The 99,425-nt window shown below is 49.6% G+C and carries 85 protein-coding genes and 4 pseudogenes (1 of these 89 cut by a window edge); 43 read left to right on the plus strand and 46 right to left on the minus strand.

What is annotated here, in order from left to right; translation table 11 throughout:
• Together ydeI and dgcZ are read left to right on the plus strand one after the other, a co-directional pair.
• Window positions 1-183, plus strand: partial view of a YdeI family stress tolerance OB fold protein gene (gene ydeI / locus WC5_RS05315; RefSeq protein ID WP_000671719.1) — the 3' end only. Its footprint begins 210 nt before the window's first position; 183 of the gene's 393 nt are visible here — the last part of the coding sequence; its start codon lies off the left edge, out of view; it ends in the stop codon at window positions 181-183.
• Window positions 184-441: 258 nt separating this feature from the next.
• Window positions 442-1,332 carry a diguanylate cyclase DgcZ gene (dgcZ, locus tag WC5_RS05310; protein WP_000592845.1) on the plus strand — a complete coding sequence of 297 codons (891 nt, stop codon included), beginning with the start codon at window positions 442-444 and terminating at the stop codon, window positions 1,330-1,332.
• A 115-nt stretch (window positions 1,333-1,447) separates the two neighbouring features.
• On the opposite strand, the gene mgtT is transcribed toward dgcZ, so the two are convergent.
• From mgtT to ftrA, 3 genes are all read right to left on the minus strand, one after another.
• A complete protein-coding gene (mgtT, locus tag WC5_RS25685) occupies window positions 1,448-1,552 on the minus strand; it encodes a protein MgtT (RefSeq protein ID WP_214678006.1) in 105 nt (34 codons plus the stop codon).
• Complete coding sequence (gene mgtS, locus WC5_RS05305) at window positions 1,552-1,647, minus strand: protein MgtS (RefSeq protein WP_016231698.1); 96 nt, start codon at window positions 1,645-1,647, stop codon at window positions 1,552-1,554. Before mgtS ends, mgtT begins: the two co-directional genes overlap by 1 nt.
• A 107-nt stretch (window positions 1,648-1,754) precedes the next feature.
• Window positions 1,755-2,726 (minus strand): transcriptional regulator FtrA, encoded by a 972-nt coding sequence (ftrA, locus tag WC5_RS05300; RefSeq protein ID WP_140442101.1) that lies wholly within the window; start codon window positions 2,724-2,726, stop codon window positions 1,755-1,757.
• Between the two features lie 94 nt (window positions 2,727-2,820).
• Between ftrA and WC5_RS05295 the strand changes: the two genes are divergently transcribed.
• Entirely contained in the window at window positions 2,821-3,219 is a 399-nt protein-coding gene (locus WC5_RS05295) for a rhodanese-like domain-containing protein (RefSeq protein ID WP_001271099.1), read from the plus strand.
• A 35-nt stretch (window positions 3,220-3,254) separates the two neighbouring features.
• On the opposite strand, the gene ydeE is transcribed toward WC5_RS05295, so the two are convergent.
• On the minus strand, window positions 3,255-4,442 hold the full coding sequence (ydeE, locus tag WC5_RS05290; RefSeq protein ID WP_001054149.1) for an efflux MFS transporter YdeE: 1,188 nt from the start codon (window positions 4,440-4,442) through the stop codon (window positions 3,255-3,257).
• 195 nt (window positions 4,443-4,637) lie between these two features.
• Between ydeE and eamA the strand changes: the two genes are divergently transcribed.
• Window positions 4,638-5,537, plus strand: a complete 900-nt coding sequence (gene eamA / locus WC5_RS05285) for an O-acetylserine/cysteine exporter (protein ID WP_000087209.1) — start codon at window positions 4,638-4,640, stop codon at window positions 5,535-5,537.
• Window positions 5,538-5,567: 30 nt separating this feature from the next.
• Here the strand turns inward: eamA and marB are convergent.
• From marB to marR, 3 genes and pseudogenes are all read right to left on the minus strand, one after another.
• Window positions 5,568-5,783: pseudogene (gene marB / locus WC5_RS05280) on the minus strand (multiple antibiotic resistance protein MarB); the annotation flags it as partial.
• 43 nt (window positions 5,784-5,826) lie between these two features.
• The gene (gene marA, locus WC5_RS05275) at window positions 5,827-6,210 is read right to left on the minus strand and encodes an MDR efflux pump AcrAB transcriptional activator MarA (RefSeq protein ID WP_000091195.1); all 384 of its coding nucleotides are present in this window, start codon (window positions 6,208-6,210) and stop codon (window positions 5,827-5,829) included.
• Window positions 6,211-6,230: 20 nt separating this feature from the next.
• The gene (gene marR / locus WC5_RS05270; protein ID WP_000843430.1) at window positions 6,231-6,665 is read right to left on the minus strand and encodes a multiple antibiotic resistance transcriptional regulator MarR; all 435 of its coding nucleotides are present in this window, start codon (window positions 6,663-6,665) and stop codon (window positions 6,231-6,233) included.
• A gap of 211 nt (window positions 6,666-6,876) precedes the next feature.
• On the opposite strand from marR, the gene marC reads away from it, so the two are divergent.
• Window positions 6,877-7,542, plus strand: a complete 666-nt coding sequence (gene marC, locus WC5_RS05265; RefSeq protein WP_000885044.1) for an NAAT family transporter MarC — start codon at window positions 6,877-6,879, stop codon at window positions 7,540-7,542.
• Between the two features lie 150 nt (window positions 7,543-7,692).
• On the opposite strand, the gene ydeA is transcribed toward marC, so the two are convergent.
• A complete protein-coding gene (ydeA, locus tag WC5_RS05260) occupies window positions 7,693-8,883 on the minus strand; it encodes an L-arabinose MFS transporter (RefSeq protein WP_000210463.1) in 1,191 nt (396 codons plus the stop codon).
• Window positions 8,884-9,025: 142 nt separating this feature from the next.
• On the minus strand, window positions 9,026-9,886 hold the full coding sequence (gene ptrR, locus WC5_RS05255; RefSeq protein WP_000366487.1) for a putrescine utilization regulator PtrR: 861 nt from the start codon (window positions 9,884-9,886) through the stop codon (window positions 9,026-9,028).
• 100 nt (window positions 9,887-9,986) lie between these two features.
• Between ptrR and sad the strand changes: the two genes are divergently transcribed.
• From sad to WC5_RS05225, 6 genes are all read left to right on the plus strand, one after another.
• Entirely contained in the window at window positions 9,987-11,375 is a 1,389-nt protein-coding gene (gene sad / locus WC5_RS05250) for a succinate-semialdehyde dehydrogenase (protein ID WP_000156606.1), read from the plus strand.
• A 63-nt stretch (window positions 11,376-11,438) separates the two neighbouring features.
• Complete coding sequence (gene glsB, locus WC5_RS05245; RefSeq protein ID WP_000257426.1) at window positions 11,439-12,365, plus strand: glutaminase B; 927 nt, start codon at window positions 11,439-11,441, stop codon at window positions 12,363-12,365.
• On the plus strand, window positions 12,365-12,724 hold the full coding sequence (locus tag WC5_RS05240; RefSeq protein WP_001191034.1) for a DUF4186 domain-containing protein: 360 nt from the start codon (window positions 12,365-12,367) through the stop codon (window positions 12,722-12,724). Before glsB ends, WC5_RS05240 begins: the two co-directional genes overlap by 1 nt.
• 138 nt (window positions 12,725-12,862) lie before the next feature.
• On the plus strand, window positions 12,863-14,281 hold the full coding sequence (locus tag WC5_RS05235; protein ID WP_000558028.1) for a GGDEF domain-containing protein: 1,419 nt from the start codon (window positions 12,863-12,865) through the stop codon (window positions 14,279-14,281).
• 226 nt (window positions 14,282-14,507) lie between these two features.
• Entirely contained in the window at window positions 14,508-15,959 is a 1,452-nt protein-coding gene (gene uxaB, locus WC5_RS05230) for a tagaturonate reductase (RefSeq protein WP_000854607.1), read from the plus strand.
• A gap of 322 nt (window positions 15,960-16,281) precedes the next feature.
• Window positions 16,282-17,196, plus strand: a complete 915-nt coding sequence (locus WC5_RS05225; protein WP_010350792.1) for a bestrophin family protein — start codon at window positions 16,282-16,284, stop codon at window positions 17,194-17,196.
• A 3-nt stretch (window positions 17,197-17,199) separates the two neighbouring features.
• On the opposite strand, the gene tam is transcribed toward WC5_RS05225, so the two are convergent.
• The 3 genes from tam to WC5_RS05210 all read right to left on the minus strand — a co-directional run bounded on the left by tam (window position 17,200) and on the right by WC5_RS05210 (window position 20,389).
• Window positions 17,200-17,958, minus strand: a complete 759-nt coding sequence (gene tam, locus WC5_RS05220; RefSeq protein WP_000796287.1) for a trans-aconitate 2-methyltransferase — start codon at window positions 17,956-17,958, stop codon at window positions 17,200-17,202.
• A 642-nt stretch (window positions 17,959-18,600) separates the two neighbouring features.
• Window positions 18,601-19,041 (minus strand): GNAT family N-acetyltransferase, encoded by a 441-nt coding sequence (locus WC5_RS05215; RefSeq protein WP_000243016.1) that lies wholly within the window; start codon window positions 19,039-19,041, stop codon window positions 18,601-18,603.
• Window positions 19,042-19,504: 463 nt separating this feature from the next.
• Complete coding sequence (locus WC5_RS05210) at window positions 19,505-20,389, minus strand: LysR family transcriptional regulator (RefSeq protein WP_001119030.1); 885 nt, start codon at window positions 20,387-20,389, stop codon at window positions 19,505-19,507.
• Window positions 20,390-20,562: 173 nt separating this feature from the next.
• Here WC5_RS05210 and WC5_RS05205 point away from each other — a divergent pair, with 173 nt between their 5' ends.
• The gene (locus WC5_RS05205) at window positions 20,563-21,699 is read left to right on the plus strand and encodes an alpha/beta hydrolase (RefSeq protein ID WP_010350796.1); all 1,137 of its coding nucleotides are present in this window, start codon (window positions 20,563-20,565) and stop codon (window positions 21,697-21,699) included.
• Window positions 21,700-21,876: 177 nt separating this feature from the next.
• Window positions 21,877-23,070 carry an MFS transporter gene (locus tag WC5_RS05200; protein WP_000494214.1) on the plus strand — a complete coding sequence of 398 codons (1,194 nt, stop codon included), beginning with the start codon at window positions 21,877-21,879 and terminating at the stop codon, window positions 23,068-23,070.
• A 143-nt stretch (window positions 23,071-23,213) separates the two neighbouring features.
• Here WC5_RS05200 and WC5_RS26185 read toward each other — a convergent pair.
• The 3 genes and pseudogenes from WC5_RS26185 to WC5_RS05190 form a co-directional block, all read right to left on the minus strand.
• Window positions 23,214-23,726, minus strand: a pseudogene (locus tag WC5_RS26185) (ISNCY family transposase); the annotation flags it as partial.
• Window positions 23,648-24,028, minus strand: coding sequence for a helix-turn-helix domain-containing protein (locus WC5_RS24950; protein WP_000340724.1), 381 nt, complete (start codon window positions 24,026-24,028; stop codon window positions 23,648-23,650). The gene WC5_RS24950 and the pseudogene WC5_RS26185, both read right to left, overlap by 79 nt.
• Before the next feature lie 251 nt (window positions 24,029-24,279).
• Window positions 24,280-25,626 (minus strand): ISNCY family transposase, encoded by a 1,347-nt coding sequence (locus WC5_RS05190; RefSeq protein WP_001280606.1) that lies wholly within the window; start codon window positions 25,624-25,626, stop codon window positions 24,280-24,282.
• A 312-nt stretch (window positions 25,627-25,938) separates the two neighbouring features.
• On the opposite strand from WC5_RS05190, the gene WC5_RS05185 reads away from it, so the two are divergent.
• Complete coding sequence (locus WC5_RS05185; protein ID WP_016158263.1) at window positions 25,939-26,796, plus strand: helix-turn-helix domain-containing protein; 858 nt, start codon at window positions 25,939-25,941, stop codon at window positions 26,794-26,796.
• A gap of 140 nt (window positions 26,797-26,936) precedes the next feature.
• On the opposite strand, the pseudogene WC5_RS05180 reads toward WC5_RS05185, so the two are convergent.
• Window positions 26,937-31,819: pseudogene (locus WC5_RS05180) on the minus strand (invasin domain 3-containing protein).
• A gap of 845 nt (window positions 31,820-32,664) precedes the next feature.
• On the opposite strand from WC5_RS05180, the gene gad reads away from it, so the two are divergent.
• The 5 genes from gad (at window position 32,665) to dosP (ending at window position 41,371) form a co-directional block, all read left to right on the plus strand.
• On the plus strand, window positions 32,665-34,065 hold the full coding sequence (gene gad / locus WC5_RS05175; RefSeq protein WP_001516378.1) for a glutamate decarboxylase: 1,401 nt from the start codon (window positions 32,665-32,667) through the stop codon (window positions 34,063-34,065).
• A gap of 157 nt (window positions 34,066-34,222) precedes the next feature.
• Window positions 34,223-35,758 carry an acid resistance gamma-aminobutyrate antiporter GadC gene (gene gadC / locus WC5_RS05170; RefSeq protein WP_000246004.1) on the plus strand — a complete coding sequence of 512 codons (1,536 nt, stop codon included), beginning with the start codon at window positions 34,223-34,225 and terminating at the stop codon, window positions 35,756-35,758.
• A gap of 130 nt (window positions 35,759-35,888) precedes the next feature.
• On the plus strand, window positions 35,889-37,208 hold the full coding sequence (locus tag WC5_RS05165; RefSeq protein WP_000350409.1) for a family 10 glycosylhydrolase: 1,320 nt from the start codon (window positions 35,889-35,891) through the stop codon (window positions 37,206-37,208).
• 350 nt (window positions 37,209-37,558) lie between these two features.
• Window positions 37,559-38,941, plus strand: coding sequence for a diguanylate cyclase (locus WC5_RS05160; protein WP_000426303.1), 1,383 nt, complete (start codon window positions 37,559-37,561; stop codon window positions 38,939-38,941).
• A 24-nt stretch (window positions 38,942-38,965) separates the two neighbouring features.
• A complete protein-coding gene (dosP, locus tag WC5_RS05155; RefSeq protein WP_000778560.1) occupies window positions 38,966-41,371 on the plus strand; it encodes an oxygen-sensing cyclic-di-GMP phosphodiesterase DosP in 2,406 nt (801 codons plus the stop codon).
• Window positions 41,372-41,438: 67 nt separating this feature from the next.
• Here the strand turns inward: dosP and WC5_RS05150 are convergent, their stop codons facing one another.
• Together WC5_RS05150 and osmC are read right to left on the minus strand one after the other, a co-directional pair.
• Window positions 41,439-42,362, minus strand: a complete 924-nt coding sequence (locus WC5_RS05150) for an omptin family outer membrane protease (RefSeq protein WP_000928772.1) — start codon at window positions 42,360-42,362, stop codon at window positions 41,439-41,441.
• Between the two features lie 310 nt (window positions 42,363-42,672).
• Window positions 42,673-43,104: a peroxiredoxin OsmC gene (osmC, locus tag WC5_RS05145; protein ID WP_000152304.1), complete on the minus strand. Its 432-nt coding sequence runs from the start codon at window positions 43,102-43,104 to the stop codon at window positions 42,673-42,675.
• Window positions 43,105-43,445: 341 nt separating this feature from the next.
• Here osmC and bdm point away from each other — a divergent pair, with 341 nt between their 5' ends.
• The 5 genes from bdm (at window position 43,446) to WC5_RS05120 (ending at window position 47,329) form a co-directional block, all read left to right on the plus strand.
• Window positions 43,446-43,661, plus strand: a complete 216-nt coding sequence (gene bdm / locus WC5_RS05140) for a biofilm-dependent modulation protein (RefSeq protein ID WP_000495766.1) — start codon at window positions 43,446-43,448, stop codon at window positions 43,659-43,661.
• 101 nt (window positions 43,662-43,762) lie between these two features.
• Complete coding sequence (sra, locus tag WC5_RS05135) at window positions 43,763-43,900, plus strand: stationary-phase-induced ribosome-associated protein (RefSeq protein WP_000841554.1); 138 nt, start codon at window positions 43,763-43,765, stop codon at window positions 43,898-43,900.
• A 156-nt stretch (window positions 43,901-44,056) separates the two neighbouring features.
• Window positions 44,057-45,754 (plus strand): malate dehydrogenase, encoded by a 1,698-nt coding sequence (gene maeA / locus WC5_RS05130; protein ID WP_000433479.1) that lies wholly within the window; start codon window positions 44,057-44,059, stop codon window positions 45,752-45,754.
• 133 nt (window positions 45,755-45,887) lie between these two features.
• Entirely contained in the window at window positions 45,888-46,898 is a 1,011-nt protein-coding gene (adhP, locus tag WC5_RS05125) for an alcohol dehydrogenase AdhP (protein WP_000642427.1), read from the plus strand.
• Window positions 46,899-47,044: 146 nt separating this feature from the next.
• On the plus strand, window positions 47,045-47,329 hold the full coding sequence (locus WC5_RS05120; RefSeq protein ID WP_010351901.1) for a HigA family addiction module antitoxin: 285 nt from the start codon (window positions 47,045-47,047) through the stop codon (window positions 47,327-47,329).
• Window positions 47,330-47,379: 50 nt separating this feature from the next.
• Here the strand turns inward: WC5_RS05120 and fdnI are convergent, their stop codons facing one another.
• The 3 genes from fdnI to fdnG are packed head-to-tail and all read right to left on the minus strand — an operon-like array spanning window position 47,380 to window position 51,970.
• On the minus strand, window positions 47,380-48,033 hold the full coding sequence (gene fdnI, locus WC5_RS05115; protein ID WP_000045638.1) for a formate dehydrogenase-N subunit gamma: 654 nt from the start codon (window positions 48,031-48,033) through the stop codon (window positions 47,380-47,382).
• Window positions 48,026-48,910 (minus strand): formate dehydrogenase N subunit beta, encoded by an 885-nt coding sequence (gene fdnH / locus WC5_RS05110; protein WP_001240583.1) that lies wholly within the window; start codon window positions 48,908-48,910, stop codon window positions 48,026-48,028. Before fdnH ends, fdnI begins: the two co-directional genes overlap by 8 nt.
• Window positions 48,911-48,922: 12 nt before the next feature.
• Window positions 48,923-51,970, minus strand: a complete 3,048-nt coding sequence (gene fdnG, locus WC5_RS05105) for a formate dehydrogenase-N subunit alpha (protein WP_077767119.1) — start codon at window positions 51,968-51,970, stop codon at window positions 48,923-48,925.
• 231 nt (window positions 51,971-52,201) lie between these two features.
• Here fdnG and yddG point away from each other — a divergent pair, with 231 nt between their 5' ends.
• From yddG to WC5_RS05065, 7 genes are all read left to right on the plus strand, one after another.
• Entirely contained in the window at window positions 52,202-53,083 is an 882-nt protein-coding gene (gene yddG, locus WC5_RS05095; protein WP_010351417.1) for an aromatic amino acid efflux DMT transporter YddG, read from the plus strand.
• Between the two features lie 265 nt (window positions 53,084-53,348).
• Window positions 53,349-54,737, plus strand: a complete 1,389-nt coding sequence (gene narU / locus WC5_RS05090) for a nitrate/nitrite transporter NarU (RefSeq protein WP_001207930.1) — start codon at window positions 53,349-53,351, stop codon at window positions 54,735-54,737.
• Window positions 54,738-54,830: 93 nt separating this feature from the next.
• Window positions 54,831-58,571, plus strand: a complete 3,741-nt coding sequence (narZ, locus tag WC5_RS05085; RefSeq protein ID WP_000040425.1) for a nitrate reductase Z subunit alpha — start codon at window positions 54,831-54,833, stop codon at window positions 58,569-58,571.
• Window positions 58,568-60,112 (plus strand): nitrate reductase subunit beta, encoded by a 1,545-nt coding sequence (gene narH / locus WC5_RS05080; RefSeq protein ID WP_000702556.1) that lies wholly within the window; start codon window positions 58,568-58,570, stop codon window positions 60,110-60,112. The genes narZ and narH overlap by 4 nt, the downstream gene beginning before the upstream one ends.
• Window positions 60,112-60,807: a nitrate reductase molybdenum cofactor assembly chaperone gene (narW, locus tag WC5_RS05075; protein WP_001166379.1), complete on the plus strand. Its 696-nt coding sequence runs from the start codon at window positions 60,112-60,114 to the stop codon at window positions 60,805-60,807. Before narH ends, narW begins: the two co-directional genes overlap by 1 nt.
• Window positions 60,804-61,484, plus strand: a complete 681-nt coding sequence (narI, locus tag WC5_RS05070) for a respiratory nitrate reductase subunit gamma (protein ID WP_000617142.1) — start codon at window positions 60,804-60,806, stop codon at window positions 61,482-61,484. The genes narW and narI overlap by 4 nt, the downstream gene beginning before the upstream one ends.
• Window positions 61,485-61,563: 79 nt before the next feature.
• Window positions 61,564-62,457 (plus strand): PhzF family isomerase, encoded by an 894-nt coding sequence (locus tag WC5_RS05065; RefSeq protein WP_000804305.1) that lies wholly within the window; start codon window positions 61,564-61,566, stop codon window positions 62,455-62,457.
• A gap of 124 nt (window positions 62,458-62,581) precedes the next feature.
• Here the strand turns inward: WC5_RS05065 and nhoA are convergent, their stop codons facing one another.
• Window positions 62,582-63,427 (minus strand): N-hydroxyarylamine O-acetyltransferase, encoded by an 846-nt coding sequence (nhoA, locus tag WC5_RS05060; RefSeq protein WP_000187936.1) that lies wholly within the window; start codon window positions 63,425-63,427, stop codon window positions 62,582-62,584.
• 174 nt (window positions 63,428-63,601) lie between these two features.
• Here nhoA and WC5_RS05055 point away from each other — a divergent pair, with 174 nt between their 5' ends.
• The gene (locus WC5_RS05055) at window positions 63,602-64,171 is read left to right on the plus strand and encodes a flavin reductase family protein (protein WP_000077278.1); all 570 of its coding nucleotides are present in this window, start codon (window positions 63,602-63,604) and stop codon (window positions 64,169-64,171) included.
• Between the two features lie 3 nt (window positions 64,172-64,174).
• Here WC5_RS05055 and pptA read toward each other — a convergent pair whose 3' ends face one another.
• Window positions 64,175-64,402 carry a tautomerase PptA gene (gene pptA / locus WC5_RS05050; protein ID WP_001120153.1) on the minus strand — a complete coding sequence of 76 codons (228 nt, stop codon included), beginning with the start codon at window positions 64,400-64,402 and terminating at the stop codon, window positions 64,175-64,177.
• A gap of 310 nt (window positions 64,403-64,712) precedes the next feature.
• Between pptA and WC5_RS05045 the strand changes: the two genes are divergently transcribed.
• Together WC5_RS05045 and WC5_RS05040 are read left to right on the plus strand one after the other, a co-directional pair.
• A complete protein-coding gene (locus tag WC5_RS05045; RefSeq protein ID WP_001176569.1) occupies window positions 64,713-66,689 on the plus strand; it encodes an alkyl/aryl-sulfatase in 1,977 nt (658 codons plus the stop codon).
• A 105-nt stretch (window positions 66,690-66,794) separates the two neighbouring features.
• Window positions 66,795-67,844 carry a GGDEF domain-containing protein gene (locus tag WC5_RS05040; protein WP_000236735.1) on the plus strand — a complete coding sequence of 350 codons (1,050 nt, stop codon included), beginning with the start codon at window positions 66,795-66,797 and terminating at the stop codon, window positions 67,842-67,844.
• On the opposite strand, the pseudogene WC5_RS25410 reads toward WC5_RS05040, so the two are convergent.
• Window positions 67,845-67,949, minus strand: a pseudogene (locus tag WC5_RS25410) (thioredoxin domain-containing protein); the annotation flags it as partial. It abuts the gene before it with no gap.
• A gap of 266 nt (window positions 67,950-68,215) precedes the next feature.
• Here WC5_RS25410 and ansP point away from each other — a divergent pair.
• Complete coding sequence (ansP, locus tag WC5_RS05035; protein WP_000033724.1) at window positions 68,216-69,709, plus strand: L-asparagine permease; 1,494 nt, start codon at window positions 68,216-68,218, stop codon at window positions 69,707-69,709.
• Window positions 69,710-69,834: 125 nt separating this feature from the next.
• Here the strand turns inward: ansP and yncE are convergent, their stop codons facing one another.
• Window positions 69,835-70,896, minus strand: a complete 1,062-nt coding sequence (gene yncE / locus WC5_RS05030) for a 7-bladed beta-propeller protein YncE (protein ID WP_000550659.1) — start codon at window positions 70,894-70,896, stop codon at window positions 69,835-69,837.
• A 240-nt stretch (window positions 70,897-71,136) separates the two neighbouring features.
• Between yncE and pqqU the strand changes: the two genes are divergently transcribed.
• A complete protein-coding gene (gene pqqU / locus WC5_RS05025; protein WP_016231706.1) occupies window positions 71,137-73,239 on the plus strand; it encodes a TonB-dependent receptor PqqU in 2,103 nt (700 codons plus the stop codon).
• Window positions 73,240-73,278: 39 nt separating this feature from the next.
• Here the strand turns inward: pqqU and curA are convergent, their stop codons facing one another.
• A complete protein-coding gene (gene curA, locus WC5_RS05020; RefSeq protein ID WP_000531465.1) occupies window positions 73,279-74,316 on the minus strand; it encodes an NADPH-dependent curcumin/dihydrocurcumin reductase in 1,038 nt (345 codons plus the stop codon).
• 180 nt (window positions 74,317-74,496) lie between these two features.
• On the opposite strand from curA, the gene WC5_RS05015 reads away from it, so the two are divergent.
• Complete coding sequence (locus WC5_RS05015) at window positions 74,497-75,015, plus strand: GNAT family N-acetyltransferase (RefSeq protein WP_000027831.1); 519 nt, start codon at window positions 74,497-74,499, stop codon at window positions 75,013-75,015.
• Entirely contained in the window at window positions 75,012-75,461 is a 450-nt protein-coding gene (locus tag WC5_RS05010) for a DMT family transporter (protein ID WP_001076555.1), read from the plus strand. The genes WC5_RS05015 and WC5_RS05010 overlap by 4 nt, the downstream gene beginning before the upstream one ends.
• Here WC5_RS05010 and ydcY read toward each other — a convergent pair whose 3' ends face one another.
• Window positions 75,462-75,695 carry a DUF2526 family protein YdcY gene (gene ydcY, locus WC5_RS05005; protein WP_000018636.1) on the minus strand — a complete coding sequence of 78 codons (234 nt, stop codon included), beginning with the start codon at window positions 75,693-75,695 and terminating at the stop codon, window positions 75,462-75,464.
• A gap of 85 nt (window positions 75,696-75,780) precedes the next feature.
• Window positions 75,781-75,954 carry a GhoT/OrtT family toxin gene (locus WC5_RS05000; RefSeq protein ID WP_000051844.1) on the minus strand — a complete coding sequence of 58 codons (174 nt, stop codon included), beginning with the start codon at window positions 75,952-75,954 and terminating at the stop codon, window positions 75,781-75,783.
• Between the two features lie 193 nt (window positions 75,955-76,147).
• On the opposite strand from WC5_RS05000, the gene yncL reads away from it, so the two are divergent.
• Window positions 76,148-76,243 (plus strand): stress response membrane protein YncL, encoded by a 96-nt coding sequence (yncL, locus tag WC5_RS24295; RefSeq protein WP_071598995.1) that lies wholly within the window; start codon window positions 76,148-76,150, stop codon window positions 76,241-76,243.
• A 98-nt stretch (window positions 76,244-76,341) separates the two neighbouring features.
• On the opposite strand, the gene patD is transcribed toward yncL, so the two are convergent.
• The 8 genes from patD to hicA all read right to left on the minus strand — a co-directional run bounded on the left by patD (window position 76,342) and on the right by hicA (window position 84,057).
• Window positions 76,342-77,766 carry an aminobutyraldehyde dehydrogenase gene (patD, locus tag WC5_RS04995; RefSeq protein ID WP_001163916.1) on the minus strand — a complete coding sequence of 475 codons (1,425 nt, stop codon included), beginning with the start codon at window positions 77,764-77,766 and terminating at the stop codon, window positions 76,342-76,344.
• A gap of 21 nt (window positions 77,767-77,787) precedes the next feature.
• Complete coding sequence (locus WC5_RS04990; RefSeq protein ID WP_000555450.1) at window positions 77,788-78,582, minus strand: ABC transporter permease; 795 nt, start codon at window positions 78,580-78,582, stop codon at window positions 77,788-77,790.
• Entirely contained in the window at window positions 78,572-79,513 is a 942-nt protein-coding gene (locus tag WC5_RS04985) for an ABC transporter permease (protein ID WP_016231707.1), read from the minus strand. The genes WC5_RS04990 and WC5_RS04985 overlap by 11 nt, the downstream gene beginning before the upstream one ends.
• The gene (locus WC5_RS04980) at window positions 79,514-80,527 is read right to left on the minus strand and encodes an ABC transporter ATP-binding protein (RefSeq protein ID WP_000220385.1); all 1,014 of its coding nucleotides are present in this window, start codon (window positions 80,525-80,527) and stop codon (window positions 79,514-79,516) included.
• Between the two features lie 17 nt (window positions 80,528-80,544).
• Entirely contained in the window at window positions 80,545-81,690 is a 1,146-nt protein-coding gene (ydcS, locus tag WC5_RS04975) for a putative ABC transporter substrate-binding protein YdcS (protein WP_000047446.1), read from the minus strand.
• A gap of 241 nt (window positions 81,691-81,931) precedes the next feature.
• On the minus strand, window positions 81,932-83,341 hold the full coding sequence (locus WC5_RS04970) for an aminotransferase-like domain-containing protein (RefSeq protein WP_000760664.1): 1,410 nt from the start codon (window positions 83,339-83,341) through the stop codon (window positions 81,932-81,934).
• Window positions 83,342-83,419: 78 nt separating this feature from the next.
• Window positions 83,420-83,836 (minus strand): type II toxin-antitoxin system antitoxin HicB, encoded by a 417-nt coding sequence (hicB, locus tag WC5_RS04965; RefSeq protein ID WP_077629270.1) that lies wholly within the window; start codon window positions 83,834-83,836, stop codon window positions 83,420-83,422.
• 44 nt (window positions 83,837-83,880) lie between these two features.
• A complete protein-coding gene (gene hicA / locus WC5_RS04960) occupies window positions 83,881-84,057 on the minus strand; it encodes a type II toxin-antitoxin system mRNA interferase toxin HicA (RefSeq protein WP_000812246.1) in 177 nt (58 codons plus the stop codon).
• Between the two features lie 221 nt (window positions 84,058-84,278).
• Here hicA and WC5_RS0122615 point away from each other — a divergent pair, with 221 nt between their 5' ends.
• Window positions 84,279-84,509, plus strand: a complete 231-nt coding sequence (locus WC5_RS0122615; protein ID WP_000494239.1) for a YncJ family protein — start codon at window positions 84,279-84,281, stop codon at window positions 84,507-84,509.
• A 93-nt stretch (window positions 84,510-84,602) separates the two neighbouring features.
• Here the strand turns inward: WC5_RS0122615 and rlhA are convergent, their stop codons facing one another.
• Both rlhA and WC5_RS04950 read right to left on the minus strand, forming a co-directional pair.
• Complete coding sequence (rlhA, locus tag WC5_RS04955) at window positions 84,603-86,564, minus strand: 23S rRNA 5-hydroxycytidine C2501 synthase (RefSeq protein ID WP_010351406.1); 1,962 nt, start codon at window positions 86,562-86,564, stop codon at window positions 84,603-84,605.
• A gap of 72 nt (window positions 86,565-86,636) precedes the next feature.
• Window positions 86,637-87,173 (minus strand): helix-turn-helix domain-containing protein, encoded by a 537-nt coding sequence (locus WC5_RS04950; RefSeq protein WP_000429072.1) that lies wholly within the window; start codon window positions 87,171-87,173, stop codon window positions 86,637-86,639.
• Between the two features lie 52 nt (window positions 87,174-87,225).
• On the opposite strand from WC5_RS04950, the gene ydcO reads away from it, so the two are divergent.
• On the plus strand, window positions 87,226-88,437 hold the full coding sequence (gene ydcO, locus WC5_RS04945; protein ID WP_071987579.1) for a BenE family transporter YdcO: 1,212 nt from the start codon (window positions 87,226-87,228) through the stop codon (window positions 88,435-88,437).
• A gap of 34 nt (window positions 88,438-88,471) precedes the next feature.
• Here the strand turns inward: ydcO and WC5_RS04940 are convergent, their stop codons facing one another.
• The 3 genes from WC5_RS04940 to tehA form a co-directional block, all read right to left on the minus strand.
• Window positions 88,472-89,140 (minus strand): DUF3313 domain-containing protein, encoded by a 669-nt coding sequence (locus WC5_RS04940; RefSeq protein WP_001261029.1) that lies wholly within the window; start codon window positions 89,138-89,140, stop codon window positions 88,472-88,474.
• 283 nt (window positions 89,141-89,423) lie between these two features.
• The gene (gene tehB, locus WC5_RS04935; protein WP_000586747.1) at window positions 89,424-90,017 is read right to left on the minus strand and encodes a tellurite resistance methyltransferase TehB; all 594 of its coding nucleotides are present in this window, start codon (window positions 90,015-90,017) and stop codon (window positions 89,424-89,426) included.
• Window positions 90,014-91,006 carry a dicarboxylate transporter/tellurite-resistance protein TehA gene (gene tehA, locus WC5_RS04930; RefSeq protein ID WP_001190279.1) on the minus strand — a complete coding sequence of 331 codons (993 nt, stop codon included), beginning with the start codon at window positions 91,004-91,006 and terminating at the stop codon, window positions 90,014-90,016. The genes tehB and tehA overlap by 4 nt, the downstream gene beginning before the upstream one ends.
• A gap of 122 nt (window positions 91,007-91,128) precedes the next feature.
• Between tehA and ydcK the strand changes: the two genes are divergently transcribed.
• The gene (ydcK, locus tag WC5_RS04925; RefSeq protein ID WP_000549800.1) at window positions 91,129-92,109 is read left to right on the plus strand and encodes a YdcK family protein; all 981 of its coding nucleotides are present in this window, start codon (window positions 91,129-91,131) and stop codon (window positions 92,107-92,109) included.
• On the opposite strand, the gene rimL is transcribed toward ydcK, so the two are convergent.
• The 4 genes from rimL to hglS form a co-directional block, all read right to left on the minus strand.
• The gene (gene rimL / locus WC5_RS04920) at window positions 92,104-92,640 is read right to left on the minus strand and encodes a 50S ribosomal protein L7/L12-serine acetyltransferase (protein WP_000140869.1); all 537 of its coding nucleotides are present in this window, start codon (window positions 92,638-92,640) and stop codon (window positions 92,104-92,106) included. The two genes, ydcK and rimL, sit on opposite strands and share 6 nt — an antisense overlap.
• A 62-nt stretch (window positions 92,641-92,702) precedes the next feature.
• Entirely contained in the window at window positions 92,703-92,927 is a 225-nt protein-coding gene (locus tag WC5_RS04915) for an HP1242/YdcH family protein (RefSeq protein WP_010351400.1), read from the minus strand.
• A 141-nt stretch (window positions 92,928-93,068) separates the two neighbouring features.
• Window positions 93,069-94,724, minus strand: coding sequence for a glucan biosynthesis protein OpgD (opgD, locus tag WC5_RS04910; RefSeq protein ID WP_000375983.1), 1,656 nt, complete (start codon window positions 94,722-94,724; stop codon window positions 93,069-93,071).
• Between the two features lie 224 nt (window positions 94,725-94,948).
• Window positions 94,949-96,292: a 2-oxoadipate dioxygenase/decarboxylase HglS gene (gene hglS / locus WC5_RS04905; RefSeq protein ID WP_000013825.1), complete on the minus strand. Its 1,344-nt coding sequence runs from the start codon at window positions 96,290-96,292 to the stop codon at window positions 94,949-94,951.
• Window positions 96,293-96,508: 216 nt separating this feature from the next.
• Between hglS and WC5_RS04900 the strand changes: the two genes are divergently transcribed.
• Window positions 96,509-97,432, plus strand: a complete 924-nt coding sequence (locus WC5_RS04900) for a LysR substrate-binding domain-containing protein (RefSeq protein ID WP_000414571.1) — start codon at window positions 96,509-96,511, stop codon at window positions 97,430-97,432.
• Window positions 97,433-97,469: 37 nt separating this feature from the next.
• On the opposite strand, the gene WC5_RS04895 is transcribed toward WC5_RS04900, so the two are convergent.
• Complete coding sequence (locus tag WC5_RS04895; protein ID WP_077767120.1) at window positions 97,470-99,092, minus strand: methyl-accepting chemotaxis protein; 1,623 nt, start codon at window positions 99,090-99,092, stop codon at window positions 97,470-97,472.
• Window positions 99,093-99,425: the final 333 nt, after the last annotated feature.

Here is a 99,425-nt window from a genome sequence, read left to right on the forward strand (position 1 = left end):
ATTTCCCACAAGGGTGAAGACCGTTACGTTTTTCGCGATAAGAGCGGTGAAATTAATGTTGTTATTCCTGCTGCCGTTTTTGATGGACGACAAGTTCAGCCTGACCAGATGATCAACATTAGCGGGAGTCTGGATAAGAAAAGCACCCCAGCCGTGGTTCGGGTCACACATCTGCAGAAATAGTCACAAAAATAAATGCGTCTGATGGCCCAATCAATTGGGGCATCAGGCTTTGCTGTTTATGTTATTTGCCTCTGTTTTATGGCGCAAGGAAGAGATGATTTACAGAATTAAACACTTTTTTATCTGCTTATTTTGTTTTAAATCACAATGTTATCTTTAACGTCGTCTCAGATTAGGATTTCTATTAAAATATTGACGTAATTTTTCTTTTCTCTCGGTAGAGTACGGCGCACAAGGAACTGTGAAAAAGGAGTGGCAATGATCAAGAAGACAACGGAAATCGATGCCATCTTGTTAAATCTCAATAAGGCTATCGATGCCCATTACCAATGGCTGGTGAGTATGTTTCACAGCGTGGTAGCGAGAGATGCCAGTAAGCCAGAAATTACGGATAACCATTCTTATGGACTGTGCCAGTTCGGTCGCTGGATTGATCATCTGGGGCCACTCGATAACGATGAATTACCTTACGTTCGGCTAATGGATTCTGCCCATCAACATATGCATAACTGTGGTCGGGAATTAATGTTGGCTATTGTCGAAAATCGCTGGCAGGACGCTCATTTTGATGAATTTCAGGAAGGGTTACTTTCTTTTACGGCAGCATTAACCGATTACAAAATTTATTTGCTGACGATTCGTAGCAATATGGATGTTCTGACTGGATTACCTGGTCGTCGGGTTCTTGATGAATCCTTTGATCATCAATTACGTAATGCTGAACCACTGAATCTCTATTTAATGCTGCTGGACATAGACCGATTTAAATTGGTTAATGATACCTACGGGCATTTAATCGGTGATGTGGTATTACGCACCCTGGCAACTTACTTAGCTACCTGGACACGTGATTATGAAACGGTTTATCGCTATGGCGGCGAAGAATTTATCATCATTGTCAAAGCTGCTAATGATGAAGATGCCTGTCGTGCCGGAGTACGCATTTGCCAGCTAGTCGATAACCATGCAATCGCACATTCTGAAGGGCATATCAACATAACCGTGACCGCAGGTGTGAGCCGTGCATTTCCTGAAGAACCGCTGGATGTAGTCATCGGAAGAGCAGACCGGGCAATGTATGAGGGTAAGCAAACCGGAAGAAATCGCTGCGTGTTTATTGACGAACAAAACGTGATTACTCGAGTTTAAGCGCCGTTTAACATTCATTGAGAAAAATAATGCTACTGTGTCAATGATCCGTTACCAGTGCAGAGAAACGCCTGTTAGCGCAAAAGTAAAAACACAAATCTATCCATGCAAGCATTCACCGCCGGTTTACTGGCGGTTTTTTTTCGCCGTCAGAAAAATCAGGCCCCTTGTACACAATTGTAACAAGGGGCCGATTAGGTGAGGGATTATCTCCGTTCATTAGTCATCCCATTTGTGGCTGAAATACGCGGCCAGAAAGCCAGAAAATAAAATTATTCCCAGTACAGCTATAAAAACATTCATATTACTCAGCATTATTTGCCTCCGTTTATGGTGTGGTGTGTTTCCTCTCTTACCTTAATTTTCATCTCAATGAGAAAGATATTAGCAGAGGTAACCTAAACGAAGGCTGAATTAGAGGGTTAATGTGATGAGGAACGGCTGTTTTTCCGATATTGTGAAGGGGATAATAAAAAACGCTGATGAAAATGATGACGCAGTAAAGATGAATTACCAAACCCCGTCAGCTCGGCAATTTTATCGATGCTAAACGACGAATTTTGCAGATAATCCTCCACTCGCATTAATCGCTCATTGAGAAGCCAGCGGGCGGGTGTCATACCCGTTAAGGCGACAAAACGTCTTAAAAAAGTACGTTGACTCATATTCACTCGTCCGGCGAGAGAGGCAACGGTATGCGTTTGTGCCAGATTTTGCTGTAAAAAGTCGAATAATGCGCCTAACGTATGGCTTTCACGCGGCGCAGCCATCGGGCGTGTCAGGTTTTGTGGTTGCTCACCGTGGCGATGTGGCTGAATGACCAGCCGCCGGGCGACATTATTAGCAATTTCATGACCATAATCTTTGCGCACGATATGTAAGCACAGATCGATCCCTGCTGCGCTTCCGGCGGAGGTCATTACTTGTCCTTCATCCTGATATAACACATTGTCACTTACATGAATTGAAGGGTAACGATGCTGGAGTTGTTCCGTGTAGCGCCAGTGGGTGGTCGCTTTTCGCTGGTGAAGAAGGCCAGCGGCGGCAAGGACAAATACGCCCGAGCATATCGATACCAGACGAGTACCGCGTTGATGTGCTTCGCGCAACGCCTGACATAGTACTTCTGGTACTGTTGCATCTATACCGCGCCAGCCTGGAATAATAATCATATCGGCTTCAGTCAGTAGCTCCAGCCCGCCATCCGCAACTACGTGGATCCCGCCAGTAGCTTGCAGCGCACCGGGTTCTACCGCAGCAACAGCAAACCGATACCAGTTATCGCCCAGTTCCGGGCGTGGCAGGCCGAAGATTTCAACGGCTACACCGAATTCAAAAGTACAAAGCCCGTCATAGGCCAGTACAGTGACAAGCGGTCGTTGTACTGTTGTCATCATTTTGCTTTTTTCTGGCATATTGGAAGGCGGTCAGTGAAAGGTTGATTGGTTACATTATTGTTAACACAACAACCCAAAAGGAAAAAGCAATATGCGTTATGTCACTGAATTTACCGCAGCGAAACCGGACGTTGCCGAAGCGCATTTTCTCATGCGTTTGAGTGTTGAAACGGATTGCGCCGATGTTCATGACTCGCTGGCCTACATTGGCGATGATTTCGTTTTGCTGCATGTGGTCGGACGTGAAGAGGATTTCGCCCGTCGGCATGTCCCCGGCGCGATTCATCTGCCCCATAAGCAAATGACCGAAGAGAGAATGGCTCAATGGTCGGAAGATACTCTGTTTGTGGTGTATTGCGCGGGGCCACATTGTAACGGCGCAGACCGCGCGGCACTCAAACTGGCTCGGTTAGGAAGGCCAGTTAAAATCATGATCGGCGGGGTAACCGGCTGGGAAGATGAAGGCTACGCCTTTGCAACAGGAAAATAATGAGTCAAGCCGTGCCGTTAAGGCACGGCAGTGAGTCAACAAAGAACCGGCTGTCCCCAGGGTCTTGCGTGAATGCCTTTTAACATCAGCACCCACGCAGCAATGATCGCCAACGCTAAGATGACAAACAGCGAGGACGGCGGCAGGCTGGTGAGCACTACGCCACTCACTAATGGGTTAATCGCTGCACCAAGCCAGCCTAAAGACTGGGCGGAAAAATAGCTGGCTTTCATCCCTGATGGTGCAATATGGTCAATCAACATATATTCGCCAGGGGCATAAATGATTTCGCCAAGAGTAAACACGGCGGCTGAAATTCCCCAAAGTAGCAGGCTGTTGCCCGAAAGGATAAACCCGACCAGACCGACGACAAAACAGAGAGTGCCGGCCGTCATTAGCGCGCGGATGTTGGTCGGATTAATGCGCCGGCCCACGGAATATTGCAACGTAACTACCATCGCAGCATTAACCGGAAGAACAACCGCGACCACCTTTTCGGCAAAATCACCATCAGCAATCACCATCACGTATTGTGAAATGCACGAGGCAAAAGCACCGCTCACGAAAGAGGCCAGAAAGGCTGAGCAGGTGAACCACAGCAGAGCTTTATCCTGTAACAAAACCTTTGGTGACCAGACGCTGCCCGTCTCCGTGGCGATGATTTTCTCGCTGCGTTTCACCCAAATTTGAATGAAAAGCACAGGAAACGCAGAACAGATGGCTGCCAGCCAAAAGGGCAGATTGATACTTTGCATCACCAACAGCGTGCCGAGCGGTGGGCCGATGGTCCAGCCAATGTTGAGCATGGTGTAGTTGATCGAGAAGATCTTCGTTTTACTGGCGGAGGAAAGATTATCGGCAAACCAGGCTTTCAACACGGTAGCAAAAACGGAATACGCACAGTTGATGAGCGCGAAGAACAGCACCACCAGCGTCACGTTGTCCACCAGGGGAATGGCGATAAAACCGCTGGCGAAGGCGGTAATTGCCAGTAACATATAACGTTTCTTGTCGAACTTATCCGCCAGAATGCCAAACCCGAGGCTGAAAACGACGCCGATAGTAAGCGCAATTGTCATCGCATAACCAATCAAATCGACACCCAGACCGTACTGGCGACTCAAATAAATGGTCATAAACGGCAGCGTAGCGCCGCGTCCGATGGTTAATAACAACGACGAGGCAAGAAGGGCGCTGGTAGAGCGTCGCAGAGATAAGTTCATTTGGCTGTCCGGCAGTGCGTTTCGTTATGTTTTGTTTTAGAGATGTAAAGAAATAGCATGGCAAAAATCCGAAGTATAGCGACTTATTTGCGCATTAATGCCGTCGTAAACGGTGACTAACGAATCAACTGTTAAAGAAAAGTAAATTCCGCTAAGTTGATTGCTTACAAAAGATGAAAATTCAGGGGCGGTAGAATGTCGCGAAAAGATGGGGTGTTGGCGCTACTGGTAGTGGTTGTGTGGGGGCTTAATTTTGTGGTCATCAAAGTGGGGCTTCATAATATGCCACCGCTCATGTTGGCCGGTTTGCGCTTTATGCTGGTGGCCTTCCCGGCAATCTTTTTTGTAGCACGACCGAAAGTACCGCTGAATTTGCTGCTGGGGTATGGTTTAACCATCAGTTTTGCGCAGTTTGCCTTTCTGTTCTGTGCCATTAACTTCGGTATGCCTGCAGGTCTTGCTTCGCTGGTTTTACAGGCTCAGGCGTTTTTTACGATTGTCCTCGGCGCGTTTACTTTCGGTGAACGACTACATGGCAAGCAACTGGCGGGGATCGCCTTAGCGATATTTGGCGTGCTGGTGTTGATAGAAGATAGCCTGAACGGTCAACATGTGGCGATGCTCGGTTTTATGCTTACCCTGGCGGCAGCATTTAGCTGGGCGTGTGGCAACATCTTCAATAAAAAGATCATGTCGCACTCATCGCGCCCGGCAGTGATGTCGCTGGTAGTGTGGAGCGCATTGATCCCGATTCTCCCGTTTTTTGTTGCCTCGCTCATTCTCGATGGTTCCGCAACAATGATTCACAGCCTGGTCACTATCGACGTGACCACCATTTTGTCTCTGATGTACCTGGCGTTTGTGGCGACAATTGTCGGCTATGGGATCTGGGGTACGCTGCTTGGGCGTTATGAAACCTGGCGCGTGGCACCGTTATCGTTACTTGTCCCGGTGGTCGGTCTGGCAAGTGCGGCGTTATTGTTAGATGAACGATTAACGGGTCTGCAATTCTTCGGTGCGGTGCTGATAATGGGCGGGCTGTATATCAATGTGTTTGGTTTGCGGTGGCGTAAAGCGGTGAAGGTGAGAAGTTAATAAGCCCCGAGATGTCGGGGCCAGAATTAACTACATGGCGTGTTGATTATAATAGGGCACGCCCAGCGCATCCGACTTATCACTGCCTGTACCCATGTGATTTAAATCGAATGGTGGTTGTTCCTGCGATGGGGGAACAATCACTTCATCACCACAGGGAATAACCGTCGGCTGCGTGGTTTGTTCCGCAAAGCCTTGCGCAGAAAAGACAATAAGCGCGGTTATCATTGCGGATAAAAGTGGTTTAAAGTGGTTTCATGATTGCCTCAGTGACGTTGTCACGTTTCAACTAGCTATTGTAATGATTTAATGGATGTAAAAAGCGCGATTCGCCCTGAATATTAGCCATCCGGTATTTATGCGGCGGAACATCAAAGTAGTTTTTGAAGGTTCGGGTCAGCGTTTGCTGGGACTCGAAACCATAACGTTCTGCCAGATAGAGTATCGGCTCGTTGCTTTCTTTCAGCTTTTGCGCGATTTCTGTCATCTTACGGCTGCGGATATATTGGCCTAATGAATGACCGGTTTCTTTTTTAAACATCCGTTGCAGGTGCCATTTGGAGTAACCCGAACGCTCTGACACTTTCTCCAGTGACAGTGGCGATTCCAGGTTGTCCTCGATCCAGTCCAAAATGCTATGAATGGTAATAGCGTCAGTGTTGCGTCTGGACATCGTCATACCTCTTTTTTTGTTTACGGCAGGACTTTCTTAAGCAAATGCTCAAGCGTTGCCACTTCGTCCGCCGTCAGGTTTTTTGTTAATTCTTGATGCAGGTCCTGGCCAACTAATTGATGGCATTGTTCACATATCGCTGCGCCGCTGGTGGTGAGCTTTACCAGCACGCCGCGCTTGTCATTCGGGTTCGGCAACCGTTCTACCCAGCCTTTACAGACCAGGCGATCCAGCATACGGGTCAGTGCTCCAAGGTCGACCGACAACACTTTTTTCAGTTCGACCGGTGTAATGCACGCCGCGCAGCGGATAGAGCAGAGCACCTTAAACTGTGCCGCCGTGATATCCAGCGGAGACAAATAATCGTTAAGCAGACGGTCTTTCTTCTGATTAACCATATAGATTAAGCGACCCAAGGGGATGATTTCATTGAACAGGTCGCTGGTACTTTTCACAATGGTTGCCCTGGCAAGTAATTAGTTGCAGGGGATAATATTGCCCAGGCAAGTATATGTCAAATGAATGAATTGTCTGATGCCACGTTTTGCTAAATCGGTTCAAGTTTTGGTCAGTGCTATGCAAGATTAGTTAAAGAGTGAAACTTTCTCTTTGTTTTCCCTTTATACTTTTCGCTGATTACTCAGACACACAGGACAACAACCACCAATGTTAGATTTGTTTAAAGCAATTAGTCTGGGGCTGGTGGTGTTGCTGCCGTTAGCCAACCCATTAACGACAGTCGCGTTATTTCTTGGCCTGGCGGGCAACATGAACAGCGCCGAACGTAATCGCCAGTCGTTGATGGCCTCGGTATACGTATTTGCCATCATGATGGTGGCGTATTACGCCGGGCAACTGGTGATGGACACGTTCGGAATTTCGATTCCCGGTCTACGTATTGCCGGTGGTTTAATTGTCGCGTTTATCGGTTTCCGTATGCTCTTTCCTCAGCAAAAGGCAACGGATTCACCGGAAGCAAAAAGCAAATCAGAAGAACTGGAAGATGAACCCAGCGCCAATATTGCTTTTGTGCCACTGGCAATGCCAAGTACCGCCGGACCGGGAACCATTGCGATGATCATTAGCTCGGCGTCAACGGTGCGTCAGAGTTCAACCTTCGCGGACTGGGTTCTGATGGTTGCGCCGCCGCTGATCTTTTTCCTGGTGGCGGTCATTTTATGGGGAAGCCTGCGTAGCTCTGGTGCCATTATGCGGCTGGTGGGGAAAGGGGGAATTGAAGCAATCTCCCGCCTGATGGGCTTCTTGCTGGTTTGTATGGGCGTGCAGTTTATTATTAATGGCATCCTGGAAATTATTAAAACTTACCATTAAAAAAGACCCGAATGGGTCTGAGGCAGATGACAAATGCAACATTGCCTGATGCGCTACGTTTATCAGGTCTACGTAATCTCTGCAATGTATTGAGCTTGAGTGCTTTTGTATTTACCGACCCGAACAAAGCGGCCTGTTCGGGTCTTTAAACTACCGTGTTTGTTCTTCGAGTGTCACTGGCCAGCGGCGGAATATGATGATTGACCATATCAACGCGGCGAGTGCCGGAACTGCACCCACATAACCAATCATCGACATCGACCAGTGCAGACTTACCTGATTACCCACCAGTGCTCCGGCGCCAATGCCAATATTAAATATCCCGGAAAAGAGCGCCATCGCAACGTCGGTGGCATCCGGTGCCAGCGCCAGTACTTTAACCTGCATCCCAAGCCCGATGATCATCATCGCAATCCCCCAGAAAATGCTCAGCACGCCGAGGTGTATCTCACTACTTGCCGAAGGTAACAGAAGCGCCAGACACACCAGCAATAGCGCAATCGCCGCGCTGACCAGCACAGATGCGTACTGATTACCCAGCTTACCGAAAATCACGCTACCAATGATGCCTGCACCACCGAGCATCAATAGCAATGCTGTGGCAAAGTTGGCGCTGAACCCCGCAACGTTTTGCACAAAAGGTTCAATATAGCTGTATGCCGTGTAATGGGCGGTGACCACGACTACCGTCAGCAAATAAATGCTCATCAATGCCGGGCGACGAAACAGCAGCGGAAGACTTTTTAACGAACCAGAGTGCTCACTGGGCAGTAATGGAAGTAATTTGATCAGGCACAAAAGGGTGATAAGCGCCCCGATACCAATTGCGAAGAAGGTCATTCGCCAGCCGAAATACTGCCCCACAATGCGCCCGAGAGGTAAACCTAATACCATCGCCAGTGCTGTGCCGGTGGCAATTAAACTCAATGCCTGCGCTCGCTTCCCGGCTGGTGCCATACGGATTGCCAGAGACGCCGTAATCGACCAGAAAATAGCATGGGCGAAAGCCACACCAATACGACTGATCACCAGAACGGTAAAGCTCCACGATAAAAACGACAGTATGTGGCTGGCGATAAACACCACAAACAGACAGATCAGTAATTTGCGGCGTTCAACCTGACTGGTCATTAGCATAAAAGGCAGTGACATTAGCGCCACCACCCACGCATAAATGGTCAACATGATACCGACTTGTGCGGTTTGCATATGAAAGCTTTGCGCAATATCAGAAAGCAAACCTACAGGCACAAATTCGGTGGTATTGAAGATGAAGGCGGCAACTGCCAGCGTAACGACCCGTAGCCACGCCACTTTGCGGGAAACAATATTTGTTGTCATAACCGATTATCGGATGAGTTGCGAAAAGGTAATAGAATGATCTTAAAACGGTTAATGATCTGAATACAACGGTTTTGTGATCTATGTCGCGTTTCGCCGATTCATGCTGTATCAACGGCAGCGTGAGTAGCAGGTACAACATTTAGTCTGGTACATCCAGCAGTTCAATAAACGCCTCAAGCGGACGCGTTTTCGCCCCGCGACGCCAGACCAGCCAGGTCGTTAACCAGCGCCATTGCTCAGTCAACGGCCACGCTTCAACCTGATGATGCCCGGGCATACTTTCCAGCATAGATCGTGGGATAAGCGCAATGCCCGCACCCGCGACCACACAGGCCAACATCCCGTGATACGATTCCATCTCATGAATAGTCCCCGGAGCTGCGCCGTCAGCATGAAACCAGCTCTCAAAATGACGGCGGTAAGAACAATTGGCGCGAAAGGCATAGATGTTGTAACCATTAACCTGACTGGCGCGGGTTACTGGCGCATGTCCTTGTGGTGTGACGATCATCAGCTCTTCGCGATACACCGGTATCCCGTCGATGGCGGTATGGTTAATCGGCCCATCAATAAATGCCGCATTCAGTTTTCCTTCCAGTACGCCGTCCAGCATCGTGCCAGAAGGGCCGGTGGAAAGTGAAAACTGAATTTTGGGGTAACGGCGGTTAAATTCTGCCAGCGTTGCCGGAATACGCACTGCGGCGGTGCTTTCCAGCGATCCGAGAGAAAACAGACCTTGCGGCTCATCGCCAGCCACGACATTTCGCGCTTCATCCACCAGCGCGAGAATTTGTTGGCTGTAGCGTAAAAAGTTATGCCCGGCGGGAGAGAGACGTAAACGCTGATTTTCGCGGATAAACAGTTCAACACCGAGCTCTGTTTCCAGTTGACGTATACGAGTCGTGAGATTCGACGGCACACGATGAACTTTAGCCGCAGCCTGGGTAATGCTGCCAGCCTCGGCAACTGCGTTGAACATCTCCAGTTGAGTCAGATCCATAGTATTCTCGATTTGTGAATAAGTGGCTTAATATTATTCATTTTTAAACAAGAGTAAATCTACGTATCTTCAAACCATAACTCATAAAGGAGATACCCCAATGACCATCACTCCGGCGACCCATGCCATTTCGATAAATCCAGCCAATGGTGAACAACTTTCTTCACTGCCCTGGGCTGGCGCTGACGATATTGAAAACGCTCTTCAGCTTGCAGTGGAAGGTTTTCGCGGCTGGCGCGAGACAAGCGTAGATTACCGGGCGGAAAAACTACGTGATATCGGTAAAGCTCTGCGCACTCGCAGCGAAGAGATGGCGCAAATGATCACCCGTGAAATGGGTAAACCCATCAAGCAGGCACGCGCCGAAGTGGCGAAATCGGCGAATTTGTGTGACTGGTATGCAGAGCATGGCCCGGCAATGCTGAAAGCGGAACCAACGCTGGTTGAGAATCAGCAGGCGGTTATTGAGTATCGACCGATGGGGACGATTCTGGCGGTTATGCCGTGGAACTTTCCTTTATGGCAGGTGATGCGTGGCGCTGTTCCCATCATTCTTGCAGGTAACGGTTACTTACTTAAGCACGCGCCGAATGTGATGGGCTGTGCTCAGCTCATTGCCCAGGTGTTTACAGATGCGGGTATCCCACAAGGCGTATATGGCTGGCTGAATGCTGACAACGATGGTGTCAGTCAGATGATTAAAGATTCACGTATTGCGGCGGTCACCGTAACCGGAAGTGTCCGTGCAGGAGCGGCTATTGGTGCACAGGCTGGTGCGGCACTGAAAAAATGCGTACTGGAGCTGGGCGGTTCAGATCCGTTTATTGTGCTTAACGATGCCGATCTGGAACTTGCGGTGAAAGCGGCGGTAGCCGGGCGTTACCAGAATACCGGACAGGTTTGTGCGGCGGCAAAACGCTTTATCATCGAAGAGGGGATTGCTTCGGCATTTACCGAGCGTTTTGTAGCGGCTGCGGCAGCGTTGAAAATGGGCGATCCCCGTGACGAAGAGAACGATCTTGGTCCGATGGCACGTTTTGACTTGCGTGATGAGTTGCATCATCAGGTGGAAAAAACCCTGGCGCAGGGCGCACGTCTGTTACTGGGTGGGGAAAAGATGGCTGGGGCAGGTAACTACTATCCGCCAACGGTTCTGGCAAATGTCACCCCAGAAATGACCGCGTTTCGGGAAGAAATGTTTGGCCCCGTTGCGGCAATCACCGTAGCGAGAGATGCAGAACATGCGCTGGAACTGGCTAATGACAGTGAGTTCGGCCTTTCTGCGACGATTTTTACTACTGACGAAACACAAGCCAGACAGATGGCGGCACGTCTGGAATGCGGCGGCGTGTTTATCAACGGTTTCTGTGCCAGCGACGCACGGGTTGCTTTTGGCGGTGTGAAGAAGAGCGGTTTTGGGCGTGAACTTTCTCATTTCGGCTTACATGAGTTCTGTAATATCCAGACGGTGTGGAAAGACCGGATCTGACGTCACATATTTAGCTCTGTTATACTCGCAGGTCTTTTCAGACCTGCGAGCAAGGAGCAGAGAGTGGCTGTCGCCATGGATAATGCAATTTTAGAGACCATTTTGCGGCAAGTGCGACCGCTGATCGGTCAGGGTAAAGTCGCTGATTATATTCCGGCACTGGCAACCGTTGATGGTTCCCGTCTGGGGATTGCTATCTGTACCGTTGATGGGCAGCTTTTCCAGGCCGGAGACGCGCAAGAACGTTTTTCCATTCAGTCTATTTCCAAAGTGCTGAGTCTCGTTGTCGCCATGCGTCATTACTCCGAAGAGGAAATCTGGCAACGCGTCGGCAAAGATCCGTCGGGATCTCCGTTCAATTCCTTAGTGCAACTGGAAATGGAGCAGGGCATTCCGCGTAATCCGTTTATTAATGCCGGTGCGCTGGTGGTCTGCGATATGCTGCAAGGGCGATTAAGCGCACCACGGCAACGTATGCTGGAAGTCGTGCGTGGCTTAAGCGGCGTGTCTGATATTGCCTACGATACGGTGGTTGCCCGCTCCGAGTTTGAACATTCCGCAAGAAATGCGGCGATCGCCTGGCTGATGAAGTCGTTTGGCAATTTCCATCATGATGTGACAACCGTTCTGCAAAACTACTTTCATTACTGTGCACTGAAAATGAGCTGCGTTGAGCTGGCGCGGACGTTTGTCTTTCTGGCGAATCAGGGAAAGGCTATTCATATCGATGAGCCCGTAGTGACGCCAATGCAGGCACGGCAAATTAACGCGCTGATGGCAACGAGCGGAATGTACCAGAACGCGGGGGAGTTTGCCTGGCGGGTAGGGCTTCCGGCGAAATCTGGCGTTGGCGGCGGTATTGTTGCGATCGTCCCGCATGAAATGGCTATTGCGGTATGGAGCCCGGAACTGGATGATGCAGGTAACTCGCTTGCCGGTATCGCAGTACTTGAACAATTGACGAAACAATTAGGACGCTCGGTTTATTAATGCAGTCACTTGATCCACTCTTCGCGCGTTTATCCCGCTCAAAATTTCGCTCTCGCTTTCGTCTGGGCGTCAAGGAGCGTCAGTATTGTCTGGAGAAGGGCGCGCCGGTTATTGAACAACATGCGGCAGATTTTGTCGCTAAGCGTCTTGCTCCGGCATTACCGGCGAACGACGGTAAGCAAACCCCCATGCGCGGGCATCCGGTGTTTATCGCTCAGCACGCTACCGCGACCTGTTGCCGTGGCTGTCTGGCTAAGTGGCATAACATTCCGCAGGGTGTTTCGTTAAGTGAGGAACAACAACGTTATATTGTGACGGTTATCTATCACTGGCTGGTTATTCAGATGAATCAGCCATAAGAATGGTGGTAAAAGCCAAAAGATCATCTGATTGATATCTTTCTTTGTCGCCGCTGTCAGCGAACATGCTATCCTTTATGAGAATTTACTTATTGCGTTGAGATAATTGCCACTCGCAATTGTATGGACAGATAATTAATGCATGTACACCCCATATCCACTTTCCGTTTGTTCCAGGAAGGTCATCTACTACGTAATAGCATTGCAATTTTTGCGCTAACGACGCTGTTCTATTTTATAGGTGCAGAGCTACGCCTGGTTCACGAACTTTCTCTTTTCTGGCCACTGAATGGCGTGATGGCAGGGGTATTTGCCCGCTACGTCTGGCTTAATCGTCTGCATTACTATGCCATCTGTTACGTGGCAATGCTGGTTTATGATGCCATGACCACCGAATGGGGGCTGGTTTCACTGGTTATCAATTTATCCAATATGATGTTTATCGTAACTGTCGCCCTACTGGTTATGCGGGATAAGCGTCTGGGGAAAAATAAGTACGAGCCAGTAAGCGCATTACGGTTATTTAATTATTGTCTGATTGCCGCTTTATTATGTGCCATCGTCGGGGCGATTGGTTCGGTCAGTATTGATAGTCTGGATTTCTGGCCTTTGCTTGCTGACTGGTTTAGTGAACAATTCTCAACAGGCGTGTTGATTGTTCCTTGTATGCTGACGCTGGCAATTCCTGGGGTATGGCCGCGCTTTAAAGCAGAGCAGATGATGCCAGTCATTGCGCTTATTGTGTCGGTTATTGCCTCGGTCGCCATTGGCGGAGCGGGGAGTCTGGCGTTCCCGCTGCCCGCATTAATCTGGTGTGCGGTGCGTTATACGCCACAGGTGACGTGTCTGCTGACTTTTATCACCGGAGCAGTGGAGATCGTACTGGTGGCAAATTCGGTAATTGATATCGCCGTCGGTTCGCCGTTCTCTATTCCGCAAATGTTCTCCGCACGTCTCGGCATAGCGACGATGGCGATTTGCCCAATTATGGTTTCCTTTAGCGTGGCAGCGATTAATTCGCTAATGAAGCAAGTTGCGCTGCGAGCCGATTTTGATTTTCTGACTCAGGTTTACTCACGATCCGGTCTTTATGAGGCGCTGAAAAGTCCATCGCTGCAACAGACACAATATCTGACCGTCATGCTGCTTGATATCGACTATTTCAAAAGCATTAACGATAACTATGGTCATGAGTGTGGCGATAAAGTGTTAAGCGTGTTTGCCCAGCATATTCAGAAAATTGTCGGCGATAAGGGGCTGGTGGCAAGAATGGGAGGCGAAGAGTTTGCCGTAGCCGTGCCTTCAATGAATCCCGTTGATGGTCTGCTGATGGCGGAGAAAATTCGTAAAGGCGTGGAACTGCAACCATTCAACTGGCAACAAAAGACGCTTTATCTGACGGTTAGCATCGGCGTCGGTAGTGGGGATGCTTCATACCGCACACTAACCGATGACTTCAATAAATTGATGGTTGAAGCTGATACGTGTCTCTATCGCTCGAAGAAAGACGGACGTAACCGCACCAGTACCATGCGTTATGGTGAGGAAGTTGTCTGACAGCTTTGTTATTTTGTCACGGTTTTAGCGTAATGTGTTCTACCACTCTGCCGACTGGAGAAAGAGGAAAATCCTCGATGGAACCATGATCCGCGCCACATTTTTATCTTAAACCTGCTAATTAATCATCACGAGTTGATCAAAACAGGGGTTCAGTGTATTAAAGTTTGCTAACCTGTCGTACCAATTCAAGCAGGTTGTATGACTAATCAAAAGGGAACCCATTGTGAAAACACTAAATCGTCGCGATTTTCCCGGTGCACAGTATCCAGAACGAATCATTCAGTTTGGTGAAGGTAACTTTCTGCGCGCCTTTGTTGACTGGCAAATTGATCTCCTGAATGAACACACCGACCTGAATTCTGGCGTGGTCGTTGTTCGTCCGATTGAAACTTCATTCCCGCCGTCACTGAGCACGCAGGATGGTCTGTATACTACCATTATTCGTGGCCTGAATGAGAAGGGAGAAGCGGTCAGCGATGCGCGTCTGATTCGTTCTGTAAACCGTGAAATCAGCGTCTACGGTGACTACGATGAATTCCTGAAACTTGCGCATAATCCGGAAATGCGCTTCGTCTTTTCCAACACCACAGAAGCGGGTATTAGCTATCATGCGGGCGACAAATTTGATGATGCGCCAGCGGTAAGCTATCCGGCCAAACTGACGCGTCTGCTGTTCGAACGTTTCAGCCATTTCAACGGTGCGCTGGATAAAGGCTGGATCATCATTCCGTGCGAGCTGATCGACTACAACGGCGACGCGTTGCGTGAACTGGTGCTGCGCTACGCACAAGAATGGGCACTGCCAGAAGCATTTATTCAATGGCTGGATCAGGCTAACAGTTTCTGTTCTACGCTGGTGGACCGCATCGTTACCGGTTATCCGCGTGATGAAGTGGCTAAACTGGAAGCTGAACTCGGCTATCACGATGGTTTCCTCGACACCGCTGAACACTTTTACCTGTTTGTGATTCAGGGGCCGAAATCCTTAGCGACTGAACTGCGTCTGGATAAATATCCGCTTAACGTGCTGATTGTTGACGATATTAAACCGTATAAAGAGCGCAAAGTAGCAATCCTTAACGGTGCACATACCGCGCTGGTGCCGGTTGCGTTCCAGGCAGGGCTGGATACCGTCGGCGAAGCGATGAACGATGCTGAAATTTGCGCATTCGTTGAAAAAGCGATTTACGAAGAGATTATTCCGGTGCTGGATCTGCCACGTGATGAACTGGAATCTTTCGCCAGTGCCGTCACCGGGCGTTTCCGTAACCCGTACATTAAGCATCAGCTGCTGTCTATCGCGCTCAACGGTATGACCAAGTTCCGCACCCGAATCCTGCCGCAACTGCTGGCAGGGCAGAAGGCAAACGGCACACTTCCGGCGCGCCTCACTTTCGCATTAGCGGCATTGATTGCGTTCTATCGCGGAGAGCGTAACGGAGAAACGTATCCGGTACAGGACGATGCGCACTGGCTGGAACGTTATCAACAACTCTGGAGCCAGCATCGTGACCGTGTTATCGGCACCCAGGAACTGGTTGCGATTGTGTTGGCAGAAAAAGATCACTGGGAGCAGGATCTGACGCAAGTGCCTGGTCTGGTCGAGCAGGTTGCTAATGACCTGGAAGCGATTCTGGAAAAAGGGATGCGCGAAGCTGTACGTCCGTTGTGCTGATCCTTGCATTATTTTGTATGCTGGATAAGGCCTATACACCGCATCCAGCATGATTTACCAACTAACTATATGGTTTCAGTTAGTTGTAGCCCTGATAAGCGTAGCGCATCAGACAATTAACGGCACAATCACTGAACCCGGTTTCGACCGGGTTTCTTAGCATTCCATATTAGTTACAACATACTATATGCTTTAATATAAACAGGTGCTAAATGTAGCACCTGTGAATGTTGTAGTCTTGTAGGTAATTTGTAATTAGGAACTTGAGAATGTGATCGCAATCACGTTTAATAGGGCGACTTTTCCACGCCTGAAGATAATCATGATTGTTCGCCCACAACAACACTGGCTGCGCCGTATTTTTGTCTGGCACGGTTCAGTATTATCCAAAATATCATCGCGCTTGCTACTAAACTTTCTCTTTTCTATCACGGTTATTTTCATGCTGCCTTGGTATACGCATTTGGGCATCAAATTTACCCTCGCGCCGTTCAGCATTCTCGGGGTTGCTATCGCCATCTTTCTGGGGTTTCGTAATAACGCGGGGTACGCCCGTTATGTTGAAGCGCGCAAACTTTGGGGGCAGTTGATGATTGCCTCACGGTCGTTACTGCGTGAGGTAAAAACGACATTGCCTGATTCGGCAAGTGTAAAGGAGTTTGCCCGGCTACAAATCGCCTTCGCCCACTGTTTACGCATGACATTACGCAAACAGCCACAGGCGGAAGTGCTGGCACATTATCTTAATACTGGAGATCTTCAGCGAGCACTGGCTTCCAACTCTCCAGCTAACCGTATTTTATTGATAATGGGTGAGTGGTTAGCCGTTCAGCGGCGGAACGGGCTACTTTCTGACATTCTGTTTATTAGTCTGAACGATCGTCTTAATGATATTTCTGCGGTACTGGCAGGGTGCGAGCGTATTGCATATACACCAATTCCCTTTGCTTACACCCTGATTTTGCATCGCACCGTTTATCTTTTTTGCATCATGCTACCATTCGCCCTTGTGGTGGATCTGCATTACATGACGCCTTTTATCTCTGTGCTAATTTCCTACACCTTTATTTCGCTGGATTGTCTGGCGGAAGAGCTGGAAGATCCGTTCGGTACTGAAAACAATGATTTACCGTTGGATGCCATCTGCAACGCTATTGAAATTGACCTGTTACAGATGAACGACGAAACAGAAATTCCGCCGAAGATTCTTCCCGATCGCCATTACCAGCTGACGTAATAATTACTCCGTGCGCCGGGCAACAATAAACAGACGCGGAAATGCCAACAGTATCTGCCCGTTCTCCTGCAGTGGATACTGTTCTTCCAGCATCTGATGGTAGCGCGTAAGAAAATGCTGCTGCTCACTCTCCGTCAGATCCTGCAACCATGGGCGTAATCCGGTGGCTGTCACCCAGTCAATAATCGCCTGGTGCGACGGCATCTGGTGATAGTAGGTGGTTCGCCAGATATCAACCTCACATCCAGCTTCGCTCAGAATATCGTAGTAAGCATGAACGCCTGCCAGCGGTTCGCGTCCACGATCCGGATAATGCTGCTCCCAGGCGACTTCGCGCATTAATACATGCGTCGGCTCCAGCCAGTTGTCCGGCATTTGCACCGCCAGCACGCCATGCGGATTGAGTAACGATACCAGATGCGGAAACAGTTCATAGTGTTCGGGCAGCCATTGCAGCGAGGCATTGGCGAAAATCAGATCGAGTGCATGGCTCGGTTGCCAATTGCGGATGTCTGCTTCCACAAACTGACATTCTGATAAAATTGCGCGCGCTTCGGCAATCATCGCCGGAGACGAATCAATGCCGGTAATTTTAGCCGTTGGCCAACGTTGATGTAGCAGGGCGGTGCTATTGCCTGGGCCACAGCCAAGATCAGCTATTTCCCGGGCGTTTTCCAGAGGGACTCTGGCAAGCAGTTCTACCGCCGGTCGTGACCGTTCGGCGTTGAAGTGCAGATATAAAGAGGGGGTCCAGTCAGCCATTTTTTTACTCCCGTCAGCGCATTATCCCAAGTGTAGATAAAACTGATGGATTCGCCTCACGTCATCAATCCATTGAACACGCGCTTTGTACGTGGCCTACGTGATTAACTCAAATGTAGCCAGGCGTAAATTTTAATTACAACCACTTTAAAATAAATAAAATCCATATATTAAGCTTTTTGTTGATTTTATATGAATCTATTAACATACAGAATATTCAATATCTAATTTTAATACTTGCCAGCTAAATATCCATGAAGGGAATAATTCCACAGTGGCTTTTTTTTGATATCCTTAGGGCAGGAGCCAGGTTTGAAGGAGTTTTTTGTGCAAAAATCATGGCATTTTGGACACTAACTCTATCGGATATAGAGATATAAAATATGACGAGAAAATTTGCATTCAACATTTTATACATCATTGATGTTTTAGGTGATGAAGATCTTGATTCCCCGAGTGACATCAAAATCAATAATAAACCAGATGATATAACGCTTAAAAGTAATACCGCCTCAAAACTATTTAAATCCATATCAAGTTCAAGTCAGGTGATATACACCAGGTGGCACAACTTACGAAGTGGTCATAATAATCAGCTTGCGCACGGAATCAGGATCAGACATTGCAAACCTCTCGGGAGAGTTATTTAACAATGGGCATGTCTGCGAGATGCTTAACAAAACGCTTCCTCACTTCCAGGTAACCGTTGCTTTCATAAAACTTGTGTGCTCTGACTCGACGTTCACTGCTTGAAAGTTCAATCTGAGAACATCCCTTATCCAGTGCGATTTTTTCAGAGGCAATGAGAAGCTTTTGTCCGATCCCTGTGCCTCGCGACGATTCATCTATGACCAGAGCAGAAATTAATGCCCACAAGCCGTTTTCATGTACAGGGGTGATAAAATTCATCACAATAACCCCGCAGAGTTCCTTTTCTGTTTCAGCAACCAAAATGCTAAGACTGGGATGCTTCTGGTTAATATGATTTTCTAAGCGTTCTACATCTGTCTGATAACCCAATTGCAGAAAGAGCTTTTGTAGAGATGGTATATCTTTTAATTCAGGAGTCCTGATTAAGACCATTGCCATAACCTTTGTCAGAAGAGTTAAGTAAAAATATCCCAATCTCTCTAAAGTTGCCAGGGTTGCTTTTCGCTGTGAATTCAACTGATGGACGCACAATGTTGCTGAATGAGCTCACCAGTACAAGCATGTCGATCCTTGGCTGCTGAATTTTGGGGGCGCGAAGCCTGCGTGGAACCAAACACGTCCTGTAAGAGCCTGAGTTGATTAACATCGGTCATTGAGAAAAACTCAGTTCCGAGTGTAGTTATGAGTCTCATCCTTTGAAAGCAGTGGTGAGACTGTAGCGCGGACATGGCTATATTTGCCAGAAATGGACATCTCAATTTAGCCTCTACAATCTATGTCAAAGCTAAGTTCAGATGTCCGGGGCAGGGTAAAGCTGAAATGTCCGCTGTGTGCCAGGAACGGACGTTGTTTTCCAACTATTACCCAGGCCTGCGAATCATCTCATCTTCATCCCTTAAATTCTCAATGTATCGATAACCGCTCGTAGAGCGGGTGACACATTTCTGTGCGGATAATAGATATATGAACCTTCCAGGCGTTGGCTGTAGCATTGCAAAACTCTGATCAGCGCCCCCTGTTCTATATCATCAGACACCAATTCCTCCGGAACATAAGCCAGTCCCAGACCTAGCCTCGCGGCTTTGGCTTCCATATAACTGTCAGCAAAGGCCCATTGTCCCTGAGGCTGATGGGTGATCTTTTTACCGTCCTGATTGAGTTCCCAGGCATACAGGCTGCCGTCGCCGAACTGGTAAGCGATGCAGGGATGACCCACTAAATCGGTGGGGGTTTGCGGAAATCCGTAGCGACGAAAGTGCTCGGGTGTGCCGACAACGGCCATCTCCATATCGGGCGAAATACGCACCGCGACCATACCGCTATCCACTTCCGAGCCCAGACGTATACCGGCATCGAAGCGTTCAGTAATAATATCGACAAACCGGCTTTCACTGATGAGCTCCAGCCGAATATCCGGGTAGCGTTGTTTAAACACCGCCAGCTTCGGCAGCAGTACTTTGTCAATGGCGTGCTGGCTGGCATTAATACGGACCGTACCCGATGGTGTATGGCGATAATGGGCCAGCGTGGCAAGCCCCATATCTAAGGCGTCAAATCCAGATTCGACGTTTTTATAGAGCAACTCGCCAGCATGGGTGAGCGATAGCTTGCGCGTGGTGCGTACCAGAAGCTGCACGCCCAGTCGTTCTTCCAGCTCGCGCACTGCACGGCTAATTCCTGACTGCGCCAGACCAAGCCTCTGTGCGGCGGCGGTAAAACTCCCTTCTCGCACGACCTGCATAAACAGATAGAGATCGTTATAGTTTTCCCTTTTCGCCATCATTCTTCCTCTGCTGCTGCATCACAATTCAGAACAATATGGTATTAATCTTAGCATTATTTACCCTCTAATCAGCACTATTAGTGCTAACTATAATATGCGCGTTGCAACAAAGCACGGCAGCGTTGGCCGTATGAAACCAGTATCTGGCACATTTTATGAAGGGGATTTTGATGACTGCTTTCACCCAAAAATTGACAGCTGCGATACCCGCCATGCTGTTATGCGCATCATTAAGTGGAGTCACAAATATGAGTTACGCTGATACAACCAATCCGAACGCGCCCGTTTCGCTGGTTGAGAAATGGGATAAAACTTTTGCTGAGAGCACGAAAGTTGATCACCGTAAGGTGACCTTTCCGAACCGGTACGGGATCACCTTAGTCGGGGATCTCTACATACCGAAGGATCGTGGAGATCGCAAGCTGGCCGCTATTGCTGTTAGTGGCCCCTTCGGGGCGGTGAAAGAGCAATCCAGCGGCCTGTATGCGCAGACGCTGGCTGAACAGGGATTTGTCACTCTGGCTTTCGACCCTTCATACACGGGTGAAAGCGGCGGCTACCCGCGAAACGTCGCATCTCCGGATATCAACACCGAGGATTTCAGCGCGGCGGTTGATTTCTTAGGCCTGCAAAAAGAGGTGGATCGCAACCGTATCGGGTTGCTCGGTATCTGCGGATGGGGCGGCATGGCTTTAAACGACGCTGCGATGGACACGCGTGTCAAGGCGGTGGCGAGCAGCGTGATGTATGACATGAGCCGTGCAATGGGTCATGGCGTGGGCGATGGCAAAGACCGCTATACCACTGCCGATCGTCGTGCCGTATTGCAGTATCTGAACATGCAGCGCTGGAAGGATGCGGAAAATGGCGCTTTCGCGCCAGGCGGGCATGACATTTACGTTGATGAGAAGGGCAACGTCACCGCTTCCGATCGTATTTTACCGGAAACTCTGCCCACGAATCCTAATCCGGTATTGAAAGAGTTCTTTGATTATTACCGCATGCCGCGTGGTTTCCATGCGCGTTCGGTCAACTCAACCGGTGCCTGGAATGCAACCATGCCGCTGTCATTTATGAATATGCCGCTGCTGAGTTACGCTAATGAAGTTACTATCCCTACACTCATCGTGACCGGCGAAAAAGCCCATTCACGCTATTTTGCTGAAGATGCCTTTAACGCGATCGGCAGCAAAGAGAAAGAGTTAGTGATTGTTCCCGGGGCAAACCATGTTGATCTGTATGACAACGTTGCGGGTAAGATCCCATTTGCCAAATTTGAGCAATTTTTCAAGGCAAACTTAAGATAACCCGAAAGGTTTACCAGGCCACCTGTCGTAAACGGGTGGCTTTTAACTGCCTGATGTGATGCAGAATATGCCACATCGCCCTCTATTCTCACCCAACTATTATGTCGTTATTCCCTGAATAACTTCTGACCCGACTGCGCCTGAATCTGGCTGGTTCGATATTAAGGGATGCTAATAATGTTCACTATAAGTCTAAAACAATCATACGAAAAAACGCATGCATACTGGAGCGGCGTATTTGCCATGACGCTTTGCGTGTTTGTGCTGATCGCTTCTGAGTTTATGCCAGTCAGCCTGCTTACGCTCATTGCCCATGATTTACACGTTACCGAAGGGCTGGCAGGGCAAGGAATTGCTGTGTCTGGCGCGCTGGCGGTGCTTACCAGTCTGACTATCTCCCGTATTGTCGGAGACCTGAATCGAAAATATCTTCTGCTGGGGCTGACGGTCTTAATGGCCATATCGGGAATAGTTATCACCATAGCGCCTAACTATCCGGTTTATATGCTGGGGAGGGCTCTGATTGGCGTCGTCATCGGAGGATTCTGGTCAATGTCGGCTGCAACCGCCATTCGGCTCGTGCCGCAGCACCAGGTCCCCCGCGCACTGGCAATTTTTAACGGCGGCAACGCGCTGGCCACCGTTGTGGCTGCGCCGCTTGGTAGCTATCTGGGGACAACCATCGGTTGGCGTGGCACCTTTTTATGTCTGGTCCCCCTTGCGATAGCTGCGTTCATCTGGCAATGGATCAGCCTGCCTTCGATGGAAAGCGATAAAACACATAAACCACAGGGGTCTGTGCTTCGTCTGTTCAGTGTCGCCATCGTACCAACGGGACTGCTGGCCTGTGGGCTCTTCTTTATGGGACAGTTTGCTTTATTTACCTACGTGCGCCCCTTTCTGGAAAGCGTCACCAGAGTGGGAGCTTCTGATCTTTCTCTGATTTTGCTCGCAATAGGTGTAGCAGGTTTTGTCGGCACAATGCTCGTCTCAACATTCCTGAACACCATATTTTATAAGACATTAATCATGATCCCGTTGCTTATGGCAGCGATTACCGGTGCGTTACTGCTGGTCGGACACCACATCTGGGCTGTTGCCGTTTTACTCAGCCTGTGGGGGCTACTTGCAACGGCTGCGCCAACGGGGTGGTGGACATGGATAGCACGTGCGTTACCCGAAGATGCAGAGACGGGGGGAGGCCTCATGGTTGCGGTGATTCAGCTATCTATTGCACTTGGTTCAACGGCTGGAGGTCTGGTATTCGACAGTCTGGGATGGAGAAGTGCTTTTGGTTTAAGTGGTTTGTTACTTCTGGGTGCGGTGGCGATGACATGGGTCACATCCCGTCAAAGTAGGAATGCGCAGTAGCGCAATCCTTTTATTTCTGGCGTACGCTCTTTAAGGCATACGGCTGAGGGGCTTAATGACCGCTCCTCGCTCAAAGCGGACATTAATGTCTCTGGCAATTCAGTTCTGTGAAGGGTGGGATTATGTCTGCCTTCAGAGCTTCGTCATTTCCTTGTACCGAAAATTTCTTCAGAACGGGACTGTAACGTCTTCAACGCATCAAGCATATCGTCACCATTCAGTGAACGTTGCGATTTCTTTTCGCCTGGTTTTCTGGGCCATCACCGGCAGGGAGTGCCTGTGAACGGTTATTATCGCGTTTATCCTGAAACAGTTTGATAAATTCAAGGGTACGTCCGAGTCGTTTGTTGTCCACGATAGCCCCCTGGTCGATTTCCTGGAGCCGATCATAGGTGGAGTAGGGAAGAGCTTCACCGTTAAGGCAGAGTTCTTTACGACCTTCCGGGTAATGCCAGACCTCGATATATTTCCCGATAGCCCTGCGGCTTAACTCATCTCATTATCTTCAATCAGATAAAGTACTGCACCGTTAAAGATTTTGAAACACGTCGCAGTTCCCGCCATGTGAAAGATGCGGCTAGATCATCATCAGTTTCAAGTGGCCGGTGAACATCAAAGTCATGCCGAGGCGATTTCGCAAAGCGCCGGTTGTAATCATCATTTTCCGCACGGTCTCTTTTGAAATCCGGACACCGTATTCTGTGGTCAGAATTCGCCAGATTGCAGACGGATTCATCCCCCGACCACGTGTGCGAATAAACTGCAGGGTCTGGTCTCTGATGGCAGTGTTTAACTGATGGTTGCCGGGCTTTCCCCTGCGCTGGCTGACCAGACCGGCAGGTCCCAGCTCACGGTAACGTTTATTATCAATGTATTGCTGGGTGGCCATCATGTAGTCGAACGCATTTTCTGAATCACAGAATCGCAGGTGCATCAGACGACCGGTGGCGTCATCCATGAAGAGCTGAAGCACATGGAGATGGTGCAAGTTACAGGCAACTTGTAACCAAGATCAATGTTCTTGAATTTGATGTTGAAACTCCCCACACTCCAGTTTACGAAGAAGGGGATGTTTCAGCGATAAGATCTCTCATCAAAGCAGATAATGCTTTTATTCTTGGGTGCGCTGAACTGATCCGAGAAATTTCTGAAACAATTAGCAAGCAATGTCCTGACTCTTTTGTGTAGTTGAATAAAAAAGAGCAGGGGTCAGCGTTTTAGGCTGGCCCTGAATTCCTCGGGATTTGCCAAAACCGGGTTAATTGCCCTGAGTTGCTCCTGAACCCTGGCTTGTGCGCGTCGTTTAGGCATCTTTTTGCTCCGATCACGCTTACCATCGCGTTCGAGTTCATCCATTTTGCTTTGCGCCAACTTCAGAACAGCACCAAGACGTTTGTTATCAACAATTTGTCCATGGTCGACACATTCCAGTTTGTCGAACACCTGATATTTGAGTGAACGGTAACCGTATTTGAATGCCAGCGTGCCATCTGGATAGTCGTAGACTTTTATTTTTTCGCCAGCGATGCGAGTATTTTCTTCTGTAGGTTCAACCAGATATATCATTTTGTCATAGCGGAACGTCAGCGTTTTAGACAGCTTACGCTGTTCCTGCCAGGCAAAAATATCATCCAGCTCATCGTTGCTTTCAGCCACGGGGCGGTGCAGATCTTTGGGGTATTTTGCTGGTCTTGCGAAGCGACGATTGAAGTCAGCGATGAAGGTATCCAGCCAGGCATTGGCCTCCTCGATGCTGCTGATGCCTTCGAGGCGCATTTCCTTGATAAGCCTGTCCTGAAGTGTCTGATTTGCTCGCTCCACACGACCTTTAGCCTGTGGACTGTTGGCACAAATCAGCCCGATCCCCAGTTCAGAAAGTACGCGGCCAAATTGCGTAACACCGGTCGTGGTGGAACCACCATTATTGACCCTGAAAATGCCGAGCTTATCACTGTAAAACGCCAGGGGTTTGCCGTGTTGCTCAAGATACTCACGAGTGGCCATCATGTAATCAAAGGCTGATTCAGTCTCACCAAAGCGCAGGTGCATCAGGCGGCCAGTAGCGTCATCAACAAAGACGAGCAGGCAGCATTTCGGCGCACGTCCTTCAAACCAGTCATGCGGGGAACCATCAATCTGAACAAGTTCTTCGAGGCAGTCACGCCGGTATCTGGGTTGATGAACACGTGGCTTGCGACGCGAGTATGGGACCCAGAGTCCATCAGCCGTCATCCATTTTCTGAGCGTTTCAACAGACACCGTGATGTTATGGCGTTCGCGCAATTTTTCTGCGGCAAGCGTTGGTCCAAAGTCACTGTAGTTATCGTGAAGTAAAGAAAGTACTCGCAACTTCAGTGACTCAGAAAGTCTGTGATTACCGGGGCGTCCTCGTCGAAGGTTTGCCAGACCTGCAGCACCAGATTCACGAAAGCGGTTCATCAAACGCTGAGTCTGACGTTCGGTCAGAGCAAGTTGGTGTGCAGCATCACGACGGCGCATGCGCTTTTCGACAACCGACTGAATGACATTAATCCTGTTCAGTTCTTTATCTGACATGGTCACTAGCATCCTGATGTCTCCACGGCAATAAGGTTCAATCCTTTATGCCAGAAAAAGTGACATCTCTAAATGATTAGAATATGGGAGCTACAACCTTGGTTCGCATAATGTATATTATGTTAAATGCAAGATATCAACATACACCTGACCACCGTACCGACCTCATAGCTTTAATGTACATGCTCCCTCCCCATTACCCGACAGGCACTATCAATCGTTTTGCCTCTCGGGTATTTCTGTTTTTGATATACTCAAAGCCACTGTCGCCAGGAAAATGTGCAAAGTGACTAAAGATAAATGGAGAATGTTATGATCAGGCAGAAGATTTTACAGCAGCTCCTGGAGTGGATTGAGTGCAATCTCGATCACCCTATCTCAATCGAAGATATTGCACAGAAATCTGGCTACAGCAGACGCAATATTCAACTTCTGTTTAGAAACTACATGCACATGCCCCTGGGCGCATACATCCGCAAACGAAGACTTTGTCGGGCAGCCATTCTTGTCAGACTTACTGCCAAATCAATGCTTGATATTGCGCTCTCTTTGCATTTTGATTCACAGCAGTCATTCAGTCGTGAATTTAAAAAATTGTTTGGATGTTCTCCCAGAGAATATCGGCACCGTGATTTTTGGGATCTAACAAATATTTTACCCCCGTTATTAACGCGTCAACATCAAAAGACAGATTGCACATTAATCCATCTTCCTGAAACACGTATTTTTGGCAATGCATTTAAATATGATATTGAGCTGTCTAATACGCCACCAGATGAAGAAGCAAAACTGCGCCGTAATCATTTATCCCGGTGCCTTCAAAATTTGAAGATGGATATCTATTACGTCTCAGCGTATACACCATCAACAAAATCGGTAGATTTGCTCACAGTTGAAACTTTCGCCGGTACTGTATGCAACCATGCGGATACAGACATGCCAAAGGAATGGATAACGGCTGGAGGGCTTTATGCATCTTTCCGCTATGAAGGAGATTGGGAGCACTACGCGAACTGGGTGCGGAACCTCTATCTGATAGAACTGCCAGCGAGGGGGTTAGTCAGAGTCAACGGCAGTGATATTGAGCGATTTTACTACGATAAAACTTTCGTAGAAAAGGATAGCAATTATGTTGTTTGCGAAATTTTCATCCCCGTTCGCCCAGCTTAGTTTGTATCGGTGTCACATTGAGGATTACCTACCCTGCTACCGTCTAATCAGTATCAGGGTAGGTATTTAGTGGAATAATGGCGTTGAGAATGTCAACGCCATTATTCTTTATTACAGCGAATTTTTCATTCCGGGGAAAATTATTTTACTGCCTCCTCACCCTCTTCAGTATTAGCTTCCACGGCGTTAATAGTCACCGTCACAGGCTGCATTTCGTACCCACCATACGTCAGAGTGTTGAATGTAAATGTATATTCCCCTGGCTTAGTGGTACTGAATTTACGCGTGATTTTCCCGTTCACGAAATGGTCAGCTTTCGACGGCAAGAACTGGTAATCATTCTCCGTCACGCCTTCCGGAGCCTTAATGTCGACCCACATATTTCCCCCAACAGGGTTGCCAGCCGACATTAGAGTAACATCCAGCGTTGCGGTCGCCACTCCGTCTGCTACCAGTTCTTTTACATCAGATGATGCAGCAAGTACTGCATTTTTATCATCCGCAACGAATCTGGATTCGGCAGTTTTCGTCGATACCTGACCGTCGGTCCGATTCACTTTCGCTGTTAGCGTATATATCGCCGCTTTAGTGGTAGAAGCGGTGAATACAGCCTGCCCTTGCTCATTAGTTGTTGCAGTCCCGTTCGGCTCCAGATCTAACGTTGTCGGGCTGGCGGTCAGCGTCACTTCACTACCTTGCACAAGGTTGTTATTGGCATCAGTAACCGTAACTTTATAAGTCTGTTTGGCTTTACCATCTGCCAGTGCGCGGTTGCCAATCACCTCAATACTCGAGATGGTTGCCGTAGCCTTGTCAGCCACAAACGTGATGCTCTGCGCATCCGACATCTGGTCATTTCCTGCCGTTGCGGTGATTGCATACGTTCCCGCAGTCACAGAAACGACTCGCAACTCGGCTTTACCTTCATCGCTGGTCTTCACCCAGGTACTCTCGTCATTAAGCGGTGTGACGCCCCGAGGAAGATTAAAGGCGACCATAGTTCCGGGAACAGGGTTGCCGTTTTTATCCTCAACAGTTGCCGTCAGCGTAAAGGCATCTTTGCCGTTTGCTGCTTTTTGATCGGCAATATCAACCTGAAGGCTTGCCTGACCGGTTTTGGCATCCGCTTTGAACTTCACCGTGGCAGTCTTCTGATTTTTATTCACCGAGAAAGTGATTTCGTGTTCCCCGGCAACTGTGGACATCAGCTCAATATCGGCTTTACCTGCCGCATTCGTTGTTACCGTATTACCCGTCTTGCTGCTCACTCCCTCAGGCAGAGTCAGTGTTACCGTTTGATCCTGCAACGGGTTACCATAAGAATCCGTTACGGTCAGGGTAACCTTGTTGGCGGACTGTCCATCAGCCAGTTGGTTATCAACATTCACTGAAATATCGTGAATGTTAGCCTCAGAAGCGTTACCCACAACGTTCAGCAGTAGCGGTTTCGAAGCAGCATCTTTGCCATTCACTCGAGGCCAGATAACCAGTTGACCGGCTGCAGAGCCTGTGGTTAACGTCGTAACATAGGTGCCATTGCTTTGTTCCGTCCAGGCTCCTGCCGAAGGTTGTTCCGTCCCTGTGCTGGCTACGCCACTAAATTCTGGAGCATCAGGTTTCAGACCACTTACAGGGTTACCGTTCGCATCCTTCGCCGTGAAGGTCAATTGTGTCGTCGTTTTGATCATCGGGGCTTCATTATCTGCAACAAGCGTGGAGTTCACTAACGACATCTCCCCGGCGGCGATGGTGACAGAAACCGCCTGCTTCAGAGCATCAGCGCCATCAACGCGCGGCATGATGGTTAGCTCACCAACTCCCGTTGCGCCAGCAGTCAGCATCGCCGTATAGGTTCCATTGCCCTTCTCCGTCCACTGACTGACGGATGGACGCTGCTGGTTGACGTTGTATGCATCACCACCAAATTGCGGTGTTTCCGGTGTAATACCGGTGATTGCGTTGCCGAATTTATCCTTCACAGTCAGCGTCAGCGTGATGCTTTCGCCTGCGGTAAGCGACGTTTTTGATACGGTCATTTCCGAGTGGTCAACCGCAATAGCCCCCGCTTTAACGTTAACCGGAGTTGCCTGTGCTGTAGCGTTTTTGCCATCGATCTGCGGCATAATGTTCAGCGCGCCTGCCCGCGTTCCCGAACGCAGAACAGCCGTGTATTCGCCGTTGCCTTTATGGCTCCAGCCTGTAACTGAACTACCAGACGCAGCGTCACCGGAAAGCGATGCGCCAAGTTTAGCGGTGTCAATATCGGTAAGCGCGTTTCCAAACTGGTCTCTGGCGGAGAAAGTCAGTTCCGTCGTGCTTTCAATAGCAAGATTGGCATCTTTTACAGTCAGCGTTGAAGTAGAAACTGCCTGATCGCCCGCGACGACAGTCAACTGCGCGGCGTCGGTGGTAGCTGGCTGGCCGTTGAATAACGGCATAATGCGAAGATCACCTGTCTTTCCGCCGGTGGTCAGCGTAGCGACATAGGAACCATCGCCTTGCTCGCTCCAGCTGGAAACGTTCGCCCCTTCAGACGCAGCTCCCGTCAGGCTTGTCGACAGGGAAAGACCGCTGATTGCGTTACCATGCGCATCTTTTGCCACAAACGTCACAGTCGTGCTTTCCCCTGCTTTTACGCGATCCGATGCAACGGATACTTTCGACTGGCCTGAAGATAAAGCATCAGCTACCACGGTCACTTTAGCCGCATTAGCTGCTGCATCCTGGCCGTTGAGCTTCGGCATAACAATTAATTCACCCGCCGTAGTACCCAGAGAAATCTGCGCAGTCCACGTCCCATCGCCATTATCCGTCCAGCCTGAAACTGAAGAACCCGCAGCGGCAGCCCCTGTTAATGACGGTGTATCTGGAGTGAGACCGGTCACCGGGTTGTCATAGGCATCTTTTGCTGCCCAGATAGCTGTAAGCGTGCCACCAACTACCGGTTTATCCGGGTTCAGGGTGATGGTTGAATGCGCTGTATCAAGCGGTCCGGCGACAAACTTCAGCGTTTGTTGTAACGTTCCCAACTGATACTGCTCGCTAAAAGCACGCATAACAATGTTTCCGGCGCGGGTCGAAGAAACCGTGGCGCTGTAAACACCTGGGTTTGTCTCCGAAATGCTGCCAATGGTAACGCCATTGCTGTCCTGTGGAACAAATCGCAGACGGCTGGCTTCTCCCGTCACAGGGTTGCCATCGGTATCCACGGCAGTAAGCGTCAGCGTGTAGGATTGCTGACCATTGGCAACCACGTCACCTGACGGCTCATTCACGCTCAGAGTCGATTTTGTCACATCCATCATAGTGGCACGCAGTTCAGCAGTGACGGTTTTGCTCATGCCATCAACGCTCACCGTAATGGTTGCTTCACCTGATTGCGTACCGGTGGTGAAGACCGACTGGTACACCCCAGCTTCTGTTTCGGTGATCTCCCCCAGAGTTGGTTGTGCCTGTGATTTAGCAGACTTAATGCCACGCGTTACGATGTTTCCGGCAGGTTTAAACGTCAGTTCAGTTTTGATCTGATCTTTCATACCCGTGATTGGCTGCCCTTCGGCGTCTCGCAGAGACAGAACCAGCGGCTTTTGCGCACTCCCGTTAGCAAGCATTTGGATACGGCTCTGACCGTCAAGCGTTAACGTAGTGCGATCGGCGCTCATACCTGCCCCGGTGATAACCACCTCAGTCTGTACGCGTTTTGAGGCATTGCCTTTGTTATCGTATGCGACCGCAGAAATTGCGTAATAATTGTCTTTGCCTGCCTGATAAGCCGGGAGCGTCACTTGCCACTGGTTACCCTGACCGGTAATTTTACCGCCTGCGGCCAGCAAGGACGGCGCTTCCCATTGCACATTTTTCAGACCGTGAGTTGCTTTGCTGACTACAAGACCAAGCGAAACCGTCTGTCCACCCTTACCTTCAATACGATCAGGCAGAGCAATACGGATCACCTCAGCTTTGCGATACTCAAGAACAATGTTGTTATTACGTTCAACCAGATCATAACGGCTGCCTGCGAGTACCCGACGCTCGCGAATGCTATCCGTATCGAGTTGTTTCTCCAGAGGCTCGCCAAACCGGTAGTTAACTTCCAGACCAAAGCGAGTGTCATTCTGACCGCTCTTGCCCTGCTTGTGCTCTGCACTCAGTGTCAGAAGAGGCACTGGCGTATAGTTCACCTCGGCGGAAATGGCATGTGGGTCTTTCTGGCGCTTATCTTTACCAAACAGCCCTACCTCATCGCCATAATATTGTTCATACATCAGGCTTGCGCCAAGCTGCGGCCAGGCCGGTAAATATCCCTCTGCGCGGATATCCCAACCATTAGCCGGACGCTCTTGATAATCTTCAATATCTGGCGATTTTTTCCAGCCAGAAGCCCGGATATAACCATTGGCACTCAGTTTCAGATAATCACGCCAGTATTCCGCACCAACGCCAATACGGGTATGACTACGGGATAAATCATGATCGATAAATGTGTTCAGCCCCGCCATCCAGTCATTGCCTGAAAAATGACGCCAGCCGAAACCAATATTTGACTGAGTACGATCGTCGGTACGATGTATTGCCCCTGAGTGAATAGCATATCTGAAGGCGTATCATAAATCGGATAAAGCATTTCCAGCGAAGAGTCTTTCAGCGAGAAATCTTTATCGACATTCAATTTGACACGCGCCGTACCATATTTTCCAAGCCACTCCTGGATTTCCTGGGTAGCCTTAGCTGTGGCCATTCCGGTAACAAAATTGCGTGTCGCATCGCTATCCGGCTGACTGCTTAAAAATTTACCGGCATTCGCGGCAAACGACGCGATATTTTTTTCTGCATTATTGTCAGTAGCAACCGCAGTATTTTCCGTACTTAGACGAGGCAGAGCCGCTCGCGCCGTCATTGTCGGCGTAAAGGTGACAGCCAGTGGAAAAAGAACCTGAATAGAGATGTTTGCCCACGCCACGCAGTGAGCCAGGGCTGAATAACGAAAGCGTGGTTGTTTATTAGCTTTTTTAAAACGTGACATTGAGATAATTTCCTGATGAACGAATTAACGAACATAAGCAAACGCATATAAAAACGTTTGCTTGTCAGAAAAACCGGATATTTCCCGGTTTCCTTTTCCGCAGAAAAGGAAATACCTTTATGAAAGAAAGCGCATCGCCACCCTGAACATTCAGTGGTTGCAATTACTCGTCTGGTGACAGGGCCGGGATTATATTTTTGTTTGTAAATATGAATTTAGCTTTTTGTGCAAGAGCTAATATAAAGGGGTAAGTTCTATTGGATGCTGACTAAATTACGGTTGCGTAGTTATTATTTAGTAATCGCAACTGGCCTTCCGTAGATGGGGTGCATTACAGCTAAAATAAGTCAATAAGCCTTCGGTGGTATGTCAATCCTCATTTATAGTCATGTGATCTTCGACCAGGAAATATCTTATAGATATTACTTAATTTTCCGCATCGTTATTATCTGCGCACATCTATACTGGACTATGGCTGTAGAAATAAAAATCACTCGTTAACATGGTTGGCTGAGATTTCAGTAATAACCTTTGTTATTTGACAATATTATCCACCGCTTTCATAAATTAATGATGACGAATAATGATATTTTACGGGCTGATTTTTATGTGATAATCATGTTGCGTAGGAAAATTACAGAAAAATAACAACATATAACTCAACACCCCTTATCGGAAACTGTTGTATCTCATTGTAATTAATTATGAAAAATACACCGTGCTTATTCCGAAAATCAAAAATCGGTTAGGATTTTGTTATTTAAAACCAAAGCCATTACGCTTGCTTACTTTATCGATAAATCCTACTTTTTTTAATGCGATCCAATCATTTTAAGGAGTTTGAAATGGATAAGAAGCAAGTAACGGATTTAAGGTCAGAACTACTCGATTCACGTTTTGGTGCGAAATCTATTTCCACTATCGCGGAATCTAAACGTTTTCCGCTGCACGAAATGCGCGATGACATCGCATTCCAGATTATCAATGATGAATTATACCTGGATGGCAATGCCCGACAAAACCTTGCCACATTTTGTCAGACCTGGGACGACGAAAATGTTCATAAGCTGATGGATCTGTCGATCAACAAAAACTGGATCGATAAAGAAGAATATCCGCAGTCCGCAGCTATCGACCTGCGTTGTGTAAACATGGTTGCCGACCTGTGGCACGCGCCTGCGCCGAAAAACGGTCAGGCCGTTGGCACCAACACCATTGGTTCTTCCGAGGCCTGTATGCTCGGCGGGATGGCAATGAAATGGCGTTGGCGCAAACGAATGGAAGCCGCAGGTAAACCGACCGATAAACCCAACCTCGTGTGCGGGCCGGTGCAAATCTGCTGGCATAAATTTGCCCGCTACTGGGATGTGGAACTGCGCGAGATCCCTATGCGCCCGGGTCAGTTGTTCATGGATCCGAAACGCATGATTGAAGCCTGCGACGAAAACACCATCGGCGTGGTGCCGACTTTCGGTGTGACTTACACCGGTAACTATGAGTTCCCGCAACCGCTGCACGATGCGCTGGATAAATTCCAGGCCGACACCGGGATCGATATCGATATGCACATCGACGCCGCCAGCGGTGGCTTCCTGGCACCGTTCGTGGCTCCTGATATTGTCTGGGACTTCCGCCTGCCGCGCGTGAAATCAATCAGTGCTTCAGGTCATAAATTTGGTCTGGCTCCGCTCGGCTGCGGCTGGGTTATCTGGCGTGATGAAGAAGCACTGCCGAAAGAACTGGTGTTCAACGTTGACTATCTCGGCGGTCAAATCGGGACTTTCGCCATCAACTTCTCTCGCCCCGCCGGCCAGGTAATTGCGCAATACTATGAATTCCTGCGCCTTGGTCGCGAAGGCTACACCAAAGTACAGAACGCCTCTTACCAGGTCGCCACTTACCTGGCGGATGAAATCGCTAAACTGGGACCGTATGAATTCATCTGCACCGGTCGCCCGGACGAAGGTATCCCGGCGGTTTGTTTCAAACTGAAAGATGGCGAAGATCCGGGATATACCCTGTATGACCTCTCTGAACGTCTGCGCCTGCGCGGCTGGCAGGTTCCGGCCTTCACCCTTGGCGGTGAAGCCACCGACATTGTGGTGATGCGTATTATGTGCCGCCGTGGCTTCGAAATGGACTTCGCTGAACTGTTGCTGGAAGACTACAAAGCCTCCCTGAAATATCTCAGCGATCACCCGAAATTGCAGGGTATTGCTCAGCAGAACAGCTTTAAACATACCTGATAACGTTTAGATGGTAATGGCGTCCCGGAACGATCCCGTTTCGGGACAAATTCCAGAGTCTGTTCACTGGCATTAGCAATGGAAAAATATTGCTCTGAATACGCTTCAGAACAAGACAGGCGCGGTTCCGACAGGAATACCGTTTTAGGGGGAAAATATGGCTACATCAGTACAGACAGGTAAAGCTAAGCAGCTAACATTACTTGGATTCTTCGCTATTACGGCATCGATGGTAATGGCTGTTTATGAATATCCTACCTTTGCAACATCCGGTTTTTCATTAGTTTTCTTCCTGCTATTAGGCGGGATTTTATGGTTTATTCCCGTTGGACTCTGTGCTGCGGAAATGGCTACCGTGGACGGTTGGGAAGAAGGTGGCGTTTTCGCCTGGGTATCGAATACCCTGGGGTTAAAATGGGGATTTGCAGCGATCTCATTTGGTTATTTGCAAATCGCTATCGGCTTTATTCCGATGCTCTATTTCGTGTTAGGGGCACTTTCCTACATTCTTAAATGGCCAGCACTGAATGAAGATCCGGTAACAAAAACCATTGCGGCACTCATCATTCTTTGGGTTCTGGCATTAACTCAGTTTGGCGGTACTAAATATACAGCGCGAATTGCTAAAGTCGGCTTCTTTGCCGGTATCCTGTTACCCGCATTTATTTTGATTGCATTAGCGGCGATTTACCTGCACTCCGGTGCGCCAGTTGCTATCGAAATGGATGCAAAAACCTTCTTCCCGGATTTCTCTAAAGTTGGCACCCTGGTTGTGTTTGTTGCTTTCATATTGAGTTATATGGGGGTAGAAGCCTCCGCAACCCACGTCAATGAAATGAGCAATCCTGGGCGCGATTATCCGTTGGCAATGTTATTGCTGATGGTGGCGGCAATCTGTTTAAGCTCGGTTGGTGGTTTGTCCATTGCGATGGTCATTCCGGGTAATGAAATCAATCTGTCCGCTGGGGTAATGCAAACCTTTACCGTTCTGATGTCCCACGTGGCACCGGAAATTGAGTGGACGGTTCGCGTGATCTCCGCACTGCTGCTGCTGGGTGTTCTGGCAGAAATCGCCTCCTGGATTGTCGGTCCTTCTCGCGGGATGTATGTTACAGCGCAGAAAAACCTGTTACCTCCAGCGTTCGCCAAAATGAACAAAAATGGCGTGCCGGTCACTTTGGTTATTTCTCAGTTGGTGATCACCTCTATCGCCTTGATTATTCTCACCAATACCGGTGGTGGTAACAACATGTCCTTCCTGATCGCACTGGCTCTGACGGTGGTGATTTATCTGTGTGCTTATTTCATGCTGTTTATTGGCTACATTGTGTTAGTCCTTAAACATCCTGACTTAAAACGCACATTTAATATCCCAGGCGGTAAAGGCGTGAAACTGGTTGTGGCTATTGTCGGCCTGCTGACCTCAATCATGGCATTTATTGTTTCCTTCCTGCCGCCGGATAATATCCAGGGTGACTCTACCGATATGTATGTCGAATTACTGGTCGTTAGCTTCCTGGTGGTACTTGCCCTGCCCTTTATTCTCTATGCCATCCACGATCGTAAAGGCAAAGCGAATACCGGTGTGACACTGGAGCCAATTAACAGCCAGAACGCACCGAAAGGTCACTTCTTCCTGCATCCACGTGCTCGTTCACCGCACTATATTGTGATGAACGATAAGAAACATTAACCATCTCTGAAGGAGATAAGACAAGGGAGCGATAGTTAATCGCTCCCTTTTTCGTACCTGTTATCGTATTGACTTGCCCCAGATAAGTACGAGAATGAGCAACACATCTGTTTACCGGAAACCAGCATATATGGATATCTGCTCCCGAAACGTGAAATTAGCGATCAAAAAGCCAGCCACACTCGTTGCTCTGGCTCTTTTACTGTGTAGTTGTAAGACCACACCGCCAACGCCAATAACTACACCACCAGCAGGTTCAAAACCACCAGCGACCACACATCAATCAGCGCAACCGATGCGCGGTATCTGGCTGGCCACTGTGTCTCGCCTCGACTGGCCACCTGTTTCCTCGGTTAATATCAGTAACCCCACCAGCCGAGCCCGTGTACAACAACAGGCGATGATTGACAAGTTAGATCATCTACAACGTCTCGGCATCAATACGGTTTTTTTCCAGGTAAAGCCCGATGGTACAGCCCTTTGGCCATCGGAAATTTTGCCGTGGTCCGATCTCCTGACCGGCAAGATTGGTGAAGATCCAGGTTACGATCCGCTGCAATTTATGCTCGACGAAGCCCACAAGCGTGGGATGAAAGTGCACGCTTGGTTTAACCCCTACCGCGTGTCGGTTAACACAAAACCCGGAACTATCAGGGAATTGAATAGCACCCTGTCACAGCAACCAGCCAGTGTCTACGTGCAGCATCGCGACTGGATCAGAACGTCGGGCGACCGTTTTGTTCTCGACCCTGGTATCCCTGAGGTTCAGGATTGGATCACATCAATAGTTGCGGAAGTGGTTTCCCGTTATCCGATAGATGGCGTGCAGTTCGACGATTATTTCTACACTGAATCACCGGGTTCGCTACTGAACGATAACGAGACGTACCGCAAATATGGGAGAGCTTTTGCATCAAAAGCAGACTGGCGGCGTAACAATACCCAGCAATTAATTGCAAAGGTATCGCACACCATTAAAAGCATTAAGCCAGAGGTTGAATTTGGCGTTAGCCCGGCAGGCGTCTGGCGCAACCGATCACACGATCCGCTCGGTTCCGATACCCGAGGCGCAGCCGCCTATGACGAATCCTATGCAGATACCCGCCGTTGGGTAGAACAAGGTTTACTGGATTATATTGCCCCACAAATTTACTGGCCTTTCTCACGTAGCGCCGCACGTTATGACGTACTGGCAAAATGGTGGGCAGATGTCGTTAAACCGACCAAAACCCGTCTATATATCGGTGTTGCCTTCTATAAAGTGGGTGAACCCTCAAAGATAGAACCTGACTGGATGGTTAACGGCGGCGTGCCAGAACTAAAAAAGCAGCTTGATCTTAACGATGCTGTACCCGAAATTAGCGGCACGATTCTGTTCCGCGAAGATTACCTTAATAAGCCACAGACCCAACAAGCCGTTAGTTATCTGCAAAGTCGTTGGGGAAGTTAAACGCCCTGTTTTACTGTGTCATGCCGGTGATGTAAGCACCGGCTTGTCACCCTGCAAAAATGCCGTAACCTCTTAAATAAAATTATCTCCATATAAGCCGATTGCTATAATCCTCTGATTAATTAGTATCAACATGAAAAACAATACGATATTCGTCACCACCGAAAAATAATCACGATGGGCTATACTCTTCAGAAGAACAGTAGCGTAGATTAAAACTGTCTAATCCGTTTATTTCTTTTCATTATATCCTCATATTTCAGGAGAATATGGTGCGATAAGTCTGTCCAGTATGTTGCGTTTCGTTTTTCGATCCCATCTGCCTTTCCAGTCGTATAAGGGGCTGAATTATGGAGATGTACTTTAAAAGAATGAAAGATGAGTGGACTGGATTAGTGACCCAGGCTTCCCCTCTCATTCGCGCTAAAGCCGCAGAAATTGCTGTTGCACATGCCCATTACCTGAGCAATGAGTTTTATCGTATTGTACGCACTGACCCACATGCCGAAGAGTTTTTGAGTAACGAACAGGTTGAAAGGCAACTTAAAAGTGCTCTGGAGACATGGATTATCGATGTGCTCTCTGCGCAAGCGGACGATGTTGATAGGCTTATACAAATCCAACATACCGTGGCCGAAGTACATGCCCGTATTGGCATTCCCGTAGAAATCGTTGAGATGGGTTTTCGTGTATTGAAGAAAATCCTCTATCCAGCGATATTTTCCTCTGATTATTCGCCTGCGGATAAACTTCAGGTTTATCATTTTTCGATTAACAGTATCGATATAGCCATGGAAGTTATGACCCGTGCGTTTACCTTTAGCGACAGTAGTGCGGCTAAAGAAGACGAAAACTATCGTATCTTCTCACTACTGGAAAATGCCGAAGAAGAAAAAGAACGGCAAATAGCCTCATTACTTTCATGGGAATTAGATGTTATTTATAAAGTCCTGTTGGATTCTGATTTAGGCAGCAGCTTACCGTTAAGTCAGGCGGATTTTGGCTTATGGTTTAACCATAAAGGTCGTCATTATTTTAGCGGCATTGCCGAAGTAGGTCATATCTCCCGCCTTATTCAGGATTTCGACGGAGTTTTTAATCAGACAATACTCCATGCTAAAAATCTGAGTAACAAAAGTCTGCGAGTGAAGTTTTTATTGCAGATACGAAATACCGTATCGCAAATTACCACCTTACTACGAGAACTGTTTGAAGAAGTTTCTCGCCATGAAGTGGGAATGGATGTGTTGACTAAGCTACTTAACCGTCGTTTCCTGCCGACTATCTTCAAACGTGAAATTGCCCATGCCAATCGGGCTGGCACGCCGTTGTCTGTTCTAATCATTGATGTTGATAAATTCAAAGAGATCAATGATACATGGGGACATAACACCGGCGACGAAATTCTGCGTAAAGTCTCGCAGGCGTTTTACGACAACGTCCGTAGTAGTGATTATGTTTTCCGCTACGGTGGTGATGAATTTATCATTGTACTGACGGAAGCCTCAGAAACTGACACTTTACGTACCGCAGAACGTATCCGCAGTCGGGTAGAAAAAACCAAACTGAAAGCTGCAAACGGCGAAGATATTTACCTCTCTCTGTCCATTGGCGCCGCCATGTTTAATGGACATCCGGATTATGAACGTTTAATTCAAATAGCCGACGAAGCTCTGTATATCGCCAAAAGACGAGGTAGAAACCGTGTTGAACTCTGGAAAGCCAGTCTTTAGATTCGCCCGGATGCAGAGGTAATCATGAAGCTAACCGATGCAGAGAATGCCGCTGACGGCATTTTTTTCCCCGCGCTTGAGCAAAATATGATGGGCGCGGTGTTAATTAACGAAAATGATGAAGTGATGTTTTTCAACCCCGCAGCAGAAAAACTTTGGGGATATAAACGCGAAGAGGTCATTGGCAATAACATCGATATGCTGATTCCCCATAATTTGCGCCCTGCACACCCTGAATACATCCGGCATAACCGCGAAGGTGGTAAAGCGCGTGTCGAAGGAATGAGCCGGGAATTGCAGCTGGAGAAAAAAGATGGCAGTAAAATATGGACACGATTTGCCCTGTCAAAAGTGACTGCCGAGGGGAAAATTTATTACCTGGCGCTGGTGCGAGATGCCAGCGTTGAAATGGCGCAGAAAGAACAGACCCGGCAGTTGCTCATTGCCGTGGATCATCTCGACCGCCCTGTGATTGTGCTTGATCCTGAGCGCCATATCGTTCAGTGCAATCGCGCGTTTACAGAAATGTTCGGCTATTGCATCAGCGAAGCCAGCGGTATGCAGCCCGATGCGCTGCTTAACTTCCCTGAATACCCGGCAGATAACCGCATCCGCTTACAGCAGCTTTTGTGGAAAACCTCCCGCGATCAAGATGAATTTTTGCTATTAACGCGCACGGGTGAAAATATCTGGATTAAAGCGTCTATCAGTCCGGTCTATGACGTGCTTGCTCATCTACAAAACCTGGTAATGACCTTCTCAGATATCACTGAAGAACGGCAAATCCGCCAGCTGGAAGGCAACATCCTCGCCGCCATGTGCAGCAGCCCACCGTTTCACGAAATGGGTGAAATCATTTGCCGTAATATTGAATCCATTCTTCATGAATCGCATGTGTCGCTGTATGCATTGCGTAATGGGATGCCAGTGCATTGGGCGTCGTCCTCTCCTGGGACAGAAGTAAAGAATGCACAAAGCTGGGCTGTTACCATTCGCCAGCGCGATGGCGCACCAGCGGGAGTTCTGCAAATCAAGACGGCTGCTGGGACAGAAACCAGTGCATTTGTCGAGCGCGTGGCAGACATCAGCCAGCATATGGCCGCACTGGCGCTGGAACAGGAGAAAAGCCGCCAGCATATCGAACAGCTAATCCAGTTTGATCCGATGACCGGTTTGCCAAATCGCAATAATCTGCACAATTACCTCGATGACCTTGTCGATAGAGCCGTCTCTCCGGTGGTTTATCTTATTGGCGTCGACCATATTCAGGATGTGATCGACAGCCTCGGCTATGCGTGGGCCGATCAGGCATTGTTAGAAGTCGTTAATCGCTTTCGTGAAAAACTCAAACCCGATCAGTATCTCTGCCGCGTTGAAGGTGCACAGTTTGTCCTCATTAGTCTGGCGGATGAAGTCAGCAACATTACCCAAATCGCTGATGAGCTACGCAACGTCGTTAGCAAACCGGTCATCATTGACGATCAGCCTTTTCCTTTAACCTTAAGCATTGGTATCAGTTACGACGTTGGTAAAAACCGTGACTACCTGCTTTCTACCGCCCACAATGCAATGGATTTCATTCGCAAAAACGGCGGTAACGGCTGGCAGTTCTTTAGCCCGACAATGAACGAGATGGTTAAAGAGCGGTTGATATTAGGCGCGGCGCTGAAAGAAGCAATCAGCAACAACCAGTTGAAGCTGGTTTACCAGCCGCAGATCTTCGCCGAAACGGGCGAACTGTATGGTATTGAAGCTCTTGCTCGCTGGTATGACCCGCAGCATGGACATGTTCCCCCTTCCCGGTTTATTCCCCTCGCAGAAGAGATTGGTGAAATTGAAAATATTGGTCGTTGGGTAATTGCTGAAGCCTGTCGCCAGTTAGCAGAATGGCGAAGCCAGAATATTCATATCCCGGCGTTATCCGTAAACTTATCTGCGCTGCATTTTCGCAGTAATCAGCTACCCAATCAGGTTTGCGATGCGATGGAAGCCTGGCAGATTGACGGCCACCAGCTGACGGTGGAAATCACTGAAAGCATGATGATGGAACACGATACGGAGATCTTTAAACGCATCCAGATCCTGCGGGATATGGGCGTAGGTTTATCTGTCGACGATTTCGGCACCGGCTTTTCCGGCTTATCTCGCTTAGTCAGCCTGCCGGTAACGGAAATTAAAATCGATAAAAGTTTCGTCGATCGTTGCCTGAGCGAAAAACGCATCCGTGCCTTATTAGAAGCCATTACCAGCATTGGGCAAAGCCTGAACTTAACCGTAGTGGCGGAAGGTGTGGAAACGAAAGAACAGTTTGAGATGTTACGCAAGATCCACTGCCCCGTGATTCAGGGCTATTTCTTCTCACGTCCTTTGCCCGCTGAGGAGATCCCTGGCTGGATGTCTACTACGCTACCGCTTCAAATCGACGCTTAGTACATCTTGCCCGCGCAGGCGGGCAAGATTTCACGTATTCATATTCCGCCATTCGCCCGTCGCTATATTAAAATTTGTACTGAATGCCCGCGCCAATAATGTAATTATAGTTTTGCATCCCTGGCGAATCTTTCTCTTTTACGCTTTCACCCTTTTCTTTATAAGAAATTACTGTGTTACCAATATCATTAGAGAATCTACTCCATGACACTTCTGTGAAAATACGCGCCTGTGAATTAATGTTATACCCCACATTAATAAGACCTGAATAATATTTTTGGTTGGATACTTTATCTTTAAATGTAATGTTGCGCAAATAGTGCTGATCTGTTCCCTTCCCTTCTCCCCAGGCACTATATTTAAATTGAGTAATAATATCAAAATCATGATAGATATATTTACCAGAAAGACCTAAATAGGGCGCACTGAATTTTTGTTGGTAGCCAATAACTCTTTGGTTATGAGGAATATCTCCAGTGTCGGCACCATTATCATAACTATAGTAACCTCCTTTCGCCGTCCAACTGAAACGCGTCTCCTGATAGCCTAACATAGCGCCGAGTTGGTAGTTTGGATCCTTTAAAAACCAACCGGTAATATTGAGATCAAACTGATTTGCAAAATTCAACCGCGTTGCCGGATGATGTGACCAATCGCTCCAGTGGTGCTGCCCCGGCTCGAGCCAGTCATAATCATCCATCAGCGTGCCGGCAGACGCAATCGTCGTCCAGCCTTTAGCATTAAGCGTCAGCCATGAGATTGCATCCCAGGTTAGCCCCATTTTAATAATGGGGGTATTTTGAATTTTCCAGTCCAGTTGGCTAAGTTTGCCGCCATCGCTATAAACAAACTCACCTGACTCACCATTCAGAAATGAAAGAGAAGCATCACCAAAGACATTGTCAGATAAGAAATTAAATTCTGAAGATGCGCTTGCATACTGACTTAGAGATATTAAAGCAATAGCAAAAGAGACCTTTTTCATCAACATAGTTTCATCCTTATTAAACAATGTTAATTAGCTCATTAATTAAATTTAATTAATTCAAATTAATTAAATCAACTGAATCTTACAATGCCATAAATGTTTCTCACCATCAAACAGAGAACATAAATAAACAGAGTTTTACTGTTATTCTGAACGAAATAGGAGTTTACAACCTGATGCAATAATGATTGTTCGAGAACAGGCGGGAATAACGAAAAGAATGACGATGCAGTTTAAATGCGAGATTTCATTGAGATAAGCAGAAAATATTGGTGTAAATGCTTGCCGGATGACAATATCATCCGGCGAGTACTTATGCTTTCAACTGGTAATCCAGCGTAATTTCCGCTTTCAGTACCTGAGAAACCGGGCATCCGGCTTTTGCTTTCTGAATAATGCCGTCAAAGGTTGAGGCATCAATACCCGGTACGGCAACTTCGCTCTTCAGTGCGATTTTGGTAATCGCGAAACCAGCATCGACTTTATCCAGCGATACATCGGCGGTGGTATCAATCGATGTTGGCGTGAATCCCGCTTCCCCCAGCATTAATGAAAGCGCCATCGAGAAACAAGCGGCATGTGCTGCGCCAATCAATTCTTCAGGGTTGGTTCCTTTTTCGCCTTCAAAACGTGTGTTAAATCCATACGGCTGTTGGTTCAGCACGCCGCTCTCGGTGGATACTGTTCCCTTCCCGCGTTTGATATCGCCTTCCCAGTGTGCCTGACCTTTCTTATGGATTGTCATTGTTGCTCTCCTGTGGGCTTAAAAAGGAAATTATAGACTACGTGAGAAATAGCACGAAGATAAGCAGGATATTCCGAATAAAATCCGTCGAAAATATTACCTCTGCACTTAAATAAAATTACCACAACAGACGACTGGAAATATATGTATTGAGAAATATCGCAGCAATATCAATCCACAACCGCCAATAATGCCCATGAATATCATGTAGTTAAAATATAAAATTCATCAACCAGGACAAATCTTAACAACGAAGCGGCAAATATTTGCCATGCTGAATGTGCTTTATAAATCTGCGATCCGTAGCAGACACCATAAATACACAGACACGGAGAATCACTATGTTTACTTATTATCAGGCAGAAAATTCAACAGCAGAACCCGCTCTGGTTAATGCCATTGAGCAAGGCCTTCGGGCAGAGCACGGTGTTGTCACTGAAGATGACATTCTCATGGAGCTGACCAAATGGGTGGAAGCTTCTGATAACGACATCCTCAGTGATATCTACCAGCAAACCATCAATTATGTGGTCAGTGGCCAGCACCCTACGCTTTAAGCTGCTATGCTTGATCGGCAACCTAATTTAGGGGTTTAGCACGTGTTTCTTCGCTACGGCGATGTTGTCCTTAAAACTAGCAACAGGATTGAGGAGTTAAAATGAAATCGAACCGTCAGGCACGTCATATTCTTGGACTGGATCATAAAATTTCTAACCAGCGCAAAATAGTTACCGAAGGTGACAAATCCAGCGTGGTAAATAACCCAACCGGCAGAAAACGCCCCGCTGAAAAGTAATTCATAACCATCAGTCCTCAATGACGATTAAACACCATTGCCTGCGCAATGGTGTTTTTGTTTTTATCTGCTTTATACTTGGGGCCGACGCCCTGGCGGTAAAGCAAAGACGATAAAAGCGTGCCAGGGATGGATATTCAAAAAAGAGTGAGTGACATGGAACCAAAAACAAAAAAACAGCGTTCGCTTTATATCCCTTACGCTGGCCCTGTACTGCTGGAATTTCCGTTGTTGAATAAAGGCAGTGCCTTCAGCATGGAAGAACGCCGTAACTTCAACCTGCTGGGGTTACTGCCGGAAGTGGTCGAAACCATCGAAGAACAAGCGGAACGAGCATGGATCCAGTATCAGGGATTCAAAACCGAAATCGACAAGCACATCTACCTGCGTAACATCCAGGATACTAACGAAACCCTCTTCTACCGACTGGTAAACAATCATCTTGATGAGATGATGCCCGTTATTTACACCCCGACCGTTGGCGCAGCCTGTGAGCGTTTTTCTGAGATCTACCGCCGTTCGCGCGGCGTGTTTATCTCTTACCAGAACCGCCACAATATGGACGACATTCTGCAAAACGTGCCGAATCACAACATTAAAGTGATTGTGGTGACGGATGGCGAACGTATCCTGGGTCTTGGTGACCAGGGCATCGGCGGGATGGGTATTCCAATCGGTAAACTGTCGCTCTATACCGCCTGTGGTGGCATCAGCCCGGCGTATACTCTTCCGGTGGTGCTGGATGTCGGCACCAATAACCAGCAACTGCTTAACGACCCGTTGTATATGGGCTGGCGTAATCCGCGTATCACTGACGACGAATACTATGAATTCGTTGACGAATTTATCCAGGCAGTGAAGCAACGCTGGCCGAACGTGTTGCTACAGTTTGAAGACTTTGCACAAAAAAATGCGATGCCGTTGCTTAACCGCTATCGCCATGAAATTTGTTCTTTTAACGATGACATTCAGGGCACTGCGGCGGTAACAGTCGGCACACTGATCGCTGCCAGCCGCGCAGCAGGTGGTCAGTTAAGCGAGAAAAAGATTGTCTTCCTCGGCGCAGGTTCAGCGGGATGCGGCATTGCCGAAATGATTATCGCCCAGACCCAGCGCGAAGGATTAAGCGAAGAAGCGGCGCGACAGAAAGTGTTTATGGTCGATCGCTTTGGTCTGCTCACCGACAAGATGCCGAACCTGCTGCCTTTCCAGACCAAACTGGTGCAGAAACGCGAAAACCTCAGTGACTGGGATACCGACAGCGATGTGCTGTCACTGCTGGATGTGGTGCGCAATGTAAAACCAGATATTCTGATTGGCGTCTCAGGACAGACCGGGCTGTTTACGGAAGAGATCATCCGTGAGATGCATAAACGCTGTCCGCGTCCGATCGTGATGCCGCTGTCTAACCCGACTTCACGCGTGGAAGCCACTCCGCAGGACATTATCGTCTGGACCGAAGGTAACGCGCTGGTCGCCACCGGTAGCCCGTTTAATCCAGTGGTATGGAAAGACAAAATCTATCCTATCGCCCAGTGCAACAACGCCTTTATTTTCCCAGGCATCGGGCTGGGTGTTATTGCTTCCGGCGCGTCACGTATCACCGATGAGATGCTGATGTCGGCAAGTGAAACTCTTGCTCAGTATTCGCCGCTGGTGCTGAACGGCGAAGGTCTGGTACTGCCGGAACTGAAAGATATCCAGAAAGTCTCCAGAGCGATTGCTTTTGCCGTTGGCAAAATGGCGCAGCAGCAAGGCGTGGCGGTGAAAACGTCTGCCGAAGCTCTGCAACAGGCCATTGACGACAACTTCTGGCAAGCCGAATACCGCGACTACCGCCGTACCTCCATCTAAGTCTCCGCCCGGTAGTGAATGTTACCGGGCAATTTTCCGCTCCCTTTTTCAGATCTCATCCATACTGGGTAGTGGCAAATAAATCTCATTTGCCTCACCTGCTATGCAGAACATCATCCGAAAAGGAGGAACTATGAAGGCTGCGGTTGTTACGAAGGATCATCATGTTGACGTTACGGATAAAACGCTGCGCTCACTGAAACATGGCGAAGCCCTGCTGAAAATGGAGTGTTGTGGCGTATGTCATACCGATCTTCATGTTAAGAATGGCGATTTTGGTGATAAAACCGGCGTGATTCTGGGACACGAAGGCATTGGTGTTGTGTCAGAAGTTGGCCCAGGCGTCACCTCATTAAAACCAGGCGATCGCGCAAGCGTGGCATGGTTTTACGAAGGATGCGGTCATTGCGAATACTGTAACAGTGGTAACGAAACGCTCTGCCGTTCAGTTAAAAACGCCGGATACAGCGTTGATGGCGGCATGGCGGAAGAGTGCATCGTGGTTGCTGATTACGCAGTAAAAGTGCCAGATGGCCTGGATTCGGCTGCTGCCAGCAGCATTACCTGTGCGGGCGTCACCACCTATAAAGCGGTGAAGCTGTCAAAAATTCGTCCCGGTCAGTGGATTGCTATCTATGGTCTTGGTGGCCTGGGTAACCTCGCCCTGCAATACGCGAAGAATGTCTTTAACGCCAAAGTGATCGCCATTGATGTCAATGATGAGCAGTTAAAACTGGCAACTGAAATGGGCGCTGATTTAGCGATTAACTCACGCACCGAAGACGCCGCCAAAATTGTGCAGGAGAAAGCGGGCGGTGCACACGCTGCGGTTGTTACAGCAGTAGCCAAAGCCGCATTTAACTCGGCGGTTGATGCCGTTCGTGCAGGCGGGCGTGTTGTGGCAGTCGGTCTGCCGCCGGAGTCCATGAGCCTGGACATCCCACGGCTGGTGCTGGATGGTATTGAAGTGGTCGGTTCACTGGTCGGCACGCGCCAGGATCTCACCGAAGCCTTCCAGTTTGCCGCCGAAGGTAAAGTGGTGCCCAAAGTCGCCCTGCGTCCGTTAGCGGACATCAACACCATCTTTACCGAGATGGAAGAAGGCAAAATCCGTGGCCGTATGGTGATTGATTTCCGCCGCTAAGAGACCATTGCTGCGACTGCCAGTCCTGGTGTCGCAGCATCGCACTCTCTCCAACATGAAATGGCTAAATGGATTATTGTTGCGTAAGAAGGAACAACAATGATAGTGTTCCCAGTGAAGGAACACTACTGAGAGTAAAGATACTGATGAAAATGGCCAATCATCCCCACCCAGGGGACATCATTCAGGAATCACTGGACGAACTGAACGTCAGCCTGCGCGAGTTTGCCAGAGCAATGGAAATTGCGCCCTCAACGGCAAGCCGATTGCTGACCGGAAAAGCGGCTTTGACGCCAGAAATGGCGATTAAACTTTCCGTGGTGATCGGCAGTTCGCCGCAAATGTGGTTGAATCTGCAAAACGCGTGGAGTCTGGCAGAGGCTGAAAAAACGGTGGATGTGTCGCGACTACGCCGTCTGGCTGCGCAATAAAAAAATGGCGCCTTTTACAGCGCCATTTTCTGTCTAAAGTTCAAAAGAGATTATATCCCTTCTTCACTCTCTTTTTTCGCTTCTGCCTTCTCGATTTCACGATACCAGCGCGGATGGTGTTTCTTCGCCCAGCGACGGCTCACCTTCCCTTCGATCATCCCTTTAATCGACCCTTTCACCCAGAATGCCATATACATATGGATAAGGATGGCGTGGATCAGGATGATACCCGCTGCCGCGTGGATCAGCAGGCTATAACGGACAACCTGCATCGGGAAGTACTGCGCAAAGTACGGACGCCAGATGATCACCCCGGTCACCAGCAGCACGAAAATCATGCTCATGATTGACCAGAACATCATCTTCTGTCCGGCGTTGTACTTACCAACATCCGCCACTTTGTGCTCATTGCCTTTCAATACTTCGACAATGTTCAACAGCCACGGAATATCTTTCTTATCCGGAATGTTGTGATGCACAAAACGGAAGAACATAAACATCAGCGCAACGAAAATCGCAATGCCGAAGAACGGGTGCAAAATGCGCCCCATCTGCGGCGTACCGAAGGTTTGCGTCAGCCATTGCAGCGTCGGGAAGAAGAACGAAATCCCGGACAGCGCCACCAGGAAGAAGCAAATCACCACGGTCCAGTGACAGGCGCGATCAATAAACTTTGTGCGCACAATCATTTTCGACTTACTCATGATGCTCCTCCTCGTCATCGTCCACTTCCTTATTCGGGCCAATACCGATGTAGTGGAAAATCAACCCGGCAAAAGTGGCGATAAAGCCAGCCGCTGCCAGCGGTTTCAACGCGCCTTTCCACAAGCTCACCGAGGTATCGATCTTCGGATCTTTCGGCAGACCGTGATACAACTCCGGCTGATCGGCGTGATGCAGCACGTACATAACGTGCGTACCACCGACCCCTTCCGGGTTGTAGACGCCAGCATGTTCGTAACCACGCGCTTTCAGTTTAGCCACACGCTGTTCCGCCAGCTCCAGCATCTCCTTCTTGGTGCCGAAGTGGATAGCCCCGGTCGGACAAGTTTTCACACAAGCCGGTTCCTGGCCGACGCTGACGCGATCGACGCAGAGCGTGCATTTATATACCCGGTTATCCTCTTTGTTGAGGCGCGGAATATTAAACGGACACCCGGCAATGCAGTAACCACAGCCGATGCAGTTTTCCGACTGGAAATCGACAATGCCGTTAGCGTACTGAATGATCGCACCGGCAGACGGACATGCCTTCAGGCAGCCCGGATCTTCACAGTGCATACAGCCGTCTTTACGGATCAGCCACTCCAGCTTGCCGTTCTGTTCGGTTTCGCTAAAGCGCATCACCGTCCAGGACTTGGCGCTCAGATCGGCGGGGTTATCGTAAACCCCGACGCAGTGCCCCACTTCATCACGGATGTCGTTCCACTCCGAACACGCCACCTGACAAGCTTTACAACCGATACAGGTGGAAACGTCGATAAGTTTCGCGACTTCTGCTTTGTAATCACGCACCTGAGAAGGCGGCGTGATGGAGTTAGTTGCGGACCTTTTGATAATGTCCTGCGTTTCCATAGCCATCTGTTCGCCCCCTTACGCCTTCTCGATGTTTACTAAGAACGCTTTATATTCCGGCGTTTGCGAGTTTGCATCACCGACATTCGGCGTCAGAGTGTTAGCGATATAACCTTTACGCGCGACACCCTCAAAGCCCCAGTGGATTGGAATACCCACCGTTTCAACCTGCTGACCGTTTACATTCAGCGGTTTCAGACGGCGCGTTACCACAGCCACCGCGCGGATAAAGCCACGCTTGCTGGAGACAGTGACACGATCGCCATTGGCAATGCCTTTCGCCGCCGCCAGCGTTTCGCTGATTTCCACAAACTGTTCCGGCTGGGCGATTGCGTTGAGCAATGCGTGCTTGGTCCAGGTGTGGAAGTGCTCGGTCAGACGATAAGTTGTACCCACATACGGGAACTGCTCTTTTTTACCCATCCGCAGCGCGTCTTGTTCATACAGACGAACGACCGGGTTAGAAACCACGTTCGGATGCAGTGGGTTAGTTCCCAGCGGCGTCTCAATCGGCTCGTAGTGTTCCGGGAACGGACCTTCCGCCATTTTGTTAATGGCAAACAGGCGTCCCATCCCTTCCGGCTGCATGATAAACGGCCCGGTTGGCGTACCCGGCGCGGCATTGCCGAAGTCAGGAATATCGTTACCCGTCCACTTGCTGCCGTTCCACTGGATCAGCATTCGTTTCGGATCCCACGGTTTACCGTTGATATCCGCTGAAGCTCGGTTGTACAGCACGCGACGGTTGAGCGGCCACGCCCAGGCCCATCCCAGCGTATTCCCCAGACCGGACGGGTCGGAGTTATCGCGGTTGGCCATCTGGTTGCCCTGCTCTGTCCAGCTACCGGTATAGATCCAGCAAGAAGATGCGGTCGTACCGTCATCACGCAGATGCGCAAAGCTACTCAGCAACTGACCTTTCTTCGCAATCAGCACGCCATTGGCATCATAGAGATCTTCCAGCGCATAGCCGTTGTTCTCTTTTGCCACTTCGTCAGACTGCGGTTCGTGCGGCTGCTTGTAGTTCCAGCTCATCTTCATCAGCGGTTCTACGCCTTTACCACCTTCAGCTTTGTACAGCTCGCGCAGGTGATGGTAGATACCCGCCAGAATTTCGCCGTCGTTACGCGCTTCACCTGGTGCGTCCTGACCTTTCCAGTGCCACTGCAACCAGCGACCGGAGTTGGCGATAGAACCATCTTCTTCAGCAAAGCAGGTCGAAGGCAGGCGGAATACCTCAGTCTGAATAGACGCCGGATCGACATCGTTCGACTCGCCGTGGTTCTGCCAGAAAGTAGACGTTTCAGTCACCAGCGGATCGATAACCACCATGTACTTCAGCTTACTCAGGCAGCTAACCACTTTGTTTTTGTCCGGGAAGGACGCAACCGGGTTAAAGCCCTGGCAGAAATAACCGCTGACTTTGCCTTCGTCCATCATGTTGAAATACTTGATGACGTCGTAGGTCTGGTCCCACTTCGGCAGCCAGTCGTAGCCCCAGTTGTTCTCTTTCTGCGCGGCATCGCCGTAGAAAGATTTCATCAGGCTAACGAAGAACTTCGGATAGTTGCTCCAGTAGTTCACCTGATCCGCCAGCGTCGCTTTCGGCGTGTTCGCTTCCAGATAAGACTGCAAATCAACCTGCTTTTCTGACGGCAGCGTCAGATAACCCGGCAGGCTGGTAGAGAGCAGGCCTAAGTCGGTCAGACCCTGAATGTTGGAGTGACCACGCAGTGCGTTCACGCCGCCACCAGCCATACCCATGTTGCCGAGCAGCAACTGGATCATCGCCATAGTACGGATGTTCTGCGCACCGACGGTGTGCTGCGTCCAGCCCAGCGCGTACAGGAAGGTGGTTGTGCGATCCGGCGCGCTGGTGGAGGCCAGCACTTCACACACTTTCAGGAAGTCGGCTTTTGGCGTACCGCAGATGTTTTCCACGACGTCCGGCGTGTAGCGGGAAACGTGCTCTTTCAGCAGGTTCCACACGCAGCGCGGATGAGTCAGCGTGTCATCGCGTTTCGCATAGCCGTTTTCATCGAACTGATAGTTCCAGGACGACTTATCGTACTGGCGTTTTTCAGCGTCATAACCGCTGAACAGACCGTCTTCGAAAGCAAAATCATCACGCACCAGCAGGCTGGCGTTGGTGTAATGCTTAACGTATTCAGCGTTGATTTTGTTGTTTTCGATCAGGTAGCGCAAAACGCCAGACAGGAACGTAATGTCCGTACCGGAACGAATAGGTGCGTAAATATCCGCTACAGAAGCGGTACGCGTAAAACGGGGATCGACAACGATCAGGGTTGCATCGTTGTTGTTTTTCGCTTCCATCGCCCAGCGGAAACCGACGGGATGCGCTTCAGCAGCGTTACCGCCCATTACCATTACGACGTTAGCGTTTTTGATATCCACCCAGTGGTTGGTCATCGCACCGCGACCAAATGTTGGAGCAAGACTTGCTACCGTTGGTCCGTGTCAGACGCGCGCCTGGTTGTCTACCGCCAGCATCCCGAGGGAGCGGGCAAATTTTTGGGTCAGCATCCCGGTTTCGTTGCTGGCGCCGGAAGCACACAGCATACCGGTAGAAAGCCAACGGTTTACCGTTACGCCCTGCTCATTCTTTTCAATAAAGTTGGCGTCACGGTCAGCTTTCATCAGCTTCGCAATACGGGAGAATGCTTCTTCCCAGCTAATGCGCTGCCATTTCTCAGAGCCTGGCGCACGATATTCCGGGTAACGCAGACGGTTTTCGCTGTTCACGTAATCCAGCAAACCGGCGCCTTTCGGGCACAGTGCGCCGCGACTTACCGGATGATCCGGGTCACCTTCAATGTGATAAATCGCTTCTCTGGCGTTTTTCGCGCCATCACCCAGGCTATACATCAATAGCCCGCAACCTACGGAACAGTATGTGCAGGTGTTACGGATCTCTTTAGCGCGTAATAATTTGTAGTTTCGCGCCTGAGCCAGTGCTTGCTTCGGGGCAAAGCCCAATGCCGCTACTGTTGTTCCAGCCATACCGCCCGCGCAGATTTTAAAAAATTGTCTGCGACTGACGTCCATTGCTTTCCTCTTTTTTCAGGGGTATTACTGCGCGAGGAAACTAACAGTAAAATTCTGAATCTTTTTGCGCGAAATCAAAAAGAACACGTGTTTGCCACAAAATAATCCGCCTGCGCAAATTGACCTACCTCAATGGCGGTAGAAAAACGCACCACTGCCTGACAGGCCGGTTAAAAAAATGCTATAAATTTCAGCTTAATTTTTAACGGCAAGAGAGACTAAACAGCGAGCATGACACGACAAAAAGCAACGCTCATAGGGCTAATCGCGATCGTCCTGTGGAGCACCATGGTGGGGTTAATTCGCGGCGTCAGTGAGGGGCTTGGTCCGGTCGGTGGTGCGGCGGCGATCTATTCATTAAGCGGACTGCTGTTAATATTCACCGTTGGATTCCCGCGTATCCGGCAGATCCCGAAAGGCTATTTACTTGCCGGGAGTCTTTTATTCGTGAGTTATGAAATCTGCCTCGCGCTTTCCTTAGGTTATGCTGCTACCCGCCATCAGGCGATAGAAGTAGGCATGGTGAACTATTTATGGCCCAGCCTGACGATACTTTTCGCCATTCTTTTTAATGGTCAGAAAACAAACTGGCTGATTATTCCCGGATTGCTTTTAGCCTTGATGGGTGTCTGTTGGGTATTAGGCGGCGACAATGGGCTACAATATGATGAAATCATCAATAATATTACCACCAGTCCATTAAGTTATTTTTTGGCGTTTATTGGTGCGTTTATCTGGGCAGCTTATTGCACAGTCACTAATAAATATGCCCGTGGATTTAACGGCATTACCGTTTTCGTTCTTCTGACGGGAGCAAGTCTATGGATTTACTATTTTATAACGCCACAACCAGAGATGGTTTTTAGCTTCCCCGTCATCGTTAAACTCATATCTGCAGCATTTACTTTAGGATTTGCTTACGCCGCCTGGAATGTCGGTATTTTACATGGCAATGTAACGATTATGGCAGTGGGTTCTTATTTTACGCCTGTACTTTCTTCTGCTCTGGCTGCCGTGCTACTCAACGCACCGCTATCGTTCTCATTCTGGCAAGGCGCACTCATGGTCTGTGGCGGTTCTCTGCTCTGTTGGCTGGCGACACGTCACCGATAAAGAAAGATAGCAACGCTTCATGCTGCAACAAAACACGTTCAGGCTATGCGGATTGAAATATTAGTGAAGGCAATGATATATCTTTGTTACATTCAGTAACACATAACCCTTCAGATAATCCGCATTCTCGCCGCGCGGCTGCGCTTTCTTATCTATCCTTTCAGTCAGTATCTCACCTGATTCTCTTAATTCTAAAAGTGGGTCATCGCGCCCAACGTCCTGTCTTTCTTTTTTTCATTACCAACGTGTGCATGTGAGGAAGAATATGGCACTGCAAAATGAGAAAAGTAATCGTTATCTTTTGCGCGACTGGAAGCCAGAAAATCCGGCCTTCTGGGAAAATAAAGGAAAACATATAGCACGAAGAAATCTCTGGATATCAGTCAGTTGTTTACTTCTTGCATTCTGTGTCTGGATGTTATTTAGCGCAGTCACCGTTAATCTCAATAAAATTGGCTTTAATTTTACGACCGATCAGCTTTTTTTATTAACCGCATTACCCTCCGTTTCTGGCGCATTATTACGTGTCCCCTACTCCTTTATGGTGCCTATATTTGGTGGGCGTCGCTGGACTGTTTTTAGTACCGCGATCTTGATTATTCCCTGCGTCTGGCTCGGTATTGCCGTACAAAACACCCATACTCCTTTTGGAATATTTATTGTTATTGCCTTGCTGTGTGGTTTCGCTGGCGCGAACTTCGCTTCCAGTATGGGTAATATCAGTTTTTTCTTCCCGAAAGCAAAACAAGGTAGCGCATTAGGGATTAATGGTGGATTAGGCAATTTAGGTGTCAGCGTGATGCAACTGGTTGCGCCACTGGTGATTTTTGTTCCGGTATTTGCCTTTCTCGGTGTTAATGGCGTACCGCAGGCCGATGGCTCGGTGATGTCACTGGCGAACGCCGCATGGATTTGGGTGCCACTGCTGGCGATTGCCACTATCGCCGCCTGGTTTGGGATGAACGATATCGCCAGTTCACGCGCGTCAATTGCCGATCAGTTGCCTGTGTTACAACGCCTGCATCTCTGGTTGTTGAGTTTGCTCTATCTTGCCACCTTCGGTTCGTTTATCGGTTTTTCCGCTGGTTTTGCCATGCTGGCGAAAACTCAGTTCCCGGATGTGAATATTCTGCAACTGGCGTTCTTTGGGCCGTTTATCGGCGCGATTGCCCGGTCAGTTGGCGGTGCTATCTCCGATAAATTTGGTGGCGTGCGGGTGACGTTTATCAACTTTATTTTTATGGCGGTTTTCAGTGCCCTGTTGTTCCTCACTCTGCCTGGTACAGGTTCCGGCAATTTCATCGCATTTTTCGCCGTGTTTATGGGGTTGTTCCTGACAGCGGGTCTGGGTAGTGGCTCCACCTTCCAGATGATTGCCGTCATCTTCCGCCAGATAACCATTTATCGCGTCAAGATGAAAGGCGGCAGCGATGATGAAGCGCAGCGAGAAGCGATCACCGAAACGGCGGCAGCTCTGGGCTTTATCTCAGCCATTGGCGCAGTGGGCGGCTTTTTTATTCCGCAGGCGTTTGGCATGTCGCTGAATATGACCGGCTCTCCGGTGGGCGCGATGAAAGTGTTTTTAATCTTTTACATCATCTGTGTACTGCTGACCTGGCTGGTCTATGGCCGGCGAAAGTTTAGCCAAAAATAAGAGGGCGATGCCTGACGCGTCGTGTCGCACCCGTAGGCCGGATAAGGCGTTTGGCATCAGATCCCAAATCATTCCTGGAGCAGGAGTCATGTCATGAGTAAACTTTTGGATCGCTTTCGCTACTTCAAACAAAAGGGCGAAACCTTTGCCGATGGTCACGGACAGGTGATGCATAGCAACCGCGACTGGGAGGACAGCTATCGCCAGCGTTGGCAATTCGACAAAATCGTGCGTTCCACCCACGGCGTTAACTGTACCGGCTCCTGTAGCTGGAAAATCTACGTTAAAAACGGCCTGGTGACCTGGGAAATTCAGCAGACCGACTACCCGCGCACTCGCCCTGACCTGCCCAATCATGAACCACGCGGCTGCCCGCGTGGCGCAAGTTACTCCTGGTATCTCTACAGCGCCAACCGCCTGAAATACCCGCTAATTCGTAAACGGCTGATTGAACTGTGGCGCGAAGCACTTAAACAACACAGCGATCCGGTACTGGCGTGGGCATCGATTATGAATGACCCGCAAAAGTGCCTGAGCTACAAGCAGATACGCGGGCGCGGTGGCTTTATCCGCTCCAACTGGCAGGAACTGAATCAACTGATTGCCGCTGCTAACGTCTGGACCATCAAAACCTACGGCCCGGATCGCGTTGCCGGTTTCTCGCCGATCCCGGCGATGTCGATGGTCTCTTACGCCGCCGGAACGCGTTATTTATCACTACTTGGCGGCACCTGCTTAAGTTTCTATGACTGGTATTGTGACCTGCCGCCCGCCTCGCCGATGACCTGGGGCGAGCAAACCGACGTGCCGGAATCCGCCGACTGGTATAACTCCAGCTACATCATTGCCTGGGGTTCTAACGTACCGCAGACGCGCACGCCAGACGCCCACTTCTTTACCGAAGTACGTTACAAAGGCACCAAAACTATCGCCATTACCCCAGACTACTCGGAAGTAGCAAAACTGTGCGACCAGTGGCTGGCGCCAAAGCAAGGCACCGATAGCGCACTGGCAATGGCGATGGGACATGTGATTTTAAGAGAGTTTCATCTCGACAACCCCAGCGACTACTTTATCAACTACTGCCGCCGCTACAGCGATATGCCGATGCTGGTGATGCTGGAACCGCGCGACGATGGCAGCTACGTGCCTGGACGCATGATCCGCGCGTCTGACCTGGTGGATGGTCTGGGTGAAAGCAACAATCCGCAGTGGAAAACCGTGGCAGTTAATACCGCTGGGGAACTGGTGGTGCCGAACGGTTCGATTGGTTTTCGCTGGGGAGAAAAAGGCAAATGGAATCTGGAATCCATTGCCGCAGGTTCAGAAACAGAGTTGTCGTTAACCCTGCTCGGTCAACACGACGCTGTTGCTGGCGTGGCTTTCCCCTACTTTGGCGGCATTGAAAACCCGCATTTTCGCAGCGTAAAACACGATCCGATTCTGGTACGCCAGCTTCCGGTGAAAAATCTGACGCTCGCCGATGGCAGTACCTGTCCGGTGGTCAGCGTTTATGATCTGGTGCTGGCGAATTACGGTCTCGATCGCGGGCTGGAAGATGAAAACAGCGCGAAAGATTACGCTGAAATCAAAGCCTACACGCCGGCCTGGGGCGAGCAAATTACCGGCGTGCCGCGTCAGTATATTGAAACCATCGCCCGTGAATTTGCCGATACTGCCCATAAAACCCACGGACGTTCGATGATTATCCTCGGTGCTGGTGTTAACCACTGGTATCACATGGATATGAACTACCGTGGGATGATCAATATGCTGATCTTCTGCGGTTGTGTCGGGCAAAGCGGTGGCGGCTGGGCGCACTATGTCGGTCAGGAAAAACTGCGTCCGCAAACCGGTTGGTTACCACTGGCCTTTGCGCTTGACTGGAACCGCCCACCGCGCCAGATGAACAGCACCTCATTTTTTTACAATCACTCAAGCCAGTGGCGCTATGAAAAAGTCACCGCTCAGGAATTGCTCTCACCGCTTGCCGATGCCAGTAAATACAGCGGTCATCTGATTGATTTCAACGTTCGCGCCGAACGCATGGGCTGGCTACCTTCTGCGCCGCAGTTGGGGCGTAATCCGCTCACGTTGAAAGCCGAAGCCGACAAGGCCGGATTGTCACCCGCCGAATTTACCGCTCAGGCGCTGAAATCGGGCGATTTGCGTATGGCCTGCGAGCAGCCGGATAACGGCAGCAATCATCCGCGTAACCTGTTTGTCTGGCGTTCTAACCTGCTTGGCTCCTCCGGCAAAGGCCATGAGTATATGCAGAAATATCTGCTGGGTACGGAAAGCGGTATTCAGGGGGAAGAACTTGGGCCGACGGAGGGAATTCAACCGGAAGAAGTTGAGTGGCAAACCGCCGCGATAGAGGGCAAGCTCGACCTGCTGGTGACGCTTGACTTCCGCATGTCCAGCACCTGTTTATTCTCCGATATCGTCCTGCCCACCGCGACCTGGTACGAAAAAGACGATATGAATACCTCGGATATGCATCCGTTTATTCATCCGCTTTCAGCGGCGGTCGATCCGGCGTGGGAGTCTCGCAGCGACTGGGAAATCTACAAAGGTATCGCCAAAGCATTCTCGCAAGTCTGCGTGGGGCATCTTGGCAAAGAAACAGATATTGTACTGCAACCGTTGTTACACGACTCTCCGGCAGAACTCTCCCAGCCGTGTGAAGTGCTCGACTGGCGCAAAGGCGAATGCGACCTGATCCCAGGTAAAACCGCGCCGAATATTGTGGCAGTGGAGCGCGACTACCCTGCCACCTATGAACGTTTTACCTCGCTGGGGCCGTTGATGGACAAACTTGGCAACGGCGGTAAAGGGATTTCGTGGAATACTCAGGATGAAATCGATTTCCTCGGCAAACTCAATTACACCAAACGTGATGGCCCGGCTCAGGGGCGTCCGCTGATTGACACCGCCATTGATGCATCAGAAGTGATTCTGGCGCTGGCACCGGAAACCAACGGTCATGTGGCAGTAAAAGCCTGGCAGGCGCTGGGCGAGATCACCGGGCGCGAACATACTCATCTGGCGCTGCACAAAGAGGACGAGAAGATTCGCTTTCGCGATATTCAGGCGCAGCCGCGTAAAATCATCTCCAGCCCCACCTGGTCCGGTCTGGAAAGCGATCACGTCTCCTATAACGCGGGATACACCAACGTTCACGAGTTAATTCCGTGGCGCACGCTGTCGGGACGCCAGCAGCTCTATCAGGATCATCCGTGGATGCGCGCCTTTGGTGAAAGCCTGGTGGCTTATCGTCCACCTATCGACACCCGTAGCGTCAGTGAAATGCGCCAGATCCCGCCAAACGGCTTCCCGGAAAAAGCACTTAACTTCCTGACGCCGCACCAGAAATGGGGCATTCATTCTACCTACAGTGAAAACCTGCTAATGCTGACGCTCTCGCGCGGCGGACCGATTGTCTGGATCAGCGAAACCGATGCCCGCGAACTGACCATTGTTGATAACGACTGGGTGGAAGTGTTTAACGCCAACGGTGCGTTGACGGCTCGAGCGGTGGTCAGCCAGCGCGTGCCGCCGGGCATGACCATGATGTATCACGCTCAGGAACGCATTATGAATATCCCCGGATCGGAAGTGACCGGAATGCGCGGCGGTATTCATAACTCAGTCACCCGCGTTTGCCCGAAGCCGACGCATATGATTGGCGGTTACGCGCAACTGGCCTGGGGCTTTAACTACTACGGCACCGTCGGCTCGAACCGCGATGAATTCATCATGATCCGCAAGATGAAGAACGTTAACTGGCTGGATGATGAAGGTCGCGATCAGGTACAGGAGGCGAAAAAATGAAAATACGTTCGCAAGTCGGCATGGTGCTTAATCTCGATAAATGTATCGGCTGCCATACCTGTTCGGTGACCTGTAAAAACGTCTGGACCGGTCGCGAAGGCATGGAGTACGCATGGTTTAACAACGTCGAAACCAAACCGGGCATTGGTTATCCGAAAAACTGGGAAGATCAGGAAGAGTGGCAAGGCGGCTGGGTCCGCGATGTGAATGGCAAGATACGCCCGCGTCTGGGCAGCAAGATGGGCGTAATAACCAAAATCTTCGCCAACCCGGTGGTGCCGCAGATTGATGATTACTACGAACCTTTCACCTTCGACTACGAACATTTGCATAGCGCACCGGAAGGCAAACATATCCCTACTGCTCGCCCGCGTTCGCTGATTGACGGGAAGCGGATGGACAAAGTGATCTGGGGGCCAAACTGGGAAGAACTGCTGGGCGGCGAGTTTGAAAAACGTGCCCGCGACCGCAACTTCGAGGCCATGCAAAAGGAGATGTACGGGCAGTTTGAAAACACCTTCATGATGTACCTGCCGCGCCTGTGCGAACACTGTCTTAACCCTAGCTGCGTGGCGACCTGCCCCAGCGGCGCTATCTACAAACGCGAAGAAGACGGCATTGTGCTGATCGATCAGGATAAATGTCGTGGCTGGCGCTTGTGCATTAGCGGTTGTCCATACAAAAAAATCTACTTCAACTGGAAAAGCGGCAAGTCAGAAAAATGCATCTTCTGTTATCCGCGAATTGAGTCCGGTCAGCCAACGGTCTGCTCCGAAACCTGCGTGGGTCGCATTCGTTATCTTGGTGTACTGCTCTACGACGCCGACCGCATCGAGGAAGCGGCGAGCACCGAGCGCGAAGTTGATCTCTATGAACGCCAGTGCGAAGTGTTCCTCGATCCGCACGATCCATCAGTGATCGAGGAAGCCCTGAAACAAGGTATCCCGCAAAACGTGATTGAGGCAGCCCAGCGTTCGCCTGTTTACAAAATGGCGATGGACTGGAAACTGGCGCTACCACTGCACCCGGAATATCGCACCCTGCCGATGGTCTGGTACGTGCCGCCGCTGTCGCCGATTCAGTCTTACGCCGACGCGGGCGGACTGCCCAAAAGCGAAGGCGTGCTTCCCGCCATCGAAAGCCTGCGTATTCCGGTGCAATACCTCGCCAATATGTTGAGTGCGGGCGATACCGGCCCTGTACTGCGGGCACTGAAACGGATGATGGCAATGCGCCACTATATGCGTTCGCAAACCGTAGAAGGCGTAACTGATACCCGCGCAATCGCCGAAGTCGGGCTGAGCGTCGCCCAGGTGGAAGATATGTATCGCTATCTCGCTATCGCCAACTATGAAGATCGGTTTGTCATTCCGACCAGTCATCGGGAAATGGCGGGCGACGCCTTCGGTGAACGCAACGGCTGCGGCTTTACTTTTGGCGACGGTTGCCACGGCTCTGATACTAAATTCAACCTGTTCAACAGTAGCCGGATCGATGCTATCGACATTACCGAAGTACGCAATAAAGCGGAGGGGGAATAATGCAAATCCTCAAAGTGATCGGCTTGTTGATGGAGTACCCGGACGAGCTGTTATGGGAGAACAAAGACGACGCGCTGGCGCTGATTCGCCACGACGCGCCGATGCTCACCGATTTCACCTGCGATCTGCTTAATGCGCCGCTGCTGGATAAACAGGCTGAATGGTGTGAAGTGTTTGACCGTGGACGTACCACCTCGCTGCTGCTATTTGAACATGTTCATGCCGAGTCACGCGATCGCGGTCAGGCAATGGTGGATCTGCTGGCGGAGTATGAAAAAGTCGGCCTGCAACTAAATTGTCGCGAGCTACCTGATTATCTGCCTTTGTATCTGGAGTATTTAAGTGTGCTACCCGACAACCAGGCTAAAGAAGGTTTGCTCAACGTTGCGCCAATCCTCGCCCTGCTTGGCGGGCGCTTAAAACAACGCGAGGCGCCGTGGTATCCGTTGTTTGACGCCCTGCTGCATCTGGCGGGAAGTACACTCTCAAGTGACAGTGTCACAAAACAGATACGCAGCGAGGAGCGCGACGACACCCGTCAGGCACTGGATGCGGTGTGGGAAGAGGAACAGGTGAAGTTTATTGAAGATAACGCCACGGCGTGTGACAGCTCGCCGCTTAATCAATATCAGCGACGCTTTAGTCAGGATGTCGCACCGCAGTATGTGGACATCAGTGCGGGAGGTGAGAAATGATTCAGTATCTGAACGTCTTTTTTTACGATATCTACCCGTACTTGTGTGGCACGGTTTTTATCCTTGGAAGCTGGCTGCGCTACGATTACGGGCAGTACACCTGGCGTGCCTCCTCCAGCCAGATGCTGGATAAACGCGGGATGGTGCTGTGGTCGAACTTGTTCCATATCGGCATTCTGGGGATCTTCTTCGGTCATCTGTTCGGCATGTTAACGCCGCACTGGATGTATGCGTGGTTTTTGCCGGTAGCGGTAAAACAGCAGATGGCGATGGTTCTCGGCGGTATTTGCGGTGTATTAACGTTGATTGGCGGTGCGGGGTTGCTGGTGCGCCGTTTAACGAATCCGCGTATCAGGGCGACGTCTTCTGGTGCGGATATCCTGATCCTCGCTATTTTGTTAATTCAGTGCATTCTTGGGTTAACCACCATTCCCTTTTCAGCACAACATCCGGACGGCAGTGAAATGATGAAGCTGGTGGGATGGGCGCAAAGCATCGTCACTTTCCAGGGCGGCGCATCGACGCATCTTGATGGCGTAGCTTACATCTTCCGCGTTCATCTGGTGTTGGGAATGACCATCTTCCTGCTCTTCCCGTTCACCCGACTGGTGCATGTATGGAGCGCACCATTTGAGTACTTTACCCGCAGGTATCAGATTGTACGTTCGCGGCGATAATTCTCATGCTGGCCGGATAGCCTTTCGCTCTCCGGCCGATTGCAGGCTATGATAGTTCTCCAGCCACAGGAGAACGTTAATGAAACCGCAGATTTACCACGTCGATGCTTTTACCTCTCAACCGTTTCGCGGCAATTCTGCCGGTGTTGTTTTCCCTGCCGATAATCTTAGCGAAGCGCAAATGCAACTTATCGCCCGCGAGTTAGGCCATTCGGAAACGGCTTTTCTGCTGCACAGTGACGACAGCGATGTACGTATTCGCTACTTTACGCCAACGGTTGAAGTGCCGATTTGCGGTCACGCGACGGTAGCAGCGCACTATGTACGTTCAAAGGTATTGGGTTTGGGAAATTGCACCGTCTGGCAAACATCGCTGGCGGGAAAGCACCGTGTCACTATCGAAAAACAAAACGGGGATTATCGTATTTCTCTGGAGCAAGGCACGCCGGGCTTTGAACCGCCGCTGGAAGGTGAAGCTCGCGCGGCAATTATCAACGCGCTTCATCTCACTGAAGACGATATTTTGCCAGGCTTGCCAATTCAGGTGGCAACCACAGGACACTCAAAAGTGATGATTCCGCTGAAACCGGAAGTGGATATCGACGCCCTTTCGCCTGACCTTGCTGCGCTGACCGCTATCAGTAAACAGATTGGCTGCAATGGTTTCTTCCCCTTCCAGATCCGCCCAGGCAAAAATGAAACCGATGGTCGCATGTTCTCGCCTGCGATTGGTATTGTGGAAGATCCGGTGACCGGCAATGCCAATGGCCCGATGGGCGCATGGTTGGTACATCACAACGTATTGCCTCACGATGGCAACGAGTTGCGTGTTAAAGGCCATCAGGGGCGCGCAATAGGTCGTGATGGCGTGATTGATGTGACGGTGACAATTCGCGATAACCAGCCGGAGAAAGTCACCATTTCTGGCACAGCGGTGATTTTGTTTCATGCCGAATGGGCCATTGATCTCTGAAACCGTTGCCGGTCCCAATTGCCTGATGCGCTTCGCTTATCAGGCCTACAAGGCGTATCGTAATTTATTGAATGTGTTGGCTAATTTAGGCCGGATAAGGCGTTTGCGCCGCATCCGGCACAAACTATTTCCCTGCCTCCGGATGCGTATCAAACGCCGCCATCACCAGTGCCAGTTCATCCACGGTAAACCCATGTTTCGCATCATCCACGCCCAGCCCAAATTGTTCCTGCATCACGGCATATAACGACGCCACATCTGGCAGATTCCGCTGATCCACCGCGTGCCCATTTTCATAATGGGTGAAATGGAAATTGGTCAGCGTCAGTTTGCCACCGTCCGGCAAATGGCGGCACATCAACAGATGATGGCGAAAATGCGACTGCGGCCAGTGCGCCGACCAGAAATTGCCCATCACATAATCACTTTGTTGCTGCTCGCAGAGATCAAAACGGTACATCGACTGCCAGTGCTGATGATGATTAAACTGCAAAACCCAGTTATCACCCTCCTGCAACAACCGATACTCTCCGTGTGGCGTGGTTTGCGCGATATCCGGCACTAAACGGATTGGCGCGGTCAGCGTCTGACCACCAAAACCGACGTCGGCAATCCATTGTTCACCTTCCAGTTCTACTAACAACAGACGGTGCGTGCGCGGCGGTAACGATGCGGGGTTAGATAACACTACGCGACCTAACAAACTGCGAACGTTAAATCCCAGCTCGCGTAACACCCGCTCAAACACACCATTCTGCTCAAAACAGTAACCTCCGCGTCGCGCAGTCACCAGTTTCTCTTCCAGCGATTGATCATCAAGCTGGATTTCTCTCGGCAGCAAAACGTCGAGATTTTCAAATGGAATAGTGCAATTGTGTTTCAGGTGTAATGCTCTTAGCGTATCGATATTGACCGCAGCAGCACCCGTCCAGCGAATACGGGCAAAATAGTGATTCAGAATGGGCGTCATCAGGCGTTTCCCTTAGTGGTTTTCTCAACTTATAACCTGGAATAGATGCCACACTGGCTATTTTGTGCGATCGCGGACAAGCATCACGTTCGCAAATCGCTAATCCCGTTAATTTCGTTACTTATTGCGTTACGAGCTACGCTTTTAAAACAACCTTCTTAGCGAGGCGATACCGTGAGCCAATTTATTCCCGTTGAGTTGCATCATGCCAGCCGTCTGTTAAACCACGGACCTACCGTCTTGATCACCAGTTTCGATGAGCAATCCCAGCGACGTAACATTATGGCTGCGGCCTGGTCGATGCCCGTAGAGTTCGAACCACCACGCGTGGCCATTGTGGTTGATAAATCGACATGGTCACGGGAGTTGATTGAACGTAGTGGCATGTTTGGCATTGTGATCCCAGGAGTCGCAGCAACTAACTGGACGTGGGCAGTGGGCAGCATTTCTGGGCGTGATGAAGATAAGTTTAACTGTTATGGCATTCCGGTTGTGAAAGGTCCGGTGCTTAGCTTGCCGGTGGTCGAAGAGAAATGTCTGGCATGGATGGAGTGCCGCTTGCTTCCCGCGACTTCTGCGCAAGAAAAATACGACACGTTGTTTGGCGAAGTGATATCAGCAGCGGCAGACGCTCGTGTTTTTGTCGAAGGCCGCTGGCAATTTGATGACGATAAACTCAATACGCTACATCATTTAGGCGCTGGCACCTTTGTTACCAGCGGCAAGCGTGTTACGGCAGGTTAAGCATTACATGCTGTAACCGGGTTTCTTTATCAACGTCTCCATTTGAGGCGCGATTTCGGCGTCCCAGACCGCTTGCCATGATTCCGGTTGTATCTGTTGTAGTGCAATGCTTATCGAACTCTCTTTACTGTTCAGATGGCGAATAATGACGTCGGTAATCTCCGCCGCCAGTGCTGTTTTTTGTTGTTCATCCAGTTCACGGGGAAAACATTTAATGTCTATGTGTGGCATTGTTGTGCTCCTTTTGAAAGATGTCAGCAAAATTAGCACAAGCCGAAAACGTCATGTGTTATTTGATGCGAAATGATGTGCGATATATACGCCGTCACTTTAATAACGTACATATACTATTAGCTTCCGCGCCAATACGCACCCGTCCTGTAACATACAGAATCTATTCTTTATTTCTTATCATATTAAGAAAATTCACGACATCCAGCTTGCTGATTTATTAATGCCAATTATAGTTATTCTTGCCCTCAATCATAATTTTCACTCGTAATATCCTTTCTTTTATAAAGTCCTTCTGGAGACACTTGCGATGCAGCTTAACCATATTGCTAAAAGTCTGCTAGTCATGGGATTATTCACAACAAGTTCACTTCCTCTCATCGCAGCAGAAGCGCCCAAAGAGGCCTCCGCTGCCACCCAACAAGCGAATAACGCACTTTATAGTCAATTGCCGTTTTCCGATAACAGCGATTTTGCTGATGCTCATAAAGGTTTTATTGCTCCTTTACCTCAGGAAGTGATTAAGGGTGAACAAGGGAATGTTATCTGGAACCCACAGCAATATTCTTTTATCAAAGAAGGCGATAAAGCACCTGATACTGTCAATCCAAGTTTATGGCGTCAGGCGCAACTGATAAATATCAGCGGCTTATTTGAAGTGACTGAAGGCGTCTATCAGATTCGCAATCTCGATTTATCAAATATGACCATCATTGAAGGTAAAGAAGGTATTACCGTTGTTGATCCACTGGTTTCAGCAGAAACAGCTAAAGTTGGCATGGATCTTTATTATAAAAATCGCGGTCAAAAACCAGTGGTGGCGGTTATCTACACGCACAGTCATGTCGATCACTACGGCGGCGTTCGCGGCGTGGTTGATGAAGCTGACGTTAAATCAGGAAAAACAAAAATTTATGCGCCAGCCGGATTTTTAGAAGAGGCTGTTTCAGAAAATATTATGGCTGGCAATGTAATGAGCCGACGAGCCAGTTATATGTACGGTAACTTGTTGAAACCTGATGCTAAAGGTCAGGTCGGCGCTGGGCTGGGAACAACGACCTCAGCCGGAACGGTTACATTGATTGCCCCCACCAACTACATCACCAAAACCGGACAAAAAGAGACTATCGACGGGCTGACCTATGATTTTCTGATGGCGCCCGGTTCCGAAGCACCTTCCGAAATGCTGTGGTTTATTGAAGAAAAGAAACTGATCGAAACCGCAGAAGATGTCACGCACACCCTCCACAACACCTATTCGCTGCGTGGTGCCAAAATTCGTCAACCTCTTCCGTGGTCTAAATACATCAACGAAGCACTCAATCTGTGGGGCGATAAAGCGGAGATTATTCTCGCCCAGCATCACTGGCCAACCTGGGGTAACGATAACGTTGTCAAACTGCTAAAAAGCCAACGCGATTTGTACCGTTATATCAACGATCAAACGCTACGCATGGCGAATCAGGGGCTGACTCGTGATGAAATTGCCGCAAACTTCAAATTGCCCTCTTCGCTTGCTAACACCTGGGCGAATCGCGGTTATTACGGTTCAGTGAGCCATGATGTGAAAGCAACTTATGTGCTTTATCTCGGCTGGTTTGATGGTAATCCTGCGACTCTCGATGAACTGCCACCAGAAGACGCCGCTAAAAAATTCGTGGAATATATGGGCGGTGCTGATGCCATTTTACAAAAAGCCAAACAGGATTATGACCAGGGAAATTTCCGCTGGGTTGCCCAGGTTGTCAGTAAGGTAGTGTTTGCCGATCCAAACAACCAGGCAGCAAGGAATCTGGAAGCCGATGCGCTTGAACAGTTAGGCTACCAGGCCGAATCCGGGCCGTGGCGTAACTTCTATCTCACAGGCGCACAGGAATTACGCAATGGTGTGCAAAAACTGCCTACGCCAAATACAGCCAGCCCTGACACCGTGCGAGCCATGACACCGGAAATGTTCTTTGATTATCTTGCTGTGCATATAAATGGCGAGAAAGCGGCAGACGCTAAAGCAGTATTGAATTTTGATTTCGGTGAAGATGGCGGCACTTATAAAGTGGAACTGGAAAACGGTGTACTCAATCACACTGCTGATACGCAAGCCTCTGACGCCGATGCGACTATCACCCTCTCCCGCGATGTCTTGAATAAAATTATCCTGAAGGAAGAGACATTAAAAGAAGCCACGGATAAAGGCGAAGTAAAAATCTCTGGAAATGCGGAAAAACTCAACGAGCTGTTAGGGTATATGGATAACTTTGAATTCTGGTTCAATATTGTAACGCCATAATTTTCGTGTAAGTCGGGCAGGTTCCCTGCCCTTTTTGGGTTATAAACAAAAATGAATTCTGACAAAAGAAAACACCCTCATTATTCATGGAAAAACCGCCAGGATATGGTTATTCGCGGTATGGCGATTAGCCTGCCGTGGTTTGCGTTGATTAACATCAGTTTTGCATCGTTGGTTTTGCTTCGAGGGGTTTTGTTTAATGAAGGCACGACTCCATGGTTTAATGAGAAAAATCTTGTACACACTATTGATATTTCATCATTAGGTATTTTGCTAATCAGTGGTCTTTTATTAGTTAGCCCACGCAACAAAGTACAGTATATTCAGCAGTTATTGGTCATACTAAGCCTACTATGGTCATGGTGTTGTTTTTATTTTATTGCACACTGGACGCTACCTTTTGCATATCCACTGTGTGTATTACTAATGCTTAGTGCCGTTGTTGCGCTATATTTCCACACCCCATCACTCCTCGCATTTGTCATTCCATTATGGTTTACCATCCCGATAGCCAGTCTTGTGCTCAATCAGTATGTGAATATTCATTTCGCTGTTATCTGGAGCATTTTTTCACTGGCTCTCTATGGCGGACGTTTTATTTTGTTGCGTTGGTTTGAAGAAGCATGGCAACAAAATAAGTACAACAACCAGTTGATTCATCGCCTCGATGCATTAGCTCATCGCGATCCCTTAACTGGAGTGGCAAACCGACGAGCGTTGGATAGTATTTTACGTGATGCCGTCGAACAAAAGACGTCGTTCGTTTTAATTATGCTGGATGTCGATTTTTTTAAACGCTACAACGACACTTATGGGCACCCTGCTGGCGATCGTTGTCTGATACAAGTTGCCGACGCACTGCAACGCGCAATTCGCCAGCCCGAAGATGTAGTTACGCGTTATGGTGGCGAAGAGTTTGCCATTATTCTTTTCAATGCGAGCTTGCAGGAAGCCGAAGCGATAGCAGCCAGAATTAAGCAAGAACTTAAACTGGCAGCGATTGCGCATCAGACATCTTCCGTGAGTGAAGTTGTTACGGTTAGTCAGGGGATTACCTGTTCTACCCCCGCAAAAACGACTGAACAAATAGTTGCTGATGCCGATGCCGCGTTATATCGAGCGAAAGAAAATGGGCGAAATCGGTGGGCTAAATAACTCTATTCCGCTGACATCAACAAACTTATAGGGAATATCAGCCAGAGTCAGTATCAGTTCACTGATGGTGGAACCCCATCCTGGTACGCCATAAACCTTAATCATATCTCCCCCGTACAGCGTTAAAGCTTAAGTGTAGGTCAGTAAACAGGGCAACCCGGACTAAGATTTGTCATTTTTTCAGCAATCCTTTTAATCCCCACTCAACTTGTAAGGGGATATTTTGCATCGTTTATCGATAACAGGTAGGATGCTGCGCCGATAGTTTTATACCCATAAAGAATAATGGTGATAACTGTCATCGCCAGGATGAATAAACATTGTTCATGGCGACTTATAAGACTTTTTCAACGAAGCAATCAGGGAGAGCAATGAGTAAACACGACACCGACACTTCAGATCAACACGCCGCGAAACGCCGCTGGCTTAATGCCCACGAAGAGGGTTATCACAAAGCGATGGGCAATCGTCAGGTGCAGATGATCGCCATTGGCGGCGCGATTGGGACTGGTTTGTTTTTAGGCGCAGGTGCCCGACTGCAAATGGCCGGCCCGGCACTGGCACTGGTTTATTTAATCTGCGGCCTGTTTTCGTTTTTTATTTTGCGTGCGTTGGGTGAGTTGGTATTACATCGCCCTTCCAGTGGTAGTTTTGTCTCTTATGCCCGTGAGTTTTTGGGTGAGAAAGCCGCTTATGTTGCCGGCTGGATGTACTTCATCAACTGGGCGATGACGGGGATTGTCGATATCACCGCCGTCGCACTGTATATGCATTACTGGGGCGCGTTTGGCGGCGTGCCGCAATGGGTATTTGCGCTCGCTGCGCTGACCATCGTTGGCACCATGAATATGATTGGTGTGAAATGGTTCGCAGAGATGGAGTTCTGGTTTGCGCTGATTAAAGTGCTCGCCATTGTGACCTTTTTGGTCGTGGGTACAGTGTTCCTCGGTAGCGGTCAGCCGCTGGATGGCAACACCACTGGCTTTCATTTAATTACCGATAATGGTGGCTTTTTCCCGCACGGTTTGCTGCCTGCGCTGGTGTTAATTCAGGGCGTGGTATTTGCTTTTGCCTCCATCGAAATGGTCGGAACCGCCGCCGGAGAATGTAAAGATCCGCAGACTATGGTGCCAAAAGCAATTAACAGCGTGATTTGGCGTATTGGCCTGTTTTATGTCGGTTCTGTCGTGTTGCTGGTCATGTTACTGCCGTGGAGCGCCTATCAGGCCGGTCAAAGTCCTTTTGTGACCTTCTTCTCTAAACTCGGTGTGCCGTACATTGGCAGCATCATGAACATTGTGGTGCTGACCGCCGCGCTCTCCAGTCTGAACTCTGGCCTGTACTGCACCGGGCGTATTCTGCGTTCGATGGCGATGGGCGGATCTGCGCCGGGTTTTATGGCGAAGATGAGTCGCCAGCATGTGCCGTACGCCGGGATTCTGGCGACGCTGGTTGTGTATGTCGTTGGCGTATTCCTCAATTATCTGGTGCCGTCGCGCGTATTTGAGATTGTCCTGAACTTCGCGTCATTGGGAATTATCGCCTCCTGGGCGTTTATCATTGTTTGTCAGATGCGCCTGCGTAAAGCCATCAAAGAAGGTAAAGCAGCGGATGTCAGTTTTAAACTGCCTGGTGCGCCCTTCACGTCCTGGCTGACATTACTGTTTTTACTGAGTGTGCTGGTGCTGATGGCATTCGATTACCCGAACGGGACTTACACCATCGCGGCGCTGCCGATTATCGGTATTCTGCTGGTTGTGGGTTGGTTTGGTGTACGCAAACGCGTTGCCGAAATTCACAGCACTGCGCCGGTAGTCGAAGAAGAAAAACAGGAAATTGTGTTTAAACCTGAGACGGCGGGTTAATTGCAAAATGTGCCCGGCTACGAGCCGGGCATATTCATATTGCTGACGAGGTGCTCCGCTTGCCGAATGCAGCGCTTGCGCCGCATCCGGCCTACGAAAGACAAACTCCTCCATGTCTGTGTCTGTTACAGCGCAATACGAATCACATCGTCCGGCTGAGTGGCTTCTTGCTGTTTAGTCGATTTTTGCTTCACGCTGACATACAGCGTTTTGCCATCGGCAGAAAGCGCCAGGCTGTTAGGATGGGTCGGCGTGTCGAACGTTTTCACCACTTTATAGCTTTTCGCGTCAATCACACTGACTTTACCCGCCTGCCGATGCGTCACATAGGCTTCATTACGCGCCGGGTTAAACAATACAGCCAGTGATTCCGGTGCCGCTACCTTTGCCAGAATATTGCCGTTACGGGTATCGACCACTAACACTTCTGCCGCTTTGGAGTCAGTGATAAACGCTCGCTGGTTGGCAGTATCGAGACTGATGTTGATAAAGAAATGCTCTTTGCCATCATCCAGCAGCTTTTTACGGCTCAGGATTTTATTGTCGGCGGTGTCGATGGTAATCAATTCGCCGTCAGCGTTAGTGGTGTAAAGACGTTTGCCTTTGCTATCCAGCGCCAGACCGGTACTCATTTTACCGGTGTTCTGGATGGCAGTTTTCAGTTTGATATTCTCGCCATCAACCACCCAAATAACACTCTCTTTCCCAATACCGCTGATGTAAACAGTGTTCGTAGCATCATCAGCAACCAGCTCACGCGGCTGTAGCGGACGCACTTCTTCTGTACGTTTGCGATCGTCCAGTACCAGACGCCCTTTCACTTCGCCCGTTTTGGCATCAATTGCCGTGACCGCACTGTTTACTGTGTTACCAAACCACAACGTTTGAGTAGCGTTGTTGATAGTGGCGCCAAACGGCTTGAGATCGTTATGAATAGCCTGAGTGACTTCCAGAGTCACCGGATCGAGACGATAAACCACACCGCCTTTGTCCAGTTTGCGGCTTTGCGATGTGGCGAGCCACAGCGCGTTTTCCTGCTGGCTATAAGCCATTTCGTAGGCACCTTTACCTACCGCTTTACGCAGCATTTCTTCCGCTGCCTGCGTACTGAATGATGAAGCAACGAGCAATGAACCTAACAGTAGCGAACCACGCAGGCGCGATGAAAACAGATGACGTAAATGCATGACGACTCCCTTTGATGAACCGATTTATAGCTGCTTCACAATGCTTCGTTGAGCATAATCTTCGTTACGCCCTTGTTATAAATGGGAATGGTAATCATTATTTTCTCAAATGTGGAGCATTTCTTGTCGCTACGACTACAATTTTCCCAATTGATTAACGTATTGTGCCGTTTTGTTTTCTATAAATTTACAAATTCATTACCATGACGGTGTTTTCCCATTCTTAACCTGGCTTTTTTCATGAAGATCTTTTCCGTCCGACAGACCGTTTTGCCCGCACTGATTCTCCTTTCTCCTTCAACTTTTGCCGCTAATGAACAAACCATGATTGTTAGTGCCGCGCCGCAGGTAGTTTCTGAACTGGACACACCCGCTGCGGTAAGCGTGGTCGATGGCGAGGAGATGCGTCTGGCAACGCCGCGCATTAATTTGTCTGAATCACTGACCAGTGTGCCTGGTTTGCAGGTACAAAACCGGCAGAACTATGCGCAGGATCTCCAACTGTCTATTCGCGGATTTGGTTCCCGTTCCACTTACGGTATTCGCGGTATTCGCCTGTATGTTGATGGCATTCCCGCCACTATGCCTGACGGACAAGGGCAAACGTCTAATATCGATTTAAGCAGTGTGCAAAACGTGGAAGTGCTACGAGGCCCCTTCTCTGCCCTGTATGGCAATGCGTCTGGCGGCGTAATGAACGTCACCACACAAACCGGCGAACAGCCACCAACTATTGAAGCCAGCAGTTACTATGGCAGTTATGGTAGCTGGCGCTATGGGCTGAAAGCGACGGGCGCAATGGGCGACGGCACCCAACCTGGCGATGTTGATTACACCGTTTCGACCACGCGTTTTACAACTCACGGCTATCGTGACCATAGCGGCGCACAGAAAAATTTAGCCAATGCCAGACTGGGCGTACGCATTGATGACGCCAGTAAGTTAAACCTGATTTTCAACAGTGTGGACATCAAAGCCGATGACCCTGGTGGGTTGACCGAAGCAGAATGGAAAGCGAATCCGCAACAAGCTCCGCGTGCTGAACAGTACGACACGCGTAAAACCATCAAACAAACTCAGGCTGGATTACGCTACGAGCGCAGCCTTAGCGCGCAGGATGTGATGAGCGTGATGATGTACGCAGGCGAACGGGAAACGACCCAGTATCAGTCGATCCCGATGACCCCGCAGCTTAACCCGTCACACGCAGGCGGTGTAATTACCCTGCAACGTCATTACCAGGGTATAGACAGTCGCTGGACACATCGTGGCGAACTGGGTGTTCCGGTCACTTTCACTACTGGCCTGAACTATGAAAACATGAGTGAAAACCGAAAGGGTTACAATAACTTCCGCCTTAATAACGGCGTGCCGGAGTACGGGCAAAAAGGTGATTTGCGTCGCGACGAACGCAATCTGATGTGGAACGTCGATCCCTATTTACAAACCCAGTGGCAACTAACCGACAAACTGTCGCTGGATGCTGGCGTGCGCTACAGCTCCGTGTGGTTTGATTCTAACGATCATTACGTTACCCCCGGCAATGGTGATGACAGCGGTGATGCCAGTTATCACAAATGGCTTCCTGCGGGATCGTTGAAATACGCCATGACCGATGCCTGGAACGTCTATCTGGCAGCCGGGCGCGGTTTTGAAACACCAACCATTAACGAGCTTTCTTACCGTGCTGATGGGCAAGGCGGTATGAACTTTGGTTTAAAACCGTCCACCAACGACACAATCGAAATCGGCAGTAAAACGCGTATCGGCGATGGCTTGTTTACCGCTGCGTTATTCCAGACCGATACCGATGATGAAATCGTTGTTGATAGCAGTAGCGGCGGGCGTACCACTTATAAAAATGCCGGGAAGACGCGTCGTCAGGGGGCCGAGCTGGCGTGGGATCAGCGTTTTGCCGGAGATTTCCGTGTGAAAGCGTCGTGGACGTGGCTTGACGCAACTTATCGCAGCAATGTTTGTAACGCTCAGGACTGTAATGGTAACCGAATGCCCGGGATCGCCCGCAATATGGGCTTTGCGTCGTTAGGTTATGTGCCAGAAGAAGGCTGGTATGCAGGCACAGAAGCACGTTATATGGGCGATATCATGGCGGATGACGAAAATACAGCAAAAGCGCCCTCTTATACTCTTGTCGGTTTGTTCACCGGTTACAAATATAATTACCGTAATATGACAATAGATTTATTTGGTCGTGTCGATAATTTATTCGATAAAGAATATGTCGGCTCGGTGATTGTTAATGAATCCAATGGTCGATATTACGAGCCTGCGCCTGGGCGGAATTATGGTGTAGGCGTAAATCTCGCATGGCGATTTGAATAATATTCATTAGTGGCGGCAAGAATGCCGCCACCTGAAATGTTAATCATCATCCGCAACACGGATCACGACTTTGCCGAAGTTTTTACCATTCAGCAGACCGATGAATGTCTGCGGGGCGTTCTCTAAACCATCGGTAATTTGTTCACGATAGTGAATTTTCCCCTCCTTCACCCATTGCCCCATCTCTTGCTGGAACTCATGGATGCGATGACCATAATCCTGACTAATAATAAACCCTTGCAGGCGAATACGTTTTTTCAGCACCGTAGCCATAAGTAGCGGTAAACGATCCGGCCCGGAAGGCAGTTCGGTGGAGTTATAACCGCTCACTAAACCGCAAACGGGAATACGCGCGGATGTATTGAGTAAAGGCAGCACCGCATCAAACACCTTACCACCAACGTTTTCATAATAGATGTCCACGCCTTTCGGACACGCTTTCGCCAGTTGTTCGGCAAAATCATCTGCGTGATGATCAAGACAAACATCAAAACCCAGAACGTCTATGGCATGACGACATTTTTCCGCGCCACCGGCAACACCCACCACGAGGCAACCTTTTAGTTTGCCGATTTGCCCCACTGTCGCACCGACCGGCCCCGTTGCTGCAGCAACTACCAGCGTTTCTCCCTTTTTGGGTTGACCGATATCCAGCAGCCCCATATAAGCCGTAAAGCCAGGCATTCCCAGCACACCCAGTGACCACGAAGGATTTTCCGGATGATCGCCAAGTTTCACCAGATCATCGCCACTGGATATGTCGTAATCCTGCCAACCGCTGTAACCCAGCACCCAGTCGCCAGGCTGGTAATCCGGATGATTAGATTCCACCACCCGACTCACCGTGCCGCCGACCATCACGCCACCAATATCAACCGGTGGTGAATAAGATGGCTCATCGCTCATGCGCCCGCGCATATACGGATCCAACGACAGGTAGACCGTGCGTAATAACACCTGTCCTTCACCCGGTGTGGCGACATCATCTTCTTCAAGACGGAAATTCTCCGGAACCGGCGCGCCGTATGGACGCGACGCCAGAACCCAACGGCGATTACGCTGCTTTTGTTGCCCCATAATGCTCTCCTGTGCTTTTGGCATGAATCCATCAATAGTAGCAGGCTCACTGGATTGGTTTTGTTTTCAGCCGTCACATCCCCTCTGCAACACGCAATAATTTCATCGAGGAATCCGTTGCTTCGGGCTGTTTTCGATAGTATTGATAACGTCATCATCATTATTTTATCGAGGCTTAAGATGTCCATCCGTTCTGCCCGCAAAGCCGATTGTGCTGCAATTGCGGAAATTTATAACCATGCTGTACTGCATACGGCAGCTATCTGGAACGACCAGACTGTGGATACAGATAACCGCATTGCCTGGTTTGAAGCACGGACTTTATCAGGTTATCCGGTGCTGGTGAGCGAAGAAGATGGCGTAGTTACAGGATATGCCTCGTTTGGTGACTGGCGTAGTTTCGACGGTTTTCGCCATACCGTGGAACATTCGGTTTATGTCCATCCGGAGCATCAGGGTAAAGGTCTTGGGCGAAAATTGTTACGCGCGTTGATTGATGAAGCGCGGAACTGCGGTAAGCATGTGATGGTTGCCGGCATAGAATCACAAAATCAGGCGTCGTTGCATCTGCACCAGACGCTGGGATTTGTCGTCACAGCGCAAATGCCACAGGTAGGCACTAAATTTGGTCGCTGGTTGGATCTCACCTTTATGCAATTACAACTCGACGATCGTAGCGAACCGGATTCACTCGAATGAATCAGTCGCTTACCCTTGCCTTTTTGATCGCTGCCGGGATTGGTCTTGTGGTGCAAAACACATTGATGGTACGCATCACCCAGACATCCTCTACCATTCTCATCGCCATGCTGCTGAATTCACTGGTGGGGATTGTGCTGTTCGTGTCTATTTTGTGGTTTAGGCAAGGAACAGCAGGCTTTGGCGAACTGGTTTCCAGCGTGCGCTGGTGGACTCTAATCCCTGGTTTGTTGGGATCGTTTTTTGTTTTCGCCAGTATCAGCGGATATCAGAATGTTGGCGCGGCAACGACCATTGCTGTACTGGTCGCCAGTCAACTTATTGGTGGTCTGGTGCTGGATATTTTCCGCAGTCATGGCGTGCCACTTCGGGCGCTGATTAGCCCAATTTGCGGGGCAGTTTTATTGGTAGTTGGCGCCTGGCTGGTGGCCAGACGCACGTTTTAATCAGAGGATGGTGCCGCCTTTGGTTAACTGTTCGTGGCGCGCTTCCATATCTTCTTTATGCCTGCGACCGTGATGAGCAATTGCGGTGCGCAAACGCTGCTGCTGGGTGTAACGATCTTCCCGGCTTAACTCTGCGTCATCGCTCAGGGCGATTAACAACTCGTTCATATGGGCAATGACGCTCTCCTCAATCGCGGCATCCACGCGCGCGATGACTTCATCCAGATGCGACATACTTTCTCCTCAGCCACTTGTGAAATTTATCGATTCACCCAAATGATATAAGTCTGCGTTGTGCCGTCAAGCCGGCGAGTGAGATTTAAAATAGAGAAAACAGTAGCGCCACCGGAAAACTCATCGGCCATGTAATCCCCACCAGAAAGGCGCTCAGAAAGCGAATGCTCTTCTTATCGTGGGAAAGAAACCAGGTAATGAGAAAGGCGATTGCTGCCATGACAGCATAAAAAACAAGCAAACATTGAAAAAGAGACATGTACGGACATCCAGCCAGATGAATAAAACGCGCGCAAATATGCGTCATTTCTTGATGTATATCAAGTTTTCAGTCCATTTGAGATAAATTCAATAACCTACGGCATGTTCTTGTCCATCTTCAGAATAAGTATGATTGCGGATTTTCTTAACCCGTACTATACACATAAGGGCTATGACAAAAGGTGGCAAAAATGAACGTTTCCAGTAGAACTGTAGTGCTGATAAATCTCTTTGCTGCTGTTGGGTTGTTTACTCTTATCTCTATGAGATTTGGATGGTTTATCTGATGTAGCAAAATTGCACGCAGTACGCACTGTCAGAGAAAAATCAACTCTCTGACAGTGCGTTAGATCTTCTCACACTCTCCAGATTTACAACATTATCCTTAATGTTTAACCATTACGTGGCGTACTACGGTGTAATCTTCCAGCCCATAAAGTGACATATCTTTGCCATAGCCTGAGAGTTTCTGCCCGCCGTGCGGCATTTCACTTACCAGCATGAAATGGGTATTAACCCAGGTGCAGCCATATTGCAGACGCGCGCTGACGCGATGCGCCCGACCAACATCTTTCGTCCATACCGAAGAGGCCAACCCGTACTGGCTGTCATTCGCCCAGTTAACCACTTGTTCTTCGTTATCGAAAGCCGTCACGCTCACTACCGGCCCAAATACCTCTCTTTGGACGATGGCATCTTCTTGTAACGCACCCGCCAGCAGTGTCGGCGCATAATAATAACCATTACCCTGCCGTTTTTCACCGCCGGTGATCACCTTAATGTGTCCCGTCGCCTTCGCCTCTTCCACCGCCCGGCTGACGCGTTCGAGATGTGCCTGCGAACTTAAAGGACCAAGCTCTGTGGATTCATCATCCGGCGCGCCTGATTTTAACGTTGCCACTGCGGCACCAAGTTTTTCTACCAGCACGTCGTAAATGCCTTTTTGCGCGTAGATACGACAGGCAGCAGTACAATCTTGCCCGGCATTGTAATAGCCAAATGTACGCACACCTTCGACAACCGCTTCAATGTCAGCATCATTAAAGACAATCACTGGCGCTTTACCGCCAAGTTCCATATGAGTGCGCTTAATGGACGGTGCGGTATGACTGATGATGTGCTCCCCAGTGGCGATAGACCCCGTCAGCGACACCATCCGCACTTTGGGATGACCGGTCAGCGGATCGCCCACCGTTTTGCCTCTGCCAAACAGTACGTTGATCACGCCTGCCGGGAAGATATCTTTCGCCAGTTCTGCCAGCTTCAACGCTGTCAGCGGGGTAATTTCTGATGGTTTAAGCACTACGCAGTTCCCTGCCGCCAGCGCCGGAGCCAGTTTCCACGCAGCCATCATCAGCGGATAATTCCACGGTGCAATAGAGGCTACAACCCCCAACGGATCGCGGCGGATCATCGAGGTATGACCTTCAAGATATTCGCCTGCCGCCAGACCGTTCAGGCAGCGCGCCGCACCGGCGAAAAAGCGAAAGACATCGACAATCGCCGGAATTTCATCATTGAACGCACTATGCAGCGGTTTGCCACAGTTACGGGACTCCAGTTCGGCAAAAACCTGACCGTTTTCTTCGATAACATCCGCCAGTTTCAGCAGGCATTCCGCACGCGCTTTCGGCGTGGTTTGCCCCCATTCAGCAAATGCTGCATCTGCCGCGCGAACAGCCGCATCCACCTGTTCTGCGGAGGCCTCGGCAATCTCCAGTAATACTTCCCCCGTTGCCGGATTATAGACAGGCTGTTTTTCCCCTTCGCCGCTAACCAGTTCTCCGTTAATCAGTAACTTATGTTGCATAGCATATTCCTGTATCAGTGGTTATTGACCATTGTCGCCTTCGCGGGTTAGCCACCAGGCTCCCAGGATCGGCAAGGTTGTTACCAACATAACCAGCAGTGCCACCACGTTGGTTACCGGTACATCACGCGGTCGCCCAAGCTGATTGAGTAACCACAGTGGTAACGTTCGTTCATGACCTGCCGTAAAAGTCGTAACGATGATTTCATCGAACGACAAGGCAAACGCCAGCATTCCTCCTGCCAGTAGCGCCGAACTGAGATTCGGCAACACCACGTAGCGGAAGGTTTGCCAGCCATTGGCTCCAAGATCCATTGACGCCTCTACCAGACTCCACGAGGTACGGCGAAAACGGGCGATGACATTGTTAAACACCACCACTACGCAAAAAGTCGCATGACCGACTACGATGGTGAAAAATCCCGGCTCCAGATTGATAGTTTTAAACGCGGTTAATAACGCCAGGCCTGTGACAATGCCCGGCAACGCAATAGGCAGCAGCAGTAACAGCGAAATGGCGTTTTTGCCGAAAAAGTCTCGTCGCCAGAGCGCGGCGGCTGCCAGCGTCCCTAACACCAGCGCGATCAATGTCGCCAGCGTCGCCACTTTAAGTGACAGTGTCACGGCATCAAGAATATCACTGCGCTGTGCCGCCACGCTAAACCAGTGCAGCGTCAAACCTTGCGGTGGAAAACTAAACGCCGCATCTTCAGTGTTAAAAGCATAGGCCGCGATAATCAGGATGGGAAAATGGAGGAAAACCACGCCGCCCCAGGCCGCCAGTTTGAGGAAAAACGGTGCGCGTTCAGAGTGCATCGAACGCTCCCAGACGTTTCACGAACGCCAGGTACAGTGCGATGAGAACAATCGGCACCAGGGTGAATGCCGCCGCCATCGGCATATTGCCAATCGCGCCTTGCTGCGAGTAAACCATGTTGCCAATAAAATACCCCGACGGACCAACCAGTTGCGGGACAATAAAATCGCCCAGCGTTAGCGAGAAGGTAAAAATAGACCCGGCTGCAATGCCAGGGATCGCCAGCGGCAACACCACATAGCGAAAGGTTTGCCGTGGACGTGCGCCTAAATCCGCTGAGGCTTGCAAAAGTGACGAGGGCAAACGCTCCAGCGCCGCCTGTACCGGCAGGATCATGAACGGTAGCCAGATGTAGAGAAACACCAGAAAGCGCCCAAGCCCGGAAGTTGACAGCGTATTACCGCCCACCGCCGGTAGCGTGAGGAACGCAGTTAATAACGGTTCCAACCCCAAATGCTGTAAAAACCACTGCGCCACACCATCTTTCGCCAGCAATAGCGTCCAGGCATAGGCTTTGACAATGTAGCTCGCCCACATCGGCAACATTACTGCGATGTAAAAAAACGCTTTCATCTTACCGCTGGTGTAGCGCGCCATATACCACGCCATTGGAAACGCCAGAAAAGCACTGGCGATGGTCACAGCAACTGCCATGGTTAACGTGCGCAGAATGATGTCGTAATTGGCCGGATTAAACAGTGCGCGGATATTCGCCAGTGTCAGTTCCGGTGTTACCGACATGGTGAAATCATCAAAGGTATAAAAGCCCTGCCATAACAGCGTCAGCAGCGAACCGAAATAGACGATGCCAAACCACATCAACGGGCCAAGCAGCAGCAAAAACAGCCCCAGCCCCGGATTCCGCCAGAAGAAACCGGACACCTTGCCCAGACCTGGACGTGAAGGTGATTGCAATACGTTCATCGCCATTCACCTCTCCTCAACCAGCGGCACCATCACATCGCGCGCCCAGGAAACCATCACCTGTTGTCCTGGAGTAAGCGTAGCGGGGAGCTCTTCCCCCGTCATATTGGCCTGACTAACCAGCAGTTTTTCACCGCCGCTCAGTGTCAGTTCAAAACGGGTCGCCGCGCCCTGATACTGCACCGCCTGGATCGTGCCATTAGCCTGCAGTTCACCAGGGGTGTTGAGGCGAATATGTTCCGGGCGCAATGCGAAACTACCCATCATTCCGCAAAGTTTCTCTGCCATCAACGCATCAAAAACATTTGATGTCCCAACGAATCCGGCAACAAACGGCGTGCGCGGGCGCATATAGAGATCACGTGGTGAATCGACCTGCTCAATGCGACCGTTGTTGAATACCGCAACACGATCGGACATTGATAATGCCTCGCCCTGATCGTGGGTAACGAAGATAAACGTAATGCCGAGAGACTGTTGCAGCTTTTTCAGCTCAAGTTGCATCTGCTCACGCAACTTGAGATCCAGCGCGCCGAGTGGTTCATCCAGCAATAATACGCGCGGTTCATTCACTAACGCTCTGGCGATAGCAACCCGCTGGCGCTGGCCTCCAGAAAGTTGTGATGGCTTACGTTGCTGAACAAAACCCAGCGCCACTTTTTCCAGCGCCTCTTGCGCCATGATGTAACGCTGTTTTTTCTCCACACCTTTGACCATCAGCCCGTAGGCCACATTATCGAGAATCGACATATGGGGAAACAGCGCATAGTCCTGGAAAACGGTATTAACATCCCGCTCCCACGGTGGCAGATTGCTGGCGGGTTTACCAAAGATAGCGATCGCCCCACCGGAAAGTTGTTCAAATCCGGCAATCAGGCGCAGGCAGGTCGTTTTGCCGGAGCCGGACGGCCCCAGCATTGAAAAGAACTCACCATCTTTTATCGCAATACTGACGCCATCTACCGCGCGCACGTCACCGTACAACCGCGAGACGTTGTCAAACTCCACTGCGTACGTCATAAAACACCTCAGCGAAGTTAGCGACCGCCCATAATGGCAATGTAATCCTGCGTCCAGCGACTGTAGGGAACAAACTTGCCCCCTTCTGCTATAGGCGTTTTCCAGAAGGCGATTTTATCGAAATAGTTAAAACCGTTGGTCTCACAGCCTTTTTCGCCTAATAACGGACTGGCTTTACATCCTTCCGGCACTACCGGCAACGAGCCAAACCAGGCCGCCACATCGCCCTGCACTTTTGGCGTTAATGACCAGTTCATCCATTTGTAGGCGCAAACCGGATGTTTCGCTTCGCTATGCAGCATGGTGGTATCAGCCCAACCGGTAACGCCCTCCTTCGGGAATACGGTAGCGATCGGTTGGCCTTCGGCTTTCAACGCGTTGGCCTGATAGGGCCAGGCACTGGAAGCCACGACACCCTCGTTTTTGAAATCGCTCATTTGTACGGTGGTGTCATGCCAGTAGCGATGGATTAACCCATGCTGATCGCGCAGCACTTTCAGCACCGCCTGATATTGTTCTTCGGTAAGTTGGTATGGATCGCTGATGCTCAACTGCGGCTGCGTGGCTTTGACAAACAACGCGGCATCAGCAATATAGATGGGGCCATCATAGGCTTGTACCCGGCCTTTGTTGCTCTTGCCGTCCGGCAGATTCTGCTCAACAAAAACCACTTGCCAGCTATCCGGTGGTGTCGGGAATGTTTTGGTGTTGTACATCAATAGGTTAGGCCCCCACTGATACGGCGTACCATAAACTTTACCGCCGACGTTAAACCAGTCGCCTTTTACTACACGAGGATCGAGTGTTTTCCAGTTAGGGATGAGCGCGGTATTAATCGGCTGCACGCGTTTACCCATAATCAAACGCAGCGAGGCATCGCCGGACGCCGTAACCAGATCGTAACCCCCTTTGGTCATCAGGCTGACCATTTCATCGGAAGTCGCGGCGGTTTTCACATTCACCGCGCAACCTGTCTCTTTTTCGAATTGCGTTACCCAGTCGTATTGTTTATCGGTTTGTCCGCGTTCGATATATCCCGGCCAGGCGATTATATCCAGGCGCCCTTCCGGTTTATCTAAATTGGCGGGAGGCTCGGCGGCGTGGGCAGTCATTATTGTCATGGTGAGCGCACACAGGCTGCTGCGGGCAAATGTCTTGCTCATAAGGTCTTACTCCTGTCGTAATTAATTGTTCAGCCGCCGTGCCGTAAAAATATCTCCTTGTTTAACCATAGACGGCGGCTTGCAGGCACACCTTCGCCCCTGAGAAAATTTAATCAGGTTGTGAGCTAACGCGCATTATGCCGTCCGTGAAGCTATCTTCTGGAGTATAGACAAGGGGTTACGAAATATGGCTTCTATTCGAAATTCATATTACCCAACCTGAGAGGAATTAAATTGAAAGCTACTTCAGATGTTCTTGAATAAGTTTGCCTAATTCTTTTACTGCCTGTTCTTCACGCTCTCCCCATTGCCACGCGGTATTAAAACGGAAAAAACGCGACCAGCGTTCGCCAGTAGAAAACATTTTACCCGGCGCAATACTGATGTGATGCGCCAGTGCCGCCAGGCTTAATTCACCCGCATCTAACGGTTCGGGAAGTTCCAGCCAGAGAAAATAACCACTGTCGTTATGGTGTATTTTCACTTCCGCAGGCAGGTAACGCAGCAGCGCCTGCCAGGCGCGTTGTTTGCGTTCCGCAAGCTGACGACGTAGACGACGCAGATGGGCGTCGTAACGGCGTGTAGAAAGGTAATCCACCAGGGCAAGCTGCATCGGTGAACTGGTGGAAAGTGTACTCATCAACTGCAAACGTTGGATTTTACGCGCATGTTTTCCTGCGGCGACCCAACCGATGCGAAAACCTGGCACCAGGCATTTGGAGAATGATGAACAATGCAGCACGCCATCGTGGCGATCCCACGCTTTTGCGGGCAGCGGTTTTTCCCGTCCGAAGTAAAGTTCGCTGTAGACGTCATCTTCAATCAGCATCACGTTGTACTGACTAAGGAGTTCTACCAGCTGTGCTTTTTTCTGTGGCGTTAAGGTAAAACCGAGCGGGTTCTGGCTGTTGGTCATTAACCAGCACGCTTTCACTGGATACTCTTGTAACGCCAGTTCAAGCGCCTGAAGGTCGATCCCTTCGTTAACATCCGTCGCCACCGATAACGCCTTCAGCCTTAGCCGCTCCAGCGCCTGTAACGCACCGTAGAAACAAGGATTCTCGACAATCACCCAGTCACCCGGTTCGGTTACCGCTTGTAAACTGAGATTTAGTGCTTCCAGCGCCCCGGCGGTGATGACGATCTCATCAGGCGAAATTGTGATGCCCTGTAGAGCATAGCGACGAGCAATAGCCTGCCGCAGTTCTGCGTTTCCTGGCGGTAAGTTTTCAATCACGCTCATCGCCGTTGCGGTTTTGCTTACCTGGGCCAGGGAGCGATTAAGTTGTTGAAGCGGAAACAAGCGCGGATCGGGAAAAGCGGATGCAAACGGCACCACTGAAGGATCGCGACTGGCCTGCAACATGTCAAAAATATAGGTATTGATATCGACCGTTTCATCACGTGTGACCGGAATGACTGGCGCTTTCGGCAGTTTTAATGCCTGTGGCGCAACGTAATAACCCGACTGCGGTCGCGCGATAATATGTCCCTGACTTTCGAGCAACTGATAGGCATGGCTGACGGTCATAAAACTCATGCCAGAAAGCGCCACCTGTTCACGCAACGAAGGCAAACGATCGCCGGGTTGCCAGATGCCCGACACAATTTGCTCGCGTAATTGTTCTGCCAGTTGCTGGTATTTTTTCATTATCGGATCGTTTTTATGTGCAGATGATCCGGCAGTCTATATCAGTTGTTAAAAATGACAACTTTTCGTTAACTGTAATTAAACCATCACCAGCGATAACTCTTTGCCCAGAGCTTTAGCCGCAAGCTGGACGGCGTCGATTTTTGTCGCGTGGTGCAAATCAAACAAGCGGGTGATCTCCTGCTTAGGTTTACCAATTCGCTTCGCCAGCTCTTGCTGGGTGATTTCTGACTGCAAAAAAGCATTTAGCAGCAATACCTTAGAGGCGACGCTTAAAGGTACTTCAATAAAGTGATCGTTATTATTTAATGGCGAAGGTAACGGGATAAGCTCGTTGTCTTCAAAATAAAAATCAAATGCGGTGATTAAGGCATATTTTGCTGCCTCCATCGCTTCAGCGACTGTTTCTCCCTGAGTCAACGCTTCAGGAATATCCACAAAAGAAACCACATAACCACCTTCCGGCGCGGGTGTAAGAGTGACGGGATAACGCATAATTTCGACTGTCTCTCGCATGTCATTAACCTTTTAACTGGCGATTAACTCAAACCGAGTTGTTTCAGAATGGCTTTACGCAATGGTTCTTTGATCTCATCGCTTGGGTGACGCGGCATGACACTGCGCCTCCCGCGAAACCGGAGTTTCAAATGGTTGCTGCCATTCGCCACATCGACGCCCTGAGATTCGAGCCAACGTCTGAACTCGTTTTGTTTCACATCGCCTCCCTGCCGCTGAGTATATCAACAAAGTAAACATTATTGTTTACCTCCGTGTGTAATTTGCTCGAAAATAGCACTTAATCGCCGCAACGGCAGAATGCGATGCAAAATCAGGAAGGCTGATTCCAGAATTTCTTTGCGCTAATTTGCAAAACTGAATAATAACCTCAAGAAACTATCGGCATCATAGCGGCAAAAGGTAAGAAAAAGGTGTCGGGATGTTTACGAAGGCGTTATCGGTTGTCTTATTAACGTGTGCGCTGTTCTCTGGGCAGTTGATGGCAGGACACAAAGGACATGAATTTTTGTGGGTAAAAAATGTGGATCATCAACTGCGTCATGAAGCGGACAGTGATGAATTGCGCGCCGTTGCGGAAGAATCGGCAGAAGGTTTGCGCGAGCATTTTTACTGGCAAAAGTCACGCAAACCAGAAGCGGGACAGCGTTGAGTCGTTTGTTGCCGGATACGGTATGAACGCCTTACTCGGCCTGTAATATCTGTAAATTCAATAAGTTGTGAACAGGTCTGAAAACTTGCGTTGTTACCCTTTTCGCTTCGGCAATGTTTTCATCAGTTCATCCGGGCTTACGGAGGCGACAACACTCCCCGGTAACGGCATTTTCAGAATGTGATTTTTGATTTTGCCGATGACGTGCATCTCACACGGGCGGCAATCAAACTTCAGCGTTAACACTTCATCACCATTAACCAGCTGCATTGGCGTTGCTTTCCAGCTTTTAATATTACCTTTCGCCTGCTTCGGACACAGATTGAAGGCAAAGCGCAGACAGTGCTTGGTGATCATTACCGGCACTTCGCCCTTCTCTTCATGCGCTTCATAGGCAGCATCAATCAGTTGCACACCATAGCGATGATAAAATTCACGCGCTTTCTGGTTGTAAACGTTCGCGAGGAAACTCAAATGTGTTTGCGGATAAACTGGCGCAGGGTCAGCAACCGGTTTACGACTACCGCGCTGATAACTGGCAAGACGCGCAGCATCCAGCATTTCAGCAGCCTCACGGCGGAACTGATTTAACAGACTGTTTGGCACAAACAGCGCACCCGGCAAGTTAATTTGTACATTACGAGCGTAATAGATAGTCTGCCCCAGCTTCGACAATCCTTCGGTCAGATTGTTGAGTGCTTTTTCGGCATTATTCGCCTCGTCGAACTGCCCGTCCAGGGTATGCGTGATACTGACGCCCTCTTCGCTGGTCAGAGTCAGAATCAATTGTTCCTGCCAGCCGCCCAGTTCAATGTCTACCGCCACCCGACGTTCGCTGGAGGTTTTGGTCAGCGCCTGCTGCCAGTTATGGTCCAGGTTGCGATTAAGCGGATGGTGTGGGCGAATTTTGTGCAGCTCCGCTGGCATCTCATTTGGCCAGACGCGGTACTGATTTTCCCCGGTTTTTTCTACCGTATTGGCGCGAAAACCGACGACTTCACGTTTAATCATCACGTTCAGGCCATCACCGTTAGCCAGTGGTTCGGTCACCTCAACATCAAGATGATCTTTCGCTACTTTCACGACTTCACCCACCGGCAGGCCGATAAATTTCGGTGAATCGAACGCGCCAATATCGCCTTTACGCGCGTTAACAAAGTAGTCTGTGCTGCCACGATGGAAGGTTTTTTCCGTCGACGGTACGAAGAAGTGCTCAGTACGACCGGATGAAGCTCGCGCCAGATCGCCACGTTCTTCAATAATGGCATCCAGCATCTGGCGATAATGGGCGGTGATATTCTTCACGTAGCTCATATCTTTGTAACGCCCTTCAATCTTGAAGGAGCGTACGCCAGCATCAATCAGCGCGCCGAGGTTGGCAGTCTGATCGTTATCTTTCATCGACAGCAGATGTTTTTCATAGGAAACCACCCGCCCCTGATCGTCTTTCAATGTGTATGGCAAACGGCACGCCTGCGAGCAATCGCCACGGTTGGCGCTACGCCCTGTTTGCGCATGAGAAATGTAGCACTGACCCGAATAGGCCACGCACAGTGCGCCATGAATAAAGAATTCAATGGTCGCGTCCGTGGCCTGATGAATCGCGCGGATCTGCTCCAGATTAAGCTCACGCGCCAGCACAATCTGCGTAAAACCGACGTCCGAAAGAAACTTCGCTTTCTCTACAGTGCGAATATCACACTGCGTACTGGCGTGTAGTTCAATCGGCGGAATATCAAGTTCCAGAATCCCCATATCCTGAACGATCAGTGCATCAACGCCGGTCTGGTAAAGGTCGGTAATCAGTCGCTGCGCCGGTTCCAGTTCATCGTCATGCAAAATGGTGTTAAGCGTGACGAAAATTTTTGCACCATAACGATGGGCAAATGGCACCAGCCCGGCAATATCTTTCAGGCTATTACTGGCATTATGACGGGCACCAAAACCAGGGCCGCCGATATAAACAGCATCGGCACCGTGCAAAATAGCTTCGCGGGCAATGGCGGCATCGCGTGCCGGACTTAACAGTTCAAGGCGATGAGAAGATACGGTCACATTCTTATCCAGTAGCTGAAAAATGGCGGCTATTTTAGCCACAAGCGCGACGTTGCGAAATAGTTTTCCCGCTTAACTGCGTGGGTAATGAATAAGGGAATGAAAATGTACGGCTTGCTTGCCGCCATTACGATAGATATGCATGACGTCGGCAGCAAAACGAGCACCTTCTCCGCAATTAAGGCTACGCCATTCACCATCAACGCACAGATCTAGCTGCCCATCAATGACGACAACATGCTCAATTACCCCCTTTTCGTGCGGCGTCGATTCGCTTATTGCACCGGGTGCCATCTGAATCGAGAAGTGTTCAAAGCAGAGCTGCGGATCATAAGGAAACAGCGAAGTGATCACCATTGCCTGCTGTTGTGGATCATAAACTGATGGCGTGACGGTCTGTGGCGGCGAAATAAATGTCGAAAATGGCACGTTCATCCCGGTGGCAATTTTCCATAATGTCGCGACCGTCGGGCTGGATTCATTGCGCTCGATCTGCCCTAACATCGCTTTAGAAACGCCCGTGGCTTCTGCCAGTCGCGAAAGACTCCAGCCGCGCTGCTGACGAAGATGTTTTAGCGTGGCGGATAAATAGTGAGCGAGATTTTCCATGCGAGTCCTCCTGCAAAACAGGAGTTTATCACTTGTGCGTTATAACGGACAAATGATACGGTGCCTGTACGCTATAACGCACGAGGTGACTATGCGTCTGTTTTCTATTCCCCCACCCACGCTACTGGCGGGGTTTCTGGCGGTATTGATTGGCTACGCCAGTTCAGCAGCAATAATCTGGCAAGCGGCGATCGTCGCCGGAGCAACCACTACACAAATCTCCGGCTGGATGACGGCGCTGGGACTGGCAATGGGCGTCAGTACGCTGGCTCTGACATTATGGTATCGCGTGCCTGTTCTCACCGCCTGGTCAACGCCTGGCGCGGCGTTGTTAGTCACCGGTTTACAAGGATTAACGCTCGGCGAAGCCATCGGCGTTTTTATAGTCACTAATGCATTAATTGTCCTCTGCGGCATAACGGGACTCTTTGCTCGTCTGATGCGCATTATTCCGCACTCGCTTGCAGCAGCAATGCTTGCCGGGATTTTATTACGCTTTGGTTTACAAGCGTTTGCCAGTCTGGATGGTCAGTTTACGTTGTGTGGCAGTATGTTGCTGGTGTGGCTGGCGACGAAAGCCTTTGCGCCACGCTATGCGGTGATCGCCGCGATGATTGTTGGGATCGTGATAGTTATCGCAAAAGGTGACGTTGTCACAACTGACGTTATCTTTAAACCCGTTCTCCCTGCTTATATCGCCCCTGATTTTTCGTTTGCTCATAGCCTTAGCGTTGCCTTGCCTCTGTTTCTGGTGACGATGGCGTCGCAAAACGCACCGGGTATTGCGGCAATGAAAGCGGCCGGGTATTCGGCTCCAGTTTCGCCACTGATTGTATTCACTGGGTTGCTGGCGCTGGTTTTTTCCCCTTTTGGGGTTTATTCCGTCGGTATTGCGGCAATTACTGCCGCTATTTGCCAAAGCCCGGAAGCGCATCCGGACAAAGATCAGCGTTGGTTGGCTGCCGCCGTTGCGGGCGTCTTTTATTTGCTTGCGGGTCTGTTTGGTAGCGCCATTACCGGAATGATGGCAGCCCTACCGGTTAGCTGGATCCAGATGCTGGCTGGTCTGGCGCTGTTAAGCACCATTGGCGGTAGTTTGTATCAGGCGCTACATAATGAGCGTGAGCGCGACGCTGCTGTGGTGGCATTTCTGGTAACAGCGAGCGGGCTGACATTGGTTGGGATTGGTTCGGCGTTTTGGGGATTAATTGCCGGCGGCGTCTGTTACGTGGTGTTGAATTTAATTGCTGACAGAAACCGATAATAAGAAGCGCCATCTTACGATGGCGCGGCTGGCATTACTTTTTGTTAACGTCAAACATGGTGGCATCGGTCGCCATGTCATCAATAACTTGCTTAATGTTTTCAAAAGCCATTGGCGTACTTTCGTTATTCAGATCTTTACCTTCGCCCTGACGAACGACTTTGATAACAGGTTTATTGGTAGCCGCATCAATCAGTTCACCTTCAAAGTACAGGCGGGTATCCATGGTACGGTGACCGGTTGCCATTTGTGTTCCCGCTACCACTAATGCAACAGGAACCACTTCATAGAATTGCAGCCCTTCTTTGCTTGTATCAACACCGGTAATGGCACCACGGAAAATCAGACTACGCGGGCCAGCGGTAGTCACCAGTGGTTTACGCTGCGCAATCGCTTCTTTCATTTCGGTATTGGTATAACTCAAAATTCTATCCAGCACTTTCTGCCCTACCTGAGTAGAAGGTTTTGGCACCGGATAATAAGTGATTGGATTCCAGACAATACTGTCATATTTACTTTGGTCGAAATCAGGGGAAACCCAGCTTAAAACGGGTTTACCTGTTGCCGATGTTGTTTCTTGAAGATCAGAGTAATTCTTTAAAAAGCCAGAGTATTTATCCGGCTGGGTGATTTTAGAGGCACAGCCGGACAGAGCCAACAAGCCGCATAAAGCTGCAACTTTCGCAATTGATGTGGTACGCATGAATAGTTTCCTGAGATGATTATATTACTTTTTAAGTTATAGCAAAAAGCACCGCTTCGTGTTGTGGCAAAAAAAGTGTTGGCAGAAATAAATTTATCGGCCCCTTTTTCGACAATATAGTCAATGCTGAAAAAGGAGCTGAGTCAATCATCATTGATTTATTTTCAGAGACTTGAGGCGATAAAAAAGCACATCCGCTGTGACTTATTTCACATCATCCTGCTAAAAAATATGCTTACCGAATAGATCAACAGGCAAACTTCTTACGTTGATCCTTCTCAGGTCATTTTTTACGTGCCAGCATAGTCGCGAAACGCAGTTTAATACGATTACCGTTGGCATCGGTGCGGTGTAATTCACCGACATCTTCATTGTATTTCAAGAAATCCCAGCCTTCATAATAACGATGTAGCTCTCCTTCTTTGAAGGCAAACGGAAAGCCGACGGTACATGGAAAATCAGCGGTATCCATCGCCGCCACAATCAGATTGTAACCGCCAGGTTTAGTGCAACGTTGCATATTGCCAATCAGCCCTGGGATGGTTTTCGCCTCCAGGAACATCAGCACCACAGTAGAAAGAATAAAATCGTACTGTCCATCAAACGTGAGGCTATTCAGATCGACAACCTGAGTACGTAAATTTTCCAGATTTTCAATGGCTTTAATGCGCTCAACGTTGGCAATACTCATGGCATTTTTATCCCATGCGTCCACATCATAACCATTGGCTGCAAGGTAAAGACTGTTACGTCCATTGCCACAGCCCAAGTCCAGCGTTTTCCCCGGTTTAACGATTTTCACAGCTTCCAGAACTTCGGAGTGTGTGCGGGTGAGTTCGTATTTGTTAGTAAAGTAGTTTTCGTCACGAATGATCATTCTCTGTCCTCGGATTTCATTAAAACGGCGCGCTCAGTTCTGATTAACAATTTTCCCTGCATCAGAAGCGCGAAAGTACGGATAAGCAATAATGCAATAATAAAATTGGTAAAGATAAACAGCGGCACCGCCAGTGTATGGAAAAAGCCATTATCGCTGCCGCTTCCCAGATGCAAACCGGTGGTTGCCAGCGCAGAAACACCGAACGAAAAACTCCAGAATGAGGCATTAAACGGCTGTGAGAGATACCACGGCATCAGGCGCAGCATAAACAGCAATTGCAGCAGCCCATAGCCAAAGAGCATTTTCGCCAGCGTGTCACCCTCGCCGCCATTGACGCTCAACCAGGCGCTACAAGCCACCAGCGCAGGGGCAAGCTGAATGCCGAGCGATGTCCGCAGCGCCGTGGGTAATTCTCCCGAACTGCGCAGTCGTTGAAGGATCACCGGTTCAAGGCTTAACCAGGAGAAGACGCCAGCCCCTAAAAATACCAGTCCGGCATCGGTATAACCCAGCGCACCGCAGGCCATCGCGCTGATAAAGTTATTGGCAACCGTCGGCAAATAAAGCCCCGGTGTCGTCGCTTCTTCAGGGTGAGAACCGCGCCATAATCCGGCAGTTTGCCAGGCGGCGTAAACCAGTTGAATCACTACCCCAACGCTGAACAGACACACCGCCAGCGGGCGATACCACGGCACAAAACCAATTGCCACCAGCATCGTCGTCGCCGGAAACAAACTAACAAAACTGCTCATCACCGGATGGCGCACTTCCGCCAGCACGCTGTGCGGAAAGCGTATCAGTCGGGTAATGAATGCGGTGGTCAACAATCCCCAAATGATCATCGCCAGAATCACCAGCCCATCCCCCAACCAGTGACTGACCTGCCAAACCTGGCTGGCATAGCGCCAGGCAAATCCCATCCCTATCGTCCCCAACACAATGCCAAAATAACCTGCCGGTAAATTGAGCACTTTATCGCTCTGCATCTTCTTACTCATTTGTTTAATTTATAAAGTATATTTGAAATGCATTTTATGGAAATTTCTCAAGCATAGCCAGAGTCGCAGAATTTGCTACGGTTATAGTAAGTCACCTGCGGGAAAACGCTATGCACAAATATCGTCTAAGTGAAGAGCAACGAGCCTTTAGTTATCAAGAAGATGGCCTCAAAAAAAGTGTGCTATTACGGCAGATTATTGCCATAGCCGATTTTAACGATGTGATAGCAGGAACGGCTGGTGGTTGGATCGATAGCGAAACTGTGCTGGCGCAGGAAGGAAATTGCTGGATTTACGACCAGAATGCCCTCGCGTTCGACGGAACGGTTGTTTCCGGTAATACGCGCATCACCGGGACCAGCGTGCTATGGGGAGAGGTTTGCGCGACGGATAACACCTGGATCGATAATAGTGAAATCAGCCAGGGCGTCCATATAAGTGACAGTGTCACCATTCGTGATTCATTAGTTTGCGGTCAGTGTAGGATTTTTGGTCAGGCCTGTATCGTTCAGCATTCAATGATCGTCGCCGCACAAGGGTTAACGCCCGACCACCATCTTCTGCTGCAAATTTATGACCGAGCCAGCGTCAGCGCCTCGCGCGTTGTCCATCAGGCGCAAATTTATGGCGATGCCGTCGTCCGCCATGCTTTTATTGAGCATCGTGCCGAAGTTTTTGATTTTGCGCGTATTGAAGGTAATGAAGAAAACAACGTCTGGCTGTGCGACTGTGCGAAAGTCTACGGTCACGCACGTGTGATTGCCGGAACTGAAGAAGATGCCATTCCGACAATTCATTACAGTTCTCAGGTGGCGGAATATGCCATTGTAGAAGGCAATTGCGTGTTAAAACATCATGTTCTGATTGGCGGAAATGCCGTTGTGCGTGGCGGCCCGGTTCTGCTCGACGAGCACGTTATAATACAAGGTGAGAGCCGTATTGCAGGTGCGGTAATGATTGAAAACCATGTCGAGTTAACCGACCACGCCGTCGTTGAAGCCTTTGATGGCGACACGATTCATGTCCGTGGTCCAAAAGTCATTAACGGTGAGGAACGTATTACGCGAACGCCTCTGGCAGGGTTATTATGATTCGATGATGCGCGCGTATAAGTTCACATCATCATAAGCATCATTCAGGAACTCAGCCTGTTTCAGGCAACCTTCGAGGATAAAACCATTGCGCAAGGCAACCTGATTGCTTTGCGGATTGTCCACCCGACATTTGATCACGAAGCGTCTAAGTTCACCAGACTGGGCGTAATGGTGAATCAATGCCTGTAGCGCCTGAGAAATGATCCCCCGCCCCTGATGGGATTCGTCCAGCCAGTAGCCGATTTCAGCGGTTTTATTCAGCGGTTCAATTCGATTAAACGATATAACGCCGACAAGTTCATTTTCTTTAAAAATCATAAACATTTTGGCATAGCCGCGTTGATGCAGCATCACATTCCCCTGCACCGTTTTTCGCGTGTCCTCTTCGCTGAGAACAAACTGCGGCCAGTTTAGCGACTGCTGTAACCAGTTTTTATTTTTACAGGTTAACTGATAAAGAGGTGTGATATGACTTTCTGCAACGGCATGTAATTCAAGTGAGTCGCTTACTTTTATCGTTTCAGTCATCTTATCTCCAGTCACTCTTTGCAGTCGTTAAAAAAGCCGCCTGGCAGGCGGCTCAGCAAAGTTTACACCTCTTTGACGCTCTCCTGTTGCAGGATTTTAAGCATCTCATCCTTCATTTGTAATTTCTGTTTTTTCATGCGGGCGACTTCCGCATTGTATCCTCGACCGTCAGAGCCTTCCTTTCTGGCAATTTCATGATCAAGTTTATTGTGTTTATCGAACAAGGACATAAAGCGAGGATTTTCGTTTTTCAGACGGGATATTAAATCTCGATATTCTGGAAACATACGCACTCCCTGTTAGTGGCTGACAACATGTATATGAAATATACAACATCAGATTACCCATTTAACTTGAGGAAAAATGCGAGCGGGATCGTGTTTAACCAGACGGCACCCTCCCGAAAGAAGGTGCCGAAAAAATGACGCTTAGTTCATCACGCGATCGTCAACATACTGGCGCTTATCCGGTGCTGGAGGAAAATACTGATACAACCATGTTTCACTGATAGCATCGCCCTGGCAGCGCAAATACATACGCATATCGACCGGATCAGTTGAATCCGAAGTCGGATACCAGTCAAACTGAATACGGTAACCATCAATCGGCTCAATGTAGAGAATTTCTATTTGTTTCGCTTCACCACTGGAAAGTGTGATAACAGGCTCAATCCCTTTCGGCGCAGCAGCTTTCAGATCACCACCGACAAAATCGACGGCAAAACGACGAGCCCATTTTTCCGGATAATGTTCACCTGGCGCCCAGCCTTCAGGGAATCCCCCCATGCCAGTACGCGTCGCCAGGACTCGTGCTAATGGACAATGAACGGGAGGTTGCGCACTCCAGTAAAGACGATACTGAAACGCCAGTTCGTCGCCCGCTTTGACTGCTTTTTCTGGTTGCCAGAAACAAACAATATTATCCAGCGTTTCGCCGGTCGTCGGGATCTCCATCAAACCGATAGTGCCCTTACCCCACTTGTTACGCGGTTCCACCCACAGACTTGGGCGTTTGTTATACCAGCCCATAATGTCCTGATAATGGGAGAAATCACGATCCAGCTGCAACAAGCCAAACCCTTTTGGATTGTTATCGGTATAGGCATTGAACTGCAATTTCTGCGGATTATTCAGCGGACGGCAGATCCACTCGCCATTGCCCCGCCACATGGAAAGACGGTCGGAATCATGGATTTGCGGATGAATGGTGTCGCACATACGACGTTCGTTAGTCCCGCAACTGAACATACTGGTCATCGGCGCGATGCCCAGCTGTTTAATGTCTTTACGCGCATACAGGTGATTCTCGACATCCATAATCACCTGATTCTTCTCACAGTGGATGGTGAACTTGTAAGCACCAGTAATGCTGGCACTATCGAGCAACGCATAAACGGTAAAAGTGGTCGCGCCAGGTTTTACCGTATCGAACCAGAAGGCGGTAAAGTCGGGAAACTCTTCTTTGCTGTCGGTGTAAGTGTCGATCGCCAGACCACGCGCCGATAAACCGTATTGATAAGTGTCATCAACGGCACGGAAATAGCTGGCACCGAGGAAAGAAACCACGTCACGGCGCGCCAGTTCCGGGGCTTTAAACACACGGAACCCCGCAAAACCGAGATCGCTTTGCCCTTCTAATTGTTTGGTATCAACACCCGCATCGTTGTATTTGAACAACTCCGGACGGAAGTGTATTTCGCGCGCCAGATGTGTTGTTGGATCAACAGAGAACATGCGAACACGGCGGCGAAACCCCATCCCCATATGGAAGAACTGAGCGTCCAGCTGGCGATTCTCAACGTTATGCCAGAGTGATTTTTCGGCATCATACTGAATGCTGTTATAAGCCTGCGGCGTCATCGTCGCCAGCGTATCGGGTAACGGACGCGGCGCACCACGCCACGCTGTTTGCGCTAAGTCGTGCGCCATCGACTGTAAAACAGAGAAGTCAAAACGCTGGGTTTGCCCGTCGGCAATGTCAGATTCTGCTGCGAACGCAGCCTGAGAAAAAAGAGAAGCAATGCCGCTAGTCCCGCACACGGCGGCCATAGCCATTGAACCTTTAATAAATCGTCTACGATCCATACCTGAAAGTGAGTCCTTCTGGTGTAGTGAATGGTCCCGCGCTGGTCGTATTCAGCGGCAAGAAAATGCTTATTAATGACCGCTCACTCTAGACAATATTTATTAATAATCCAATTGTTGAACTCAGAGAATATGCATAAATCGGCAATTTTTTTCTGTCGATGGGATGAGCCTGATTCGTTTGTAAAATCAGGCAAATTTTTGCAAAGTCGGATGGCCAGAATTTAAAGCAAACCACAGCGGCGTTTACTGCGTTCTTCCGCTTCCTGGTACAACTGAAATTCATCAAATACCGGACACCCCAGCGCCAGTTCAAAAGCCTCCCGGCTGGCATTACCGTGGCTGCGCATTTGCGTTTCATTACCCAGATTCGACTGGAAGATCCCCGCAGCACTAACCGGCAGGAAATCCTCATAGGTAATAGGTTGCGCCACTACCCAACCACGTTCGATCAAAGGTTGTGGATCGTCTCCGGGATGGATCGCCTGACGATGCGCCTCACCCGATGGCGTCAGGCGATAGCGAAACCATGCCAATCCCTGCTGGCGCATCAGAAATTCACTGTCCGGGAAGGCGCTGAAAGTTTCCTGTAAATGCAGTTGGTGAGTGAGATTATCCTGTCCGATTCCGGCGTTACGCAGAAGATCATCATACAGTTGTCGTCCTTTCGGCGTTAACGCCACACCACGTTGCTCTATCTCACCAAAGCGTGCGGTATGCGTTCCCTGCTTTTGCCCAGCAAACAACACGGTCTCTTCCAGCGCCTTAAAACTGGTCTGGCGCAGTAAAATCGGCACCTCGCGGCGCGGCGGCCCTTCGATCAGAATTTTGGGTTCAATACCGCATTCGGGCATCATCGACTGCACCCGGTCAATGTCGAGCGTGCGTGGCGTCAGGTGGTTAATATGACAGCCAGGAAAACAGACCACATCAGCAATCAGTCGATGTTCGTTGTGCAACGCGCGATAGGTTTCTTCATCTACTGTTGCTGACTGATGCCAGCGAAACGTCTCCAGGGCTTCCTGCACAAACTCCCGCGCCTGAGCTTTGCTAAAGCCGCCCTCCTGATCATATACATCTAACAGTTGTCGACAACGCGGGGTAAAGATATCGCGCTGATGTAAAATCTCCGCCGCCTTCTGGCGCAAGGTTTCGTTTTCGATGAGTTCAAGGCGAAGCAATGAGGTAAAAACCCGGAAAGGATTACGCGCCAGCGAGGCATCATCGATTGGACGAAATGCTGTGGAATGTACCGGCACGCCAGCCTGCGAGAGATCGTAATAACTGACCGGATACATCCCCATAATGGCAAATATCCGCCGTAGAGTGGCAAGCTCTTGCGCGGTGCCGACGCGAATCGCCCCATGACGTTCAACGTTAAGTCGCGCCAGTTCGTCCGCATTTACCATTTTTTCATGCAATTGGGGATTGTTTTCCAGCACAGACAGATTGACGTCAGCCACCAGTTCCAGCAGCGTACCGTACTGTGGAACTTCTTGCTGATACATGGCTGACATAGCCTGCGAAAACTGTTCCCGAATCTCATCCGCCGTGATGCTGTTCGCCATAATCTCTGCCTCCAGTGGTCAGTAATCTGGAGTGTAGGTAACCACATTTACTCTGGTGGGAAGAATTTACAAACTGTGATCTCCCCACGAAATCAGTAAAACCATGCCTGTAAACGTAACAAAACTGCTTTATATGTTAATAATATTTTGCAATCAAGTTATCATAATCAAACAACTTCACTTGTCAGCGGCACCGCTTCGTTTTTAACATCGCTTATGGAAAAAAATAGTCTGTTTAGTCAGCGCATCCGTTTGCGCCACCTTCATACTTTCGTAGCTGTCGCACAACAAGGAACTTTGGGGCGCGCGGCTGAAACCCTTAATTTGAGTCAACCTGCGCTCTCTAAAACATTGAATGAACTTGAACAATTGACAGGCACCCGCTTATTTGACCGTGGACGTCAGGGCGCACAGCTTACCTTACCTGGCGAGCAATTTTTAACCCATGCAGTCAGAGTGCTTGACGCCATCAACACCGCAGGTCAGGCGCTTAATCGTAAAGAAGGGCTTAACAATGATGTTGTAAGGGTTGGTGCATTACCCACTGCTGCACTGGGGATCTTGCCTTCCGTTATTGGTCAGTTTCATCAGCAACAAAAAGAGACCACTCTGCAAGTTGCCACTATGAGTAACACCATGATTCTGGCAGGCTTAAAAACGGGGGAAATTGATATCGGTGTTGGTCGGATGTCAGATCCTGAACTGATGACCGGGCTTAATTACGAATTGCTGTTTCTCGAATCACTGAAACTGGTTGTCCGGCCTAACCACCCGCTTCTTCAGGAAAACGTGACGTTAAGTCGGGTGCTGGAATGGCCGGTTGTCGTATCGCCAGAAGGCACTGCGCCCCGCCAACATTCAGATGCGTTAGTACAAAGCCAGGGCTGCAAAATTCCTTCGGGTTGTATTGAAACGCTTTCAGCATCGCTTTCGCGTCAGCTTACGGTTGAATATGACTATGTGTGGTTTGTCCCTTCTGGCGCTGTAAAAGACGACCTGCGTCATGCCACGCTGGTGGCGCTACCTGTTCCGGGACATGGCGCAGGCGAACCTATTGGAATACTGACCCGCGTAGATGCAACGCTCTCTTCCGGCTGTCAGCTAATGATTAACGCAATTCGGAAATCAATGCCGTTCTGAAAAGTGAAGGGATCTTGCGATCCCTTCTTTGACATTATCACGCCGTTGCCAAACTAACCGAGCGCCCTGCCCCTCGTTGATTCGCAGGTAACGATTGTTTCTTCAGGCGGAATACATCCACAGCCTCAGTTAATCGTGCCGCCTGCTCTTCAAGAGACACTGCCGCTGCAGAGGCCTCTTCCACCAGAGAAGCATTCTGTTGCGTTACTTTATCCATTTCAGAAATCGCCTGGCTGACCTGCGTTATCCCCCTGCTTTGCTCATCCGAGGCAGCGGCAATTTCCTGCATGATATGTGTGACGCTCGCCACGGCATCCACAATGGCACTCATCGTTTTCCCGGCGGTTGTAACCTCATCTGACCCTTGCCCAATTAATCTGACTGATTCGCTAATCAAGCTTTCAATTTCTTTCGCCGCCTGGGCGCTGCGACTGGCAAGTGTACGCACTTCGCTGGCGACAACCGCAAATCCGCGACCTTGCTCACCAGCTCGCGCAGCTTCAACGGCGGCATTGAGCGCCAGAATATTTGTCTGGAAAGCAATACTGTTGATCACGGCGGTAATTTCGGAAATTTTTTTCGAGCTACTGGAGATATCGCCCATCGTTTTCACCACGCCGGAGACTGTCTTCCCGCCATCGCTGGCTTTAACGGAAGCCTCTTGTGCCAGACGGCTCGCGTGGTGTGCATTGTCCGCATTCTGTTTCACCGTCGCGGTGAGTTGCTCCATGCTGGCAGCGGTTTGTTCAATCGCCGCCGCTTGTTCTTCCGTGCGCGAAGAAAGGTCAGCATTGCCAGCGGAAATTTCGCTGGTGCCGCGATAAATCTCCTCCGCCCCCTGGCGTACCGTCCCGACGGTCATCACCAGAGAATGCTGCATTTTCTGTAGATGACGACTTAATCGTCCTATTTCGCTGCGCCCCGTCGGTTCGTCGTTCATTGTCAGATCGCCACCGGCGATTTGTTCAATACGTTGCGCGGCATGTTGCAGAGGTCGAATCACAATCCGACGCAAAACGATGAAGGTCATCAGCGTCATGACCAGGGCAAGGATAAACGCACCAATCATAAACATCACACCCAGTCGAGTGCGCTGATGCGCCTGCTCCGCCAGGTGGTTCGCTCTGGCGCTACGTATTTCAACGGCTTTGTTTAATATATGGGTATAACTATTATCCAGCGTTCGGATCTGCTCACTTTCATGATTAATAATCGCTTCAAACATGCCGTTTTTGGCATATTTCAGCATAGGCAGGAGGCCAGTTATATAAGCCTGAAAACGTTGATTTAATTCAGCATCCAGAGCTTCATCTGCAGCCGTTTTCATCTGGCGATTCTGGTAAGTACGATAACCTTGCTGCGATTGTTTAATCTGCAATTCCGCTTGTGCAATATTTCGCTTCATCTCTTCCATTTCTGCGATACGGCTCGCCGCCCCGGCCTGAATCATATTGATGCGGGCTGAACGCAGATAATCAGAGCTATTTGCCAAACCGGTGCGAGTCTGGATCTCCGCAGTAGCGTCACGCTGATCGCGGTCAGCCTGCCAGAGAAAAAACCCAGCCAGAGCTGAACTCAGGGCAAATAGAAGTAATATGCCGCCCAGAATACAGGCAAATAGCGGAACCAGCCTGATGTGATATATGTGAGGGTGTTGTATGCATGGCCGTTGTCTCTCTTCCAGATTTACTCCCGAGAGAGAATCATCGGCAATCGGTGGTAATTGCTTACTGCCAAAAACGTTTTCACTTCACATTTTTACAACATTTTATGCGTTAACAGATCATCGGGCGCCGCAATGAATAGGCTGGCGAATAAGGATGCTTTGTGAGGTGTATTGCGTGAAATTCTGGAAAGCGTTACGCACTTTCGCAAAGTGATTATTTTCCTGCTAAGAGAAGCTGCATAGGATGATCGCGGGTGCCTGAGACTTTCTGTTTTCAGGCTAACCGGGAATCAGAAAGACGAAGGCCCCGACCGATATTTCTATCAA

The sequence above is a fragment of the Escherichia sp. KTE114 genome, assembly GCF_000407765.1.
Taxonomy (GTDB): Bacteria; Pseudomonadota; Gammaproteobacteria; order Enterobacterales; family Enterobacteriaceae; genus Escherichia; species Escherichia ruysiae.

Excerpts from the sequence above, each read along its gene's own strand:
- dgcZ (WP_000592845.1), top strand. The coding sequence starts at position 442 with ATGATCAAGAAGACAACGGAAATCGATGCCATCTTGTTAAATCTCAAT.
- mgtT (WP_214678006.1), bottom strand. The coding sequence starts at position 1,552 with ATGAACGGAGATAATCCCTCACCTAATCGGCCCCTTGTTACAATTGTG.
- mgtS (WP_016231698.1), bottom strand. The coding sequence starts at position 1,647 with ATGCTGAGTAATATGAATGTTTTTATAGCTGTACTGGGAATAATTTTA.
- ftrA (WP_140442101.1), bottom strand. The coding sequence starts at position 2,726 with ATGACAACAGTACAACGACCGCTTGTCACTGTACTGGCCTATGACGGG.
- WC5_RS05295 (WP_001271099.1), top strand. The coding sequence starts at position 2,821 with ATGCGTTATGTCACTGAATTTACCGCAGCGAAACCGGACGTTGCCGAA.
- ydeE (WP_001054149.1), bottom strand. The coding sequence starts at position 4,442 with ATGAACTTATCTCTGCGACGCTCTACCAGCGCCCTTCTTGCCTCGTCG.
- eamA (WP_000087209.1), top strand. The coding sequence starts at position 4,638 with ATGTCGCGAAAAGATGGGGTGTTGGCGCTACTGGTAGTGGTTGTGTGG.
- marA (WP_000091195.1), bottom strand. The coding sequence starts at position 6,210 with ATGTCCAGACGCAACACTGACGCTATTACCATTCATAGCATTTTGGAC.
- marC (WP_000885044.1), top strand. The coding sequence starts at position 6,877 with ATGTTAGATTTGTTTAAAGCAATTAGTCTGGGGCTGGTGGTGTTGCTG.
- ydeA (WP_000210463.1), bottom strand. The coding sequence starts at position 8,883 with ATGACAACAAATATTGTTTCCCGCAAAGTGGCGTGGCTACGGGTCGTT.
- ptrR (WP_000366487.1), bottom strand. The coding sequence starts at position 9,886 with ATGGATCTGACTCAACTGGAGATGTTCAACGCAGTTGCCGAGGCTGGC.
- sad (WP_000156606.1), top strand. The coding sequence starts at position 9,987 with ATGACCATCACTCCGGCGACCCATGCCATTTCGATAAATCCAGCCAAT.
- WC5_RS05240 (WP_001191034.1), top strand. The coding sequence starts at position 12,365 with ATGCAGTCACTTGATCCACTCTTCGCGCGTTTATCCCGCTCAAAATTT.
- WC5_RS05235 (WP_000558028.1), top strand. The coding sequence starts at position 12,863 with ATGCATGTACACCCCATATCCACTTTCCGTTTGTTCCAGGAAGGTCAT.
- WC5_RS05225 (WP_010350792.1), top strand. The coding sequence starts at position 16,282 with ATGATTGTTCGCCCACAACAACACTGGCTGCGCCGTATTTTTGTCTGG.
- tam (WP_000796287.1), bottom strand. The coding sequence starts at position 17,958 with ATGGCTGACTGGACCCCCTCTTTATATCTGCACTTCAACGCCGAACGG.
- WC5_RS05215 (WP_000243016.1), bottom strand. The coding sequence starts at position 19,041 with ATGGTCTTAATCAGGACTCCTGAATTAAAAGATATACCATCTCTACAA.
- WC5_RS05210 (WP_001119030.1), bottom strand. The coding sequence starts at position 20,389 with ATGGCGAAAAGGGAAAACTATAACGATCTCTATCTGTTTATGCAGGTC.
- WC5_RS05205 (WP_010350796.1), top strand. The coding sequence starts at position 20,563 with ATGACTGCTTTCACCCAAAAATTGACAGCTGCGATACCCGCCATGCTG.
- WC5_RS05200 (WP_000494214.1), top strand. The coding sequence starts at position 21,877 with ATGTTCACTATAAGTCTAAAACAATCATACGAAAAAACGCATGCATAC.
- WC5_RS24950 (WP_000340724.1), bottom strand. The coding sequence starts at position 24,028 with ATGGATGACGCCACCGGTCGTCTGATGCACCTGCGATTCTGTGATTCA.
- WC5_RS05190 (WP_001280606.1), bottom strand. The coding sequence starts at position 25,626 with ATGTCAGATAAAGAACTGAACAGGATTAATGTCATTCAGTCGGTTGTC.
- WC5_RS05185 (WP_016158263.1), top strand. The coding sequence starts at position 25,939 with ATGATCAGGCAGAAGATTTTACAGCAGCTCCTGGAGTGGATTGAGTGC.
- gad (WP_001516378.1), top strand. The coding sequence starts at position 32,665 with ATGGATAAGAAGCAAGTAACGGATTTAAGGTCAGAACTACTCGATTCA.
- gadC (WP_000246004.1), top strand. The coding sequence starts at position 34,223 with ATGGCTACATCAGTACAGACAGGTAAAGCTAAGCAGCTAACATTACTT.
- WC5_RS05165 (WP_000350409.1), top strand. The coding sequence starts at position 35,889 with ATGGATATCTGCTCCCGAAACGTGAAATTAGCGATCAAAAAGCCAGCC.
- WC5_RS05160 (WP_000426303.1), top strand. The coding sequence starts at position 37,559 with ATGGAGATGTACTTTAAAAGAATGAAAGATGAGTGGACTGGATTAGTG.
- dosP (WP_000778560.1), top strand. The coding sequence starts at position 38,966 with ATGAAGCTAACCGATGCAGAGAATGCCGCTGACGGCATTTTTTTCCCC.
- WC5_RS05150 (WP_000928772.1), bottom strand. The coding sequence starts at position 42,362 with ATGTTGATGAAAAAGGTCTCTTTTGCTATTGCTTTAATATCTCTAAGT.
- osmC (WP_000152304.1), bottom strand. The coding sequence starts at position 43,104 with ATGACAATCCATAAGAAAGGTCAGGCACACTGGGAAGGCGATATCAAA.
- bdm (WP_000495766.1), top strand. The coding sequence starts at position 43,446 with ATGTTTACTTATTATCAGGCAGAAAATTCAACAGCAGAACCCGCTCTG.
- sra (WP_000841554.1), top strand. The coding sequence starts at position 43,763 with ATGAAATCGAACCGTCAGGCACGTCATATTCTTGGACTGGATCATAAA.
- maeA (WP_000433479.1), top strand. The coding sequence starts at position 44,057 with ATGGAACCAAAAACAAAAAAACAGCGTTCGCTTTATATCCCTTACGCT.
- adhP (WP_000642427.1), top strand. The coding sequence starts at position 45,888 with ATGAAGGCTGCGGTTGTTACGAAGGATCATCATGTTGACGTTACGGAT.
- WC5_RS05120 (WP_010351901.1), top strand. The coding sequence starts at position 47,045 with ATGAAAATGGCCAATCATCCCCACCCAGGGGACATCATTCAGGAATCA.
- fdnI (WP_000045638.1), bottom strand. The coding sequence starts at position 48,033 with ATGAGTAAGTCGAAAATGATTGTGCGCACAAAGTTTATTGATCGCGCC.
- fdnH (WP_001240583.1), bottom strand. The coding sequence starts at position 48,910 with ATGGCTATGGAAACGCAGGACATTATCAAAAGGTCCGCAACTAACTCC.
- yddG (WP_010351417.1), top strand. The coding sequence starts at position 52,202 with ATGACACGACAAAAAGCAACGCTCATAGGGCTAATCGCGATCGTCCTG.
- narU (WP_001207930.1), top strand. The coding sequence starts at position 53,349 with ATGGCACTGCAAAATGAGAAAAGTAATCGTTATCTTTTGCGCGACTGG.
- narZ (WP_000040425.1), top strand. The coding sequence starts at position 54,831 with ATGAGTAAACTTTTGGATCGCTTTCGCTACTTCAAACAAAAGGGCGAA.
- narH (WP_000702556.1), top strand. The coding sequence starts at position 58,568 with ATGAAAATACGTTCGCAAGTCGGCATGGTGCTTAATCTCGATAAATGT.
- narW (WP_001166379.1), top strand. The coding sequence starts at position 60,112 with ATGCAAATCCTCAAAGTGATCGGCTTGTTGATGGAGTACCCGGACGAG.
- narI (WP_000617142.1), top strand. The coding sequence starts at position 60,804 with ATGATTCAGTATCTGAACGTCTTTTTTTACGATATCTACCCGTACTTG.
- WC5_RS05065 (WP_000804305.1), top strand. The coding sequence starts at position 61,564 with ATGAAACCGCAGATTTACCACGTCGATGCTTTTACCTCTCAACCGTTT.
- nhoA (WP_000187936.1), bottom strand. The coding sequence starts at position 63,427 with ATGACGCCCATTCTGAATCACTATTTTGCCCGTATTCGCTGGACGGGT.
- pptA (WP_001120153.1), bottom strand. The coding sequence starts at position 64,402 with ATGCCACACATAGACATTAAATGTTTTCCCCGTGAACTGGATGAACAA.
- WC5_RS05045 (WP_001176569.1), top strand. The coding sequence starts at position 64,713 with ATGCAGCTTAACCATATTGCTAAAAGTCTGCTAGTCATGGGATTATTC.
- WC5_RS05040 (WP_000236735.1), top strand. The coding sequence starts at position 66,795 with ATGGTTATTCGCGGTATGGCGATTAGCCTGCCGTGGTTTGCGTTGATT.
- ansP (WP_000033724.1), top strand. The coding sequence starts at position 68,216 with ATGAGTAAACACGACACCGACACTTCAGATCAACACGCCGCGAAACGC.
- yncE (WP_000550659.1), bottom strand. The coding sequence starts at position 70,896 with ATGCATTTACGTCATCTGTTTTCATCGCGCCTGCGTGGTTCGCTACTG.
- pqqU (WP_016231706.1), top strand. The coding sequence starts at position 71,137 with ATGAAGATCTTTTCCGTCCGACAGACCGTTTTGCCCGCACTGATTCTC.
- curA (WP_000531465.1), bottom strand. The coding sequence starts at position 74,316 with ATGGGGCAACAAAAGCAGCGTAATCGCCGTTGGGTTCTGGCGTCGCGT.
- WC5_RS05015 (WP_000027831.1), top strand. The coding sequence starts at position 74,497 with ATGTCCATCCGTTCTGCCCGCAAAGCCGATTGTGCTGCAATTGCGGAA.
- WC5_RS05010 (WP_001076555.1), top strand. The coding sequence starts at position 75,012 with ATGAATCAGTCGCTTACCCTTGCCTTTTTGATCGCTGCCGGGATTGGT.
- ydcY (WP_000018636.1), bottom strand. The coding sequence starts at position 75,695 with ATGTCGCATCTGGATGAAGTCATCGCGCGCGTGGATGCCGCGATTGAG.
- WC5_RS05000 (WP_000051844.1), bottom strand. The coding sequence starts at position 75,954 with ATGTCTCTTTTTCAATGTTTGCTTGTTTTTTATGCTGTCATGGCAGCA.
- yncL (WP_071598995.1), top strand. The coding sequence starts at position 76,148 with ATGAACGTTTCCAGTAGAACTGTAGTGCTGATAAATCTCTTTGCTGCT.
- patD (WP_001163916.1), bottom strand. The coding sequence starts at position 77,766 with ATGCAACATAAGTTACTGATTAACGGAGAACTGGTTAGCGGCGAAGGG.
- WC5_RS04990 (WP_000555450.1), bottom strand. The coding sequence starts at position 78,582 with ATGCACTCTGAACGCGCACCGTTTTTCCTCAAACTGGCGGCCTGGGGC.
- WC5_RS04985 (WP_016231707.1), bottom strand. The coding sequence starts at position 79,513 with ATGGCGATGAACGTATTGCAATCACCTTCACGTCCAGGTCTGGGCAAG.
- WC5_RS04980 (WP_000220385.1), bottom strand. The coding sequence starts at position 80,527 with ATGACGTACGCAGTGGAGTTTGACAACGTCTCGCGGTTGTACGGTGAC.
- ydcS (WP_000047446.1), bottom strand. The coding sequence starts at position 81,690 with ATGAGCAAGACATTTGCCCGCAGCAGCCTGTGTGCGCTCACCATGACA.
- WC5_RS04970 (WP_000760664.1), bottom strand. The coding sequence starts at position 83,341 with ATGAAAAAATACCAGCAACTGGCAGAACAATTACGCGAGCAAATTGTG.
- hicB (WP_077629270.1), bottom strand. The coding sequence starts at position 83,836 with ATGCGTTATCCCGTCACTCTTACACCCGCGCCGGAAGGTGGTTATGTG.
- WC5_RS0122615 (WP_000494239.1), top strand. The coding sequence starts at position 84,279 with ATGTTTACGAAGGCGTTATCGGTTGTCTTATTAACGTGTGCGCTGTTC.
- WC5_RS04950 (WP_000429072.1), bottom strand. The coding sequence starts at position 87,173 with ATGGAAAATCTCGCTCACTATTTATCCGCCACGCTAAAACATCTTCGT.
- ydcO (WP_071987579.1), top strand. The coding sequence starts at position 87,226 with ATGATACGGTGCCTGTACGCTATAACGCACGAGGTGACTATGCGTCTG.
- WC5_RS04940 (WP_001261029.1), bottom strand. The coding sequence starts at position 89,140 with ATGCGTACCACATCAATTGCGAAAGTTGCAGCTTTATGCGGCTTGTTG.
- tehB (WP_000586747.1), bottom strand. The coding sequence starts at position 90,017 with ATGATCATTCGTGACGAAAACTACTTTACTAACAAATACGAACTCACC.
- tehA (WP_001190279.1), bottom strand. The coding sequence starts at position 91,006 with ATGCAGAGCGATAAAGTGCTCAATTTACCGGCAGGTTATTTTGGCATT.
- ydcK (WP_000549800.1), top strand. The coding sequence starts at position 91,129 with ATGCACAAATATCGTCTAAGTGAAGAGCAACGAGCCTTTAGTTATCAA.
- rimL (WP_000140869.1), bottom strand. The coding sequence starts at position 92,640 with ATGACTGAAACGATAAAAGTAAGCGACTCACTTGAATTACATGCCGTT.
- WC5_RS04915 (WP_010351400.1), bottom strand. The coding sequence starts at position 92,927 with ATGTTTCCAGAATATCGAGATTTAATATCCCGTCTGAAAAACGAAAAT.
- opgD (WP_000375983.1), bottom strand. The coding sequence starts at position 94,724 with ATGGATCGTAGACGATTTATTAAAGGTTCAATGGCTATGGCCGCCGTG.
- hglS (WP_000013825.1), bottom strand. The coding sequence starts at position 96,292 with ATGGCGAACAGCATCACGGCGGATGAGATTCGGGAACAGTTTTCGCAG.
- WC5_RS04900 (WP_000414571.1), top strand. The coding sequence starts at position 96,509 with ATGGAAAAAAATAGTCTGTTTAGTCAGCGCATCCGTTTGCGCCACCTT.